A 115,080-nucleotide genomic window follows, 5' to 3' on the forward strand; every position below is an offset into this window, starting at 1 on the left:
CGCCCCTCATGGGCAAGGTCAAGGGGCACAAGCTCACTGCTCGCATGGTCAAGGACCGTCTCGACAAGGAGCTCATCGGAAACGTCTCGCTCAAGGTCGTCGACATCGGGCGTCCGGATGCGTGGGAGGTGCAGGGCCGTGGAGAGCTGGCCCTCGCCATCCTCGTCGAGAACATGCGTCGCGAAGGTTTCGAGCTCACCGTCGGCAAGCCGCAGGTGGTCACGAAGAAGATCGACGGCAAGACCTACGAGCCGTTCGAGCACCTCACGATCGACACTCCGGAGGAGCACCTCGGGGCGATCACCCAGCTGCTCGCGAACCGCAAGGGTCGCATGGAGAACATGACCAACCACGGCACCGGCTGGGTGCGCATGGAGTTCATCGTCCCGTCGCGCGGCCTCATCGGCTTCCGTAGCGAGTTCCTCACCACCACGCGTGGTACCGGAATCGCGAACGCGATCTCGCACGGGTACGAGCCGTGGGCCGGTTCCATCACGACGCGTCAGAACGGCTCCATCGTCGCCGACCGCCAGGGCGTCGTCACCCCGTTCGCGATGATCGCCCTGCAGGAGCGCATGTCGTTCTTCGTGCAGCCCACGCAGGAGGTCTACGAGGGAATGGTCATCGGCGAGAACTCCCGCGCCGACGACATGGACGTGAACATCACCAAGGAGAAGAAGCTCACCAACATGCGTGCGGCGAGCTCCGACACCTTCGAGTCGATGACGCCTCCGCGCCAGCTGACGCTGGAGGAGAGCCTCGAGTTCGCCCGCGACGACGAGTGCGTCGAGGTGACCCCCGAGGTCGTCCGCATCCGCAAGGTGAACCTCGACGCGAACACCCGCGCGCGGGAGACCGCTCGTCTGAAGCGTCAGGACGCGAACGTCTGAGACCACACTCGGCGAAGCTCCGAGTGAGAGGGCCTCGTGCCGCCGGAAGGCGTGCACGAGGCCCTCTTCTCATGTAAATCCCAGGTGAGGGATGGTTTTCGCTCAGGTTCGTGGTTCAGAGTGGTTGACTTGCGCCTGGGACGAGCTCCCGATGAGTCTCCTGCAAGGGCGTACGACCACCCGAAAGTCGAACCCATGCTTCAGAAAACCCGTGCGCTTCGGCGCGCCTCCGCGGCGGCGTCCGCCCGTTCCGCCGCCCACCGCCCCATGACCCTCCTCGGCCTCGCCTCCGCCACCCTGGTCGGCATCACCCTCAGCGTCGGCCTCGCGTCCGCGCCGGCGGTCGGAGCCATCAACCCCGCGGTGGCCGTCACCGCCCCCGCGCTGGCCGGTGCAGAACCCCTCGCGCAGATCACCGAGGATGCGGCCGCCACGCTGGCGAAGGCGAAGGATGCCGCGACGGCGGCATCCACGCTGGGATCCGAGGTCGTCGCGTCCGGGCTCGACGTCGGCGCGGTGACGTCCGTCGACACCACCGACCTGCAGAAGGACATCGACAAACTCGACGACATCGACGTGACGCCGGTGCTCCTGGTGGGGGTCCTCGCCGACGAGGTCGAAGAGGAGACGGCGAACGTCGTCTCCGATACCGACGAGCTTCGGAGCGCGCTCACCGCTGCGCAGCAGAAGGAGGCCGAGGAGGAGGCGGCCAGGGTCGCGGCGGAGCAGGCCGCTGCGCAGGCCGCGGCGGAACAGCAGGCCGCAGCTGCTCTGGCCGCAGCCAACACTCCGGAAGGCGCCAAGGCAGCCGCGCAGCAGATCATGTCGAGCACCTACGGATGGGGCGGCGATCAGTTCTCCTGCCTGAACTCGCTGTGGAACAAGGAGTCCCGTTGGAACTACCAGGCGTACAACCCGAGCGGCGCCACCGGCATCCCGCAGGCCCTTCCCGGCAGCAAGATGTCGTCCGCGGGCTCCGACTGGCAGACGAACGCCGCCACCCAGGTCGCCTGGGGTCTCGGATACATCTCGTCGGTGTACGGAACGCCGTGCAGTGCGTGGTCGCATTCCCAGGCCATGAACTGGTACTGATCCCGGGTCATCCCGCCGAGGATTCTCTAGCCGAAGGCGGCCGTCGAGCGCTACGGTGACTCTGACGGCTGGGGGCGTCACGGATCCGAGGAGGAGAAGTGCTCGACCCGACGGCGTGGCGCGGCGTTCCGCAGGAGGTCTCCACCGGCACCCTGCCGGGATGGGATCGCGTCGAGGAGCTCGTACGCGAGGCGCACTCCCGCTACGCGGGCGAGCACTCGGGCGGCGTCGCCGACTACATCCCCGTGCTCGCGGAGGTGGATCCGGAACTGTTCGGGCTGGTGGTGATCGAAGTCGGCGGCGGGCTGCACGACGCCGGCGATGCCCTGCACCCGTTCTCCATCCAGTCGATCTCGAAGATGTTCGTCTACGCACTGGCGATCCAGGAGCACGGCCACGAACGTGTGCGCGACATCGTCGGCGTGAACAACACCGGACTCGCGTTCAACTCCGTGATGGCGGTCGAGCTCAACGATGGGCACCCGATGAACCCGATGGTCAATGCGGGTGCCATCGCGACGACCGCGCTCATGCCGGGCGGCACCGCCGTCGAGCAGTGGGAGCGCGTGCGGGAAGGACTCTCGGCCTTCGCCGGGCGGCCGCTGAGCCTCGACGGCGTCGTCTATGCCTCGGAGGCGGAGACGAACGACCGCAATCGTGCGCTGGGGCGTCTGCTGCGCAGCTACGGTCGGCTCGAGGGGGATCCCGATGAGGTGGTCGACGTCTACACGCGTCAGTGTGCTCTGGCCGTGACGGCTCACGATCTGGCGGTGATGGGGGCGACGCTCGCCGACGGGGGAGTCAACCCCGTCAGCGGTGAGCGGGTCGTCTCGGAAGAGGTGTGCCGAGACACCCTGGCCGTGGTCGCGTCGACCGGGCTGTACGAACGCTCCGGCGACTGGCTGTTCGAGATCGGGCTTCCGGCGAAGTCCGGCGTCTCCGGAGGCGTCGTCGCGGTCGCCCCCGGGAAGGGGGCGGTGGCCGGCTTCTCGCCACGGCTCGACGAGGCCGGAAACTCGATCCGATCGCAGATGGCGATCGGCTATCTGTCGCGCGTCCTGGGGCTGAACCTGTTCGCCTCCGCCCCGGCGCGCAGAGATCGACCCGCACTCTCGACCGCACCGCAGGAGCACTCATGATCCAGACGGTGCAGAGCCCGACCAAGACCTCGTGGCTGCCGATGGTCAGCCTGTTCCTCGCTCAGGTGCTGATGTCGTTCAACGTGGCGGCGCTGCCGATCTCGCTCGGCGGCATGGTGAGCGAATTCGGTGTTCCGCCCACGGTCGCGAGCACCACCATCGTCATGTACGGCCTCGCGGTGGCCGCCCTCGTGATGACCGGAGCGAAACTCGGCCAGCGGATCGGCTGGGTCGTCATCTTCCGGATCGTGATCGCGCTGTTCGCAGGCTCCTCGGTCATGATGATCCTCGCTCCCACCGTGTGGTGGGCGATCGCCGGCCAGGCGGTCGCGGGAGCAGCCGCGGCGATCATCGTGCCGTCGATCGTCGCACTCATCGCCGAGAACTACCGCGGACCGCAGCAGGCGACCGCCATCGGCGCGATCGGTTCGGCCCGCGCGATCTCGGGGGTGAGTGCCTTCCTCATCGGCGGCACCCTGGGAACGCTGGTCGGCTGGCGCCCGATGTTCTTCATCGTTCTGGGGATCGCCGTGGTGGTCTTCGCGCTGAGCTTCACCCTGCGCGGTGATCGCGGTGACGCCTCGATCCGCATCGACCTCGTGGCGTCGCTGCTGATCGGAGCGGCGATCGTGCTGCTGACGCTGGGTTTCAACAACCTGAACTCCTGGGGTGCCGTGGCGGCGACGACCGACGCTCCCTTCAACATCCTCGGCCTCTCGCCCGCTCCCGTGTTCATCGTCGTCGGCCTCGTGCTCGGCCAGGCGTTCTTCCTGTGGACGAGGAAGCGGATGGCGGAGGGGAAGGTGCCCCTGATCGACCTGAGCGTCCTCGGCTCTTCGCGGGAGCGGGCCGCCGTGTACGCCATGTTCATCGTGGTCGCGCTGGAGGCGTGCGTGAACTTCACGATCCCGCTCTACATCCAGATCGTGCAGGGCCGTACGCCGTTCGACACCTCCATGGCGATGATGCCGTTCAACCTCACCGTCTTCGTGACGGCCACCCTGGTGGTGCGACTGTACCGGCGCTTCCCTCCACGCACGATCGGTGTCGTGGGGTTCATCCTCACCACGGTCGCCCTGGTGTGGTTGTCGTTCGTCGTGAACAACAACTGGGAGACGATCCCGACCATCGTCGGGCTCATCGTGTTCGGCATCGGTCAGGGCGCGCTCGTCACGCTGGTGTTCAACGTGCTCGTGACCGCGGCCCCCGCCGAGCTCGCCGGTGACGTCGGGTCGCTGCGCGGCACCACCCAGAACCTCGCATCGGCGGTCGGCACCGCGCTGGCGGGCGCACTTCTGGTGTCGCTCCTCGGACTCAGTGTCGGTCGTGCCGTGGTCGAGCACCCCGAGCTGCCCCCGTCGCTCGTCGCCCAGGTCGACATGGACAATCTCAACTTCATCAGCAACGACGACCTGCGCGTCGCGCTCGAAGCGACCGACGCGACGCCCGCGCAGATCGACGCGGCGGTCGTGGTGAACGAGGAATCGCGTCTCGGCACGCTCAAGCTCGGCCTGCTGCTGCTGGCGGGGGTCAGCGCGCTGGCGATCCTCCCGGCCTCGCGGCTGCCGCAATACCGGCCGCACGAGATCCCCGACCCGTCTCCGGCCGCCGGTCCGGAATGACGGTCAGCGGAGCTCGGATATGAGCACGGCGCTGGTTCCCGATGCGGTCGCCTCGAAGATGTGCGGGGCATCGCCGGGGTACGTGAGATAGTCGCCGGGGTTCAGCAGCACCGGTTCACCCGCCGGGCCGATCCGCGCCTGCCCGGCCATCAGGATCACGTGCTCGATCGTCCCGGGGTGATGAGGATCGGAACGGCGGGCATCGCCGGGCTCGGCCTGGATCAGGTAGACGTCACGGCGGGCTCCCGGCGGGCTCGCCGACAGCAGTGTCGCACTGTACGCCGCGGCTGAGGAGGGGACGCCGGCGAGATCGTCGGCGCGGATGAGCGTCGGTGCGTTCGCCTGCTGATCGACCAGCACGGCGAAGGGCACGCCCAGCGCGACGCCGAGAGCCCACAGCGTCTCGACGCTGGGGTTCCCGGCGCCGCTCTCGAGCTGGGAGACGGTCGCCTTGGAGATGCCGGCGCGTCGAGCGAGCTCGGAGACCGACAGGCCTGCGGTCTCTCGCTCCCGGCGCAGGGTGCGGGCGATACGTGTGCGGAGTTCCTCCATGTGTTCATCATGTCAAACGTTCGTTCGCTTGACTATCCGATCTCGACTGTTCAGAATTATGATCATGTGTTCAGTGGAGCGAACGACAATGCGCGGGATGCCTGATGACCGCGGAGCGTGAGGTCTGGCGCGAAGCGCTCGGGGTCGTCATCGCGACCAGTGCGTACGGTGTCTCGTTCGGTGCGCTCGCCGTGGCATCGGGCCTCGACGTCTGGCAGACCTGTGTGCTGAGTCTGCTGATGTTCACGGGCGGATCGCAGTTCGCCTTCGTGGGCGTCTTCACGGCCGGGGGGCTTGCGGCCCTGCCATCGGCGGTCGCTTCGGCGGCACTCCTCGGCGTCCGCAACGTCGCCTACGGCATGCGGATGTCACCGATCGTCGGGGGAGGTCCCGTCCGTAAGGCGGCGGCCGCCCATTTCACGATCGACGAGTCGACGGCGGTGGCGATATCGCAGGGCGACCCACGGCTGCGACAGGTCGGCTTCTGGGTGACCGGGATCGGCATCTTCGTCGGCTGGAACATCACCACCCTCATCGGAGCGCTGGTGGGGGATGTGCTCGGAGATCCTCGGACATGGGGGCTGGATGCGGCGGCAGCCGCCGCCTTTCTGGCCCTGCTCTGGCCTCGTCTCCAGCAGCGCCAGGCCATCGCGGTCGGCATCGCCGCGGCGGTCGTCGCCGCGGCCCTCACTCCGTTCCTGATGCCCGGCCTGCCCGTGCTCGTCGCCGCGGTCGTCGCTATCGCGGTCGGCTGGTTCAACTGGATGGGGCGTCCGACCGCGCCGGGCCGCCCATCGTCGGGTGCGGGGTCGGAGGTGAGCTCATGAGCCTGTGGAGCGCGATCCTCCTCGCAGCGTTGATCTGTCTGGCGCTGAAGGCCGCCGGCTACCTCGTTCCTCCCCGGGTGCTCGAGGCGCCACGCACGGCCCGCATCTCGGATCTTCTGACGGTCGCACTGCTGGCCGCCCTCGTGGCTGTCCAGACCCTCGGCGATGGGCAGGCGATCATCGTGGATGCACGTGTGCCCGCACTGCTGGTCGCCGGTGGGCTCCTGTGGTTGCGGCAGTCGTTCCTCGTGGTCGTCGTGGCGGCCGCGCTGGTCGCCGCCCTGCTGCGCCTGTTCGGCCTCGCCGGCTGATGCTGCGCCCCTCCGCCTGTTCGTCGGGGCCTCGTCGGTAAGATCGACAGGTGCGCGTGAGCTGGATGTCGAGAGTGTTGTCATGGATCGCTGCCGCCCTGGTGGGCGGTGTCTACGGCATCGCCGGCACCATCAGCCACAGTGTGATGTGGGGCCCGATCCCGATCGGCATGATCGTGGCCGCCATCGCCTGCGCGGCCATCCTCGTCGCCGTCCGCGCTCTGACCCACGACAGGGGCGCGGCCGTGGCCGCCGGTCTCGGGATGATCGGCATGCTGGTGCTGATCTCCGGCGAAGGGCCCGGAGGGTCCGTCGTGGTCCCGGCCTCGTTCGCCGGACAGATCTGGACCTATCTGGTCGCCGGAATCGTGCTGCTGGTCGTCGCGTGGCCGTCCGTTCGGCGTCTTCCCGTTCGTACCGAGGGGCCAGCCGCGCAGGAACCCGAGCCCCGCGAGTCGTAGACTGAGGGGGTGACGTATGTGATCGCCCTCCCGTGCGTCGATGTCAAGGATCGCGCCTGCATCGACGAGTGCCCCGTTGACTGCATCTACGAGGGCGAACGCTCGCTCTACATCCACCCTGACGAGTGCGTCGACTGCGGTGCGTGCGAGCCGGTGTGCCCGGTCGAAGCCATCTACTACGAAGACGACCTTCCCGACGAGTGGCAGGACTACTACAAGGCCAACGTCGAGTTCTTCGACGAGGTCGGGTCGCCGGGAGGCGCAGCCAAGGTCGGCGTGTACGCGTTCGACCACCCGATCATCGCCGCTCTCCCGCCGCAGGGCGAGTAGGCGCATTCCGTGAGCGTCCGCGACCTCGCCGACTACCCGTGGGATGCCGTCATCCCGTTCCGTGAGCGTGCCGCGCGGCATCCGGACGGTCTGATCGACCTCTCGGTCGGTTCTCCCGTCGACCCGACTCCCGAGATCATCCGGCGCGCACTGGCGGAAGCCACGGACGCCCATGCCTACCCGCAGACGGTCGGAACGCCGAGCCTGCGCGAAGCCATCGTCGAGTGGTACGCGCGACGCCGGGGGGTGCCCGACCTCCGTGTCGACAACGTTCTTCCCACGATCGGCTCGAAGGAGCTCGTCGCACTGCTGCCGACCCTGCTCGGTCTCGGCGACGGCGACATCGTCGTCCACCCCCGCGTGGCCTACCCGACCTATGAGGTGGGCGCCCGCGTCGTGGGGGCGACGCCGCTGCCCGCGGATGATCCGGAGGAGTGGCCGGAGGGTACGAAGCTCATCTGGATCAACACCCCGGGCAATCCGGACGGGCGCACCTGGACCGTGAGCGAACTCGCCGCCGCCGTCCGTCGTGCCCGTGAACTCGGTGCCGTGCTCGCGAGCGATGAATGCTACGCGGAACTCGGCTGGGACGGCGAGTGGGCGACCGAGCCGATCCCCTCCATCCTCGACCCGCGGGTGACGGACGGGAGTCGAGCGAACCTGCTCAGCGTGTACTCCTTGAGCAAGCAATCGAACCTCGCCGGGTACCGCGCAGCCTTCGTGGCCGGATGCGCACGCATCGTCGGCGAGCTTCTCACAGCGCGCAAGCACCTCGGTCTCATGCCGCCGGCGCCGGTGCAGCACGCGATGGCGGTCGCCCTCGGCGACGACGAGCACGTGGCGGAGCAGAAGGAGCTCTACCGCGTCAGGCGCGACGCCCTGCGTCCTGCTCTGGAGGCGGCGGGCTTCCGCATCGACGGCTCCGAAGCAGGACTCTATCTCTGGGTGACGGAGGGGCGCGATGCCTGGGAGTCGATGGAGCGACTCGCCGCTCTCGGCATCCTCGCCGGTCCCGGGCCCTTCTACGGTGCCGACTCCGGGGAGCACGTCCGGCTGGCGCTCACGGCGCCGACCGCGCACGTCAGAGAGGCGGCGCGCCGACTCTCTGACGGCGATATATAGGTTCTCTCCCTGAAATGGGCTTCCCTTTGGCGGATGTCACAGTAGGCCTGCGCGACTACTAGGCTGTAAAGGCGATTCGGTCGTGACCCGACCTGGCGCTTCAGCGCCGTGAGATCGCCAGTTCAGGCTTGATCAAGATCTTGTCCGACAGCACCGCGACGAGCGGGCTCGGACACTACGAGGAGGTCCGCGTGAGTGCAGCGGCAGACCAGACGGCGAAGCTGACGATCGGCGACACGACCGCCGAATTCCCGGTGCTGCGCGGCACGGCGGGGCACGACAGCATCGATTTCTCCACGCTGACGCGGCAGACGGGGTACACGGGCCTGGACTACGGGTTCGTGAACACGGCCTCCACGAAGTCCGAGATCACGTTCATCGACGGCGACAAGGGCATCCTGCGGTATCGCGGGTATCCGATCGAGCAGCTCGCGGGCTCCACCAGCTACCTCGAGGTGGCCTGGCTGCTCATCTACGGCGAGCTGCCGTCCGCCTCCGAACTCGCGGAGTTCGACGAGAAGATCCGTCGCCACACTCTGCTGCACGAAGACCTCAAGCGCTTCTTCTCGGCGCTGCCGCACACGGCGCACCCGATGTCCGTGCTGTCTTCGGCGGTCGCCGCGCTGTCGACGTACTACGAAGGTCAGACCGACCCGCACAACCCGGAGCACGTCGAGCTGAACATGGTGCGCATGCTCGCCAAGCTCCCCGTGATCGCGGCGTACGCGCACAAGAAGAGCGTGGGCCAGGCCTTCCTCTACCCGGACAACTCGCTGAGCTTCGTCGACAACTTCCTGAAGCTGAACTTCGGCGTGCACAGCGAGGAGTACGAGGTCAACCCGGTGATGTCGAAGGCTCTCGAGCTGCTCCTCATCCTGCACGAAGACCACGAGCAGAATGCCTCGACGTCGACCGTCCGCCTGGTCGGATCCACCGGTGCGAACCAGTTCGCCTCGGTCTCCGCCGGCATCCAGGCGCTCTCCGGCCCGCTGCACGGCGGCGCGAACGAGGCCGTGCTGACGATGCTCGGTCAGATCCGCGACTCCGGCCAGAGTGTCTCGCGCTTCGTCGAGCGGGTGAAGAACAAGGAAGAGGGCGTGAAGCTGATGGGCTTCGGGCATCGGGTCTACAAGAACTACGACCCGCGCGCCAAGCTCGTCAAGGACGCGGCCGACGAGGTGCTCTCCTCGCTGGGCGTCACCGACCCGCTCCTCGACCTCGCGAAGGAGCTCGAGGAGCTCGCGCTGGCCGACGACTACTTCCGCGAGCGTCGCCTGTACCCGAACGTCGATTTCTACACCGGCGTGATCTACAAGGCGATGGGCTTCCCGACTCGGATGTTCACCGTGCTTTTCGCGATCGGACGCCTGCCCGGTTGGCTCGCGCAGTGGCGTGAGCTGCAGCTCGACCCCCAGACCAAGATCGGCCGCCCCCAGCAGCTGTACACGGGGTCGCCCGAGCGGTCCTTCCCGACGCGCTGAGCTCCGGACCATAAAGCGCCCCCTCCGTCGAGACGGAGGGGGCGCTTTTCTGCGTGAGTGCTGCCGGCCGGGGTCAGCGGCCCTGCGAACTACGGCCGCCCTGGCGGGACTGGTTGCTCTGCGTGGAGTACCCGCCGCCCTGACCATTGCCGGATGCGCCGGAGCGGGGGCGACGACGGCGACGCGACGGCGGGTTCGCCGCACCGTTCCTCTCGCCACCCGCGGGGCGCTGCTTCGACGACTGGCGCTGCTGCTGCGGAGCCTGGACGGGCGCCGGACGCACGTGAGGTGCGCGCTCGGGAACCAGCGCGGTGACGGCAGCGGCCGTGACATCCTCCAGCGGGGCCGAGATGGCTGCCTTGCGCAGCAGATCCTTGACATCACGACGCTGCTCGGGGAGCACGACCGTCACCACGGTGCCGGCAGCCCCGGCGCGGGCGGTGCGGCCGGAACGGTGCAGGTACGCCTTGTGCTCGACGGGCGGGTCGACGTGGACGACGAGATCGACGTTGTCGACGTGCACGCCACGGGCGGCGACATCGGTCGCGACGAGCACGCGCACACCGCCGTCTTCCGGGGCCGCGGAGAAGGCGCCGAGGTTGCGCTCGCGCGCGTTCTGCGAGAGGTTGCCGTGCAGGTCGACCGCGGGGATCCCCGCGGCGGTGAGCTGCTTCGCGAGCTTCTTCGCCTGGTGCTTGGTGCGGGTGAAGAGGATGCGACGACCGGTGCCCGAGGCGAGCTCACGCACGAGGGCCGTCTTGTTGTCGGTGGAGTCGACGACCAGCACGCGGTGCGTCATCTCGCCGACGGGCACGCTCTCCTCGTCGACCTCATGGCTGACGGCGTTCGAGAGGAAGCGGCGGGCGAGGGTGTCGATGCCGCGGTCCAGCGTGGCGCTGAACAGCAGGCGCTGCCCACCGGCCGGCGTGGCCGTGAGGATGCGGGTGACGCCGGGGAGGAAGCCGAGGTCGGCCATGTGGTCGGCCTCGTCGAGCACGGTGACCTCGATCGCACTCAGGCGCACGACCTGCTGCTTCATGAGGTCTTCGAGTCGACCGGGGCAGGCCACGACGATGTCGACGCCGCCGCGAAGCGCCTGCTCCTGCGGGCGCTGGCTGACCCCGCCGAAGACGGTCGTGACGCGCAGGCCTGCGGCCTCCGCGAGAGGCGCGATGGTCGCGGCGATCTGGGTCGCGAGTTCACGGGTGGGCGCGAGGACGAGTCCGCGCGGAAGGCCGGCGCGACGCTGACCGCCCGAGGCGGCGAGGCGTGCGACGAGCGGCAGGGCGAAGGCGATGGTCTTGCCGCTGCCCGTGCGTCCGCGGCCCAGGAGGTCGCGTCCGGCGAGGGAATCGGGAAGGGTGTCGCGCTGGATGGCGAATGCCTCGGTCTTGCCGGAATCGGCGAGAACGGCGGCGAGCTCGGCAGGAACGCCGAGTTCAAGGAATGTAGACATGCAGAAACTCCGTCAGCGCACGAGTGAACGGCGCGAGATAGGGGGTGAGGTGGGCGACGGCGCAGGAATTGCGCATCGGTTCGCCGTTCGAAAGGCCAGCTCATGCTGGTGGTGGGAGCAGTTCCGCTCGCTTCGGTCCTCGGAGACCCCGTGACGACGACGATGTTGCGGGACCGGCGGTACGCGCAACGATGTCAGTCTACCAGTGCACGCATGCCGTCGGCTGCATGTCGCCTCCCGCGCGGGTCGTCGGCTCTGCGGAGACGGGCCGGAAGGCTGCTCTCAGGCGTGCAGAGCCTCGTTCAGGGTCACTCCGACACCGGCGCGACGGACGGCTTCCACCGCGCCGCTGAGCGAGTTGCGGCGGAAGAGCAGGCCGTCCTGACCGGAGAGCTCCGCACCCTTGACGGTCTTGCGCCCGCCGTCGGCGGTCACGGGTCCGTCGACGAGGACGATCTTGGTGCCTGCGGTGACGTAGAGCCCCGCTTCGACGACACAGTCGTCACCGAGCGAGATGCCGATGCCCGCATTCGCGCCGAGCAGGGTGCGGGCACCGATCGACACCCGATGCGTTCCGCCACCCGAGAGGGTGCCCATGATGGAGGACCCTCCGCCGATGTCGCTGCCGTCTCCGACGACCACACCCTGTGAGATGCGGCCCTCGACCATCGATGCGCCGAGTGTGCCGGCATTGAAGTTGACGAATCCCTCGTGCATGACGGTCGTGCCGGGGGAGAGGTACGCCCCCAGGCGCACGCGGGAGGCGTCGGCGATGCGGACGCCCGCCGGCTGCACATAGTCGGTCAGGCGGGGGAACTTGTCGAGCCCCTGTACCTGGATGCCCGCGCGTTGGAGCTGCGGGCGCAGGCGGGCGGCGTCAACGGGGAGGACGGGCCCGGCGTTGGTCCAGGCGACATTCGGAAGGTGTCCGAAGATGCCGTCGAGGTTCAGCTCGTTCGGGCGCACGACGAGATGCGACAGGGCATGCAGGCGCAGATAGGCGTCGGCGGTGGAGGCCGGTGCCGTGTCGAGGTCGATCTGCAGCTGCACCACCTCGATCGTGACGTCGCGTCGTTCGTCGCTCCCCGCGAGGGGTTCGAGCGCAGCGACAGCCACCTCGTCGGTCGTGACCGCACCGGTGTGCACCTCGGGGTACCAGGCGTCGAGAACCGTGCCGTCCCCGGCGATGGTGGTCAGGCCGATACCCCATACGGTGCGTGCGTCGCTCATCCCTCCACGCTATCGCGCTCCCGGGGCGACGACCGCACTCATGACGGGGTAAGTAGGCTGGACCCATGGTGCTCGATCTGACCGCGTCCTCCGTCGACCTCACCCGTGCGATCTGCGACATCCCGAGCGTCTCCGGCGACGAGAAGACACTCGCCGATGCGATCGAGGCCGCAGTGTCCCCGCTCGACCATCTGGAGGTCTTCCGCCACGGGAACACGATCGTCGCTCGTACCGACCGCGGCCGGGCACAGCGCGTCGCCATCGCCGGTCACATCGACACCGTGCCGATCAATGCGAACCTGCCCACGCGCGACATCGAGATCGACGGAGTCCCCTATCTCTGGGGTCGCGGCACCGTCGACATGAAAGCGGGCACCGCCGTGCAGCTCAAGCTCGCGGCCGAGCTGACCGACCCCGCGATCGACATCACGTGGATGTGGTACGACAACGAGGAGATCGAGGCGTCGAAGAACGGTCTCGGTCTGCTCGCCGCCGTGCGTCCCGACCTGTTCGAGGCGGACTTCGCGATCCTCGGCGAGCCGTCCAACGGTGAGGTGGAAGGCGGTTGCAACGGAACGCTCCGTGCGATCGTGCGCACCACCGGCGTGCGTGCTCACAGCGCGCGTGCCTGGATCGGCGAGAACGCGATCCACCGCGCGGCGCCCGTCCTCACGCGTCTGGCGGAGTACCGCGCCAAGGAGGTGCTGGTCGAGGGGCTGCTGTACCGCGAGAGCTTGAGCGCCGTGCGCATCGCGGGCGGCGTCGCGGGGAACGTCATCCCCGACGCCTGCGAGGTGGAGGTCAACTACCGGTTCGCGCCGAGCAAGTCTGCGGCCGATGCCGAGGCTCACCTCCGCGGAGTCCTCGCCGGCTTCGACGTCGAGATCACGGATGCCGCCGAGGGGGCTCGTCCCGGCCTCGACGCCGAGATCGCGAAGCAGTTCGTGGCGGCGGTCGGCGCCGAGCCGCGCCCGAAGTACGGGTGGACCGACGTCGCGCGATTCTCCGCGCTCGGGATCCCGGCTGTGAACTACGGGCCCGGCGACCCGCACCTCGCCCACCACGATGAGGAGCGTGTACCCCTCGCGCAGATCGACGCCGTGGAGCGGGGCCTGCGCGCATGGCTCACCTCGCACTGAGCGCAACGCGCCGCTGGGCGAAGGCGCCGGTCGCCGTGCGCGTGGCCGTCGTCTACCTCGGAGCCCGGGTCGTCACGACGGTGTTCCTGGTCATCGCCGCCTCACTGTCGACCTCGTCCTCGCGGTTCGGCGCGGAGGCGGGGCTCATCGATTTCGTGCTCGGCTGGGACGCGCAATGGTATTGGTTGGTCGCCGAGAACGGCTACCCGACGGATCTTCCGCTCACCGACTCGGGTGACGTCGCCGAGAACGCCTGGGCATTCATGCCGGTGTTCGCATATGCGGCCAAGGGGATCGGCGTACTGCTCGGGTCCTGGGGTGCCGGTGCGCTCCTGCTCTCGCTCGTCGCCGGGTACCTGGCCTGTCTCGCGCTTCACCGCCTGCTTCGTGATCGCATCGGCAACTCCGCGGCGACGTGGGCCGTCGTGTTCTTCGCGGCGGGACCGATCGCGGCGATGTTCCAGGTGGGGTACGCCGAGACGCTGTTCCTGCTGCTGCTGTTCCTCGCCCTCGATGCGACGACGCGGCGCACCTATGCCTGGCTGTACATCCTCATCCCCGTGATGGCGTTCACACGACCCGGTGTCCTGGCCTTCGCCCTGTTCCTCGGGCTGCACGGACTGCTGCGGTGGATCCGACGTCGGCAGGATCCGCTCACCGGGCGCGAGATCGCACACATCCTCGCGCTCGGCGCGCTCGCGACTCTGTCCGGTTTCGCCTGGCAGGTGATCGCCGGCATCGCGACGGGGGATCCCGGTGCGTATCTCGCGACCGAGCTCGCGTGGCGCCAGCACTGGATCACCGGCGGAGTCGACGGTTTCATCCCGTTCGAAGGGTGGATCCAGGCATCGCAGTTCTGGTTCGCCCTCTGGGGGATGCCGCAGTGGTGGGGGCCGATCGTGCTGGTGCTGTCGGTCGTCGGCGCTGCTGCCGCACTCCTCTTCTCTCCGCAGGTGCGCGCTCTGGGCGCCGACATCCGTCTGTGGAGTGCGAGCTACCTGCTGTATCTGCTCGCGGTGTTCTTTCCGCAATCGAGCACGTTCCGCCTGCTTCTCCCCCTGAGCCCGCTCTGGGGAGCGGTCGCGGTGCCGCGATCACGGCTCTGGCGTGTCGGCGTGCTGGCCGCATGTCTCCTCGGGCAATGGTTCTGGATCTACCACGTGTATGCGCTCGGAAGCACGTTCTGGCAGGTGCCGTGAGGGTGAAGCTCGACCCAATTGTTGCTCCGTGACCTCCAGGTCCCGGTGACACCCGATAAACTCATCCCATACCACCGGAGGAAAGGGAGCCACGATGGCAGCGATGAAGCCGAGGACCGGAGACGGACCTATGGAAGCCGTGAAAGAAGGACGACTCATCATCGTGCGCGTTCCACTCGAAGGCGGCGGCCGCCTGGTCGTCTCCGTGAACGACGCCGAGGCCAAGGAGCTTCACGACGTGCTTGCCGCCGTCGTGGCACCGGCCTGATCGACCTGGGGTCCGCGTCGGCGGATCCGAAAGGGCGATGGATCCTCGGATCCATCGCCCTTTTCGCACGGTCTCGAGCCGCGCGGTCAGCCGCGTTCGGCGAGACTGATCAGCTGCAGCAGACCTTCGCCGGCGGGGGAGACCGTGGCGAGGACCGCCGAGGATTCCTGCGTCTCCTGCACGAGGGACCGGTAGGCGGAAGTGATCTCGTCGCGCTGGACCGGATCGGCGACGCGACCGCCGGCGAGCACGCGGGGCACGAGCACGAGTCCGCCGGTGCGCGCGAGACGCAGACCGTGTTCGACGTACTCGATGACATGCTCGGGGTCGGCGTCGACCAGCACGATGTCGTAGGAGTTCTCGTTCATGCGGGGGAGAACGTCGATCGCGCGGCCCGTGATGAAGCGGGCTCGGGTGGACGGCACCTTGGCATCGGAGAAGGCCTGTCGCGCCGCGGCGAGGTGCTCCGGTTCGTTGTCGATCGAGGTGAGGACCGCCTGGGGTGCGCCGCGCAGGAGCCAGAGACCGGAGACTCCGGCGCCGGTGCCGATCTCGACGATGGAGCGTGCCGAGGTCGCGGCCGCGAGCACGGCGATCTGCGAACCCACGGCGGCGCTGATCGGCATCGCTCCCAGTTCGACCGCATGCGCGCGTGCGCGGCTGATGGCGTCGGGTTCCACGATGGACTCGCGCAGGAAACGCGCGTTCGCGTCATGCTCGCTCATGGCCTGTTTCTCCCTGCCTGACTGTGATCCTCTCCAGAGTATTCGGTCGGCGAGTGCGGGGACCGCAGGCGCGGCGGTAGCCTGTAGAGATGACGTTCGGGCTCACCTTCGAGAAGCTGTTGCTGATCGGCCTCATCGCGGTTCTGATCATCGGCCCCGAACGTCTCCCGCGAGCCGCGGAGAGCTTCTCGCGCATGGTCCGCAAGGCCGGCGAGTATCTGCGCGCGACCAAGTCGAGGGTGCGCGAGGAGATGGGGCCGGAGATCGACGACGTCGACTGGCGCAAGCTCGACCCGCGCCAGTACGACCCGCGCCGGATCATCCGCGATGCGCTCATGGAAGAGCCCCAGCCGGCGACCCCGCTGCAGGCGGCCCAGACCATCGCGGAGCCGATCGCCGGAGCTGCGGCCGCGGCGACCACGGCTCCCACGACCCGAGCCGTTCCGCAGGAGTTCAGTGCGTCGAACCGCCCTCCCTTCGACGCCGAAGCCACCTGACGGGAACGCTCGCCGATCGAGCGCGCAGGGCTCTGCGCGCTCGGCGCCTAGGAGATCTTCGAGCGGAGGGTGGCGATGTCGTCGTCCGTGAGCAGGCCACGAGGGATCGCGGTCGCGGCCGAAGTGTCTCGCAGCTTCAACAGCACGGCGTCCTTGCCCACTCGCATCCTCTGGAAGGTGCGGTAGGCGATGTCGGAGCGACGACGGCCGCTGCCCATCTGCAGGCTGTCCTCTTCCAGCGATACCCACACGACGGTTCCGACGGGCATCGCGATCCGGACGGCGGTTCGCGCGCCCGATACGGACATCACGACGGCGAAACCCGCGAGCGCGACGATGATGACCGGCATCCATCCTGCTCCGAAAGGGCCCTGTTCCCCCGGACGGACGGGCGTGCCGAGGTTGAGGATGCTGAGCACGAGGGCTGCGGCGAGGGCGACCCACATGACGAGGGCGGCGGGTCGGGTCAGCGAGTAGATCGCTGCGTCCCGAGCCATTCGTCGCAGCAGACCCTCATCGACGGTCAGAGAGCGGGGAGGCATCGGTCCATCTTCCCACGCGTTCAGGTGAGCGACATCGGCAGCGATCGACCGGAGAGGCCCCTGCCCCGCCGCGCCAGGGTGCTCGCGAGGTCGCGGATGGTCGTCGCCGCGACATCGTCGCTCTCGGTGGAGACGATCGGCTCGCCCGCGTCTCCGCCCTCGCGCAGAGCGGGGCTCAGGGGGATGGAGGCCAACAGTGGCACAGGGACTCCCGGTTCGGAGAGAGCCTCCGATACGGCGGCGCCTCCGCCCGAGCCGAACATGTCGATGACCGTTCCATCGGGCAGTGTGTACGCCGCCATGTTCTCGATGACGCCGATCACGCGCTGACCCGTCTGACGCGCGACGAGACCGCTGCGGATCGCCACCTCGGCGGCAGCGGTCTGCGGGGTGGTCACGACGAGCACTTCCGCATGGGGGAGGAGCTGGCCGATCGAGATCGCGATGTCGCCCGTCCCCGGCGGCATGTCGATGAGGAGGACGTCGAGGTCGCCGAAGAAGACGTCGGTGAGGAACTGCGAGACCGTGCGGTGCAGCATCGGCCCACGCCACGCCACCACCGATTCGCCGTCGCGGAGGAACATCCCGATCGAGATCGTCTTCACGCCGTGCGCGACCGGGGGGAGCATCAGGTCGTCGATGCGCGTCGGCTGCGTGCCCGCAGGGATGCCGAGGAGCCCGGGGATCGAGAACCCGTGCACGTCGGCGTCGACGAGACCGACGGACAGACCCTGCGCGGCGAGTGCGACGGCAAGGTTCGCGGTGACGGTGGACTTGCCCACACCCCCCTTGCCGCTGGAGACGAGGATCACACGGGTGAGGGAATCGGGCCCGAACGGCATGTGGCGTGCGGGCCTCCCGGCGCGGAGTTTCTCGGTGAGAGCCTTGCGTTCTGCCGGCGTCATCACGCCGACCTCGACGTCCACCTCCGCGATGCCCGGAACGGACGCCGCGGCATCGCGGACGTCCGACTCGATCCGCGCCGCCGCTGGGCAGCCGACGATCGTGAGGACGATGCCGACGCGGGCTCGACCGCCGTCGACGGAGATGTCCCGGACCATGTCGAGATCCCCGATGGGTCGACGGAGCTCGGGATCCGTCACCGCGGCGACAGCCGCGCGGACACGCTCCGCCGCGGTCACGACGCGGCGCCGGATCGGGGCTTCTCCGGCACGTCTTCGAGCTCGGCGAGAAGGGCTTTGAGCTCCTGGCGCAGCACGTCGCGCGTGACGACCTGCGAATTGCGCTCTTCGAGCGACATGCGCAGAGCCACGATCTCGCGGGCCAGGTACTCGGTGTCGGCCAGGTTGCGCTCCGCACGCTGGCGGTCCTGCTCGATCTGAACCCGGTCGCGGTCGTCCTGACGATTCTGCGCGAGCAGGATGAGCGGTGCGGCGTATGAGGCCTGCAGGGAGAGCATCAGGGTCAGTGCCGTGAAGCCGAGGGCGGCGTCGTCGAAGCGCAGCTCGTCCGGCATCAGCGTGTTCCAGACGATCCAGACCACACAGAACAGGCTGAGGATCAGCAGGAACGCGGGGGTCCCCATCGCGCGAGCCACCCACTCCGTGAAGCGCCCGAAGCGGTCGCGAGACGTCGCCCGGGGCCGTGTCGTGGTGCGGCCCGGCGCATCGAGGCGCGGAGAGCGGGGCATCAGCGCGTCTCCTTCGTCGGGGCGGCGGGGGTGGATCCAGGGACGGTGCTCGCAGCGGGGGAGGTGTCCTCGCTGTCATGCGAACGCCAGTCGTCCGGAAGGAGGTAGTCGAGGACGTCGTCGATGCTGATCGCTCCGACGAGGCGATGCGCCGCATCGATCACGGGGAGCGAGACGAGGTCGTAGCTCGCCAGCAGCCGTGCCACCTCGGCGGCGGAAGCGGTCACGGGCACGGGCTCGAGGCTGTCGTCGAGGATCGCGCCGAGTCGCTCATGCGGCGGGTAGCGCAGCATCCGCTGGAAGTGCACGAGCCCGAGCAGGCGCCCGGTCGGAGTCTCGAACGGCGGGAGGGTGACGAACACCGCGGCGGCCAGCGCGGGGTGCAGTTCGTGGCGGCGGATCAGCGCGAGCGCCTCGGCGACTGTGGCGTCGGCCGAGAGGATGATCGGCTCAGGCGTCATCAGACCGCCGGCGGTGTCCGGGCCGTAGCGCAGCAGCATCCTGACGTCTTCGGCTTCTTCCGGCTCCATGAGCTCCAGGAGCTGCTCCAGGCGGTCAGGCGCCAGCTGGGCGAGCAGGTCGGCCGCGTCGTCCGGTTCCATCTGGTCGAGGATGTCGGCGGCGCGTTCGTCTCCCAGACGGTCGAGGATGTGCACCTGTTCGTCTTCGGGCATCTCCTCGAGGGCATCGGCGAGGCGGTCGTCCGACAGCTCTTCGGCCACCTCGATCATGCGCTGCTGCGGAAGGTCGAGAAGCGTGTTGGCGAGATCGGCGGCATGCAGCTCGGAGTACGAGGCGACGAGCTGCTCAGCCGACTGCGACTCGCCGGGAGCGCGTTGCTCGGCGACCTCGCTCCATGCCGCGAACGTCGTCGGACCCTTCGCGAACGGGGAGGCACTGGTCTTCGGTCGGCGGAGGAAGAGCTGGCTGATCGCCCATTCGCCGAGGCGGTTCGGTTCGATCGCGATGTCCTCGATGACCGCGGTACCGCTGCCATCGACGAAGCTCACGCGTCGTCCCAGCATTTCGGCGAGCACGCGCACCTCGCCGGCCCGCGGGGAGAACCGCCGCACGTTGATCAGGCCCGTGGTGATGACCTGGCCGGAACGGATCGAGGTGACGCGTCCGATCGAGAGGAACACGTGGCGTCGTCCCGGGATCTCCACGACCAGGCCGATGACGCGGGGCGCCGCGGTACTTCGATACACGACGACGACATCTCGGACCTTGCCGAGCCGGTCGCCGACGGGATCGAAGACGGCGCACCCGGCAAGGCGCGCGGCGAAAACCCGTTGTGTGCTCACTTCTCCAGCGTAGTCGGCGGCTCGCGTCTCCGGCGGGTCGGCCGTGCCTCGGGCCGTCCGACGGCACGCGTGGAAGAATAGCCGGATGAGCATGCTGAACCGGCCCGCGAGCGGCACAGACACCGGCGAGATCGTCGCGTCGATGCGCGACTACGAGAGCGCGCAGAAGACGGTCTCGAAGCTGATCGCGGGGGAGGTGCCGGCGCGCGACATCGCCATCGTCGGTCAGAGCGTGCGCACGGTCGAACGCGTGACCGGCAAGCTCGGCTACGCCGCCGCCGCGCGCTCCGGGGCGATCAACGGTGTGTTGATCGGGCTCTTCCTCGCCGCCATCCTCGTGCTCGGCAACCCGGAGGTGCCGATCCAGCTCTTCCTCGGCTTCGTCCTCATCGGTGTCGCGGTCGGGATGATCCTCAGCCTGGTCACCTACGCGATCGTCCGTCGCCGGCGCGACTTCGCCAGCGTCACGCAGTTCGCGGCCGATCACTACGAGGTCACCGTGCTGTCCTCGTCGCTGGGCAAGGCCCGGCAGGTCCTCGGCGCGAACAAAGTGGCGCCCGTGCGACCGCCGGTCAACCTCGACGAGCCGCCGCGCTACGGCGAGCGGATCACGCCCGGCGCGACCTCGCCTGAGCCCGCCCCGGCACCCGGGGATCCCGTGATCCCGCCGCGCCCGGCCGACCCCGTCGCACCGCCGGTCGCCGACCCGGTCGCCGACCCCGAACCCGAGACGACGCCCGAGCCCGGGTCCGCATCGGCGGGGACCGCCGCTCCGTCGACCGTGACCCCGGTCGAGCCGGACGCTGCTCCCGGCACTGACGGCATCCAGGGCGAACGGGCATGACGGCGACCTCCACGCTCTCCGTCTGATGGTCGAGATCCAGGTCGCGCTCCCGGCGGGACTCACCGCCGTGTCCGCCGACTGGACAGCCGGTGACAACGGGGCGACGGTGATCGTGGCCCACGGTGCAGGGACCGGCAAGGACCATCCGTTCCTCACCGGCTACGTCGATGCGCTGAGCGCGACGGGCTTCTCGACCCTCCGCTTCAACTTCCCGTATGTGGAGCAGGGGCGACGGATGCCGGGACCCGCCGCGCATGCGATCGCCACATGGAACGCCGTCGCGGCCTTCGCACGCGAGTCCGATCCCTCGGCGACCCTGTGGGCGACGGGCAAATCGTACGGCGGACGCATGGCGTCGATGGCGGTCGCCGAGGGCATGCGTGTCGACGGCCTCGTCTACCTCGGGTACCCGTTGCATCCGCCCGGACGTCCGGAGAAGCCACGCGTCGAGCATCTGCCGGGGATCACGGTCCCGCAGCTGTTCGTGGAGGGGACGAACGATCCCTTCATCCAGCCGATCTCGCAGTTCGAGGAGGCGATCGCGACCTGTCGGAATGCGCGCGTCGTCTGGATCGACGGAGGGGGACACACCTTCGAGGTGAAGGGCCGCAAGCGCCCCGCCGCGGAGATCGGGGCCGCACTCGCCCCGATCGTGGCGGAGTTCGCCCTCGGCGGCGCCGAGGAGCGAGGGGGCTCGGTCGGACGCCCCCTCAGCCGATGAGCCTCGACAGCTCCTCGTCCGCGAGTACGCGCCCCACGGTCGAGATTCCCAGTGCGCTCATCCGCGGGTTCGATTCCGCGTAATACCATCCGAGCCCGAGCGCCTGCTGCAGCGCCCATCCCGCGCCGCGCCGCCACTCGAGGTCGTCGACAGCCAGGCCTTCGCGGAGCAGGTGTCGTCCCGGCGCGTCGAAGAGGTGCCAGGCGGCGACCAGGTCGAGTGCGGGATCCGCGGGACCGAAGTCTCCGCCGTCGAGCACACCGGCCAGGCGGGTATCGCCCTCGTGCTCCGCGACGAGGAGATTGAACGGCGTGAGGTCCCGGTGGCTCATCACCGGAGCGCTGGCGGATGGGAGCTCGCGCAGCACCGACCAGAGCCGCCCTGCGCGGGCCGCATCGAAGAGATGCGCACTCCGCCTCAGGCATGTCGCGACCCATTCGTCGTGGTCGCCGAGGACTCCGCCCCGGCCCCTGCCGTCGAACACACGGTCGCGCACGTCGACGGTGCGCAGCGCCCGGATGAGGGCGACCAGGTCGTGCGCGAGCGTCTCGGACGTGGAGGAGAGCACAGGATCCGCCGGGTCACCCTCGATCCACGTCTGCACAGCCCAGGCCGAGTCGAACTCCTCCGACGCGGAGGCGGTGCCGTAGGAGCGCGGCGCGGGGAACGGGCTCGACGCCGCGAACTCCTCGAGTGCTGCGGCCTCGCGGACGAGCTCGTGCGCCGCTGCCCCGAGGAGGGGGAAGCGGGCGACGAGTCCGTCGCCCACCCGGATGATCCTGTTCACCGTGCCCGTCATGGGGACCGGTCGCAGGGTCTCGCCACGGAGCTCGGGGAAGCGGCGCGCGATCAGGTGCGCCGCGACCTCGGTCTCGAGTGCGAGCTCGCCCTCATGCATCCGTCGGTGTCAGCTCTGCAGTCGCGCCATCCACGCCTCGACCTCGTCGGCCGTGCGGGGGATGCCGGCCGAGAGGTTCACGGGGCCGTCGTCGGTCATCACGATGTCGTCCTCGATGCGCACGCCGATGCCACGGAGCTCGGCCGGCACGGTGAGGTCGTCGATCTGGAAGTAGAGTCCAGGTTCGATCGTGAACACCATGCCCGGGGCGAGGATGCCGTCGTAGTACATCTCGCGACGGGCCTGGGCGCAGTCGTGCACGTCGATGCCGAGGTGGTGCGAGGTGCCGTGCACCATGTACCGACGGTGCTGGCCGCCCTTGTCGGCATCCAGAGCCTCTTCGGCGGTGACGGGCAGCAGACCCCACTCGGCCGTCCGCTCGGCGATGACCTTCATGGCGGCTCCGTGCACGTCGCGGAAGCGTACGCCGACCCGAGCGGCGGCGAATGCCGCGTCGGCGGCCTCGCGCACCGTCTCGTAGACGCGCCGCTGCACGTCGGTGAACGTGCCGGAGACGGGCAGCGTGCGCGTGATGTCGGCGGTGTAGAGGCTGTCGGCCTCCACACCCGCATCCACCAGGATCAGGTCACCGGGAACCACGGTTCCGTCGTTGCGCGTCCAGTGCAGGTAGCAGGCGTGCGGGCCGGAGGCGGCGATCGTGTCGTAGCCCTCGCCGTTGCCGTCCTCGCGTGCGCGGCGGTGGAAGACGCCTTCAACGACGCGCTCGCCGCGTGCATGAGCCGTCGCGGCAGGAAGCTCGCGGATGATGTCGTCGAAGCCGTTCGCCGTGATCTCGACGGCGCGGCGCATCTCGGCGATCTCGAACTCGTCCTTGATGAGCCGCAGCTCCGAGACGAAGCGGGTGAGGGTCTCGTCCTCGTCGAGCACCAGCTCGCCCTCGACGGCTTCCCTGTCGTCCAGATGGGCGGTGGCGATGTCGAGGTCGGCGGCGACGCCGGCGAGGGACGGTCGCGGACCGATCCAGAACTCTCCGACCGTGGCGTCGGCGTAGAACTCCGTCGTCGTGCGGTCGGCGCGCTCGCGGAAGAAGAGGGTGATGTCGTGGCCGGTCTCGGTCGGTGCGAAGACGAGGACCGAGTCGGGCTCGGCATCCGATGCCCACCCGGTGAGGTGTGCGAAGGCGGAATGCGCGCGGAAGACGTAGTCGGTGTCGTTGCTGCGCTGCTTGAGAGAGCCGGCAGGGATCACGAGGTGCTTGCCGGGGAAGGCCGCGGAGACGGCGGCACGACGCGTGGCCGCGTACGACGCCTGGGCGCGCGGCGCGGGAAGCGTCTCCGGGCGTTCGGCCCAACCGGTCGAGATCGTGTCGAGGAAGCCCTGGGGGAAGGGCTGCTTGCGGTTGGTGGTGCCGTTGTCGACAGACGCTTCGACGGTGGGTTCTGCGATCGTGTCGCGCTCTCCTGTGCTCATCCCTCCAGTCTGTCACCTGGCGGGCGGGTGCGGGAGTCAGCCGGCGGGCTCGAGCTGCACGACCAGAGCGCGGTGGTCGCTGCCACCGGCATCGTCCAGCACGACCGACCCGGTCGGAGACCAGTTCTGCGACGCCATCACATGATCGATCGGGGCGCCGGCGAGGGCAGGGAGAGAGCTCGGCCAGGTACCCGTGAGGCCGTTGCCGGTGCGGGACGCGACATCGCGGCAGTAGCCGATATCTCCGCCCTCGACTCCGAGAGGGGCCATGTGGTCGATCGTCGCGTTGAAGTCACCGGCCAGGATGAAGTCGCCCTGGGGGCACTGATCCGCGATCCACTGCAGGTCGCTGCGCCACTGCTGCATCTCCTCCATGCGCGGCGCGACCGCGTGCACGGCGACGATGGTGGGGCCGGAGCCGTCGATCGGCATGAGCACGACGCTGGGCACCGAGCCGGTGTTGCTGGTGCCATCCTTCGCCGACTCGATCACGGAGTACTCCCCGAGGTCCGGGGCGACCAGCACGGTCGTCTGCCACGACTGCGGCCCGTCCTGCACATCCGGGCGGAACTGCACGTGGTGCACCCACATCGGGTGTCCCTGCTCGCGGAGCATGATCGCGATGCGCTCGCCGACGGCCTCGGTCGTCTCGGGAAGGGCGACGATGTCGGCCCCCTGATCGAGGATCTGCTGGGCGATCACCTCGGCAGACACCGCTTCTCCCGCCGTGTTCCAGGTGAGCACGCGGACACTGTCCTCGGTCTTCTCCGGGAGTGGTGATCCCCCGAAACCGCGAACGGCGCCGATCGCCGCGGTCGCGCCGGCGCCGAGCAGCGCAACGATCAGGACGGAGGCGGCGAATCCGCGGAGCGGACGGGCGAACAGGAGCAGGAGCGCGAGCACCGCGACGACGAGGAATCCGCCGAGCACGATGCCGCGCGCGGACACGAGCTGCGCGAACGGGTAGGTCTGCTCGAGACGGAAGAACTGCGGCCACACCACGACCGCCGTCGCGATCGCGAGCAGCACGGTGAAGAGGATCCCCAGGAGACGAAACATCCCCACCAGCCTAGGAGCGTCGCCTGTGAAGTCCCTGCCTCGACATCCGCTTCCGTGCGCCTCCGCGTCCGCGCGGGTCGCCGCTCGGTACGCTCGGAGGATGGCCACTTCGTCCCACGGATTCGCCGGTCCCGCCGACCTGCACCTGCACTCCAACCATTCCGATGGCACGGAGTCGCCGGCCGAGGTCGTCCGGCAGGCGCACGCGCACGGGGTGCGCACGCTCGCGCTGACCGATCACGACCGCTCGACCGGTTGGGGCGAGGCGGGAGACGCCGCCGTCGCACGGGGGATGACCTTCATCCCGGGGATGGAGCTCTCCGCGAAGCACGAGTGGCGCAGCGTGCATGTTCTCGGCTACCTCTTCGATCCGGAGGATGACGCGCTGCGGGCCGAGACCGATCGCATCCGCGGTGATCGGATCGGCCGTGCCGAGCGGATCGTCCGCAACATCGGGCGAGACTACGACCTGCAGTGGGACGACGTGGTGGCGCAGACGGCACTCGACGCGACGGTGGGGCGTCCGCACATCGCCGATGCCCTCGTCGCCCGGGGCATCGTGCGGGATCGGACCGAGGCGTTCGACGGCATCCTGCATCCACGGGAGGGGTACTACGAGCCGCACTACGCGCCCGATCCGCTGACCGCTGTGCGTCTGATCACCGAGGCGGGCGGAGTGGCGATCATCGCCCACCCCGTGACGGCGGGACGCGACCGCATGATGCCCGTGGCGTTCATCGAGCGCCTCGTCGATGCAGGCCTCGGCGGGTTCGAGATCGAGCATCGCGAGAACACGGAGGCAGGCAAGCGGCTGCTGCGAGAGATCGCCGCGAAGCACGACCTCATCATCACGGGCTCGAGCGACTATCACGGCGACGGCAAGCCCAACCGTCCCGGCGAGAACACCACCTCTGACGAGATGGTGGCCAGGCTCATAGCACGCGGCACGGGCACCGCCCCGCGTTTTCCCTGATCCTCGGCATTCTGGCGGTCATCTCTCGGCGACCTGTCGAGCGGGACCGATACCGTCCGAGGCATGCAGCGAGCGACTTCCCTCGAGCGACGCGTCGACGCGTGGGCTCATCGCCTCCTCCGCGATTCCCCGTCGAACGGCATCCGCGCCGGCCTGATCGAGTTCGCGGTGTTCGTCGTCAAGCAGGCGTGGGCGTGCATCTTCGGGGCGGCGCTGCTGGTCCTGATCGTCGCCGCGCGTCTGTGGTACCCCGACGATGCGGTGCTCGCCCGCAACGACGCACTCACCATCGCCGCTGTGCTCATCCAGGTGGCGATGCTCGTCTTCCGACTGGAGAGCGGGCGTGAGCTGTGGGTCATCGTCCTGTTCCACATCACCGGCACCGCCATGGAGCTCTTCAAGACCGACGTGGGGTCGTGGGCGTATGCCGCGGACGGGATTCTCCGCATCGGCGGTGTCCCGCTGTTCAGCGGTTTCATGTATGCGGCGGTCGGGTCGTACATGGTGCGCGTCTATCGACTGTTCGACCTCGGGTTCACGCGGTATCCGCGGCGATGGATGACGGCCGTCCTCGCAGCGGCGATCTACCTCAACTTCTTCACCCACCACTGGTGGTGGGATGCCCGCTGGGTGCTCCTGGCGGGAGTCGTGGCGCTCTGGCTGCCCACAGTGATGCACGCGCGGGTGTGGCGGCGCACGATCCGTCTGCCGCTCCTGGCCGTCTTCGGCGGGGTCGCGGTGTTCATCTATCTCGCGGAGAACATCGGCACGTGGGCGGGCGCATGGGCCTACCCGGATCAGGCCGGAGGCTGGCAGCCGGTCTCGTTGAGCAAGCTGAGCTCGTGGTTCCTGCTGATGATCATCTCGGTCGTGCTGGTCGCCTGGGTGTATCCGCCGCAGGTGCCGGCAGCCGTGCTGCGCACGGCCGACGAGGCACGCGCACAGGAGCCGGATGTCGGCGACCGACGGTGAACCCGCCGCAACCGGCTCTCGGCTTCCGCGTCCACACATGCGAGAGGGCACATACGCCGGAGTGAACCCGGTGGATGCGCCCTCTCGGTGACGTGCTCAGGCCCCGGTGACGGGAGCCGCGCCGGCGCCGGAACCGCCACGGCGACGACGGCGACGACGTGCCGGAGCCGGCTTGCCGTCGTGGTGCTCCTTGCCCGCACCGTCATGCGTGCCCGCGCCCTCGGCACCGCGATCGGCGGCCGGTGCGGACTGCCCCTCGCCGGACGTCGACTCCGCAGCGCCTTCGGTGAAGGTCGAACCGACCGGAGTCGTGCTGTTGCGACGGCGACGACGGCGGCGGGTGCCGCTCTCATCGGTCCCCTCGGCGGCGGCGTCGGCCGCGCGCTCGGGGCGACGGGTGCGCTCGGTCTTCACGGACTCCGTCTTGGGCGCTGACACCAGGCGGCCCTTCGTGCCCTGGGGGATGTTGAGGTCCTCGTACAGATGCGGGCTGGACGAGTAGGTCTCGATGGGCTCGGGCTGGCCGAACTCGAGGGCGCGGTTGATCAGGGCCCACTTGTGCAGGTCTTCCCAGTCGACGAAGGTGACCGCGATGCCGGTCTTGCCCGCGCGGCCCGTACGGCCTGCGCGGTGCAGGTACGTCTTGTCCTCATCCGGGATCGTGTGGTTGATGACGTGCGTCACGTCATCGACGTCGATGCCTCGGGCGGCCACGTCGGTCGCGACCAGGACGTCGCGCTTGCCCGCCTTGAAGGCGGCCATCGAGCGCTCGCGCTGATCCTGACCCATGTCACCGTGCACGCCGCCCACATTGAAGCCGCGGTCGCTCAGCTCGTCGACGAGGCGCTGCGCCGCACGCTTGGTGCGGGTGAAGATCACGGTCTTTCCGCGACCCTCGGCCTGCAGGATGCGGGCGATGACCTCGTCCTTGTCCATCGAATGCGCACGGTAGACGAGGTGCTTGATGTTCGCCTGCGTGAGGCCCTCGTCGGGGTCGTTCGCACGGATGTGGATCGGGTTCGACATGAAGCGACGTGCGAGGGCGACGATCGGGCCGGGCATCGTCGCGGAGAACAGCTGCGTGTGACGGACGGCCGGGACTTTCTGGAAGATCTTCTCGATGTCGGCGAGGAAGCCGAGGTCGAGCATCTTGTCGGCCTCGTCGAGCACGACCTCGGTGGCGTGCGAGAGGTCGAGCAGGCGCTGACCGGCGAGGTCGATCAGTCGACCGGGCGTGCCGACCACGATCTGCGCGCCGGCCTTGAGCTGGTCGATCTGACCCTCGTAGGCCTTGCCGCCGTAGATGGCGACGACGCTGGTCGAGCGGTTGCTGGTGAGCAGGTCGATGTCCTCGTACACCTGCACCGCGAGCTCACGCGTCGGCACCACGATGAGTGCCTTGACGCCGTGCTCCGGGTCCTTGCCGAGGCGCTGGACGACGGGGATGCCGAAGCCGAAGGTCTTGCCTGTTCCCGTCTTGGCCTGACCGATGATGTCCTGGCCGGGAAGGCCGAGGGGGATGGTCTGCTCCTGGATGGGGAACGCGTCGACGATGCCCTTGGCGGCGAGTGCGTCGACGATGTCCTGATCGATGCCGAGATCGGCGAAAGTTGTCACTTTATTCAGATTGCCTGTCCGGCGAGCCTGCGGGATCGCCACGTTAACGGATCCACGCCGTCTCTTGTGCCACAGGCGCGGGGCCCCGCTCCGACGGCGGGGACACGCCCAGCCTACCCGAGGGGCGCCTCCGGCCAGGAAGGAGCGTTCGGCACGAGTATTGTGAACGTCGTGGTGGACTCGGGAGGACGACCTCGTGGTTAAGTGGTTCTGGCAGCGCGACGACGCGCCGCGACGCACCCTCGCGCTGCGCGGCAGAGGCGAGCAGGGGGATGCGACGCGCATCGATTTCGCCGAACTCGCCCCCGAGCTCAATCGGTTCCTCGGGCAGGCCGCCTATCTGCAACTGGGCTACTTCGAGACGCTGACGCGTCTCATCCGCGCCACGACCGCGCTCTCCGAGAAGGAGTCGCTGTCTCGTGCGGCAGGGGCCGCCTTGACCAAGCATCGGGGGATCGTGGAGCTCATCGCCGAGCACGGTGACGACCCCACGCAGCTGATGCTCCCGTTCCGGGAGAACCTCGACGCGTTCCGTCGAAAGACCATCGGCGCGCGCCCACGGGAGACGCTTCTCGCCGTGTACATCACCGCCGGAATGCTCGACGACTTCTATCTCGCGCTGGCGTCCAGCTACGGAGACACCGGGCGGCGCGTGGCGGAGATCCTCCGCGAGGACGACGCTCGACACGAGATCGTCGCCATCATCCAGGAGACGATCGAGAGCGACGAGGAGTGGCGTTCGCTGCTGTCGATGTGGGCGCGCCGCCTGGTCGGCGACACGATCCTCGTCTGCCGCTCTGCGCTGCGGCCCGAGCGTCTCGAGATCGACGAGGAGCGCATCGAACCGGTATACACCGAGCTCATGGGCGCGCACGCTCGTCGCATGGACGCGATGGGACTGGCGTCCTAGGCGACGCAGTTCGACGGGTCAGATGCCCAGCGCCGCCCTGCTCTGGGCGTCGGAGCGCTTGCGCATCCCGGTGATCGCCATGGTCGCCAGTGCGGCGACGACGGGAGCGCCGAGGACGCTCGCGAGCCACAGCCAGATACTGTCCTCGCCTACACCGGCCCACTGCAGGCCCGTGTAGGTGAGCGCCGATACGGCGGTGGCGATCGCCGGGGTCAGGGCGACGCCGCGCAGCTCGCGATCGCGGATCAGGAAGTGCGCGGCGATTCCCAGAGCGCACGCGCCGATGAGTGCGAGGAGGATGTACATCGCGCGGTCAGGCGACGAAACCGACGCGGCGCGATTCTTCGGTGCCCAGCTCGATGTAGGCGAGGTTCGCGGTCGGGACGATGTAGGAGTTGCCCTTCACGTCGGCGAAGCTCACGTGCGACGCGCTCTGCTCGAGCGCCGCGGCGACCTGGGTGCGGACCTCTTCAGCGCTGGCGCCGGTGTCGAAGCTCAGTTCACGGCCGGTGTTGATGATGCCGATGCGGATTTCCACGCGTGCTCCTTGAAGTTCGGGGACTGCGCCAACTCTACCCCGCGGGCACCGGGCAGGATCGGCCGCGGGGACCGGTTTCGCCGTGAGCGCACAGCGCGGACGGCTGCGACCCCGGACGTGCCTGGCGGGTGCGGGCTGCGATGTCCGCACGTCCGGATAGCGTGGAGGTCATGACACCCGATACCGCTCAGCGCGCTGTGATCGCCGCAGAGCCGTCGGCATCCGGCGTCGTCATCGGCGCACCGGGAACGGGCAAGACGCGCACCCTCATCGAGCGTGTCGTGCACCTGCTCGACGTCGAGGGGCTGCGCCCCGAACAGGTTCTCGCCCTCACCCCGAACCGCCAGGCGGCGACGGCTCTGCGCGATCGGATCGGCGTGCGCATCGGTCAGGCGACGCCGGGACCGTTGGCCAGATCGCTCGGTTCCTTCGCCTTCCAGCTCGTCCGTGGAGCGATGGTGCGAGAAGGAGCCGAACCGCCGGCGCTGCTGACCGGTGCCGATCAGGACCGCATCATCGCCGAACTGCTCGCCGGAGATGCGGAAGACGGGCGCATCCGGTGGCCCGACGCGCTGAGCACTTCCGTGCGCGCCTCGAAGGGGTTCCGCTCCGAGCTGCGTGCCTTCCTCGCCGAGTGCACCGAGATCGGCGTCGACGCCGCGGAACTCCGGGCCTCGGGAAACGAGGTGTGGGTGGCGACGGCGGAGTTCCTCGTCGAGTACCGCATGGTCCTCGACGCGCTCCGCTCGGCGCACCGCGACGCCGCTGATCTGCTCAGCGAGGCGAGCACCATCCTGGATACGGCAGACGCGAACACCCTCGGCCCGCTCGCTCCCTTGCGCGTGGTGCTCATCGATGACGCGCAGGAGCTCACCCGCGGTGGGATCGCCGTCGTGACGGCCTTGCGCAGCCGCGGGATCGCCGTGCACGCCTTCGGCGATCCTGACATCTCATCCGGGTCGTTCCGTGGAGCCAGCCCCGAGCTGTTCGCCCAGCTCGCCGGCGTGCTGGGAGACGTGCACGTACTCGACGGGCCGCACCGCCAGCGTCCGGCGCTCACGGCGCTCACCCGCACCGTGACGCAGGCGATCGGTGTGTCCGGACGGGTCGAGCACCGGCGCGCTCCGGTGCCGGTGACGGCCGAAGAGGTCGAAGCCGGAGTCGCGACGTTCGTTGCTCCTTCCCCCTATGAGGAGCTCGATCGCATCGCCGGCGTCATGCGCGAGTGGCACCTCTCCGACGGCATCCGCTGGGACCGGATGGCGGTCATCGCCCACGACACCCGGCAGGTCACCGCACTCGAGACCGAACTCGCCGCCAGGGAGATCCCGACACGAGCGGCCGGTGTGCAGCGCCCGCTCGGCAGCGAGGGGATCGTACGCGACATCGTCGGCATCGTGCGTCTGGCACTCACCCCGGTCGAAGAGCGCACGTCGCCCGCACTCGAGGAGGCGCTGCGCACCCCCTTCGGAGGGATGGACGCGATCGGGCTGCGGCGACTGCGTGCGCGCCTCCGACACGTCGAACTCAAGCAGGGAGGATCGACGCCTGCACGCGAACTGCTGCGCCGGGCGATGGCGAATCCTGCGCACCTCACGCTGATCGACGCTCCGGAATCGCGCACGGCCGAACGGTTCGCCGAGACGATCGAAGCGCTCTCCCGCGGCGCGGCGGCGGGGGAGACGATCCACGACCTGCTGTGGCGGGTCTGGGATCAGGCTCGGGCCGTCGACGGCCGGCGGCTGCAGGTCGCCTGGCGCGAGATCTCGCTGCTGCCGACGGGAGCGGAGACGGCTCGTTCGCTCGATGCGCTGGTCTCTCTGTTCGACGCCGCGAAGCGCTTCGTCGAGCGTACGCCGAACGAGAGGCCCGAGGTCTTCGTGCGCGACATCCTCGACAGCGAGGTTCCGGAGGATTCGCTGTCGACTCCCGACCGGCCGGGAAAGGTCACGCTGCTGACCCCCGCCACCGCCCTCGGCACGGAGTTCGACGCGGTCGTGGTCGCCGGCGTGCAGGACGGCATCTGGCCGAACGTGCGGCTGCGTGGCGGTCTGCTGCAGACCTGGCGTCTGCCGGATGCGATCCAGGCCGCACGCACGGGGATCTCCATCGAGGCTCCAGGGGTCCTCGACCGCCGACGTGCGGCACTGCACGACGAGCTCCGGCTCTTCGTGCGCGCTGTGTCGCGTGCACGCGGTCGTCTCCTGATCACAGCGGTGGACGACGACGACCTCACGCCCAGCCCGTTCTTCGGCTTCCTGCCTGCGCCGGAACCACCCGAGCGGCATGCCTCGGCGGAGCACCCGCTCACCCTGCGCGGACTCGTCGCGCGGCACCGACGCACGCTCACGACGACGGTCGCCGAGCCGGTGCGCCGTGCCGCCGCGGCACAGCTCGCCGTCCTCGCTCGCGAAGGCGTCCCTGGATCCGACCCGGCGGAGTGGTACGGGATCACCCCGCCATCGACGCAGGCGCCGCTGCGCGATCTCGCCGTCACCGGAGCCCGGGTATCGCCCTCGAAGATGGAGTCCTACGAGGAATGCGGCCTCAACTGGGTCGTCTCGGCGCTCGGCGGCGACACCGTGATGCCGCCGACCGCCGGCATCGGCACGATCGTGCACGAGGCGATGGAGCGGGTACCCGAAGGAAATCTCGAGCGGATGCGGGAGATCGTGGCCGAGCACTGGCCGGAGCTCGATTTCGAGACCGAATGGATCGGACGCAAGGAACGACGTCGTGCCGATCTGCTCGTCGAACGGCTGCACACCTACTTGGGCGACGTGCGCCGGGAGGGAGGGCGCGTCATCGGCAGTGAGGTCGAGTTCCGCTTCGCCGTCGACGTGGCTCCCGCGACCGACGAGGAGATCGCGCCGACGGTGCACGCGGTGGGGGAGGACCGGGCGCACAAGGCGATCATCCACGGCTACATCGACCGTGTGGAAGCCTACCCGCCGGGCGCCGGCGAGCATCCGGCAGCTCGAGGCCGCGGCTGGGAGCCGATGTCGGGCGGTCCTGACGGCCCGACGGTCGTGGTCGATCTGAAGACGGGGAAGAATGATCCCGAATCCGACTCCGGTGTGATCGAGCACGCGCAGCTGGCCGCCTATCAGGTGGCGGTCCAGCAGGGACTGATCGAGGGGGCGCCGTCGTCGTCGCTGGCCGGCGCTCGACTCGTGATCGTCTCCAAGACACTCGCCAGGAGCGACTACCGCATCGCCCATCAGCACACGCTCGACGATGAGTCGCGAACGGCGTTCCTGAAGCGCGTGTCGGATGCGGCTCGCGGCATGTCGGCATCCAGCTTCACCGCGCAGGTCGAGTCGCACTGTGCGGACACGCAGCGCCGGGTGCACCCCTGCCGCATCCACACGGTGCCGGCGGTGAGCTCATGACGGGCGTGAGCGGACCGGAGCGGAGCGGAGCAGGGTGGAGCGGCGGTGCGGGCATCTCCGCCACAGACATCGCGGCTGCGCTGGGGCAACCGTCGCCGACACCCGCACAGCAGAGGGTGATCGAAGCGCCGCCGGAGCCTGCCCTGGTCGTCGCCGGAGCAGGAAGCGGTAAGACCGAGACGATGTCGGGGCGGGTGGTCTGGCTCGTGGCCAACGGGCACGTCCGCCGCGACGAGATCCTCGGCCTCACCTTCACGCGCAAAGCCGCAGGAGAGCTCGCGGAACGGATCGCCCATCGGCTCGCGGTCATCGACGAGTACGGACGCCGGGGGCTCCTCCCGCATCTGCCCGAGATCGTGGCGGACGGGTCACTTCGGAGGGTCGACGAGGCCGTGCCGGGCCGACAGCGTGAGCTGGTGCGCGCGCACGTGCTCGACGAACTCGCTGCGCACCGCGGAACGGGATGGGATCCGGTGACCCCTCGTGCTGCGGAAGACCTGATGATCCGGCCGCGCGTCTCGACCTACAACGCCTTCGCCGACGGCATCGTCCGTGAGCACGCGGCGCGCATCGGACGGGACCCCGACGTGGCGATGCTCAGCCAGGCCGCCTCCTGGATGCTGGCACGCGAAGTGGTGCTCCGCAGCGACCTCCCCGAGCTGGAGAACATCGATTTCGCGCTCGGCACGGTCATCGACGCTGTGCAGAGGCTCGCCGGCGATGCCCTCGACCACCGCGTCGACCTCGACCGTGCCGAGCACATCGCCCGCGATCAGGCACTCGCGTTCGAGCCCTATCGGGGCAACGCCGACGTCGAGAAGGCGGCGGTGAACCTGCTCAGTCTGCCGACGCTGACCCGCCTCGTGCGCGACTACATCGCCGAGAAACAGCGCCGAGGCGTGCTCGACTTCGCCGACCAGGTGGGCGGGGCCTACGACATCGTCGAATCGGCTCCCGACGTACGGGCCGAACTGCGCGAGCAGCACCGTGTCGTGCTGCTCGACGAGTACCAGGACACGTCGGTCATCCAGACCCGCTTCCTCGCCGAGCTGTTCCGCGACTCCGCGGTGATGGCCGTGGGCGACCCGCATCAGTCGATCTACGGTTGGCGAGGTGCGAGCGCCGACAACCTCTACGCCTTCTCCCGCACGTTCTCGAGCACCACAGCGGCGCAGACCTACAGCCTCATGACCAGCTGGCGCAATGATCGAGGCATCCTCGGGATCGCGAACCGCGTGCTCGAACCCCTGCAACGCCCGGGGCTCGACGTGCCGCCGCTCGAACCGCGCCCCGGCGCCGGGGAAGGCACCGTGACCATCGAGTACCCGTTCACGGTCGACGAAGAGGCATCCGCCGTGGCGGAATGGTTCGCCGAGCGCCGTGCCGCGCACGACGCCCGCAGCGCCGGTGAGTCCCCGGGCGCGAAGCCGCACACCGGAGCTATCCTGTTCCGTTCGAAACGCCACATGCAGACGTTCGCCGCCGCGCTCGCGGCGCGTGGCATCCCGCACCGCATCCTCGGCCTCGGCGGTCTGCTGGCGACGCCGGAGGTGGTCGACGTCGTGTCGACGCTGCGCGTGGTGCACGACCCCACCGCGGGGTCGGCGCTCATCCGCCTTCTCACGGGTCCTCGTTTCGGTGTCGGCGTTGCCGACATGGCGGCGCTCTACGACCTCGGGCGCACACTCTCCGAGCGCGACCCCGCCATGGCTCCGTTGCCCGAGGAGGTGCGCGCGCGGCTGCGTTCCTCGCGGGGGGCCGACGAGGCGGTCTCGATCATCGACGCGGTCGACGTGGTGCGTGCGGTGCGCGACGACTATCGGCTCCTCGAGTCCATCACGCCCGACGGCAGGGCGAGGGTGCGTGCGGCGGGGGAGATGCTCGAGCGACTGCGCCGCGCGTCCTCCCAGCCGATCCCCGAGCTGATCCGGCTGGTCGAGCTCGAACTGCGGCTGGACATCGAGTTGGCGGCCAACGAGACCAGAGGCCCGGCCCGTGTCGCCGCGACCCAGCTGCGGGCCTTCGCCGATGAGGTACGAGCCTTCCTCGCGGCGGACGAGCGGGGGAGCATCGGCAGTCTGCTCGCGTGGCTCGACAAGGCCGAGAGCACCGACGAGCTCATGCCACGGCCCGAGCCGCCGGAGGCCGGAGTCGTGCAACTGCTGACGATCCATGGGTCGAAGGGGCTGGAATGGGACGCGGTCGCCGTGGTGCGGCTCGTGGTCGACGAACTTCCCAGCCGGGTCTCCGACACCTCCGGCTGGTTCGGCTTCGGAGTCGTTCCGTTTGCTCTGCGCGGTGACCGCGACGCGCTGCCCCGATTCGAGTGGGATCCGGTCGAGGCGATGGGTGACGAGGCCGACCCCGTCAAGCGCCAGAAGCTCGCGCAGGCCTCACTGTCCGGTGGTGCGACGAAGGCGAATCCCCGGGGCGGCGCGATCAAACGCTTCAAGGATGCCTACCGGACCTATCAGCAGCAGGAGGAGCGGCGTCTGGCGTACGTCGCGGTCACCCGCGCGCGCACCGATCTGCTTCTCAGCGGTGCGCATTGGGCAGGACAGAAGTCTCCGCGCACCCCGAGCCCCTATCTGGTCGAGGCCATCGGGGTGCAGGGGCTCGACGAGGTCGAGGCGGTCGACCCCGACGACAACCCCTATGACGGCCCCGGTTCGACGCTGCGGTGGCCCCTCGACCCGTTGGGGGCACGACGAGAGGTCGTGTCCGCGGCGGCCGCGGCCGTGGATGACGCCGCCCGCAGCGGGACGGCGGAACCGTCGGTGGAGCTCGCCCGCCTGCTGGCCGAGCGTGCGGCGCGGCAGCGCGGAACCGACGCGGACGCCCCGACGCGCGTCCCGGCATCGCGATTCAAGGACTACGTCACCGACTTCTCCGGCACGCTCTCCTCGATCGTCAGACCCATGCCCGAGCGACCGTACCGGCAGACCCGGCTCGGCACGCTGTTCCACGCCTGGGTGGAACAGCGTTCGGAGCTGGTCGGTGTCGGCAGCCGCCCGGATGAGGCCCTCTGGGAGCTCGACGAGGATGAGATCGCGTCGGAACCCGCGCAGGCGACGGTGGAGACGCGGGAGGGCGCGGCAGCGACCGCAGATGCCGCCGATCTCGCCGCTCTGCAGGCGACCTTCGAGCGCAGCGAATGGGGAGGACTGCAGCCGATCGCCGTCGAGATCGAGATCGACTTCGCCCTCGGCGCCGGACTTCCCTCGTCGGAGGTGGCAGGATCGCACATCGTCATCTGCAAGCTCGACGCCGTCTACCGACGTGCCGACCGTGGTGGACGCATCGAGATCGTGGATTGGAAGACCGGGAAGGCTCCGCGAACGGCAGACGAGCGCGAGGAGCGGATGCTGCAGCTGGCGCTCTACCGTCTGGCGTACCATCGGCGCTTCGACGTGCCTCTGGAGGAGATCGACGTCGCGCTGTACTACGTCGCGGACGACCTGATCATCCGTGGCGACCGTGTCTACTCGGAGGAAGAGCTCTTCCAGCGCTGGAGCGCTGCCCGCGCCGCACGCTGAGCTTCGTCCGAGTCGGACTCGTCGTACTCGGCCGCAGCGTCCGATGCGGAAGGACGTGTCTGTTCGCGGGGCTCGGAACCACGGGTACCCGCGAAGATGCTCCGAGCCTCGGAGAGATCCTCGGTCTCGACACTGAGCATCTCGGTGCGGTGAGCGCTGTCGTCCTGGTCCCGGTCGGTCGTGCGTCCGGTGTCGATGGTGCGCACCGGTTCCAGTGACTCCGTGTCCTGCGGCGACGACTCCGCCTCCTCCGGGACTTCGATCCACAGTTCTTCGGGGTTGTAGGCATCGGTGTGCATGGAGGTGTCGACCTCGGCGACGGCATCCCGGGGCACGCGGTCGAGCGCGTCCATGGCGGAGTCGACGCCGGCAGCGCGGGCATCGATGATGCTGAGGTCGTCCGTTCGCAGGCCCTCGGCGAGAGCATCGAGCAGTGCGGCGGCATCGTCGACGATGTCCGGCCGATGCATGGAGTCGCCGTGCACGAGCCAGCGTGCGAACTCGAGTTCGGCGAGCAGGCGGGCTCGCACCTCGAGGCCGGGATCGGGGGCACGGTCGACGGCGCGGGCATACGCGGCGTGGACGTCGTCTGACGCATCGGGAGCTGCGGAGAGCCAGGAGAGGTCGACCGCCGGGTCTCCCACCGCGAGCCCATGCCAACCGACGAGGCCGACCACTTCGGGCCCACGCTCCGGATCGTCGTCGAACAGGAACGAGGTCGACTGCACGCCTCCGAGGACCACGGTGGACTCGAAGCGCCAGAGGTCGTCGTCGGCGACGGCATCGCGCCACCGCACCGTGAGACGTGCCGGCACGCGCCCGGTGGCCGCCGCGGTGTCGATCAGGCGCTCCAATTCGGCGCGGCTCTCCTCGGCGGTGCGGGTTCCGAGTCCTGCGCCCCGGACGACCGAGGTGGGAAGGCCGTGCACGGCGGCGATCGCGGCTCCCATCGACGGCGCGGCACCGCGCCCCGCGGGCACCAGGGCCGCCTCGATCTGGAAGCCGGGGAGGAGCTCGGTGACGAGCGCGCGACCCTCGCCGATGCGCGTCTCCCCGATGTAGGCGGGCGCGCGGAACGGCAGCATGGCGCGGGCGCCGTCGGTGAGCGCGCGAAGAGCGAGGGCTTCGGCGGCGAGTTCGCGCGCCGTCTCGTCGTCGTCCGCGACGCGGATCGCGAGTTCACGGCCGTCCGCCAGCGAGGCGATGGCGGAGTCGAATCGACCGTCGCCGTCCGCGCTCAGACCGCGGGCACCCGTGACCTCCGCCCCGGGCAGTGCGGCGGTCACTGCCGCGGCTAGAGTGAAAGGAGAGCGTCCCATGCCCCCAGGGTAGGTCGGCTCAGGGGCGGTCCCGCCTCCGCCACGCCCGTGAAAGAGGGAGTCGATGACCATTCAGCGCCCGTCCCTCGACCGTGCAGCCGAACTCCGCGAGGAGCCGGATGTGCTCGATCGTCTGCGCGCCGACCCGGCGACCCGCGTCATCGTCGTGCGTGAGGGACGTGTCCGGGTCGTCGATTCCGCGCTGCTGCGCGTCGCACCGGATGCGGTCGTCGAGGCGACCTGGGCTCTCCTCGGCCGCGATGTCGACGGCACCGTGCTGCTCCTCGCCGCCGCCCCGCCGGAGAACGACGCACTCGACACGGCCCCGGACGAGATCTGGCTCGGCCTCCGTGATCTCGGTGGACGCCTCGACGGGCAGGAGTCCGAGCTCCTGATCGGCGCGATCGCCCTCGCGGGATGGCTGCGCGATGCCCCGTTCTGCCCTGCGTGCGGTGGAGCGACGCGACTTCAGCAAGGCGGATGGTCGCGGCGCTGCCTCGTGTGCGGGCGCCAGCATTTCCCGCGCACGGATCCAGCGGTGATCGTCGCCGTCGAGAGCCGGGACGGCGAGCGCCTCCTGCTCGGCGCCAACGCGAACTGGGGCGGACGGATGTTCTCGTGCTTCGCGGGCTTCACGGAGGCCGGGGAGTCCCTCGAATCGACCGCGTATCGCGAGATCGAGGAGGAGTCGGGCGTGCGGCTGTCCGCCCTGCGGTACGTCTCGTCCCAGGCCTGGCCGTTCCCGCGCTCGCTCATGGTGGGCTTCCGCGCCGTGGTCGACGATGAGTCCGCTGCACGCCCCGACGGGGAAGAGATCATCGAGGTGCGCTGGTTCACGCGCGCGGAGATCGGCTCCGCACTCGCCGGAGACGGGCCTGTGGGCCTTCCGGGCCCGGCATCCATCGCCCGTGCCCTGATCGTCGAATGGTACGAGGACCACGCGTGAGCGCACTCGATGCCCTCGATGAGCGGCAGCGGGCAGCGGCATCCGTGCTGCGGGGACCCGTCGCCGTGCTCGCCGGTGCCGGGACCGGAAAGACACGGGTGATCACGCATCGCATCGCGCACGGCGTCGACACCGGCGCCTACTCGCCTTCGCGTGTCATGGCCGTCACGTTCACCGCCAAGGCTGCGGGCGAGCTCCGCGGTCGCCTGCGTGCTCTCGGAGTCGAGGGCGTGGCTGCCCGCACCTTCCACGCGACAGCACTCGCTCAGCTGAACTTCTTCTGGCCCACGCTGGCCGGTTCCCCGGCGCCCTCGATCATCGACAACAAGGTGCGGATGCTGGGGCAGGCCGCCGACGCGATACGCCTCCGTCCCAGCACGGCCACGCTGCGCGACATCGCCTCCGAGATCGAGTGGCGCAAGGTCTCGATGCTGTCGATCGACCAGTACGCGGCACTCGGGCGTCCGATCAGCGGTGTCGATGCGGGCCAGTTGATCGAACTGATGCGGGGTTACGAAGCGCTGAAGGACGATCGTCGTCAGCTCGACTTCGAAGACGTGCTCCTCGCCTGCGCGGGCATGCTGGAGGCGGAGCCCCGGGTCGCCGCATCCGTCCACGAGCAGTACCGGCACTTCACGGTCGACGAGTTCCAAGACGTCTCGCCGTTGCAGAACCGGCTGCTCGAGCTCTGGCTGGGCGATCGCCACGACATCTGCGTGGTCGGTGATGCCAGCCAGACCATCTATTCGTTCGCGGGGGCCGAGCAGCGGTTCCTGCTCGAGTTCGAGCGCCGCCACCCGGACGCGACGGTCGTGCGGCTGGAGACGAACTACCGTTCGCAACCGCCGATCCTCACCGCAGCCAACGCCCTGATGCACGGCCGCCCCGGCGCGTTGGAGCTCGTGCCGGCCCGGGAGCAGTTCACCGCGGATGCGCCGACCATCACCGCCTACGACACCGAGGGTGAGGAGGCCGCGGGGATCGCTGCGGCCATCTCCGCCCGCATCGAGGCGGGTGCCTCCCCCTCGGAGATCGCAGTCCTCTACCGGGCGCACGCGCAGTCCGCGGTTCTGCAGCAGGCGCTCGCCGCCGAGGGCATCGCGACGTCGGTGCTGGGCGGCACACGCTTCTTCGCCATGCCGGAGGTTCGTCAGGCGATCCTCGCGCTCCGGGCCGCCGCCGTGGCTCCCAGCGAGCAGGGCTTCCTCCCCGGGGTGGAGCGGGTGCTTCGCGAGCTCGGTCTCACAGAGGAGCCGCCGGCGGCAGGGGGAGCGCAGCGCAGCGGATGGGAGGCGCGACGTGCCATCCTCCGGCTCGCGGAGGAGGCGGGGCCCGAGGCGGATCTGCGAAGTTTCAGCGACGCGCTGATGGCGCGGGCGAAGGACCAGCACGAGCCGACCATGCGCACCGTCACGCTGTCGACCCTGCATGCCGCCAAGGGGCTGGAGTGGCCGCACGTGTACCTCGCCGGATGGGCGGAGGGATCGCTGCCGATCTCGTATGCGACGACGTTCGAGGCGATCGACGAGGAGCGGCGACTGGCCTACGTGGGCGTCACGCGCGCCGCCCGTACGCTGGCGCTGTCGTGGTCGAGATCGGCGGGTCGGGGGGAACGCTCTCCGTCGCGGTTCCTCGCTGAGATGGGGACCACGGGCCGCGGCACCGGCATTCTTCGTGAAACGACACCGGACGCCACTCGCGGGAACCGTCCGCGCTGATCCGCACCATCCTCCCGGACGCACCTTCGTCGTCGGCGAGGAGCAGCGCGGCGAGCCGCCCGGCTTCAGCGACCTGCGCGGCGCGGATCGGGCCCGGATCACGACCGATCATCTGCGTGTGCAGCAGTGGCCAGGCCGGGTCGAGGTCTCGGGCATGGGCGTCGCGACACGCGAGACAGGCGGACACACCGGGGACCACGAGTGGCCCGACGGTCACGCGGCCGGGGTCGAACGCGACCGGTAGGTGCGCGACGTCCTCGCGCAGGTAGCGGGCGAACTGCAGTGCCGCGGACACGCCGTTCACGAGCACGATGGCCACGCCGGGCCGGTGACCGATCTCCACGAGTTCGATGCCTTCGTCGGAGAGCGCCTCGCGCATCCGGTACTCGCTCCGGCCGTCGGCGATGCCGATGTTCTCGACCCAGGCAGGGCGTGCCGCATCGACATCGTCGAGGAGCACGTCGTCGAGACGCGCGAGGAGTGTGCGTGCCGCCTCCCGCGGAGCGCCGGCCGCGTGCGCGATCACGTCGAAGGAACCCCGCCGGAAACCGGAGCGCAACCGGCTGAGAAGCGGTTCCACCCAGGGGTCCTCCGCATCGATGCGCAGACCGCCGTCATCGCCGACCTGAAGGGTGTGCTCGTCGCGCCACAGCAGGGGAGAGCTCGGGTGCAGACGTGTGAGGAGCGGAGGGGTGAGCGGCATCTCTCCGATTGTGCAGAGGATGGCGGCATCGCGGGGCCGCAACCGGGCATCCGTGGACAACTCGCCGACGTTCGTCGAGCGGGGGAGGAGAGGTGCAGGCATCCGCGGACGCCCGCACCCTGCCTCAGACCGGTCGGTCGCCCTCCGGGGCCGCGTCGCCGTCGCCGTCCGCCTCATCCGTGGTTCCCGCTGCGGGCTCGTCGGCCGAGAAGTCGTCGCCGTCGAGCAGGCGGGCCAGTGCTTCATCGAACTCGTCGGCCACCGGCTGTTCGCCACGCTCAGCCGCCTGCAGCCGGGCGACGAGTCCGCTCGGGTCGTCGATGTCCTCGGCCGTCGGCATCAGGTCGGGGTAGTCCCACAGCGAGTCGCGTCCGCTGATGCCGACGGCGTCGGTCACCGCCTGCCACATCGCGGAGGCTTCGCGTATGCGTCGGGGGCGCAGCTTGAGCCCGACCAGTGCGCCGAGTGCGTCTTCCGCAGGGCCGCCGACGGCACGTCGGCGTCGAGCGGCTTCCGCGATGCGGGCACCGTCGGGCAGCCGCGAGGTCGCCTCGGCTGTCACCACGTCCACCCAGCCGTCGATCGTCGCGATGAGGTTCTCGAGTCGGGTGAGCGCCTCGCGCTGCGCCTCGCTCTGCACGGGGAGGAGAGCGCCGCCCTCGATCGCCGCGCGCAGTTCCTCGGGGTCGGAGGGGTCGAGGCGGCTGGCCACGTCTTCCAGCGCGTCCACATCGACGGTGACTCCGCGCGCGAAGTCCGTGATCTGCGCCATCACGTGCAGGTGGAGCCACTTCGCGTGCCGGTAGAGCCGCGCGTACGCGAGCTCGCGGGTGGCGAGGTAGAGCGCGATCTGGTCTTCGGGGATCTCGAGACCTTCGCCGAACGCGGTGAGGTTCTGCGGGATGACGGCCGCCGTCCCCGCGGGGAGCACGGGGATGCCGACATCGCCTCCGGAGACCACCTCGAGCGAGAGGTTGCCGAGCACCTGACCGAACTGCGCGGCGAACACCGAGCCGCCCAGGCCTCGCATCAGCTTGCCTGCCCCCTGGACGACGTCGCGCATCTCCTCCGGCACCTGCGTGTCCAGGGCGGAGGTCAGCGCGTCCGCGATGCTCGTCGACACCGGGTCGGCGATCTCCTTCCACACCGGCAGCGTCTTCTCGACCCACTCGCCGCGGGTCATCGCTGTCGGTGTCTCGGAGAGCTCCGAGATCGTCGTCGCCTCGCCGAGCCACAGATTCGCCAGCGCGAAGGAATCGGCGAGCGAGGTGCGTGAACCGTCGGTCACACCCTGCCCGTCGCGGTTGGCGATGAACAGGGCCTGGCGCAGCGCGTTCTCCCAGGGATCGCCACCGAAGGCGCCCTGCAGCTGCGACATGATCGTCTGCATCATCGCGGGATCGAGTGTGAAGCCGTCCATCCCCTCGAAGGCGCCCCGGAGCGCTTCGGGGTCGATGTCCCCGCCGCCCTGATTCGAGAGCATCTTCCGCAGGAATTCCTGGAAGTCCTCGGGTGTCGGGTCGTTGTCTGCCATGTCGCTCGCCCTCTCAGCACTTCTGTTGCCGTGGCCTCTACGCTAGTCACAGGTTTCTGCGCGCGAACCCGATGCGGGCAGATCGGTGTACGCCGCTCGCGAACGACGGAGGAATGCAGTGGATCGAACGCGGTCTGGGAAGCTCGGACTCGGAGTCTGGGCGCTGATCGTCGCGCTCATCGCCCTGGTCGTGCTGACGTTCCTGCCGTCGCCCTACGTGATCCAGCGGCCGGGCCCGGTGTACGACACCCTCGGCACTGCGGAGGGAGCGGACGGCGAGCAGGTTCCGCTGATCAGCGTCGAGGGCGCCGAGACCTTCGAGACCGCGGGCACTCTGGACCTCACGACGGTCCAGGTCGTCGGCAACCGCGAGCGCACACCGAGCTGGTTCGAGCTGGCACTGGCGTGGATGGACTCGTCCAAGGCGGTCGTCCCGCTCGACACGGTGTTCCCGCAGGGGGTGACGAGTGAGCAGCGCGACGAGCGCAACGCCACGCTGATGGTGGACTCGCAGCACGAGGCGACGGCCGCTGCGCTGAACGAGCTCGGATACGACACCGGTGCTCAGGTCGTCGTCGTCGACGCCGTCGCCGACTCCCCGGCCGCCGGCATCCTCGAAGCCGACGATGTGATCACCGCGATCGACGGCACGCCGGTCACCTCTGCGACGCAGCTGCGCGAGGCGATCCAGGCCGCCGAGGGAGCCCCCGTGCAGCTCACCGTGCTGCGCGCCGGAGCCGAGCAGACCGTCGAGATCACTCCGGAGAAGCACACCGAGGGCGACGCGACCCTGTGGCTCATCGGCATCACGCTCCGCACCGACTACGACTTCGAGATCGACGTCACGATCCAGCTCGACAACGTCGGCGGCCCCAGCGCCGGGATGATGTTCGCGCTGGGCATCATCGACACGCTGACCGAGGGCGAGCTCAACGGCGGGAAGGACGTGGCCGGTACCGGCACGATCGACGCGGCCGGCACCGTCGGGCCTATCGGCGGCATCCGGCAGAAGCTCTACGGTGCCAGGGACGCGGGTGCCGAGTACTTCCTCGCTCCCGAGGCCAATTGCGATGAGGTCGTCGGGCATGTGCCGGACGGGCTCCAGGTCATCCGCACCGCGACGCTCGACGAGTCTCTCGCCGCGCTCGAGGTCATCGCGGACGACGGAGACGTCGCCGCTCTTCCGACCTGCGAACGCGCCGGGAGCTGAGCGCACACGTGCGGCCGTGACCTCGCCGTGACCGGGATGACAGCCTGCCCACAGTGAGCGATGCCTAGGATGGTGGGGTGACCTCCTCGCCTTCAGCTCCGAACCCGGCCACGCCTCGAACCTCACGACGCATTCTCGGCATCTCCCTGGTGATCATCGCCGCCTTGATCGCGGTGTTCTTCGTGTTCGCCTCCCTGTACACCGAGTTCCTCTGGTTCGACCAGGTGGGCTTCACCGGCGTCCTCACGACGCAGTGGATCGCCACGGCGGTGATGTTCGTGGTCGGCTTCCTCGGGATGGCCGTTCCGCTGTTCGTCGTCATCCAACTCGCGTATCGCCTGCGTCCGGTGTACGTGCGACTCAGCTCGCAGCTGGATCGGTACCAGGAGGTCATCGAACCGCTGCGTCGCCTGGCGATGTGGGGCATGCCCATCTTCTTCGGACTGTTCGCCGGCTTCGCGGCCGCGGGGCAGTGGAAGACCGTCTGGCTCTGGGCCAATGGTGTGGCGACGTCCGACGTCGACCCGCAGTTCGGCATCGACACCGGCTTCTACATGTTCGCGATGCCGTTCTACACGATCCTGCTCGCCTTCATCTCGGCCGTTCTGCTGCTCTCGCTCCTGGTCACCGCCCTCGTGTCGTACCTGTACGGCTCGGTGCGCATCGGCCAGGGTGAGCTGCGCATCTCGAAGCCCGCACGCATCCAGCTCGCGGTCATCGCGGGCCTCTACCTGCTGGTGCAGGCGGCGAGCCTCTGGCTCGATCAGTACAAGACGCTCGTCGAGCCCGACGACCGCATCACGGGCGCGGCGTACACGGGCGTGAACGCGACGATCCCGGGTCTCGCTATCCTCGCGATCATCGCCGCCGTCGTCGCGATCCTCTTCTTCATCACCGCCGTCATCGGCCGCTGGCGCTTCCCGCTGGCCGCGACGGCGCTGCTCATCGTGGCGTCGCTCGTCGTCGGCGTGGGATACCCGTGGGTGGTCACCACCTTCCAGGTGAAGCCGAACCAGAACGCCTACCAGGCCGAGTACTACCAGCGGAACATCGACGGCACGAAGGAGGCGTACGGGGTCGCGGACCTCGAGACCACGCCCTTCGCCGCCAAGACCGACGCAGAGGCGGGGCAGCTGCGCGCCGACGCCGAGACCACCGCCTCGACGCGCATCATGGACCCGAAGGTCATCCCGCCGACGGTACGCCAGCTCGAGCAGTACCGCGGGTACTACCAGTTCCAGACGACGATGGACGTCGACCGGTACGAGATCGACGGGAAGATGCAGGACACCGTGGTTTCCGTGCGCGACCTCGACATGTCCGGACTCGGCGACGGCGACAACTGGAACAACCGCGTCGCGGTCTACACCCACGGCTACGGCCTCGTCGCAGCCGCCGGAAACCAGCGCACCACGGACGGCGAACCGGTGTTCCTCGAGCGCGGCATCCCCACCTCCGGGTTCCTGTCGGACCGCGAGAACTTCGAGCCGCGCGTGTACTTCGGCGAGAACTCGCCCGAGTACTCGATCGTCGGCGCCCCCGAGGGGTCGGAGCCTGCGGAGATCGACTACCCACGCGGCAAGGACGGCTCGAGCGAGACGAAGACCACGTTCGAGGGGAACGGTGGTCCGAAGATCGGTGACACGTTCACGAAGCTCCTCTACGCGCTGAAGTTCCAGTCCGAGCAGATCCTGTTCTCGAACCTGGTGAACGAGGACTCGCAGATCCTCTACGACCGCGATCCCAAGACGCGCGTCCAGAAGGTGGCGCCGTACCTCGAGCTCGACAGCGACCCGTACCCGAGCGTGGTGGACGGCCGCATCGTCTGGATCGTCGACGGCTACACCACGAGTCAGACGTACCCGTACTCGACGAGCGTGAGCCTGTCGGATGCGATCGCCGACTCCAACATCCCGTCGCCGACGCTCGCCATCGACGACATCAACTACATCCGCAACTCGGTCAAGGCGACGGTCGACGCCTACGACGGCTCCGTGACGCTCTACGCGTGGGACGACGAGGACCCGGTGCTGAAGACCTGGCAGAAGGTCTACCCGTCGACGGTGAAGCCGATCAGCGAGATGTCCGGCGAGCTCATGAGCCACGTGCGCTACCCGACCGACCTGTTCAAGGTGCAGCGTGACATCCTCGGGGTCTACCACGTCGACAAGGCCGGATCGTTCGCACAGCAGGACAACCGGTGGCAGACGCCGAACGACCCGCGCAGCGAATCGATGCTGCAGCCGCCGTATTACCTGACCATGCAGATGCCGGGGCAGGACACTCCGAGATTCTCGATGTTCTCGACGTTCATCCCGAACTCGCAGGGCGCGGGTGGAAGCCGTGACGTGCTGATGGGCTACCTCGCGGTCGATTCGGACGCCGGCTCGGAGAAGGGCAAGAAGGCAGAGGGTTACGGCCAGCTGCGCATGCTCGAGATCGACACCGACACGACCGTCCCCGGCCCCGGTCAGGTGCAGAACACCTACAACTCGGACACGTCCGTGGTGCCTCAGCTCAACCTGCTGCAGCAGGGGGAGTCCGAGGTCATCTACGGCAACCTGCTGACACTGCCCGTCGGTGGCGGTCTGCTCTACGTGCAGCCCGTGTACGTGCAGTCGTCCGAGGGGACGCAGCTGCCTCGACTGCAGAAGGTGCTGGTCGCCTTCGGTGACCGCGTGGCTTTCGAGAACACGCTCACCGAAGCCCTCGATACCCTCTTCGGCGGTGACTCCGGTGCAACCGGCGGCGATGACACGGTCGAACCCGATCCGGACGCTCAAGTGCCCGATACCGGCGAGGTGCCGACGACGGAGCCCACGCAGCCCACGGGGGCCGAGGCGGAGGCGCTCGCGGCTGCGCAGTCTGCCTTGGTCGACCGTGAGACGGCACTGAAGGCGGGAGACCTCGCGAAGTTCGCCGAGGCGGACGAGCGTCTCACCGCAGCGGTGCAGAAGCTGATCGAGCTCGACTCCGCCGCAGGCAACTGATTCGAGACATCCGCATCGAATGGGCGTCCCTCCGGGGGCGCCCATTCGCGTCTCTCCGGTGGCCCTTCCTCGGTCAGGCGGGCCGAAGTGCGGCGGAGGCGGCGTCGATGGCCTCGACGTCGAGGGAGAAGTACGCCCAACGTCCACGCTGCTCGCGCCTGACGAGTCCCGCGTCGGAGAGGAGCTTCATGTGGTGGGAAACGGTGCCCTGAGAGAGCCCGACGGGCTCCGTGAGATCGCAGATGCACGCCTCCCCGCCGTCACCGGCGGCGATGAGGGAGAGCAGACGCACGCGGGTCGGATCTCCCAGCGCCTTGAACACGCGCGCCACCCTCTCGGCTTCCTCGGTGCTGATGGTCGAGGTGATGCGCGGTACGCAGCAGGAGGTGCCGGCGTCGATCGTGGCAGGGATGGTCATAGGGCCATGCTACCCACGTATTGACAAACATCGATAGATCACGCACTGTGGTCATATCGAAGTTCATCAATGTAAGGAACGTGATGTCCGAGCTTCCCGTCGTCGTCATCGGCGCAGGCCCCCAGGGGCTGGCCGTCGCCGCACACCTCACCGAGCGCGGGTGCGATGTGATCGTGTTGGAACGTGGGTCGGGCCCCGCCACCGCGGTCTCCGAGTGGGGGCACGTGCGCTTGTTCTCCCGCTGGCCCGAGCTGACCGATGCGGCCTCCCGTCGCCTGCTGGAACCCTCGGGATGGACCGCTCCGACGGACGGGTATCCGACCGGCGCGGAGTGGATCGTGCGGTATCTCGCGCCCCTCGCTGAGGTGCTGGGGGAGCGGGTCCGCTACTCGACGACGGTCACCGGCGTCGCGCGCAAGGGGCGGGACCGTGTGGTCGAGAGCGGTCGCGCAGGACAGCCCTTCGTCGTTCATGCGATCGGCTCGGATGGCGAAGAACTCCGGATCGGTGCACGTGCCGTCGTCGATGCGAGCGGTACCTGGGGGCGCCCCAATCCGGCCGGAGCCGAGGGGCTCCCCGCGATCGGCGAGACAGGCTTCGCCTCGCATATCTCCTACCGGATTCCGGATGATGTCACGGCCCAGGCCGGGCGGCACGTGGTCGTCATCGGGTCCGGGCACTCGGCCACGCACACCGTGCTGCGTCTGACCGCGTTGGCGCGACGACACCCCGGTACACGGGTCTCGTGGCTGATGCGCCGGGGAAAGGCGGCGTCCCGCCTGCTCGGTGGCGCAACGGGCGATGCGCTTCCCGAGCGCGCGGCGTTGGGCGCGCGGGCTCGAAAAGTCATCGAGTCCGGTCTCGTCGATGTCATCCAGGGGTTCCGCGTCGCGGAGTTCCGCGCGGACGAAGAGGGTCTCACGATCATTGCGGACAGCGGAGGTGCGGTGAGGGGCGTCTCGCACGTGTTCGCCTTGACGGGATTCCGTCCCGACCTCGGCATGCTCTCGGAGGTGCGTGTGGCATGGGACCCCACTCTGGAGGCGGTGGCCGGCATCGCCGCGGACATCGACCCGAACCTCCACTCCTGCGGGTCGGTCGGGGCGACAGGGGCGGCCGAGCTCACCCAGCCGGAAGACGATTTCTACATCATCGGCGCGAAGAGCTACGGGCGTGCGCCCACATTCCTGGCGCTCACGGGATTCGAGCAGGCACGCAGCGTCGCCGCACAGCTCGCGGGCGACCTGATCGCCGCGCGGAGCACGCAGCTCACCCTGCCTGCGACGGGTGTCTGCGGGGGATCGGGTGACTTCGATGGCGAAGGCGGCAGCTGCTGTGGGAATCCCCTCGTCCAGGTCGGCACGGTTCGGGCGAGAATGGAGTTGATTCCGGCAACCGCCGATCACGCCGCAGAGAATTCCGACAGCACGCCCGCGAGGAGCATCCGATGACCGACGTACCCGTCAAGCCCTCCGTCCTCTTCGTCTGCGTGCACAACGCCGGCCGCTCGCAGATGGCCGCGGGTTTCCTGCGTGACATCGCGGGGGATCGGATCGACGTGCGCTCTGCCGGTTCCCTGCCCGCGGATCAGATCAACCCGGTCGCGGTGGAAGCCATGGCCGAGCTCGGTGTCGACATCACGGCGGAATCGCCCAAGGTGCTGACCACCGAAGCCGTGCAGGCCTCCGATGTCGTGATCACGATGGGCTGTGGCGATGCCTGCCCGTTCTTCCCGGGAAAGCGCTACGAGGACTGGGAACTCGACGATCCTGCCGGACAGGGGATCGACGCCGTGCGACCGATCAGGGACGACATCCGCGCCCGGATCGAACGTCTGGTGGCCGACCTGATCTGAGCCGGGTGCGACGCACTCGATCGAGTCCGATCGAGTGCGTCGCACCCGAAGCAAAGCGAAAGGCCCCCTGACCTGGATTTCTCCGAGTCAGGGGGCCTTTCATTTGTTGCGGGGACAGGATTTGAACCTGCGACCTCCGGGTTATGAGCCCGGCGAGCTACCGAACTGCTCCACCCCGCGGCACAAGAAGAAACTTATCACGGATTCCGGAGTCGGTCGAATCGAGAGGGCATCGGGACGACGTCCCGGGCGTGTCGATGCGAGAGGATGGAGTCATGTCCGAGATCGCAGCCGTCCCCGTCGCCGTGTGCCAGTTCGCGCCCACCGCATCCCGAGCCGACAACCGCGAGCGGATCGCGGAATTGACGGCCGATGCCGCCGCGCGTGGTGCGAAGCTGGTCGTGTTCCCGGAGTACTCGAGCTACTTCGTCGATCCTCTGGACGAGAGCCTCGCGGTGAACGCTGAGGACCTCGATGGGGAGTTCGTCGCGACCTTGGCCGCTCTGGCCGCCGAGTACGCCGTCGTGATCGTCGCCGGTCTCGCGGAGCGGGCCGCGGACGGTGAGCGGGTGCGGAACTCCGTCGTGGCGGTGCGCGGCGACGGCATACTCGCCGTGTACCGCAAGCAGCATCTGTACGACGCATTCGGGCAGCGGGAGTCCGACTGGGTCGAACCGGGTGAGCTGGGCCCAGCGGCCACCTTCGACCTCGGCGGTCTGCGCTTCGGACTCATGACCTGCTACGACCTCCGCTTCCCCGAGGTGGCCCGTTCGCTCGTCGATGCGCAGACCGACGCCCTCGTCGTGCCGGCGGAGTGGGTCAGAGGACCGCTCAAGGAGCATCACTGGACCACGCTGCTCGCCGCCCGTGCGATCGAGAACACCGTCTATGTGATCGCCGCGGACCACCCGACTCCGATCGGCGTTGGACATTCGCAGGTCATCGATCCGCAGGGCGTGATCCTCGCCGGTGTGGGCACTGCTCCCGGGATCGCGGTCGCCGTGGTGGAGGGGGAGACGATCGCGCGCGTGCGGGCGACCAACCCGTCGCTGCGGGTGCGGCGCTACGCGGTCGTGCCGCATGACACCGTCCCCGGCGGAGCGGTCGCCCCCGGGGCCCCCTCCTGATCCGCGGTCAGGCGGAGAAGCCTGCGAGACGCGCAGCCGCCTCTTCGAGCACGTCGACGCGCTTGCAGGCCGCGAAGCGCACCAGGCCCGAGTACTCGCCCCGGTGCGCCTCGGAGACGAAGGCCGTGAGCGGGATCGCGACGACGCCCGCGCGTTCCGGCAGAGCGCGGCAGAACGCTGCGGCGTCCGCGCCGCCCAGTGCGGTCGCATCGGCGACGGTGAAGTAGCCGCCCTGCGGGGCGTGCACGGTGAATCCGGCCTCCCTCAACCCGGCTCCGAGGATCTCGTGCTTTCGCGCGAGTGCGGCGGCCGCATCCGCGAAGTACGCGTCGTCCATCCGCAGCCCCACAGCGATGGCAGGCTGGAAGGGGGAGCCGTTCACATACGTGAGGTACTGCTTCACCGTCAGCACGGCCGTGATGAGCGCGGCCGGCCCGTGCACCCAGCCGATCTTCCATCCCGTCGTGGAGAAGGTCTTGCCGGCGGACGAGATGGTCAGTGTGCGCTCGGCCGCTCCGGGGAGGGTCGCGATCGGCGTGTGCGGCGCATGGAAGGCCAGGTGCTCGTACACCTCGTCGGTGACGATGATCGCGTCGTGCCTCTCCGCCAGACGCACCACCTCGCTGAGAACCTCGCGCCCGAACACCGCGCCCGTGGGGTTGTGCGGGTCGTTGACCAGGATGATCCTGGTGCGGTCGGTCACCGCTGCCGCGAGTCGGTCGAGGTCGGGCTGGAAGTCCGGGGCCCGCAGCGGGACGGTGCGAAGGCGCGCCCCCGCGAGAGCCACGGCCGCGGCGTAGGAGTCGTAGTACGGCTCGAACACGACCACCTCGTCGTCCGGGCCGTCGATCAGCGCCAGCAGTGTCGCGGTCAGCGCTTCCGTCGCCCCGGCCGTCACGATCACCTCGCGTGTGGGATCGACGGTCAACCCGTAGAAGCGACGCTGATGAGCGCTGATGGCGTCGAGGAGATCCGAGGTTCCGCGACCGGGAGGATATTGGTTCGCTCCATCTGCGATGGCCTGTCGCGCCGCCTCCAGCACCGCTGCGGGACCGTCTTCGTCGGGGAAACCCTGACCGAGATTGATCGCTCCGGTTCGGGCCGCTGCTGCCGACATCTCTGCGAAGATGGTGGGCGCGACGGTTCCGTCCGCAGCGAGCAGACCTGCACCCGCCGCTGTACGACGCCATGCGCCGGGAATGACACTCATGAAGAACAGGCTAAGGCCATAGCTGAAACTCATCTTCGGCATAAGGAACGCACAGATACAGGCGTCATTCTGAAATGGTCGTCGAAGGAGCACACACCATGAACGAAGACAACCCCCAGGACCAGTCGGCACCCGCGTCGAACGACGCCGTGCCGTCCACCGAGGCCGCAGAGGTCGCCGCTCAGTCGGCGACGGATGCCGCCGCTGACAACGTCACACCGGCGCCCGCCACGCCGGCGTCGGCCGCGCCGGCACCCGTCACACCGGCGTCGGCCGCGCCGGCACCCGCTGCGCCGGTGCACGGGCATGAGATGCCGTCGACGTTCGCCTCGCAGGCCCCGGCCGCACCGGTGATCGCACCGGTCCCGCAGGGCTACGCGGCACCCGCCGCCACCGCGCCGGCAACCGCCACCGCGCAGGGCGCGGCGTTCGGCATCCCCACCGCATCGTCGTACACCCAGCCGACGCAGCCGCTCGACGGCGGTGCCGGCCTTCCGGGCGAGGGGACGAAGACCAAGGAGCAGAAGCCTCGTAGCGGCGCGAAGTTCGCCGCTTTCATCGTCGCGGCCGCTCTGGTCGGCGGGGTCGCCGGTTTCGGCGGAGGCGCTCTGCTGAACGGGCTCCAGGACCAGCCTTCCTCGGGCACGGCGACCGGGCCGCAGACGGTGACCGTGAACAACCCCGGTTCCGTCAACGAGACCACGGCTGTCGCGACCGCCGCACTCCCGTCCGTCGTCACCATCGAGGTGGCGGGCTCCGACCAGGCAGGCAGCGGATCCGGTGTCATCATCCGCGATGACGGCTACGTGCTCACCAACACGCACGTCGTGACGCTGGGCGGCGCTGTCGCGGATCCGACGATCCGGGTGACCACGTCCGATGGACGCATCTTCGAGGCGACCGTGGTCGGCACCGACCCGATCTACGATCTGGCCGTGATCAAGCTGAAGGACGCCAAGGGGCTCACCCCGATCGACTTCGCCGATTCCTCGAAGCTCAACGTCGGCGACACCGCGGTGGCGCTCGGAGCCCCGCTCGGGCTCGCGAACTCGGTCACGACGGGCATCGTGAGCGCGCTGAACCGGAGCATCCAGATCGCTTCCTCCGCTCTGCCCGACTCGTCCTCCGAGGACGCTCCGAACCAGCAGCAGACGCCCGATCAGGGACAGGGCCAAGGGCCGTTCCAGTTCGACATCCCGGGCAGCGGCACGCCGCAGACCTCGGACTCCATCTCGATCGCCGTGATCCAGACGGATGCCGCGATCAACCACGGGAACTCCGGTGGTGCGCTCGTGAACAGCAAGGGCGAGCTGATCGGTATCAACGTGGCGATCGCGAGCTCGGGAAGCTCCGAGGAGTCGGGCTCGATCGGCATCGGCTTCGCCATCCCGTCGAACATCGCCAAGCGGGTCTCCGACGAGATCATCGCCGACGGTGCGGCGACGCACGGCCTTCTCGGTGCCTCGGTCCAGGACGCGTCGAGCGTGCAGGGTGCCACCGTCTCCGGCGCGTACATCGCCAAGGCGACGGACGGCGGCGCTGCGGCTGCGGCCGGCATCCAGGAGGGCGACGTCGTCACCACGTTCAACGGAGTCCCGATCACCAGCGCGAGCGATCTGACCGCTCAGGTGCGTGCGGCGGCGGCCGGCAGCGATGCCAAGGTCACCTACGTGCGCGGCGGCAAGCAGTACGACGTCGAGGTGAAGCTCGGCGAACTCGCCGGCTGAAGCCCACCGCGCGCCGAGAAGGACGCCACCCCGCGATAGGCTCGCGGGGTGGCGTCCTTCTCTTTCGGCACCGGCAATGCGGCCAAGCTCCTGCGGATCCCGCTGTATGCCGTCGGACGCATCGGCACGGTCCTCCTTCCGCGCGGTCGGCGCTGGGTCTTCGGCTGCGGAGCCGGGGTGGGCGACGGCGCCCTCGCACTGCAGCGCTTCGCATCGGCGGCCGGCCACGACACGATATGGCTCACCTCGTCGGAGCGCGAGGACCGGGATGCGGCGGCGCTCGGCATCCGGTCCGCGCGCAAGGGCGGGCTTCGCGGCTGGTGGCACACAGCGCGGGCCGGGGTGCTCGTCGTGACGCACGGGCTCGGCGATGTGAACCGCTACGCGAACGGCGGTGCCTTCGTGGTGCAGCTCTGGCATGGGATTCCCCTGAAGCGCATCGGCCTGGACTCGCCCGCGACCACACAGGTTCCGAACGTTCCCGGCGCAGCGCTGCTCCGCCGTGCCGTGCGCATCCTCTACCGCGCGGCGGCCCAGCGCATCCGAGTGCTCCCCGCGGCTTCGCACCGGGCGAGAGGGCGTCTGGAGTCCGCCTTCGGACTCGGGGGCGACCGCGTGGTGGTGACCGGAGAACCCCGAGTCGACGTGCTCTCGCGTGGTGCGGTCGACGAGGTGCGGTCGGCGGCATCCACTCTTCTCCGTGCAGTGGCGGGAGAGATCCCCCAGACGGCGCGCTCCATCCTGTATGCGCCCACCTGGCGTGACGGTGCCCCCGACCCCGCGGTTCCCACGGCCGACGAGTGGATCCGCATCCTCCGGCTCCTCGAAGAACGTGACGCCGTCCTTTTCGTACGCTCGCATCCTCTCGGCGAAGGCGGGTATGCGCCGCCACTTCCGAGCAGGCGGGTGCGCGCGCTCGGGGCCCCAGTGCTGTCGGACGTGACACCGGCGCTCGCGGCATTCGACGTGCTCGTGACCGACTACTCGTCACTCGCGTACGACGTCGGCCTCCTGCGCATGCCGGTGCTCTTCCTGGCTCCCGATGCGGAGGAATACGCCACCGCCCGTGGTTTCTACGGTCGGTTCGATGACGTCGCAGGCCCGGATGCCGCCGCTGACTGGACGGAGCTGCTCGCGCAGCTCGACGCCCTCCTCGCAGACGATGCCGTCCGCGACGCGGCATCCGTCCGTTCCGCTACGCTCAGCGCGGAGATGCACGCGTATCGGGACGGACGCAACACCGAACGCGTCTATCAGGTCATCCGCGCACGGGGGATTCCCGCGCCGAAGGGAGCAGTATGACAACGGCCCGCATCGATGACGCGGCGGAGGCCCTGATCATCGAAGGGACCGGTCAGCGACCGGAGACGGCCGACCTGCGCGGACCGCGGGCGCACGTCGAGGCTCGTATCAGCGGAGGCGGCGCGACCTGGAAGGCGACGTTCCCGCTGCAGGCATCGCGTTGGGGCGGGCCCTCGCTCCCGCTGCCGACCGGCTCCTACGAACTGCGGATCGCCGGCGCCGACCTCGACGGCGTGCGCATCGCTCCGGTGGTGCTCACCGGGGTGCGCATCGCCGTCGAGGCCGGTGTCGTGCGCATCGCCGCGCCGATCGATCCGGTGTACGAGACGGCGGAAGGACGATCCACCCTCGAGGAGAGGTACGTCGCACAGGCGGGAGGCACGGAGAACGCCGTGTTCTTCGAGAGCTTCTACGGACGCAGCGTCGGCTGCAACCCTCGGGCCATCGACCGGGAACTGGCGGCGCGAGCCCCCCAGGTGCGACGGTATTGGAGTGTGGTCGACCTCTCCGTCGAGGTGCCGGAGGGCGCGATCGCGGTCGTCGAGGGCAGCCCGCAGTGGTGGCACGCACGCGGAGCCGCTCGACTGCTCGTGGTGAACGACTGGCTGCGACGGCGCTTCGCTCGCAAGCCCGGCCAGAAGGTGCTCCAGACCTGGCATGGCACACCCCTCAAGCGGCTCGCGCTGCACCGTCCCGGTTTCGATCCGCGCCGGATGGCGGCGGTCGTGAAGGAATCCCGGCGCTGGGACGTCCTGCTGGCGCAGAACCCGTATTCCGAGCGCATCCTCCGGAAGGCGTACGCCTTCTTCGGGCGACCGATCTGGGTGGAGGGATACCCCAGGAACGATGCGCTCACGACGGGTGATCCCGTCGCGGTCCGTGCAGCGCTCGGCATCGGCCCCGACGAGCGGGTGCTGCTCTACGCGCCGACCTGGCGTGACGATCGCGCCGAGATGGTCGACTTCGTCGACGCGGAGCTTCTGGCACGCCAGGCGAACGCCGTGGTCCTCGTTCGCGGTCACTCCCGCACTCTGGAACAGGGGCGGGATCTCGCCGGTGCACGGGTCATCGATGTGACCGGCTACCCGGAGACGGCGCGGCTGCTGCTCGCCGCGGATGCGCTGATCACCGACTACTCCTCGGTCATGTTCGACTTCAGCGTCACCGGCAAGCCGATGTACTTCCTGGTGCCCGACATCGATCACTATCGCGGACAGCTGCGCGGTTTCTACTTCGATCTCGCGGAGAGGGCGCCCGGTCCGCTCGTGCGGACGCAGGAGGAGCTCACCGCTGCCCTCGACGACGAGCGCCATGAGGCGACGTATGCGGATCGCTATGCCGCCTGGCGTCAGCAGTTCAACGCTCGCGACGACGGTCATGCCGCGCGGCGCGTGGTCGACCGCATCCTGGACCTCGGGTTCGTCACGGCCTGAGCGCGGCGGGGCGCGAGCACGCTCGCGTGGAACACCTCCGGCGAGAGATCTCGTCAGCGGGGGTGTCAGCTCGACGGTTTCCGTGCGAGGGGGTCAGGGCAGCGGGGTGTTGCGGGTGCCGAGACGCGAGGCGTCCACGGTGTCGTGGGCTCCCCGGAGCACGCCGCCGAGGAAGCCCAGACCCCAGGAGATGTGCATCGTCGGCAGGACGAGGAGCGTCCACATCCGCTGTCGCACGCCCCCTCCGCCGGGAGCCAGCGCGACGCCGAGGATGAGCAGCAGGTAGAGGGCGAGCGGTCCGTACACGAGAAGGGAGGCGACCATCGAGGCCACCCCGGTGAGCACGCCGGTCACCTGCAGGACCCCGACGAGGACGGCGAGGGCGACGACCACGACAAGCGCGGGCGGGGCGAAGTATCGAAGCCCGTTGCTCCGTCCGAACCGCCGAACGAGCTCGCCCCGCCAGGCTCCGGTGGCACGGAACTGTCGGGCCAGACGCAGCCAGCTCTCCCGTGGCCAGTAGGTGACGGACAGGTCGGGGTCGAACCAGACCCGATGACCTGCCTGGCGGATCCGGAGGTTGAGCTCCCAGTCCTCGCCGCGTCGAATCGTCTCGTCGAACAACCCGACCTCGTCGAGCACGTCACGCCGCATCACGCCGAGGTAGGCCGACTCCGCCTCGCCTTCCTGGGAGCTCCCGTGATATGCGCCACCACCGAGCCCGACCGGCGAGTTGTACAGACGCGCCACGGCCTTCTGGAAGGGGGTGCGTCCTTCGGCATGCATCACGCCGCCGACGTTCGCGGAGTCGGTGCGTTCCAGGGTCTTCAGCGCCCGAGCGGCGTACCCGGGGGAGAGCTCGGAGTGCGCGTCCACGCGCACGATCGTGTCGTAGCGGCTTGCGCGGATCGCGGCGTTCAGGCCGACGGGGATGTGCGCCGCAGGATTGTCGACCAGCCGGATGCGGTCGTCCGCGTCGGCGAGCCGTCGCGCGAGCTCGGTGGTGCCGTCCGTCGACGGCCCCAGCGCGAGCACGAGTTCGGTGGGAGCGTCGACATCCTGTGCGAGCACCGACGCGATCGCGTGTTCGAGGTATGCACGCTCGTTGAGCACCGGCATCACGAAGGACACCCCGGGCCGGGGAGTGGGGAATTCGTCTGCGGGCACATGACGATCATGGCACGGCGTCGACGGACGTTGCCTGAGGGTGTGGGAGGGGCAGACCTCGGGTACGTGGCTGGGGCTCAGCCGGAGGAAGCGACGCGGACGAACTATTCTGGAGGGATGGGTGCACTGTCTGACGCGAAGAAGGCATATCGTCTGCTGAAGCGGGCGCTCGCGTCTCGCACCGCTGTGCAGCGTGTGCGGCGGCGTCTCGCCGAGCGCGAACCGCTTCCGGCCGATCATTTCAAGGTCGCGGTCTACTTCGCCGACGGCGCGGTGAACATGTACCAGATGCGCCAGTGGTACCGCCCGCTCGCCGAGCTCTCGAAGCGCTGGCCCGTCGTCGTGCTCTCCCGCCAGGCGACCGGGACCGAGAAGCTGCTCGAGGAGGATTCGCCGCCCGTGGCTTTCGTGCCGAAGGTGCGCGACATGGAACGCTTCATCGCGACCCAGGACATCCGCCTGGTGCTCTACGTGAACCAGAACACTCGGAACTTCCAGATGTTCCGCTACGGGCGGCGTTGGCACGTGTTCATCAACCACGGCGAGTCCGACAAGATGTACATGACGACGAACCAGTACAAGGCCTATGACTACGCGTTCGTCGCCGGACAGGCCGCCCGTGATCGTCTCTCGCGCACGCTGTGGGACTACGACGTCGACCGCCGCACGATCGAGATCGGTCGCCCGCAGGCCGATCATTACGCCGGCACCCTTCCGTACGCTCCCGATGAGCGCACCGTGGTGCTCTACGCGCCGACGTGGGAGGGAGACCGACCCAGCGCGCACTACGGTTCGATCGCATCGCACGGCGAGGTTCTCGTGTCTCGCCTGCTCGCGACCGGCGCCCACCGTGTCATCTACCGTCCCCACCCTCGCAGCGGGGTCGTCGACGAGGAGTACGGAGCCGCGCACCGACGGATCGTGGCTGCGATCCATGCGGCGAACGCGGCGGACCCGAACGCACACCACATCTACGATGCAGCTCCGGAACTCGGTTGGCAGCTGACGGCGGCTGACGTCGCGATCGTCGACATCTCCGCGATGGTGTACGACCGGCTTGCGGCGGGGAAGCCGCTGATGATCACGCGTCCGACCGACGAGCAGGCATCGATCGACACGCAGGGCTACCTGGCGGACTGCGAATGGTTGACCGCCGAGGCGGCGGCCGACATCGTGGCCGAGGTCGACCGCGTCCGCGCGGATGAGGCTGCGATCGCCCGGTTGCGGATGTGGGTCCAGCACTATTTCGGTGACACGACGCACGGGGTGGCCACCGCGAAGTTCCATGCGGCTGTCGACGGCCTCATGCAGGAGTGGGAGCGCTGGCAGGCTCACGAGGTCGGGACCGTTCGAACCGACGAGGACGACGACGACGACGAGGAAGCCGACGAGGACTCCTGATCATGGAGCTCCCCCTCGCGCGTGCGATCGCCGCTCGTCTCGATCTGGTGGGTGCCACCGGCTCCACGAACGCCGATCTGCGCGCGCACGCGTCCGATGCCGACGCGTGGCCGCACCTGGCCGTTCTGGTCACGCACGACCAGACGGCCGGACGTGGCCGCCTCGACCGCACCTGGACGGCACCCGCGGGCGCGGCCATCGCCGTCTCGGTCCTGCTTCGGGCGCTTCCCGCCGATCCTGCCGCGCGCGGGTGGATTCCGCTCGCCGCAGGGGTGGCCATGGCGGAGGCGATCGCTGAGCAGCTTCCGACGCACGACGTCGCCGTGAAGTGGCCGAACGATGTCCTCGTGGATGGACGCAAGATCTGCGGCATCCTCGCGGAAGCGACGACGGACGCCGTCGTTCTCGGCGCCGGCGTGAACACCGCCATGACGGCCGAGCAGCTTCCCGTGCCGTCGGCCACGTCGTTCGCCGCACTCGGCGCCGTCGCGGAAGACGATCTCCTGCTCTCCAGCTACCTCGAGAGACTCGACGGCCTGCTCTCCGCGCTGACCGTCACGGAGAACGCGGTCGTGAGCGGTCTGCACGGCGCCGTGTCGGCGCGGTGCGCGACTCTCGGGCAGACGGTGCGGGTATCGCTGCCGGCTGGACGCTCTCTCGAAGGAGTGGCGACGGCGATCGACCCGGACGGTCGTCTTCTCGTCGAATCCGAAGGTCTCGAGCACGCGATCTCTGCGGGGGATGTCGTGCACGTGCGCCCGGCCGGAAGCTGACACGCCGCCGCACAGACGGCTTTGTCGCAGATCACGGGCACAATGGTGGGGTGACCCAGCCTGTGACGCTCGGCGGGCGGCCCCTGATGCCGCCGCCCGGTACGCCTTCGGAGGAGCTGTTGATCGCGCGCTTCCGAAGCCACGCACGTCGGCTGTTCTGGTCGGCTCTCGTCCTCATCGCCACCTTCGGGGCGACGGCATACTTCTTCGGCAACCTCCCGGCGGGGTTCGAGGACTGGATGCTCCTCGCCGCGGCGGGTGCGCTGTTGCTGTTCGCCGTCGTGCTGCCGTTCATCGTCTGGTACTCGCGGAGCACCACCGTCACGACGCGGCGGGTCATCGTCCGCCAGGGGATCGGTTCTCGTCGGCGCCATGAGATGTCGCATGCCCGGGGCTACACGATCGCCGTTCGGCGGGGGCCCTTGCAGCGGTTGTGGGGGTCGGGCACGATCACCCTCTCGAACGGCGTCGACGCGCCGTTGCGACTGCCGAACGTGCCGAACGTGACTCTGGTGCACGAGACTCTTGCCGACCAGATCGAGGTCGGGCAGATCCTCGCCCACCGCGACGCGCAGGCCGTCGGCGACTGAGTTCCCTCGCCGGGCATGCCGCGGAGCGAGCCGGCGCCGGCGACGCCCATCGGCAACCGGTCGTGCGCGCCCGGTCGCGTGCGGAAGAATGGGTGCAGACGAATGGAGGCGGCACATGGCGTTGCGTGTTGGCGTGATCGGCGGAGGACAGCTGGCCCGGATGATGATCGCTCCGGCGGTCGAGCTCGGGATCGAACTGCGGGTGCTCGCAGAGGGGGAGGGGATGTCTGCCGAGCTGGCGTCCACCGCCGTGGGCGACTACCGCGATCTTGATACGGTGCGGGCTTTCGCGGCCGGCGTCGATGTCGTGACCTTCGACCATGAGCACGTGCCGCAGGACGTTCTCCGACAGCTGGTCGCGGACGGCGTCTCCGTGCACCCGGGGCCGGATGCGCTCCAGTACGCCCAGGACAAGCTCGTGATGCGCGCGCGCCTCGCAGAGCTGGGGATCCCTCAGCCCGAATGGGCGGCTGTGCGCACCGCCACCGAACTGCAGGCCTTCCTGGACGAGCACGCCGGAGCAGGCGTGGTGAAGACGCCACGCGGAGGCTATGACGGCAAAGGCGTGCGGGTCGTGCGTGCGGCGGAGGAGGCACAGGACTGGCTGGCGGCGCTCGCCGACGGAGACGCCCTGCTCGTCGAGGAGCTCGTCCCGTTCGTGCGTGAGCTCGCCCAGCAGGTGGCGCGTGGCGTCGGCGGCGAGATCGTCGCCTACCCCGTCGTCGAGACCGTTCAGCGCGACGGGGTATGTGCCGAGGTCATCGCCCCGGCTCCTGCCGCGACCGAGCGTTTGGTGGAGGTCGCGGAGTCGATCGGTCGCACCATCGCGGAAGGTCTGGGCGTGACGGGCATGCTGGCGGTCGAGCTGTTCGAGACCGACGACGAGCGGATACTCGTCAACGAGCTCGCGATGCGTCCGCACAACAGCGGCCACTGGAGTCAGGACGGCGCCGTCACCGGCCAGTTCGAACAGCATCTGCGGGCGGTCGCCGATCTTCCTCTCGGGAGCACCGCGCCGCGCGCCGCGTGGTCAGTGATGGTGAACATCCTCGGCGGCCCGGCCGAAGGGACGTTGGACGAGCGCTTCGGGGCCGCGATGTCTGAGCACCCGCAGGCGAAGATCCACACCTACGGGAAGGCGCCCCGGCCCGGTCGGAAGGTCGGCCACGTGAACGTTGCAGACGATGATCTCGACGATGCGGTCTACGTCGCCCGTGCCGTCGCCGCGCACTTCGTCTGATCAGATCGCATGTGGCGGCTCTTCGCCGACACATGCGCGGCAAGTGGTGTGCCGTTCGGGGAATCTCACAGCGGCAGACCGTACCCTGATCTGGTGACCGAGCCACTGCACTCTTCCGCCGAGCCCCTGGTCGGCGTCGTGATGGGATCCGACTCCGACTGGCGCGTGATGAGCGATGCATCTCAGGCGCTCACGGATTTCGGGATCCCCCACGAGGTGGAGGTCGTCTCCGCGCACCGCACACCCGACAAGCTCATGTCGTACGCGCGCGACGCGCGTTCACGCGGCATCCGCGTCATCATCGCCGGTGCCGGGGGAGCCGCCCATCTGCCCGGCATGCTCGCCTCCATGACACCGCTTCCCGTCGTCGGCGTGCCGGTGCCGCTCGCATATCTCGACGGCATGGATTCCCTGCTGTCGATCGTGCAGATGCCCGCGGGTATCCCGGTGGCGACCGTGTCCATCGGTGGGGCGCGCAACGCCGGTCTGCTGGCCGCGCGGATTCTCGGAACGTCGGATGAGGCTCTCGCCGATCGCGTCGAGGAGTACGCACGTGCGCTCGAGGCGCAGGTCGAGGAGAAGAACGAACGGCTGAAGGGTTCACTGTGACTCTTGCGCCTCCGCGCGCAACACGGCGCCCGCTCATCGAGACCCGGCCGCTGCGGCATCCTGATCCCGCCGATTCGGGGACGATGGTCAAACGCGGGTGGTGGCTGATCGCGGTGAACCTCCTGGTTCCGGGCTCCGCGCAGGTGCTCGCCGGCAACCGTCGCCTCGGGCGATTCGGTCTCGGAGCCACGTTGCTCTCCTGGTTCCTCGCGATCGTGGCACTGGGCCTCGCGCTCTTCGCCCGCCCTGTCCTGCTCTGGCTCACGATCGGTGGCGGGTTCTTCTCCGCCGTGGTCCTGACGATCGTGCAGGTGCTGCTGGTGGGGTACGTCGTGCTCTGGGCCGTGCTCACCTTCGACACTCTCCGCCTGGTGCGACTCGTGAAAGTGCCTGGGCCGTCCCGATTCGCCATCCCGGTCGTCGCGTTGGTGCTGTTGGGACTCGTGGGAGGCGGCGCAGGCTACGCTGCGACCGCCGTCGGATCGGTGCGCAACACGATCGGCTCGATCTTCGGACAGAGCGGACCGAGCGTGCAGCCCAGCGACGGCTACTACAACATCCTTCTCCTCGGCGCCGACAGTGGTGACGGGCGCGATTCGATGCGGTTCGACAGCATCTCGGTGGTCTCCGTGAACGCCGACACCGGGGCTGTCACGATCACCGGTATCCCGCGAGAGCTTCCGAATGCGCCGTTCAGCGACGGCAGTCCGATGCAGGAGCTGTATCCGAACGGGTTCGAAGGCCATGGCTCATCGACCTGCGGCTGGAACGGCTGGATGAACCATGTACGCAACGCCGCGGAGGTCTGTCGAGAAGATGGTGGCACCGGCCTCTATCCGGATGCCAAGGCCAACGGCTCGGAACCCGGGATCGAGGCGACGAAGGACGCGGCGGAGGGAGTTCTCGGAATCGAGATCCCGTACTACGTCTTCGTCGACATGCATGGCTTCGCAGAGCTCGTCGACGCTCTGGGCGGCGTGGAGATCGACGTCACCGAGCGTCTGCCGAAGGGCGGCCCGCCGGAGGGATGGACGGGCAGCGATGTGAACGAGTGGGCTATCGGATGGATCGAGCCCGGCAAGCAGCGCATGGATGGCGATACGGCGCAGTGGTACGCCCGCTCGCGGTACACCACCAGCGACTGGGATCGCATGAAGCGACAGAGAGAGCTGCAGGCCGCGATTCTGGCGCAGTTCACCCCGCAGACGGTTCTCACGCGTTTCAACGAGGTGGCCGCGGCGGGGACGGCGCTGATCAGCACCGACCTTCCCTCCGACAAGCTCCCGGAGTTCTTCGATCTGATGCTCAAGGCCAAGGAGCAACCGGTCACCTCGATCGAACTCACACCCGAGACCGGCGTGGACGAGCACCAGCCCGACTACGCATTCATCCACGAGATGATCCAGCAGAAGCTGCATCCTCCGACGGAGACGCCTACTCCTGAGCCGTGACCCCGGGTGTCCCGGAGCGGCGGAATTCTGTGCGGGTCCGTGCCCGCTGGAGCGCGAGGTCAGTGCGCATGACAAAGCCCACGGTCGCCTCCCGAAGGAGAGCGGCCGTGGGCTTCCGGTGGGTTCCACCGGATGCACCAGACGACGGTGATCGGAGGGGGAGGGATCACCGTCGTCCAGTCGACCACCGCACGAGGCGGCAGCCGGACCTAGGCGCGCTTGCGGCGTGCAGCTCCGACCGCGACGAGTGCTCCGCCGGCGACCAGCGCAGCTGCTCCGCCGCCGAGGATCCACGGCGAGACGTTCCCGCCCGTGAGGGCCAGCTCGATACCCCCGCCGGTGAGCGGCAGCTCAGAACCTGCGGCCGCGACTCCAGGATCGTGGTCGCAGCTCACGGCAGCATCGTGGCCGTGCGAGACCGTGATCGTCGCCGTGTACGAACGCGAGCCGTTGAAGGCGACGGCGTAGGAGCCCTCTCCGTCGGACGGCGGACGGAACGTGAGCGTCAGGCTGCCGTCTCCGGCAGCGGTGTTGCCGGAGACCGCGGCTTTCCCTGCGTTGTAGCCGGAAACCGAAACGTTCACGTTCTCGGACGGCAGGAAGTAGCCCGGTCCGAACACGATCGTCGAGGCTTCGCAGATGTCGATGATCGGATCGCCGACCTTGGCGCCGGGAGGCGTCGGATACGAGTCGGACGACGCGGACGGAACCGTCGGCGCAGCGGTTGCGACGGTGGGCGCGACGAGTACGAGCGCGCCGGCGGCAAGGCTGATGGCAGCCAGTTTCTTCAGCATGATTTCTCCCCAGAATTTCACGCGGAATCGCCTTTGGATACACCCCTGCATCCAACTGCGTGACGTCGTCCTGCCCCCACGGCAGGATTGCGGACGTCAGATATTCCCCAGTGAGTCGACAGTACCCTATCGAGCTGTTAATGTCACGAAGCGCATCGGAGCGGTGATCGAGTCGTGACGGCGGTGTCGATCAGCGGGGTGTGCAGCACTTCGGTGAGACGCTCACCTGCGCCGGTGCCCTGGAACTCGATCGTGATCGTGGTCGATTCTCCGGGCGCGAGGGAGACCTCGTGCTGCACCGCCGATCGATCCCCGATCATCGCCGTCTGCACGCCCTCCTCTGCGCCGTCCCGATCGATATGCGACGGTGTCGACCCCTCGGGGCCGTATACGGCGATCAGAGTGCGCACCGTTCCTGCCGGTACGCCGTAGAAGCCATCGGCCGTGACGTAGGCGGGCAGGGTGGTCGCGGCGTCGGCGGGGGCTGTGTTCGTCCACGTCACCCGCACCTGCGTGGTGGGTGTTCCCTGGCAGGAGCCGACCGATGTCGAGATGGCCGCGCGGGTGTAATAGTCCATCTTGCCGCCGGTGGTGTCGTTCATCAGCACCCCGACGGAGGTCGTATCGGAGGTGTCGTCGGGGATCGTCCCGCCCAGGGCGGAAGCCGCGAGCACGGTCTCCTCGGGCTCGTGGGCACTCCAGATGCGGATGCGTCCCTCGGCCGCCGAGTCAGAGAGAGCTCCGAGCAGTGCGCGCGGTTCCGCGCGGGACAGGGCGGCACCGAACAGGGCTCCAGCGGCCTGAGCGAAGATCTCGTCCTGTACCGCGGGATCGGGGACGGCAGCGTAGATCTCCGACAGGAGGATGTCGGTGATGTTCTCGGACGTGGCCGTGAAGGGGCCGAACGTGAGATCTCCGGTCGCGGCGATCAGATGCTTCGCGACGACGGCGTCCACGGCGATGACGCCGTCCACGGTCCCGCCGAACCGTCCCTCCCACCGCGCGGCGATGGCGGCGCCGGCCTCACGGAAATCAGGGATGCTGGTGAGATTCTGCAGATATCGGCCGGGGCGATCCTCGAACAGGGCGATCGTGGAGTCGCTGAGAGGCAGGCCGGTCTCCAGCGGAGGAAAGTCCCGAGTCGATGCCTGGGTCTGAAGCGAGATCTTGCCGCCCTCGGCATGCAGCAGGGCGATCGATCCGATGATCCCGCCCGAGGATCGCAGCTCCGCGTTGTTCTGCATCGCGAGCACATAGTTGCGCGGGCCTTCGCCGCCGAGCATCGTCGGCAGCAGCACGGCGGCGCCGTGGAGCGAGCCGACGACGGTCGCCGCCTCGTCGACCGATGAACGCATGGTGCGGATGGCATCGGCGAGCGGGGGGAGCGTGGCGTCCGCGTCGATGCGTCTGCCCTTCGACTCCGCAGTGCCGAGCGCCGTGTCCGCGGCGCCGAGCGGGCCGGCGATCTCGGCGAACGGTGCGAGGTCGATGGTTCCGCCGGCGAAGCCGAGGCTCGCCAGGTCGAAGTCCGCGGCAACATCCAGGAGCGGCGTGAGGGCGTCGTTCGACACATCGTCGGCGATCTCGGCGATGTCGCTCACAGCGCTGAAGTTCGGTCCGATCCAGGGGAGGGCGCCGAAAGCGTGCCACACCGGGTCGGAGGTCAGGGCGTGCGCGGATTCCGCGTTGTGAGCGATGCTCCGCGCGATCGGCCTCGCGCCGTCGAGATCACCGGTAGCGATCGAGGCCTTCAGCTGCGAGGCACCCTTCGCGACCTGCTGAAGGTCGTTCACGGCGCCGATCCCGCGGACGGTGACCCAGCCGACGGCGATGAGGAGAAGGGTCAGCAGAATGCCGACGGTCCACCCGATCCATCGGCGCCGGACGGGAAGTCGACCATCGCTCACCCGAGCATTCAAGCATGAACCGCTGCGGCCGTGGTGGGCGAAAACTGTGCGAACGCTGACACTACGGCGGCGCGGGCGCTGACCTCACGGGGGGAGCGGCACAGCGGGGATAGCCTGTGTGCATGGGTGCTCGACTGCGTGTTGTTCTGGATCAGCTCGTGGATGTCGTCGATGCCGATCACGCGGACGCCGCGGTGGGAATCACCGCCGGTCTGGTCGCGACCGCCCCCTCCGGTTGCGCCGTGGACGCCATCGTTCCGGCCGGCGCGTCCGTGCCTGTGGCGGGAATAGGGGACATCCGCACGCTCGGGATGGGGCGTCGTGAACTCGCCGCAGCCTGGCAGCTCGGGATCGCTCCGGGTGTCGGCGGCGGACTCATCCATTCGCCGACGCTGATGGCGCCCCTTGTGCGCCATGATCGGGTGCACGACAACCACCAGACCACGGTCACGGTGTGGGATCTGCGAGCCTGGGATGCGCCGGAGCTGCTGTCCAAGGGGAATGCGGCCTGGCAGCGAGGCATGCTCCGTCGAGCTGTGAGACATGCCGACGCGGTGGTGGTGCCGTCTCACGCCGTTGCCGAGCGTCTTTCGGAGCTGGCGAAGATCGGCGACCGCGTGCGGGTGATCGCGGGCGCACCGCCGCAGGGATTCGACGTTCCCCGTGATGCCGCCGCACGTCGCCATGCTCTCTCGCTACCGGATGAGTACGTGGTCCTGAGCGGATCTCCCGCGAACCTGTCCGACGGGTTCCGAGGCGCGGCGGCCGCTGGTCTGGACGCTGTCATCGTCGATGCTCCCGACGGCGCGGAACCTCGCTACGCCGACGCGGCGTCGGCTGCAGGTCTTCCCGAGCGGCGTGCGCACGTGAGAGGAAGGCTGAGCGTCGAGGACCGCGCGGCGGTTCTGGACGGGGCCGCTGCTTTCGTGGCGACCGAGGCCGTGGCAGGGTGGCCGTGGCGTGCAGTCGAGGCCATGGTGCTGGGTATCCCGGTGGTGGCTGTCTCCAGCGGCTCGCACCACGACGTCATCGCCGACGGAGGGATTCTCGTCCCGTCCAGGGAGATCTCCGACGCCGTGGTGGAGGCGGCTGGGGGAGCGGCGGAGAGACTCCGAGTGCTTGCCGCCGATCGGTCGCGCGCGTTCTCCTGGGCGAGCTCGGCGGAACGCCTCTGGGGCCTGCACGCCGACTTGTGATTCGCTGAGAGCAACCTGCGCATACGGGCGACACGCCGAAAAGTTGTGGCGCAAAGTGTGTAACAGTGGCATCATCCCGCAACTTCCGTCACACTGGTCACATGTCTCGACGTGCCCCACGCTCGCGAAACACCATGAGGTTCCCCCGACTCCTCACCTGTTTCCTCGCTGCCTTCGCCCTTGTCATCGGCACTGTGGTCCCCGCCACCGCCGCAACCGCATCCGTCTTGGCGAGCGGCACGAGCGTCACGCGAGCAGCCGCCGATCCTGTCTCCGCCGGGATGGTGAAGACGACGCTGGCCGGATTCGATGCGGGAAACATCATCAGCGATGCGGTCTTCACGAACGCGGGAACGATGACGGAGGCGCAGATCCAGGCGTTCTTCAACAGCAAGGTTTCGAGCTGTCAGAGTGGCTACGTCTGCATCAAGGACTTCTCGATCACCTCCGTCACCCGCCCGGCCGACGCCTATTGCAAGGGCTATACCGGCGCGGCCAATGAGTCGGCCGCGAGGATCATCTACCGCGTCGCCCAGTCGTGCAACATCAACCCGCAGGTGCTGATCGTCATGCTCCAGAAGGAGCAGGGCCTCATCACCCACACCTGGCCGAGCGCGTGGCGCTACAACATCGCGTTGGGACAGGGCTGCCCTGACACGGCGCCCTGCGATCCGAATTACATCGGCTTCTTCCACCAGATCTACGGTGCCGCGCGTCAGATGCAGATCTACATGGAGGGCAAGTGGTTCCAGTGGTACGCGCCCGGCAAGACCTGGAACATCCTCTACAACCCCAACGCGAACTGCGGCAGCTCGCCGGTGTACATCGCGAACAAGGCGACGTCGGCGCTCTATTACTACACCCCCTATCAGCCCAATGCCGCGGCGCTGCGCGCCGGGTACGGAGAGGGGGACGGCTGTTCGGCATACGGCAACCGCAACTTCTACAACTACTTCACCGACTGGTTCGGCCCGACCCAGGGGCCGAGAGATGATCCGATCGGGGTCGTGGAGTCGATCGAGGCACTCCCCGGTGAGTATCGGGTGCGCGGTTGGGCGTTGGACCCCAACTCTGCGGAGAGCATCGGCGTGCACGTGTACGTGGGGTCGGCCGGCTACGCCTACACGGCGGACGGAGACCGCCCCGATGTCGGAGCGTCGTACCCCGGCAAGGGGAGCAAGCACGGGTTCGACGTCAGGATTCCCACTTCCGCGTCGGGCGGTATCCGGATCTGCGTCTACGGGATCAATGTCGGGGCGGGCGGAAACTCTACTCTCCGCTGTGAGGAAGTCATCGGCAAGACCGGTCCGCCCGTGGGGGCGCTGGAGGCCGTGGCCGGCGTCGCCGGCGGGGTAGAGGTGTCTGGCTGGGCTCTCGACCCCGATACCGCGGGCTCGATCGGAGTCCATGTCTACGTGGGGTCCTCGGCGACCGCGCTGGTCGCGAGCCGGCCGCGGAACGATGTGCGCGATCAGTACCCGCTCTACGGCAATGCTCACGGGTTCGGCGCGACCATCACCGCGCCCGCAGGGCAACAGTCCGTGTGCGCATACGGCATCAACGTCGGTAATGGTGGAAACGTGCTGCTCGGGTGCGCCACTGTGACGGTGCCCCCGGCGAAGGACCCGGGGCGTGCTCCGATCGGACACGTCGAGAGCATGGCCGCGGGTCCCGGAGGCGCCACGATCTCGGGGTGGGCGTACGACCCGGACACGACAGCATCGATCGATATCCGCATAGAGGTGGACGGCGTCGCCAAGAACTACCGTGCGGACAAGGATCGACCCGATTTCGGGGCGGCATATCCCGCGATGGGCTCACGCCACGGATTCAACGAGTTCGTGTCGATGTCCGTGGGATCGCACCAGGTCTGCGTGTACGCGATCAATGACGGTGCGGGCGGCAATCCGCTGATCGTGTGCTCGACCGTGAAGGTGACGTCGCCTGTCGATCAGGGGCGAGTGCCGAAGGGGTTCGTTGAGGGCATCGTGCCGGGGGCCGGCGGCGCGACGGTCACGGGATGGGCTTTCGATCCGGACACGACTGATCCCATCCAGGTGCACGTGTACGTCGATGGCGTGGGCAAGGCCTACCTCGCAGACAAGGCCCGCGCAGATGTCGCTGCTTCCTACCCGGGAGCGGGGCCACGTACCGGATTCAGCGAGTTCGTTCCGATGTCGATGGGAACCCACCAGGTCTGCGTGTACGCGATCAACAACGGCGCCGGTGGCAATCCGCTGGTCTCCTGCACCAGCGTGAGGGTCACCGCGTCCGTGGACATGGGGCGTGTACCCCTCGGTTTCGTCGAGAGTATCGCCCCGGTGAACGGCGGCGCGACCGTCAGCGGTTGGGCGTTTGATCCCGACACGATCGATCCGATCCAGGTGCACGTCTACGTGGACGGTGTGGGCAAGGCCCTTCTTGCGGACAAGCCCAGACCAGATGTCGCGAAGTCGTATCCCGGCGCGGGGCCGAACACCGGCTTCACCGAGTTCTTCCCGATGTCGGAGGGGAGTCATCAGGTGTGCGTCTATGCGATCAACACGGGGAGCGGTGGCAACCCGTTGGTCGTCTGTTCCACCGTGAAGGTGAGCGCCCCCGTGATCGTCGACAAGGGCCGCGCGCCCGTCGGTTTCGTCGAGAGCATTGTGCCGGGTGCCGGAGGCGCGACCCTCACCGGCTGGGCGTTCGATCCCGATACGACGGACCCTATCCAGGTGCACGTCTACGTCAACGGGGTCGGCACGAGTTTCCTGGCCGATGGCGAACGCCCCGATGTCGGGGCAGCCTACCCGGGCGCCGGCTCGCGCCACGGTTTCAGCAAGTCGGTCGCGATGCCGTCCGGATCGAACCAGGTTTGCGTCTATGCGATCAACAACGGAGCAGGCGGCAATCCTCTGATCGTGTGCTCCACGGTGAGAGTGCCGTGACCTGCCGTTGATCCGCCGCGACAGCAACGTGCCGACGCTGAGGAGGCCGCTCCCGAACCTTTCGGGGGCGGCCTCCTCGCCGCCCCGCTGTGGTTAGACTCCATCGGGCATCCACCATTCAGCAAGACGGACGTGCGTAAGACTGGCCGTCTGCCTCATCACGGCTTCTTACACGTTCGACTTCGTCATCGACCGTGAATCCTATTGGAGCACGAACCTCTTCGCGAGCCTGTTCACTGTTTCCAAACTTATGGGGATCGTGTTGCTGCTCGTCGTTGTCATGCTCTGGACCCCGCTGCGGTCACTACTCCAGCTGAAGCCCTTCGTTGCGCTCGGGAAGATCTCCTTCAGCCTGTATCTCACCCATGGACCGATCGTGATCGGGATGCTCTTCCTGTTGGGGCCGGGCAAGCGCACCACGATCGTCCAGATCGTCCTGAGCCTCGCTGTCGCCGTCGCGTTCTATTACCTGGTGGAGAAGGGCGCGCACAGACTGTCCCGCCACGTCGCGCAGCGTATCCGCGCTGAGGATCGGTCCGTTCTCGCAGCATGATCGACGTGGTAGTCGACGCTGAGAAGATCGCCGGCCCACCACCGGGGAGCGCCATGACGACTAGGGGGTGTCAGATGCTCGCGGCCGATGCTCCGGCCGATTCCCTGCGCTGAATCGACCGGTTCAGGCGGCGCGCGAGCCGGTGGATCGGCCGTTCGAAGGCGTAGTAGAAGCCGATGGCGATGGCGAAGCTGGCGACCACCGTGAGGATCGCGGGCACGGCACCCACGCCGATGGCGAAGCCCATGGCGATCATGATCGGCCGATGTACGAGATAGAGACTGAACGAGATCGTTCCGAGGAAGACCATCACGCGAAGCGAGAGCAGCCGGCTCAGAGGGCTCCATTGCACGCTGAGGATGGTGAGGAGCACGATGCCGGCCAGAGCGAACGGCATCGTGGCCAGGCGTGGATCGATGCCTATGGACTGCAGAGGGCGACCGACCAGGAAGAACGATGTCATGCCGCAGATCGCCACGACCACGAGGACGAGTCCGCTCGAATGCGCGATCCATCCACCGCCTCGGAGGAATGCGAATGCCCGACTGATCTGGTCCCAGTACTGCGCCAAGAGGGCTCCGAAGAAGAACATCGGCATGTACGAGAGGAGCTGGTTGCTGACGCTCCAACCGATCCCGCAGCCCACGATCGCGACGAGCGTCGCCCAACCGGGAAACCTGCGCACCAGGTAGAGATAGACCGGTAGGAGAAGCGAGAAGACGACCTCCCACTGCAAGGACCAGAGGACGCCGATACCGTTGCTCGTCCCTCCGAGCAGCGTGGCGTCGTAGACGATCTCCGACCACTCGTAGTTCTTCGGGAGGGAACTGATCACGATGTTGTCGCCTGGTTCGACGACGTGCGGAATCAGGACGTAGGTGAGCCACGCGAAGAGGATGGCGAAGAGTACGGGCCCGTACAAGCGAAGCATGCGACTGGGAAAGTACGCCGACCACGTGAAACCTGGACGCGTCGCCGCCTTTGTCAGCGCGAATCCTGAGAGGACGAAGAAGAACCACACAGCCTCGGCTCCCAGCCAGATGATGTGCAGAGGAGAGAAGATGAGGATGTTGAAGATCGTGCGGTCTGCCGGCAGAAGATCGATGCCGGCCTGCAACGTCGCCCAGTTCAGCGCGAGGACATGGTACAACAGCACCGAGATGGCGGCCAGACCGCGCAACGAGTCGAGTTCAGGATTTCTGATGGGTCAACCTCGGGGAGAGACGAACGCGACGGCGCGGAGAGCCACTTCTGTGCGAGTGCGACCGTCGACAAGATGGGTGCCCGAGTGCGGTCAATCGAGATACGCGGCGAGCGAGTCCAGCATAGGGGAGGGGGAGAAGCCCGTCGCGCTGATCCGGTCGAGGTTCAGCACGCTGTTGCTCGGACGGGGAGCGATCGGACCGGAGGCCGAGGAGAAGTACTCCTCGGTGCTGACTCCTGTCACGCGGGCGGCATCGTGTCCGGTGGACGTGAAGACGGTCTTGGCCAGCTCGGCCCAGGTCATCGGCGAGCCGGTTCCGGTGAGGTTGTAGACGCCGTACTCCGGACGAACGGACAGAAGGTGCTGCACCCCTGCCGCGATGTCCGCGGTGAAGGTGAGGCGTCCGGTCTGGTCGTCGACGACCTTCGGGTCGATGCCGCGCTCGGCGAGCGAAGCCATCGTCCGGACGAAGTTCTTCCCCTCGCCGATCACCCACGACGTGCGGATGATGTAGTGCTGCGGAACGGTGGAGACCAGAGCATCGCCGGCGGCCTTCGTCTGCCCGTACACGCCGAGCGGGCGCACGGCGTCGGTTTCGGCGTACTCGCCGGCCTTGGTGCCGTCGAAGACATAGTCGCTCGACACGTGCACGAGAGTGATGGCGTACTCCGCAGCGATCTTCGCCAATGTTGCGACTCCGGTGACATTGGCAGCCCACGCATCTGCGCGTCCCTCGGGCGTCTCGGCCGTGTCGACCGCGGTATACGCCGCAGCATTGACGATCGTCGCGTAGTCACGCCAATGGCGAGCAGAAGAGAAGGAGGGGTCTGCGAGATCGAGCTCATCGCGCCCTGCGTACTCGTATTCCGGGGCATCGCCGAAGAGTTCTCGCAAGGCGCGTCCCAGCTGACCGTTGGCGCCGATCACGAGCGTCTTCTTCGGCGGAATCGGAGTGACGTCGGCAAGTCGCGGGTGGGCGAGGTCCTTCGCGGAGATCTCGACCTCGGACAACGGGATCGGCCATTCGATCGACGCGGTGTCATCGGCGAGGTTCAGGAATGAGTACTCCGCATCAGCGGACCAGTGGTCGTTCACCAGGTACACGTACGCGGTGTCTGCCTCGAGCGTCTGATATGCGTTGCCGACGCCGCGGGGCACGAAGATCGCCCGAGACGGGTCGATCTCCGCGGTGAAGACGCGACCGAACGTCGGGCCCTCTCGCAGGTCGACCCAGGCGCCGAAGATGCGTCCCGTCGCCACCGACACCCATTTGTCCCACGGCTCTGCGTGGATGCCGCGCGTCGTTCCGATCGCGTCGTTGAAGGAGATGTTGTTCTGCACCGGCCCGAAGTCCGGCAGCCCGGCCGCGATCATCTTCTCGCGTTGCCAGTTCTCCTTGAACCAGCCGCGGGAGTCCCCGTGAACAGGGAGGTCGGCGAGGAGCAGCCCGGGGATGTTGGTCTCTGTGACCGTGAGTGCCTTGCCGAACTCCGTCATCACTGCCCCTTCGACGCGTAGAACGACTCTGTGGCGTCCTTGGAAGGCGCCCACCAGGCCTCGTTGTCGCGGTACCACGCGATAGTCGATGCGAGCCCGGACTCGAAGTCGCCGAAGGTCGGCGTCCAGCCCAGCTCGGTGCGGAGCTTGGTCGAATCGATCGCATATCGCAGGTCGTGGCCCGCTCGATCTGTCACGTGGTCGTAGGCGTCCGCCGGCTGACCCATCTCGGTGAGGATCAGCTCGACGACGGACTTGTTGTCCTTCTCGCCGTCAGCGCCGATCAGATAGGTTTCACCGATTTCGCCCTTGCCGAGGATGGTGAGCACGGCGGAGGAGTGATCGTCTGCGTGGATCCAGTCTCGGACGTTAAGGCCAGCGCCGTACAACTTGGGCCGGATGCCGCGGATCACGTTCGTGATCTGACGCGGGATGAACTTCTCGACGTGCTGGTACGGACCGTAGTTGTTCGAGCAGTTCGAGATGGTCGCCCGCACCCCGAACGAGCGCACCCAGGCGCGGACGAGAAGATCGCTACCGGCTTTGGTGGAGGAGTACGGGGACGACGGGTTGTACGGCGTCTGCTCGGTGAAGCGCTCGGGATCGTCGAGCTCGAGATCTCCGTACACCTCGTCGGTCGAGATGTGGTGGAACCGGCGGTCATGGCGTCGCGCGGCCTCGAGCAGCGTATAGGTGCCGATGATGTTCGTGTCGAGGAAAGGGCGCGGATCGTGCAGGGAGTTGTCGTTGTGGGACTCGGCCGCATAGTGCACGACTGAATCGACATCGGCGAAAAGGCTGTCGACCAGCTTCGCGTCGGCGATGTCCCCCTCCACGAAGCGCACGCGGTCGCCGGGGAGTCCGTCGAGCGACGCTCGGTTTCCCGCATACGTGAGCTTGTCGAGCACGGTGACGTGGGCATCGGTGTTCTCGATGACGTGGTGCACGAAGTTGGAACCGATGAAGCCGGCGCCGCCGGTGACGAGCAGTTTCTGCATGACCATCAGCGTACCGGGTGGGGGTGCGGAGGATTCGGGGCGTTTGTTCAGGTGACCGCGATCAGGGAGACTGGTGTTCATGCGTGGCATCATTCTCGCCGGCGGCACAGGCTCCCGGCTCCACCCGATCACCCTCGGCGTCTCGAAGCAGTTGGTTCCGGTGTACGACAAGCCGATGATCTACTACCCGCTGTCGACCCTGATCCTCGCGGGCATCCGCGACATTCTGATGATCACGACGCCACATGATGCGGAGTCGTTCCAGCGGCTGCTCGGCGACGGCTCGAAGTTCGGGGTCTCGATCACGTACAAGACGCAGCCGTCTCCGGACGGCCTCGCTCAGGCCTTCATCCTCGGCGAGGAGCACATCGGAGACGAACCGGTGGCGCTCGTCCTGGGGGACAACATCTTCTACGGCCAGGGCATGGGCACACAGCTGCGCCAGTACACCGAGCTCGAGGGTGGCGTGGTCTTCGGCTACTGGGTCAACGATGCCACCGCGTACGGAGTCGTCGAGTTCGACCGCGAAGGCAAAGTGGTGTCACTCGAAGAGAAGCCTGCGCAGCCCAAGAGCAACTACGCGGTACCTGGCCTCTACTTCTACGACAACGAGGTCATCGAGATCGCCAAGGCGCTCAAGCCCTCGCCCCGCGGTGAACTCGAGATCACCGACATCAACCGCGAGTACCTCGACCGCGGCAAGCTCAAAGTGCAGGTTCTCACCCGCGGAACAGCGTGGCTCGACACCGGAACTTTCGACTCGTTGGCGGAGGCTACCGACTTCATCCGCACCGTGGAGAAGCGGCAGGGCCTCTCGATCGGCTGCCCGGAGGAGGTCGCCTGGCGCATGGGCTTCCTCACCGACGACGAGCTGCGAGAGCGTGCCGAGCCGCTTCGCAAGAGCGGCTACGGAGAGTACCTTCTCAAAGCACTGCAGCAGGGAGGCCGCTGAGTGATGCCGAACGGCGCCCTCCCGGCCCCGCGGAGAGCCGTCGTCTACGCTCTCGCCGGTGATTCGCGAAGCCTGGAACCGACGGCGTCCACAGCCCTCGCCACGCTTTCGGCGCACGCGACCAGGGTGGTCGTGACGGTGCCGGCCTCGGTCAGCGATGCGGAGTCGCGTCTCGCCCACCTCGATGTGCAGCTCGTCCCCGTCGACACCGAGCGCTTCACCCCGACGAACTACCGGGATGCGCTTGATGTTCTCAAGCCGCTGCACGGGGAGATCGATGAGATCGTGCTCACCGGCGACGGTTGGTTCGGCCCTCTCGATTCCTTCGATGCGATGCTCGAGCGCATGGATGCGATTCCTGGTGACGGATGGCAGGCCTCCGAGATCAGGGGAGACCTCGACGCTTCGTTCCCAGAACAGGGGCATCCGCTCGTGGCCATGCCGTGGGCCTGGTTCGTCGCACGTCGCTCTCTTTTCGAGAGTGCGGCGTGGTCGGCATTCTGGGACGAGGCGCATCGTATCCCGAATCCCGTCGAGTCGGAGCGGCTCATCGCTCCCAGGCTTGCTGCCGCGGGCCACCGCATCGAGTTCGCCTTCCCCGGGGATGCCTATCCGACGGGAAATGCACCCGCGCACGTCGCCGATCTCCTGATCGAAGACGGGTATCCCTTCCTCGACCGCGGCGTGTTCGCGTGGTATCCGTCTTATCTCGATCGGCACGGCATCATCGGCAGCGACATCCTCGATGTCGCGGAGACGCGTGGGTTGGACCGCGACGCGACGCTGAGCGCGCTCGCCCGCTCGGTCGCTCCGCGCACCCTGAATGCGAATGCGGGGCTCCTCGAGATCGCGTCGCAGAAGAGCGCCACGCCCCGCGCGGATACGAGCGGCCTCCGCGTCGCAGCCGTCGTCTATGCCCGTGACCTCCCGGCCTTCGAACAGCTCTGCGGGAAACTGGGTAACCTTCCCGCCGGGTTCGACCTGATCGTCACGACGACCGACGGGCGTAAGGCCGCGCGTATCGAGCGCTTCGTCGAGTCTCGGGACCTGGGCAATGCCGGACTCGACGTCCGCGTGACTCCCTCGCGCAAGGGGCGCGACATGGCCGACTTCTTCGTGGGATGCCACGACCTGCTCCTCGAACGCGAATACGACGTGCTCGTCAAGGTGCATGCCCGCAAACACGTCAAGAAGACGCTGAACATCGTGCGGTACTTCACTCGGTACCAGACCGAGAACCTCCTCGCATCGCCGGAGTACGTGCAGAATCTGCTCGGTGAGTTCGCTGCGAAGCCTCACCTCGGTGTCCTCTTCCCGCCGACGATGCACATCGGGTACTCCATCCTCGGTTCCGGCTGGGGGGGTGGGCGCTATCGCATCACCGCCGCGCGACTGGCCCGCAGACTCGGAGTGCATGTGCCTCTCGAGACGATCTCTCCCCTCGCTCCTTATGGGGGGATGTGGATGTGTCGGCCCGAGGCTCTCGCGTCTCTCGCCGAGCTGCGTCTCAGCTACCGTGACTACACGTCGAGCGGCCCGGTCAAGGATCTCGCCCGCGTCCAGGAACGCCTGATCGCGCACGTCGCCGGTGCGGAGGGCTACTACGCCGAAACCGTGCTCACTCCCGAGCATGCGGCGATCAGTCACACCGCGATCGACTACAAGGTGGATCAGCTCTTCTCGACGACACGCGGCTACCCCGTCGATGCGATCACGTTGATCCAGCGCGCGGGGAGGATGAGCGGGAGTGGCGCCTTCGGGCTCTCGCGCATGTATCTCAACATGAACCACCCCGTGCTCGCGGCGATCGCCAGCCCGGCATACAAGGCCGCCTACACCGCGATCTTCGTGGCCAAGTTCGGCCGTCGCGTGCTCCGATACGCGAAACGCCGCATCGACAACTACCGGGGAGGATTCTGATGAGAACCGCCGAACTCACCACCTTCCCGACGCGGGACGCCGCGCGCTTCCCCGATGGTGGGCGGCGCCTGCTCATCTATGTGGTCTATGACCGGCGCGGCGAAGTCGAAGACTACGTGCCGTACGCGTTGAAGGATCTTCGACGCTTCTGCGACACGATCCTCGTCATCTCCAACGGCGCCCTCGCGCCGGCAGGACGCGCGACGCTCGAGACCGTCGCAGACGAGGTGATCGAGCGTGACAATTCTGGGTTCGACATCTGGGGCTACAAGCACGGTCTCGACCACGTCGGCGAGGCGATCAGCGATTTCGACGAGGTCATCCTCGCCAACGACACCTGGTTCGGCCCTGTCCGGCCCTTCGACCCGGTGTTCGAACGCATGGATCGTCAGGAGCTCCATTTCTGGGGGATGACGGACCACGTCCGCGTCGAGCCGAACCCTTTCACGCACCGCGATTACCTCGCCTACCATCTCCAGTCGTATTGGCTGGTGGCTCGCAAAGAACTCGTCGCCAGCGTGGAATGGATCGACTACTGGGCCAACCTCCCGGCCATGAACGCCTACGAAGACGCGGTCGTCAAGCACGAGGCGATCTTCACCGAGCGCTTCACGTCGTACGGCTTCATCGGTGAGGTGGCGTTCCCCAGCATCACCGACAAGGTCGAGAACCACGCCGTGCTCTATGCCGAGCAGCTGCTCGACGCGGGGTGCCCGACGCTGAAGCGGCGTCCGTTCTTTCAGTGGCCGCCCTACCTGGACCGCCTCGCGGTGATCGGCAAATGGACTCTGGACGCCGCAGCGCGCTACGGGTACCCGATGGAGATCCTCATGCAGGATCTGGCGAGGAACGTCGAGCCGAGAACGCTGAACGCGGACGCCGCGCTACTCGACGTGATCCCCGAACACGACACGAACTACGACAAGAATTCGCCGTTGCGCACATTGGCGATCGCCCACATCTACTACCCGGAGCTCGCACCGACGATGCTCGACGGGCTCGACCGGCTCCCTGGGGACTACGACCTGATCGTGACGACCGCGGACGAGGGGCGAGCGGAACAGATCCGCGCCACTCTCGCGACCCGCACTCCTCGCGGCGCGGTGGATGTACGAGTGGTCGAATCGAACGACGGACGAGACCAGAGCGCGTTCCTCATCACCTGCCGGGAGGAGCTGCTCAACGGCGGCTACGAGCTGGTCGTGAAGATCCACTCCAAGAAGACACCACAGGACGCGTTCAACCCCGGCCGGCTCTTCGCCCGGCAGCAGTTCGGAAACCTGTTGCCCAGCTCCGGCTATGTCGCCAACGTGGTCGCATTGTTCCAGCGCGAGCCGGGTCTGGGCCTCGCCTACCCGCCGATGGTGCACATCGGCTATGGGACCATGGGGCACGCGTGGTGGGATAACCGCGCGCGATTCGTCGAAGTCGCTTCCGACCTCGGCATCCGCGTTCCAACCGACCAGCTTTCGCCTCTCGCTCCGTTCGGGTCGATGTACTTCGCGCGCCCGCAGGCTCTCCGTCTCCTGCTCGAGCCGGAATGGAGTTTCGAGGACTTCGGAGGCACCGAGGAGTACAAGGACGGTGGTCACGCACACGTGCTCGAGCGGATGCCTTCGTATGCGGCGGGTGAGCTCGGATATCACACCAGGACGATCGCCACTCCGACGTACCTCGCGAGAAGCTATACGGCACTCGAGTACAATCTCGATCAGATGTCCAGCACCCTGATGGACACGACGATGCAGCAGATCGAGCGCATGCGCGCGGCCGGCGACTTCGGCGATGGGCGTCTGGAGGATTTCGCGTACATGTACGCGCGCATGAACAAACCCGAGCTCGAGCCGCGATTCCGCGCTGCCTTTGCGAGAGTCGCACCGTGGCGACGTCGTCTCGGCAGGCTGCGCCCCTCGCGAATCGTGCGCAGACTCTTGCCGAAGCCCGGCAGCAAGGGAGCATGAACGCATGACAGAGGCAACGCCGTCGGCGGCGAGCGCGAGGTTCGCGCGCATCGCCGAGATGCCCATGAGGAGCATCGGGGCAGTAGGTAAGGGGGCCTCGGGAGGTTTCCTCGGACCCTTCCGCGAACTCGTCGATCACCGAGAGATGCTCTCGCTTCTGGTCAAGCGCGACCTCAAGGCCCGATACAAGGACTCGGCTCTCGGGTTCCTGTGGGTGCTCGCACGGCCGCTCATGCAGCTCGCGATCTACTTCGTGGTGCTCGGCCACTTCCTGGGCGCTGCTCGCGGCATCCCCGATTTCGCCATCTACGTCTTCGCAGGTCTGACCGCGATGGGTCTCTTCCAGGAGATCCTCGTCGGCGGAACGGGATCGATCCTGGCCAACGCGGGACTCGTCAAGAAGGTCTACGTCCCGCGCGAGGTCTTCCCGCTCGCGAGCACGGGTGCCGCCTTGTTCAATTTCGGCGTTCAGCTGGTCGTGCTCGTGATCGCGACATTCGCCATCGGCAAGCCGCCTCTGCACGCAGGTCTCATCTATTTCCTTCCCGCGCTCGCCCTCATCGTCGTCTTCGGGCTCGCGCTGGCATTGTTCTGCGGCGCAGTCAACGTCTACCTCCGGGACACCCAGTACCTCGTCGACGTGATCACGATGCTGCTGTTCTGGGCCTCCCCGGTCGTGTATTCCTGGCAGATGGTGTCACAGCTCGTCACCGTCCCTTGGGTGATCGAGCTGTACACGGACAACCCCCTGACCCTTGCGGTGCTCGGGTTCCAACGGGCGTTCTGGGTCTCCGGCGACGCCGTCGAATGGCCGGACAACCTCATGATCCGCATGCTCATCGCGTTGATCGTCGGCGTCGTGCTGCTCTTCGTCAGCCATCGTGTCTTCCTGCGCCTGCAGGGCAACTTCGCGCAGGAGCTTTGAAAATGACAGAAAGCACGACACACGTCTTCGATGTGCCCGCACCCGAGGTGATCCGGGTCGCCAACGTGTCCAAGCGCTTCACGGTGCGAAAGGACTCCTCGCTCAAAGAGCGAGTCGTCACCCTCGGTCGCGCCGGGAGACAGCATCGTCAGGATTTCTGGGGCTTGAGTGACGTCAGCCTCGGTATCAGCGCCGGCACGACGATCGGCCTGATCGGCCACAACGGTTCGGGCAAGAGCACACTGCTCAAGGTGCTCGGTGGCATCATCCAGCCGACAGAGGGAACCGTCGAGCAGCGCGGGCGCGTGGCCGCTCTTCTCGAGCTCGGCGCTGGCTTCCATCCCGACCTGACGGGCCGGGAGAACGTCTTCCTGAACGGTTCGGTTCTTGGCCTCAGCAGAGAAGAGGTGGAGGAGCAGTTCGCCGCGATCCTCGAGTTCTCCGGCGTCGGCGATTTCATCGACACACAGGTGAAGTTCTACTCCTCCGGCATGTATGTCCGGCTGGCGTTCGCGATCGCCGTGCACACGGACCCGGACATCCTGCTCGTCGATGAGGTGCTCGCCGTCGGCGATGAGCAGTTCCAGGAGAAGTGTCTCGCGAAGATCCGCGAGTTCCAGACCGAGGGCCGCACGATCATCATCGTGAGCCATGCCTTGGACCAGATCTCCTCGCTCTGCGACCGTGTCGTCGTCATGGACAAGGGCAAGCTCGTCTACGACGGGATCCCGGTGACGGCGATCGAGCGGTTCCGCGAACTTCTCGCGGAGAACGCCGTCGGACAGGCGCGACCGGATCAGATCTCCCGCGCACTCGAGATCCGCTCCATCGAGATCCTCGGGAAGAGCGGCACGGACATCGCCCAGCTCCGGGCGGGTGACGACGTCAACCTGCGCGTCGACGTCGAGATGCTTCGACCGATCGAGCGCTGGGCGATCGGGTTCAGCGTCGATTCGTCGCTGGGGCAGATCGCACTCGCATCGAACACCGACATGCTCGACATCGAGCTCGCGCCGCTCACGGCATCTCGCGACGTGTCGATCACCTTCACGACGGACGGGCTCAGCCCGGGGCATTACTCGATCAACGTGAACGCGTCGGGAATCAGCGAACCGACCTCGCACGGCCTGATGAACGGCGCGGAGTTCGAGATCCTGGGCGATGTTCTCTCCGTCGGTCCTGTGGCGACATCCGTGCGCATCACATGAATGCGGAGAAGACCCCGCGAGGCCCGCTGGTCTCGATCGTCGTGCCGGTCTACAACTCGGGCGTGCATCTGCTTCCGTGCGTCCGCTCTATCCTCGCGCAGACTCACGAGAACATCGAGGTCATCCTCATCGATGATGGATCGACGGACGAATCCGGAGCACTCTGCGACGCATTGGCTCTGGAAGACCGCCGTGTCGTCGTGCGCCATCAGGCGAACGGAGGCATCGCTTCCGCGCAGAACGCGGGTGTCGATCTGGCGACGGGAGAATTCATCACCTTCTGCGACAACGATGACCTCATGGCGCCGCGCATGCTGGAGCGCCTCGTGGGCCTGATCGAGTCGACAGGCGCCGACATGAGTTGCTGTCGGTGGCGGAACATCGGGGCGAGCCAGGGCGAAGCCGAACTGGCCAAGCACAGCGATGACCCGTTCGGGACGTCGATCGTCTTCCACGACGCGGCCAGGGCCTACCAGACGGTGTTCTCCGTCGCCGTGCGTCGCCTCTTGCGAGTGGAGCTCAAGTACTTCAGCGAAGCGAACTGGGGGAAGCTCTACCGGTCGCACCTGTTCGAGGGGGTCCGGTTCCCTGATGGGCGCTACGCTCAGGATGTCGCCGTCGCGATGACGCTGTATGAACGTATGTCGAAGGTCGTGTCCTGCAGTGATGCGCTCTACTACTGGCTTCAGCGTGGAGACAGCGTGTCGCACGCGGTGAAGTCGACCCGCTACTACTCCGACATCGTCCATGCTCATCTGGCCTCTTTCGACACGGCGCTGCGCGTGGGAATCACCCCGGCCCGGGCATATTCGGGTCTGAAGACCCTCCGCTTCGAACGCCGCAGCGCGACGACAGCGCGGGATCGCGCGATCTACTCCGAAGATGTCGCGGCGGTACGCGCGCGGCTGAAGCGGTTGAGCCTCGGGCAGCGGCTGCTGTGCGCGGTGCTGTATCTTCAGCGCGCGATCGAGGTGCAGATCTACAACAGGACAGTCCACCGGCGTCGCTGACGTCGACGGCATCGCTATTAGGATGGCTAACCGTGGCGAAAGTGAATGAACGAGTGTTGGTGATCGTTCCCGCGTGGAACGAGGAGAAGAACGTCGGCCACACTGTTGCGGAGATCCTCGATGCCGACGACCGATATGACGTGATCGTGGTGGATGACGGATCGACCGATGCCACGGTGGCGGTCGCCAAGGCCGCCGGAGCCACGGTGCTCCCGCTGCCGTTCAACCTCGGCGTCGGTGGAGCGATGAAGACGGGGTACACCTACGCCCAGCGGCACGGATATGAGCGCGCGATTCAGGTCGACGCGGACGGCCAGCACAATCCCGCGAACATCGCCGAGGTTCTCGGAGGCCTTGAGAAGGCAGACATCTCGATCGGCGCGCGGTTCGCAGAGGTCGGTGACTATGCGGTCCGCGGGCCTCGCAAGTGGGCGATGCTCTTCCTCGCCTCCGTGGTCTCACGAGTGGCAGGTACCAAGCTCACCGACGTCACCAGCGGTTTCCGCGCGGCCAACTCCCGTGCGATCGCGCAATACGTCCGCTACTACCCGGCGGAGTACTTGGGTGACACCATCGATTCGCTCGTCGCCGGCGCTCATGCCGGTCTCACGGTGACGCAGGTCCCCGTCGCCATGCGCCCGCGTGTGCACGGGCGTCCTTCGCAGGGTGCGATCGGTTCCACCATCTATCTGTTCCGTTCCGTGTTCGCACTCGGGCTCGCGCTGATGCGCGGACGTCGAAAGGCCACCGCATGATCGTCTACGTCGGTATCGCGTCGGCCCTGTTCATCCTGGCCATCATCGTCTGGATGCTCCTGAGCAAGCGCCTCCGCGAAAAGTATGCGGTGCTCTGGCTCATCATCGGCGTCGCGATGCTCATCCTCACGGTGTTCCCGGACCTGCTCTTCTGGCTGTCGAACGTCCTCGGAGTCCAGGTGCCGTCGAACCTGCTCTTCGTCGGTGCGATCGCCCTCCTCGTCGGTGTCACCCTTCACCAGTCATGGGAGCTCTCGACCGCAGAGGACGAAACGCGACGAGTGGCCGAAGAAGTCGCGATCCTGCGTGCGGAAGTCGACGCGCTCAGGGCCGAGGGCGCGACTGGCGGGAATCAGATCCGCGACTGACGCGGAACGTCGCGTCAGTCGGCCCCGTGATGATCGCCGGCTCCACCGCCTCTCCGCAGTGCCGCGTCATCACGGTGTGTCGACTCCGTGGCCTCGGCCGAAAGCCGCTCGCACCGGGTTCGCCTTCACGCGCGGGCGAGCTCCGGTTCTTCCATGACGCGCAGGACGGCGCGGTTTCGACTGCTCCAGGCGACCCACGCAAAGGTCGTCAGCGCGATGGCGAAGGCGAGAGAGCCGACGACCCAGACCGTCATGGGTGAGATCGGCGTATTCCACCACCATTCGGCATCGCGGTCGAGGTTCAAACCGGGGTTGTCGAGCCCAGTGATATAGCGGCGCATATTGATGTTGAGCGCCAGGCTGTTGGCCACCGACAGACCGGCGACGACGATCATCAGCTGCACTCGGCTCATCGAGACGTTCGCTCGACGCAGGCCCACAAGGGCGATTCCGACGAACATGATCATCATCGGGTACACGTAGCGCGGCTGCACGCCGGTTCCGACCATTACCCCCTCCCGAACGAGGATGTACATCGGGACCACGATGAGACCAGCTGCCACTCCGGCCAGCGCGAGCCATTTGCGCGGAGTGCCTTTCTTGAAGCCCCAGAAGACCACTCCGGCCACCATCGACACCGACGTCACCCAGACAAGAGGCGGCATCGGCGTGTCGAACCAGCCGAGGCCCCAGGAGCCGAGGGCGCCGGCCCAGAGGAGGGGGAGCAGCTGCAGGTTACCGACGATCAGCTGGTAGAGGCTCTGCGCTCCGCGCTCCGTCTCGGCCGTGAGGACCCCGGACTGCCCACTGGTCAGGAACAGCGATGCCGCGATGATAACGAGGGCGACAGGCAGGAGGAGCTCGAGCAGGAACCGCTTGTCACGACGCCAGCCGAGCACGATGGCGACGGCAACGGCGAGCACACCGTACGCGGCCGAGTCGCTTCGCGCGCCAGCGCCGATGACCATCAACAGGACGGCCAATGCCGCGAGACCGATCTTCTTGCGCCCGGTCTGCACAAAGAAACCCCACGTTGCCAGCCACAACCCGCAGGCCTGGATGATCGACCAGGAACTCGGATTCACGCTGGGGATCAGGAAGACGCCGAGCGGCACCAGGGCGACCAGTGAGCCCCACACCACGAGGTGCCTCATTCGCCACGGCAAGAGGAAGAAGAGGGCCGTCAGGACGCCGACGAAGAGCAGAGCGTTGATGGAACGCATGAGGATGATGGACACCGAGAGGTCCGGTCCGACGAAGGTGGTCATGACCGCGTAGAAGACAGGCGGGTAGCCGTTGTCCAGCCAGTTACCGCGGGTTGTCGGCTCCATGTTCGTCTCGTCGAGCGGGCAAGTCGCCGCCTGGCCGGAGTGGAAGGCGAAGCAGGCAGCGGCTTTGACGACATCGCCAGGGAGCTCACGGGTCGTCGCATCCTCGGTCAGCTCGCACTGTCCATCGACGGGACCGGACGCGCACCAGATGCTGCCCATATGGTAGTCCTCGTCCGGGCTCGAACCCGGAGGGGAGGAGACTCCCCAGGCGAGCAACGCGACAAGCAGCGCGAGGGGGGCGAGAACTGCTGCAACGATCTGTCGAGTCCGGCGGGTCATCGCGGAGGGGCTCCTCGTTCAGGGAAGCGACGCTGCCGACGAGTTGTTTCGGTGGCACAGAAAGTCGCGGGTATTGTTGGGTGGTGCGTGTTTACCGTGTCCCATCATATCTGCGTGCCCGGCCGCCACTTGGATGCACCGCCGACGTTGCACGGGCGCCCTCACCGGCAGGGTCTGTGCGATGACGCTCGCTGGTGACACGAGCGTGAGCGTTGTCATCCCGTCGTACAATTCGGCGCGATGGCTCCCGTCGACTCTCGACGCTCTGGCCGTCGCGGTACGCCAGGCCGATGCGGGCGTCGAGGTGATCGTCGTCGACGACGGCAGCGATGACGGGTCTGGCGGCGTCGTCGAGCGGCTGGCCGCCGATTTCCCCGGGGACCTCGTGGTGGTGCGCCAAGAGAACAGTGGACGCTTTCTCGCACGCTGGGCCGGGATCGAGCGGGCACGAGGGGAGCACATCCTCCTCCTGGATTCGCGCGTCATCATCGCACCGGGCGCACTCTCGTACCTTCTCTCCGCGGTCGCCGCCGATCCGAAGCCGGCCGGGTGGAACGCTCACGTCCACACCGACCCTGCCTCGCCTCTCGTCGGCCGATTCTGGGAGGTCCCGACATTCGTGTTCTGGGGTCGGTATCTGCGCGATCCTCGCCCGTATGACCTCACGCCCGCCACTTTCGACTCTGCGCCGAAGGGGACGGGCGCCTTCCTCGCCCGGAAGGAAGTCCTCGTCGCGGCGTTCACGCAGGCTTGGCCCGAGGGCGATGCCAAACTCATCTCCGATGACACCAAGATCCTGCGGTGGATAGCCCAAAACGGTGGAATCCGCCTCGATCCCGGCTTCTCTGCGACGTACCGTCCTCGGACCACAGTCGGCGGCTTCGTGCGGCATTCATTCGACCGGGGGACGCTGTTCGTCGACAGCTATGCGGGCACCTCGGCGGTCCGCTCGATCGTGCTGCTGCTCGCAGCGATCGGCCCGATCCTCGCGATCGCCGCGATCGTGTGGCTGGCCGTCGCCGGGAGCGGAGTCGTGGCTCTCGCCCTCGTCGCGGTCCTGGTGCTCCTCTTGCTCGCCCCACTCATCCCCGCGGCGATCAATCGATGCCCGCCGCAGGCCCTGCTGTCATACGTCACCTACATCCTGGTCTTCCTCGTCCCGTTCTGGAGCGGCCTCCTCCGAGGTGTCGTCGTCCATCGTGGCGCCTTCCTCGATCGATCGAGATCCCAGGGACCCGTTGCCGGAAAGGCGCATCAATGATCATCTTCATCTACGGAACGACCGCCGAAGCGATCAAGATCGCCCCGGTCGTCCGCCGCTTGACCGACAAGGGGATCCCGGTGCAGCACTGGGTGACCCAGCAGCACACCGAGTCGCTGCGAAAGGCGATGCCCGAGCTGGGCTTCCCCGCGCCGACCGAAGTGATCGCCAACGGCTTCCGCGGCAAGCCCCTCAAGTCTCCGGTGCAGATGCTCGGGTGGATGTTCGACGTGGCCCGCTGGTCGGTCGGTAACATCCGCCGCATCCGCAAGACACTCCCTGCGGACTCGGTCGTCATCGTCCACGGTGACACCATGACGACGGTGCTCGGAACGTTCATCGGACGTCGACTCAAAGTGCCGGTCGCGCATGTCGAGGCCGGTCTGCGCTCCGGCAACTGGCGACACCCGTTCCCCGAGGAGCTCGACCGACGCATCGTCGGGCGCTTCGCCGATATCCACTACGTGCCCACTGAAGAGGCAGCGGAAAACCTCGCGAAGCGGCGCAATGTCGTGCTGACGCACGGGAACACGGCGAAGGATGCCGTACGGGATGCGGCGGGGGACGCCGCCGCCGAGACGGAACCCTACGGCCTGGTCCTGCTGCACCGTTTCGAGTTCATCTCCAACGCGGCACTGGTGACCGAAACGCTGCAGACGTTGGATGCGAACACACCTTTGCCCTTGCGTCTCATCGTCGATGCATACTCGCGAGACGCGATCGAGCAGACGATCCGTGACCTCGGTCTGACGAAGTTCACGGTGATGCCCAAACTCGAGCACAGCCAGTTCGTCGCCGCACTGCGCTCGGCCAGCTTCGTCGTGACCGACTCCGGGGGAATCCAGCAGGAGGCCGCCGTGTTCGGCATTCCGACCCTCGTTCACCGTAAGGTGTCCGAGAGCCGTGAGGGTATCGGCACCAGCGCGGTCCTGTCGGGCTGGGAGCAGAAGGCCGTCGCCGATTTCCTGGCGAACGCAGACGACTATCGGGTCATCGACGTCGACCCGGGGGCATCGCCATCCGACATCATCGTGGCAGATCTCATCTCTCGCGGCCTCGCGAAGCCCGCGGTCTGAGCCCTAGGCGACGAGCGTGCGCCGGAGGCGCCGTGCGTTGCGCATGTCGATCGCGAAGAAGGCGACCAGCACGACCGTGCCGATCGCCGCGTAGGAGATCAGCATCGCGGTCAGGTTCGGGATCGTGAGAGTGAAGGCGATCCACTGTGCCACGGCGGCGGCGACGAGAAGGGCTGCTGCGCCTCGCGATGCCGAGCTGGTCATCTTGATCATCATTCCTTGAGCGGCGATCCAGGGGAGATACGCGAGCGCGGTCGGTACGAGCAGGTCCGCCGCCGGCGCGTAGTCGGGCTTGTAGATGAGGCCGATGATCCAGTCGCCGAGCACGAGGAACACCAGGATCATCACGATGCTCGTCGCAAGGGAGAGCCCGAGTGTGGCGAGCACTCCGATGCGGGAGAGCGCCGGGTTGTCGCGGTGCTTGACGAAGCGCGGGAGCAGATAGAGGGAGAGGGTCGAGGGCAGCAGGAACCCTGTCTTCACGAGCACGATGGCCGAGGCGTAGAAACCTGCCAGATCTTCGGGGGCACCGGCCCGGAGGAAGATCACATCGGAGCTCGTCAACCAGGCGAAGGCGACGCTGAGCACCACGATCGCGATCCCGGACGAGGTGAAGACGCCGTTCCGGGGCCGCGGCACTTTTCTCGCTGTCCAGACGCCGCCGACGACCGCGACGACGAGTGCCGCGAGAACCGCCCCCATGATCCCGCCGAGACCGGTACCGACGGAGATCGCCAGAACGGCGAAGAGCACGCGGGCCACCTGCGAGAAGGTGGACCACCAGACGGCCTGAGCGACCTTGCCCGATCCTTGCAGCAGTCCCATCGCGTCGGCGAAGACGAAGCTCAGTGGAATCGTCGCTGCGGCGGCCAGGATGACGAGGGGCGTGGTGTTGAGCGTCGATGCGAGCCACGGCGACAGGACCGCGACGACGGCGCCGCCTCCGAGTCCGAGGAAGATCGCATCGAGCGGCCAGTGCTGTTCTCGTCTGGGCGTGTCTTCCGACGCGGAGAGAGCATGAGCCGTCTGGACGGTGATGGTGCTCTGAAGGGATGCGCTGCCGATCGCCGCGACGTTCACGATCACGAGGAAGGCCGCGAGGAGGCCGAGATCCGCGGGGGAGATGAATCGAGCGCTGACGAGCTGGAACGCGAACGAGGCCACGATGCCGAGCACGCTGGCGACGCCCACAGCCATCAGGGCCTTCGCGTGAGTGCGAACGTGAGAGCGCATCCCCGGTGCCTCTGGACGCGGTTCGATCGCCGATTCGTTCTCAGCCATCTGCCGATACTCCTGACCTTGTTCGCGCGCTCATGCGGGCGCGACGCGTGGGCGCACCGGTATCTGCGCCGCCGCAATGATACTCGGCGGGTCTGGGCGCCGGCTGTCGGGCAGCGCGCTCACACAGGTTCCCGGGCGGGGGAGGGTAAGGTTCTTCTTTGTGACACCCTCTCCACACGTTGACCCTGCGGTGCCTGTCGCCGGCGGAACTCGGATAGCCGACAGTGCTGATGTCTCGCCGGATGCGGTCATCGGAATCGGAAGCTCGATCTGGCATCTGGCGCAGGTCCGAGAGAACGCGATCCTTGGAGAGAACTGCATCGTCGGACGCGGTGCGTACATCGGTACGGGCGTGCGCATGGGCGACAACTGCAAGGTCCAGAACTACGCGCTCGTCTACGAGCCGGCCGTGCTCGGTCACGGCGTGTTCATCGGACCTGCGGTGGTTCTCACGAACGACACGTATCCTCGCGCCGTCACCCCCGACGGCCAGCTGAAGTCCGCACACGACTGGGAACCCGTCGGCGTCGTCATCGGAGACGGCGCGTCCATCGGTGCGCGTGCGACCTGTGTGGCCCCGGTCACGATCGGCGCGTGGGCAACGGTCGCGGCCGGCGCTGTCGTCGTGAAAGACGTCCCCGATTTCGCGCTGGTCGTCGGAGTGCCGGCGCGTCGGGTCGGATGGGTCGGCAAGGCCGGCGTGCCCCTCACGGAAACCGAACCCGGCGTCTGGGTGTGCCCGACGACCGGCTCCCGCTATCTCGAGACGGATGGCGTTCTCGCATTGGAGGAACGATGACGGAATTCATCCCCGCGGCGAAGCCGCTGATCGGCGACGAGGAACGAGCGGCCGTCGACCGCGTGCTGCTGAGCGGCATGGTGGCTCAGGGGCCCGAAGTCGCGGCATTCGAAAGCGAGTTCTCCGACCACTTCGTGGAAGGGCTTCCCGTCATCGCGGTCAACTCTGGCACCTCGGGTCTGCACCTCGGCCTGCTCGCCGCCGGCGTCGGCCCGGGCGACGAGGTCATCGTCCCGTCCTTCACCTTTGCGGCCACCGCCAACGCGGTGGCGCTCACTGGGGCGACGCCCGTCTTCGCGGACATCGAGCCCGAGACGTTCACGCTGGACCCCGCCGCCGTCGACGCGGCGGTCACCGATCGCACCCGCGGCATCCTTCCCGTGCACCTCTACGGTCACCCCGCTCGTATGAATGAACTCGTCGAGATCGCCCAGAGACGCGGACTCGCGCTCTACGAAGATGCGGCACAGGCGCACGGCGCCGCGCTGAACGGTCGCCCAGTGGGCACGTTCGGCACGATGACGATGTTCTCGCTCTACCCGACGAAGAACATGACCAGCGGCGAGGGCGGCATGGTCGTGACCGCCGATGAGGAGACCGCGCGCCGTGTGCGGCTGCTGCGGAACCAGGGCATGGAACGTCAGTACGAGAACGAGCTGATCGGCTTCAACGCACGAATGACCGACATCCACGCCGCGATCGGGCGCGTGCAGTTGACGAAGGTGGATGCCTGGACCGAGACGCGTCGATCGAACGCCGCGTTCCTGGATGCCAACCTCGAGGGCGTCACCGTCCCCCCGATCGCCGAGGGCGCGAGGCACGTGTACCACCAGTACACGATCCGTGTCGAGGACGACCGGGACGGATTCGTGAAGGCGCTCAGGGAGGAGCACTCGATCGGCAGCGGGGTCTACTATCCGATTCCCAACCACCGGCTTCCCTCTCTCGAGCAGTACGCGCCCGGCCTCGACCTCCCGCAGACCGAGCGGGCGGCCCGCGAGGCGGTCTCGCTTCCGGTGCACCCCTCACTCTCGGCAGTCGACCTCGAACGGATCATCGCTGCGGTGAACGCTCTCGCCGGAGCCGGCAGCTGATGGCCGCGCTGAAGGCCGGTCTCCTCGGCGTGGGGTCCATGGGGCGCCATCACGCGCGCATCCTCCGCGACATCGAGGGCGTCGAACTCGTCGCGGTCGCAGATCCCGGTGGCGATCCGTATCGTGTCGCTGGCGGAATCCCGCTCCTCGCGAACGTCCAGGAGCTGATCGCCGCCGGTATCGACATCGCCGTCGTCGCCATCCCGACCAGGTTCCATGCTGAAGCCGCTCTCGCTCTCGCGGATGCGGGCGTGCACACGCTGGTAGAGAAGCCGATCGCGGACGACAGCGTCTCGGGGCACCGCGTGAGCGAGGAGTTCGAAGCACGCGGACTCGTCGGTGCCGTCGGCCACGTCGAACGCTTCAACCCTGCGCTCCAGCAGCTTCGTCGTCGACTCTCCGAGGGGGATGCAGGAGCGGTCTATCAGATCGCCACCCGGCGCCAGAGCACGTTCCCAGCCCGTATCGGCGATGTGGGCGTGGCCAAGGACCTGGGCACCCATGACATCGACCTCACGGCATGGGTCGCTCAGTCGGTGTACTCCTCGATCAGCGCACAGACCGCGTTCAAGAGCGGTCGGGAGTTCGAGGACATGATCGCGATGACGGGACGTCTCGAGAGCGGCATCATCACCAACCACCTCATCAACTGGCTCAGCCCCATGAAGGAGCGAGTCACTCTCGTGACGGGCGAGCGCGGCACCTTCGTCGCAGACACCGCCACCGGGGACCTCACGTTCCACGCGAATGGGACCGAGTTGTTCGAATGGGATTCGGTCTCCACGTTCCGCGGTGTGTCCGAAGGTGATGTGACGCGCTTCGCCTTCGCGAGGCGTGAACCGCTCCGCGCGGAGCTCGAGGCCTTCCGTGATGCTGTCCTCGGCCAGCCCAGCGAACTGTCGACGATGAGCGAGGCGGTCCACACCCTCGAGGTCGTCGAGTCCGCCCTCGAATCCGCGCGCGACGGCGGAAGGCTGGTGCGCATTGGGCGCGAGAAGCACTGATCTCCTCATCGTCGGCTCCGGCTTCTTCGGCCTGACGATCGCCGAGCGCGCCGCGAACGCCGGCCGCAAGGTCACGGTCATCGACCGTCGCTCTCACATCGGTGGCAACGCCTACAGCGAGGCCGAGCCGGAGACGGGCATCGAGGTGCATCGCTATGGAGCGCACCTCTTCCACACGTCGAACCCGACGGTGTGGGAGTACGCCAACCGCTTCACGTCGTTCACCAACTACGTGCACCGCGTCTACACGACCCACAAGGGCACTGTGTTTCCGATGCCGGTGAATCTCGGCACGATCAATCAATTCTTCCAGTCCGCATACACGCCCGACGAAGCGCGTGCGCTGATCAGGGAGCAGGCGGGGGAGTTCGATGCGAAGACCGCCGCCAACTTCGAGGAGAAGGGCATCGCTCTCGTGGGGCGCCCGTTGTTCGAGGCCTTCTTCCGCGACTACACGGCGAAGCAGTGGCAGACCGACCCGCAGAAGCTGTCCGGTGATATCGTCAGCCGCCTTCCCGTGCGCTACACCTACGACAACCGCTACTTCAATGACACGTGGGAGGGCCTCCCGACCGACGGCTACACCGCGTGGCTCGAGCGGATGGCAGATCATCCGAACATCGACGTGCAGCTGGATGTGGACTACTTCGACGAGTCCCAGCCGTTCAACAAGAAGGACACGGTCGGACAGGTTCCCATCGTGTACACCGGTCCCGTCGATCGCTATTTCGACTATACGGAAGGCGCGCTGAGCTGGCGGACCTTGGACTTCGAACAGGAGGTCCTCGACGTCGGGGACTTCCAGGGCACGAGCGTCATGAACTATCCCGACATGGATGTGCCCTACACCCGCATCCACGAGTTCAAGCACTTCCACCCGGAGCGCAGGGACGTCTACGACTCGGACCGCACGGTGATCATGCGAGAGTTCTCTCGGTTCGCTGAACGCGGGGATGAGCCCTACTACCCCGTGAACACCGCCGCGGACCGTGGCGGTCTCCTGGCCTACCGAGAGCTCGCTCGGGGCGAGACAGATGTCCACTTCGGCGGGCGTCTGGGGACCTACCAGTACCTCGACATGCACATGGCCATCGGCTCGGCGCTGTCGATGTGGAACAACAGTCTCTCGTAGACTCGACATCGTGAGTCACGCTGCTGTCGGGGCGCCCGGGACGCCCCGGCGATATCTGCATTCGTTGTGGCTGTTGTCGTCCCGCGACCTGAAGGTCCGCTATTCGACCAGCCTCCTCGGCTATCTCTGGTCGGTGCTCGATCCCCTCGTCATGAGCGCGATCTACTGGTTCGTGTTCACCCAGGTCTTCAAGCGCGACGTCGGTGAAGAGCCCTACATCATCTTCCTGATCAGCGCATTGCTGCCCTGGGTGTGGTTCAACGCCTCGGTCTCGGACTTCACCCGTGCATTCAAGAAAGACGCGCGGCTTGTGCGATCGACCGCCATCCCGCGCTCCATCTGGGTGAATCGCATTGTGCTCAGCAAGGGCATCGAGTACCTGTTCTCGCTGCCGGTGCTAGTGCTGTTCATCGTCGTCAACCTGTTCGTCGAGCTCGACCCGGGACGAACCGTGCATGTCGGCTGGGGCATCCTGTGGATGCCCGTGGCGATGATTCTGCAGACCATCCTCCTGGTCGGCCTGGGCCTGCTCGTCGCCCCGCTCTGCGTGCTCTTCGTCGACCTCGAACGCACGACGGCGCTGATCTTGCGGGCGATGTTCTACGCCACGCCGATCATCTACAACGTCACCGATCTTCCCGGCATCTTCCAGACCCTCGGAGCTTTCAACCCCCTCGCGGGCATCATGATGCTCTATCGCATGCCGTTCTTCCCTGATCAGTGGAATCCGTTCACTCTGACGATCAGCGTCGTCATGAGTCTGTTGGTCCTCGGACTGGGCATCTGGACATTCCGGAGCCTGGAACGACCCGTCCTGAAGGAGCTGTGATGGGCGCGGCCATCGAAGTGCGGGGGCTCGGCGTCCACTTCCGTCGTAACAGACGCGGAAACCGCAGTTTCAAGGATCTCTTCGCCGGGGCATCGCGTCGCTCCCGTCCGGGTGAGTTCTGGGCGCTGCGCGATGTCTCCTTCTCGGTGCAACCCGGGGAGTCCATCGGCGTCGTCGGGCGCAACGGTCAGGGCAAGTCGACCCTTCTCCGCCTGGTCGCGAAGGTGCTGCTGCCCGACGAGGGGACGGTCGCCGTCAACGGCGGCGTGGCTCCCCTCATCGAGATCACCGGAGGGTTCGTCGGGGATCTCACGGTGCGAGAGAACGTCCGTCTCACCTCCGGCCTCCACGGCATGTCACGCGACGAGGTCACCCGCCGCTACGACGGCATCATCGAGTTCGCCGAGCTCGCCGGATTCGAGGACACCCCGTACAAGCACCTGTCGAACGGGATGAAGGTGCGGCTCGCGTTCGCCGTCGTGTCGCAGCTCGACGAACCCATCCTGCTCGTCGATGAGGTGCTGGCGGTCGGGGACAAGGCCTTCCGTGAGAAGTGCTACACCCGGATCGACGAGCTGCTGGCCGAGGGGCGCACGCTCTTCTTCGTGAGTCACAACGAGCGCGACCTCCGGCGTTTCTGCACTCGAGGGCTGTACCTCGACAAGGGTGCGCTGGTCCTGGACGCACCGATCACCGAGGTGCTCGACAGGTACAACGCCGACTACAACTCCTAGTCGTGGCTCGGGGCGCGTGTGGTCAGAGCCCCACGAGGCTCTGAAGATCCTGAACGGCCGCGCGAGCGGCATCCACGGAATCGGCCGTGTCGGACTCCGAGAGGATGGCAGCTCGAAGCTCCGTGAGGCGCTGCGAATAAGCCATGACGCCATCACGCCACTTCTGGTCGATCGACGAGGGCGGCGGCGCGTCGGATAGGCGACGTGCGTCCTGCTGCAGGGAGTCCACGACGGCAAGGGCGTCGTCAGGGTTCGACTCGGAGACGATGTCGAGGCCCTGCGGTGCATCCGACAGCCAGCCCCCGACCTGCTCGCGGAAGGTGTCGACGGTCGGATCGGCCGGAGATGGAGGTGTGGTCTGCGGTGTCGGCTCCTCTGCGGGCGACGACGGTGACGCGGTCGCTGTCGGGCGGGGAGAATCACTCGCCCTCGGTTCCAGAGACCCGCCGCGGGGGAGGAGGAAGAACACCAGCGCGCCGAGGATAGCGAGCCCGGCGATCGCGAGGCCGACGATCAGCCAGATTCGGCCCCTGTTCCTCGGCTTCGGTTCGATCGGTGCCCACCGGAGCTCGGGGGACGGCTCACTCATGAGGCGTCTTCCAGCGCGGGCATGGGCTTCCAGGAGCGGTCGCGGCTGATCTTGCGGCCTTCCTTGAGCCCGCGGAACAGGTTGCTCGTGCCGCGAACGGTGCGCTCGACGAAGAAGAGGCGGATGAGTTCCTTCGCGAAGGTCATCCCGGTGCCGAGTCCGAACAGCACGGGGTTGTAGTTGTCGTGCACACGGTAGTAGTGCTTGATGTAGGCGCGATTGCGCATGATGTAGAAGCGGTAGGCGTTGCTCGAGGCGTTCATGTGGCGGATGCCCATGTCCCACTGCTTGATCTCGCGTGTGCGGCGCAGCACGAACTCGTCGACGATGACGGCCGTGGTCTTTCGCGAGGCCAGCCACCCGTACATCTGGTCATCCCAGTAGATGAAGAAGCGGTGGTCGGGCAGGCCGATCTGCTTCACGACCGATCGGTGGATGAACATGCCTTCGAAGCAACCGCTGTTCATCTCCTTGAAGCCGGAGTCGTCGAAGCCCGAGGGAGCGAAAGGGATCGGGATGCCCATGCGCTCCGCGATGCGGTACTGCCAGTAGAACTCGCTGCCGTCGTAGTCGTAGCGGCGACCCTGGATGCTCTTGAAACGAGGGGCCCACTTGCCCATCTTCGCGAGACCGTCAGGAACGACCTCGACATCGTCGTCCATCATCCAGATCCACTCGGATCCGAGCTCATACGCGGTGCGCATGCCCTCGCTGAACCCGCCGGAGCCTCCCGTGTTCGTCTCCAAGCGGCGATACACCACCTCGGTGCCGATGGTGTCGCGGAAGGATTCGACCACGTCGGTCGTGTCGTCGGAGGAGGCATTGTCGATGATCACGACGCGCCCGGGTTTCGGGTCCATCGCCGTGATGCTGGTGAGAAGTCCGGTGAGCAGATGCGATCTGTTGAAGGTGACGACGACGATCGTCGCCGCTTTCGGATCGAATGCAGCGGGCGCCGCGGTCATACCTTCTCCTCGAAGATCGATGGCAGTTCAGGGGGCTGAGGGCTCCGTCACCACGTGTCACCGTCGGGGACGATGCGGGACATGACGAGCAGTGAGTAGCCTACCGTCCGCTCCCTCGGGATCAGCGGAGAGGCTCACCTCGGCCGCAGAGAGACGATGGCTAGACTGGCTGCGATGAAGGTATTGATCACCGGCGGCGCCGGATACATCGGATCCACTGTCGCCACCGCGTGCATCGAGGCGGGGATGCAAGTGGTCATCCTCGACGACCTGTCCACGGGCCTTCGAGCGTTCTGTGAGGGGCGCGATCTCTATGAGGGCGACATCGCCGACCCGGAGATCCTGACCCGTCTCCTTTCGGATCACCCCGACATCGATGCTGTCGTCCACTGCGCGGCCCGCATCGTGGTGGCCGAATCGGTAACCGACCCCCTCGGCTACTACGACACCAACGTGGGCAGGACCATCGTGCTGCTCCAGCGGCTTCGTGACGCGGGTGTCTCCCGCATCGTGTTCAGCTCCTCGGCGGCGGTGTACGCGGGGGAGAGCGGTCAGGGCGCCGACGAGAACAGCCCCCTCGCACCGTCCAGCCCCTACGCCACGACAAAGGCCATGGTCGAGCAGATCTTGAAGGACGCGGCGACGAACGACGACTTCCGCGCGATCGCTCTCCGCTACTTCAATCCGATCGGAGCCGATCCGCAGATGCGTACCGGCCTGCAGAACCCCCTGCCCTCGCACGCGCTGGGGAAGATCATGCGGGCCCGCGCGACCGGTGAGCCGTTCTCGATCACGGGCACCGACTGGCCCACCCGCGACGGCTCAGGGCTGCGCGACTACATCCATGTCTGGGACCTTGCGCTCGCGCACGTGGCCGCTGTCCAGAGGTTCGACGACGTCTCCACACCCGATGAGCCCTACCAGGTGATCAATATCGGTACAGGGGAGGGCGTGACCGTCCGCGAGCTCGTGGCGGCGTTCGAGCGCGTCACCGGTGAGCCCCTTCCCACGATCGACACCGATCGCCGCCCCGGAGACCAGGCGGGCGCCTTCGCGATCGTCGATCGCGCGGCGGATGTCCTGGACTGGCGTGCGGAGCGCTCTGTGGACGACGGCGTGCGCGACGCGATCACCTGGGCGGCGAAGCTTCCCTCGGTGCGCTGACGACGCTCTCCGGCTACTCCTGCGGACGCAGCGTCGGGATGGCGCCCGTATGCGCCGCATCGATGTTCTCGCGCCACGACCGCGATTGCCCGGCACGCAGGGCGCACAGCACGAGCATGAACCACCCGGCGCCGACGAGCGTGAAGCTCTCGAACATCGAGTCGACCGCCAGGGTCACGAGCATGATCGGGGTCCACGCGTAGACGACCGATCGTCGTGTGCTCGCCACGAGCCAGGAGCGGATCAGGGCGACACCGCCCAGGAGCAGGAACACCACCAGGCCCGCGGCGCCGAGTTGCAGGAGCACGTCGAAGAACGCGTTGAGCGCGCTCTGGTGGCGATCGTCGAGCTGGAAGTTGATGTAGGTGAACGGGTATTCGCCGCGAGCCCAGTCACCGAACCATCCCCAGCCCTGGATCGGCTTCACCGCGACGAAGTCCAGGATGGTGTTCCACAGCGAGGCGCGGAGCGAGAAGTCGGATCCGGCGTCGAGCAGGGCGATGATCTGGTGGCGCAGCGCGAAGCCGGCAGCGAGAGCGAGGGTGACCACGACCCCGAGCATCCATTGCACGATCGTCCGTCGTTCCGGAGGCGCATGCCGGACGATCGTGAGCGCCACCGTGACGACGCCCACGGCACCGGCGAGCACCAGGACGGTCGGAGAGGAGGAGAGCACCGCCAGGAACCCCGCGAGCCCTATCGAGATCACGGCGAGCGGTGCGTTCACCGATTGCGTCCGCCACTCGATCACGAACGTGATCAGTGCGATCACCGCGATGAACCCGAGCATGTTGCGACTGCCGAACAGCCCCTGGATCGGGCCGCCCGCCGCGAGGTCGCCCTGCACGCCGAGGAATGTGAACGGCAGGTCGAGAAGCACGCCCGACAGGATCTCCACGGCGAGCGAGGCGGCGAGGAGCACCCGCAGCGTGTCTCCGATCGCCCGCACGGTCTGGAGGGTGTCCCGGATGTGTCCGATCGTGATCGCCAGGAACGCATAGCCGAACAGGGACATCCAGCCGAAGATCGTGTCGGACTTGTCCGTGCTCCAGAAGACGCTCACGAGGGCCCACGCGAGGAATGCGAGCAGCGACGACGGCGCGATGCGCAGAAGGGAGAGCTCGTCCCTGCGCACCCACAGGATCGCCGCGCCGAGCAGGCACAGCGCTGCGATGATCGTCGCCAGCGTGACGGCTGACGTCATCTGCCGGATCGCGTACGATCCGAACACCGCGGTCAGGGCAGCGAGCGTGAACGCACGAGCCAGCTCCACCGATGCGAGCAGGCGGACCATCGGGCGCGCCGGCGTCACGGCACCCGCCGCTGCCGAGCGCCGCGTTCGAACAGGAGGTCGCGCTCGCCGACGCCGACCAGCGGTACCGACTTGAGCTTGAACGACAGGAGCACCAGGAGCATCCACCCCCACAGCATGATCGGCGTGGACTCGGAGAAGCCCTGCACCAGCAGCACCACCGTGAACAGGCTGGGAAGCAGGGTCAGCGGGGAGAACGGTCGTGCGCCGTCGAGATCCCAGCGGGGACGGTCGACGGCGAAGAACCAGGAGCGCCACAGCAGCGTGCCGTACGCGACCGCCATGAGCACAACACCGACGACACCGAGCTGGAGCAGGACGTCCAACCACATGTTGTGCGCGTGGAACACGGTGATGCCGTGGTCGGTGATCCACTCGTCGAAAGCGGGGTCCGTCGGGATCCAGGGGCTCGAGAAGCCGTTGCCGAAGATCGGGTGCTCACCGGCGCGCTGCAGCACCTTGGTCCAGATCTTGTCCGAACGGCCGGTCAGATCGGCGCTGCGGCCGAGGAGACCGAGCAGCGGCTCGCGCAGCAGCCAGACGCCCAGGGCCGCGATCGCCGCGCCGCCGATGGCCACGATGTAGATGCGCGTGCGTGCGCCGGGGGTGCGGGCGCGGCGCATCAGGAGTGCGACGACGAGGACCACTGCGACGGCGGCTGCGCACACCATCGCAGTGGCCGATGCCGTACGGAACAGGAAGTACGCGGCGAGGAGCATCCACAGGGCGAGCGTCGTGCGCCACCGCGCTCTGGCGGCGAACAGCACTCCGAATGTGATGATCGCGAAGAGCGAGATGATCGCCAGGAGATTCGCGTTTCCGACGATGCCCTGGATCCTGCCCCCGTCGAACAGGTTGTCGCGCACCCAGTACCACTGCGGATCGATCTTTCCGTCCGGGAGTTCGAGGAAGTTCGGCAGCAGCGGTCCATGAAGCACCAGAGAGACCCAGAGCTCGATCGCCAGGGAGAGGCCGAGGATCCATTTGAACGCGGAGGAGAGAGCGCGGACGATCTCATGCCAGGTCAGCACGTGGGCGATGAAGAGAGCGTTGACCGTGACCGACGCGAGCAGGACCCAGGTGATGAGCGTCGGCCCGCGCCACTGCGACCAGGCCACGGATACGAGCGCGAGGGTCGTGTAGCCGAGCGCGGTCCATGGCAGGCGACGCCAGCGGAAAGGCTGCGGCCGATTGCGGGCGAGCATCGGGACGCCGATGCCGAGCGTCGCCAGCGTGAAGACGGCGAGCGTGATCGCGGCGCCCTCCGGCCCGAGCAGGTTGTAGACGGCCGAGTGGGCGAAGGTCACGAAGAGCACGACGATCGCATACCCGCGCAGCATGAGATGCCCCGTCGACTCGCGCTCCGGCGCGGTGGGCGGGGCAGACACCGGATGCTTCGTGTACTGGGCCATCGCGTTCAGGCTACCGTCCCGCGCTCCCGACGTCGCTGAACGCGGCGACGCGGCTCTACGCTGGTGGCATGCTGCTGAGCCTCACCAACACGCCCCGTGATTACGCCTGGGGATCGGACTCCCTCCTCGCCGGACTCGAGGGACGCACACCGACCGGCGCTCCGGAGGCGGAGGTCTGGTTCGGCGATCACCCCGGTGACCCGGCCGACGTCGCCGGCGGTGGCACACTCGATCAGGTCACGGGAGGCACACTTCCCTACCTCCTCAAGCTGCTCGCGGCGGGACGCCCGCTCTCGATCCAGGTGCATCCGACGATCGAGCAGGCGCGCGCGGGGTGGGCGCGGGAGAGCGGTCTCGACGCCGACGACCCGCAGCGCAACTATCGGGATGACAACCACAAACCCGAACTCCTGGTGGCGCTCAGCGATCGATTCGAGTCGCTGAGCGGACTGCGTCCCGTCCCTGACACGCTTTTCTTGCTCGATGCGCTCGATGACAGCGGTGGGGTCCGACAGCTGCGCACACGTCTGAGTGCCGAGGGCGACGCCCTGCGCGACGTGATCGCCTGGCTGCTCGGCGGGGAGGCGGACGACGAGGTCGACGAGATCATCGGCGCGATCGTCACCGCCGCGGCTCGGGGCGAGGCGGGGGAGTGGAGCACGACGCTCCGCGCCATCGCCGACGTCGCGGCGACGTACCCGGGGGACCCGGGAGTCGTCGTGGCGCTCCTCATGAACCATGTGGTGCTCGAGCGTGGAGAGGGCGTGTTCCTGCGCGCCGGTCTGCTGCACGCCTATCTCTCCGGGCTCGGCGTCGAGATCATGGCCGCGAGCGACAACGTGCTTCGCGGCGGCCTCACGCCCAAGCGCATCGATGTGCCCGAGCTCCTGACCATCCTCGACACCACTCCCGGGGAGGTGCCGGTGCTGCGGGCAGAGAGCGCGGGGCCGGTCACGCCGTATCCCGTTCCGGTATCCGACTTCGCCCTCGAGCGCGTCGTGGTCGACGGAGCCGTCCTCACCCTCGACGTCTCCGGGCCGACGATGGTGCTCGCCACCGCGGGAGACGTCACCGTCTCTTCGGCCTCCGGGGACGAACTCGTGCTCGCGGTCGGCACGGTCGCCTTCGCCGACACGGACGAGGCGACCGTCACGCTCTCGGGCGTGGGCGAGGTCTTCATCGCCGGTCCCGGGCGATGATCCCCGCGGCCGATCACCGCATCCCGACACGCCGGTGATGGTCCATGAACCTTCAATAGTCGCTTGAGGGTTTACGATCCGCGACTTGACCGGAGCGAATGACACGGGTGTAATTAGTCATGCGCACGGCCCGCCGGGGGGCGGAGACAGGGTTGGAGATCGAGATGACGGGTTACCGTTCAGACGTACCGGAGAACTGGTTCGTCGATCCGATCAACCTCGGTGTTCCCGGGGTTCGACGCACCGATGCCGGCGATGACGACAACGCTCTCGCCTGGCAGAGCGACGCTCTCTGCTCGCAGACCGACCCGGAGGCGTTCTTCCCCGAGAAGGGTGGATCGACGAGGGACGCCAAGCGGATCTGCACGTCGTGCGACGTCCGCGGGGAGTGCCTGGAATACGCTCTCAACAACGATGAGCGGTTCGGCATCTGGGGTGGCCTGTCCGAGCGCGAGCGCCGGAAGCTCAAGCGCCGCGCGAGCTGAACGGACCCGCATCGGCGCGAGAGCGACGATGCCACCGGCTTCGCGGGCGCGCCGTATCCGGTGCGTCGACGTCGCCCCTCGCGCGCATAGGCTGACGACGTCATGCCAGCCCGAGTTCACGCCATCATCGTCGCGCGCACTGGATCCTCTTCCCGAGCGCAACTCCTCCGCACTCTCGACGCCCTTCGCACGCAGACCACCCCCGCGGCGGCGGTGACCCTCGTCGTATGCGGCGATGCGTCGTCCGTGCGCGAGAGCGAGGTCGTGGCGGGCACCGTCGAAGGGATCATCGAGGCGCGTGCCTCGACGTCCTTCGCCGAGGCGGTGGAGCTCGCCCGACCTCGAGTGCCCGAGGGGTCTGCGGTCTGGCTGCTGGCACAGGACACGACGCCGCACCCTCGGGCGCTGGAGCGTCTGAGCGGCACGCTGGAGCGCTCGCCGTCCGCCGCCATCGTCGCCCCCAAGCTCGTCGCCACGGACAACGAGCGCGAGATCGTCTCGCTCGGCGTCAGCATGACCGCGTGGGGCCGCTCCGTCGAACTCGCGGCGGGAGAGCTCGATCAGGGTCAGCACGACCGTTCCGACGATGCTCTCGGCGCCGATGTGCGGGGGATGCTCATCCGTGGCGAGGTGCGCGATGCCCTGCGACCCGATCCGGCCCTCGCGGGGGCCGATGAGGGACTCGACCTCGGGGTCCGTGCACGCCTCGGGGGTGGCCGTGTCGTCCTCGCGCCGAGTGCGCGGGTCTCGGCATCGTCGGGTGGTCCTGCCGCGCTTCCGTCTGGTCGAACGCGCCGCGCTTACGTGACCCGCCTGGCCCAGCTGCACCGACGGCTGGCGTACGCGCCGGCCGCGGCCGTGCCGCTGCACTGGCTCAGCCTGCTTCCTCTCGCGCTGTGGCGCTCCATCACCGACCTCGTCGGCAAGCGGCCCGAGGCTGTTTTCCCCGAATGGGGGGCTGCCCTCACGGCCATGTTCCGATTCGGTGCGGTCGCACGTTCCCGCGCCGGCATCCGCGCCTTCCGCACTTCCGCCTGGGCCAGCATCGCTCCGTTGCGCGTGACGTCCTCCGAGCTGCGACGGCGTCTGGATGACGGGCACGGAAGCGAGGGAGGTGCGGTCAGCGAACTGCGTTTCTTCTCCGGTGGTGGGGCCTGGGCCGTACTCGCGGCCCTGGTCGTCAGCATCGCGTCCTTCACGAGCCTGCTCGCCTGGCCGACGCTGGGGGGCGGGGGACTGCTGCCGCTTCGTCAGACCATCGCTGCGCTCTGGAGCGATGCGGCGTGGGGAACCCGCGACGTCGCCCTCGGCCTCGTCGGCCCTGCCGACCCCTTCGCCTCCGTGGTCGCGGTACTCGGGACGCTCTGGCCTGCCGGCCCTTCCTTCGCCATGGTGCTGTTGTGGATCCTCGCCCTCCCGCTCGCAGTTCTGGGAGGGTGGTTCGCCGCCACGCGAGTGACCGATCGCGGAGGGCTCCGGATCTTCGCCGGCATCGCGTGGGCGCTCGCGCCCACGTTCCTCACCGCCCTGGTCGACGGACGTCCGGCCGCGGTGCTCGTCCATCTCCTGCTTCCTTGGCTCTTCCACAGCGCTGTGGTCGCCCATCGGTCATGGGGCGCCGCCGGGAGCGCGTCGCTGCTCCTCGCCGCCGTGCTCGCCTGCGCACCGTCGCTGGCACCCGCCCTTGCGCTGCTCTGGATCGTCGCCCTGGGCATCGTGCTGGGAACGGCGCAGTTCCGTGGCGCGGGGCGACTGCTCTGGCTGCCGGTGCCGACGATCGCCCTGTTCTCACCACTGGTGATCTGGCAGCTCGCTCACGGCACGCCTCTGGGGATCCTCGGCGACCCCGGACTCATCTGGGCGGGCCCCCAGGCCGCCGCTGACGCCGCCGGACGCCTCGCGATCGCCGGCGGCTTCCCGACATCGGAGCTGGGCGGCTGGATGGCGCTTCTGCCCGCACCCATCGCCGTGTGGGCACCACTCCTGTGCGCACCTCTCGCCGTGCTGGCGCTCGGTGCGGCGGTCGCTCCACGCTGGCGCGCGGGGATCACCCTGCTCGTGGTCGCCCTGTCCGGGCTCGCCACGGCGTTCCTCGCGGTCGGGGTCACGGTGAGCTTCGCGCAGGGGACGCCGGTGGCGATCTGGCCGGGTACCGGACTCAGCCTGGCGTGGATCGGTGTCGTAGGGGCTGCCCTCGTGACGCTCGACACCGCGCTCACGCTTCCGCGTCTGCGGATCTTCGCGGCCGTCGCCGCGGCCGTGACACTGGCGGTCTGCGCGATCCCGGCGCTCAGCGCGCTGCACATGGGGCGCTCGGTGCTCACGAACGGTCCTGAGTCGACGCTGCCCTCGTATGTGGCCGCACAGGCCGCAGGGGATCGGCCGATCGCGACCCTCGTGCTCACCCCGCAGAACGACGGAGGACTGGCCGCAGAAGTGGCCTGGGGAGCCAGCGAGACGCTGGGGTCGCAGTCGACGATGATCTCCACCGCGGTCGAGCCGCAGGGAGCCGACATCTCCGCCCTGGCCGTGGATCTCCTCTCGGCCCGCGACTTCGATGCGCCCGGAGCATTGGCCGCCGAAGGGATCAGCTACGTCCTGGTCGCTGAGGTTCCTGGTGAAGGGGACAAGGCGCGGGCGCTTCGTACCGCGGCGGTCGCCTCGATCGATCAGCGTGCCGGCCTCGTGCACGCGGGCACCACCGATCGCGGCGTGCTCTGGCGTCTCGATGCCGACGCCGCCGAACAGCCACCGCTGACATCCGCCCAGCAGGGCACTGCTCGCCTCGTGATCACCGTGCAGCTGCTCGCAGTCTTCGCGGCCCTCCTGCTGTCCATCCCGACCCGCGCGTCGCGTCGTGCGGCTCGCGCCCAGTCGCGCATCGTCGGTCGCGTGCCTGAGGAGCCGATCGTGCTGCCTCGGCACGCGGAGGACAGGGATTCCCTTGATGAAGCGCCCGTCGGGGTGATCGAGGACCCCCAGGACGCGCCCGCCCTGAACGACGAGGCACTGGCGCCAATCGCTGATCCGGTGATCGATGACGCCGCTGGCCCGGTGGACGAGGTGACAGTGAGCGAGGCGACAGCGGACGGTGGGTCGGCGGACGGCGCTTCGGCGAGCCCCCACGACGAACACGCGAAGCCGATGGAGGAGGACCGATGAGCAACGGGAACCGCGCCTTCCGGGTCGCCGCGACCAGCGCCCGTGTCATCACGGGCGTGGCCGTGATCGCCGCCTGCGTCGTCGGTGTCGCCACGGCGATCCATGCGCCGTGGCCGATCGTCGCGCACGACCCCGCGCAGGTCGAGGTCACACCCGTGCCTGGCGACAGCGTGCTGGTCTGCAACGGCGATCTCCGTGCTCTCGGTCGTGACGCGTCGGCCCCCCTGGACATGCTCTCCGCGGCACCGACGAGCCTCACGTCCGGAGGCACGGCCGGAAGACCGTCGTCCGAGACGCTTGAGGTACCCGATCTGCCCGATGCGGGTGGACCGCAGGTGCTCACCGGCCCGGTCGATGGGCGTTCGGCACCGCTGATCGCCGGTGCCGAGTCCGTCACGATCGCCGCGGACGACCTCGCGGGGTACGCCGCCCTGCCCTGCGGCGTGCCGAGGCTGGAGTCGTGGCTCGTGGGCGGGAGCATCGACACCGGCACCGAAGACATCATCACCCTCACCAACGCGACCGAGGTCCCGTCGACGGTGACCCTCGCCGTGTACGGAGCCGCCCGCAGCACCCGGACGGTCATCGTCCCTCCGCGCTCGCAGACGGCGCTCCCTCTGACCTCGTTCGCCACCGGCAACGATCTGCCGGTGGTCAAGGTGAGCGCGGTGGGAGCCCCGGTGAGAGCGGCCCTCCAGTCCTCGCTCGTGCGCGTCCTCGATCCTGCCGGCATCGATCTCCAGGACTCGGTCGCGGGACCCCAGCAGAGACTCGTCTTCACCGGAGTGCAGGCGTTCCCGGCCAACGGCGATGACGCGGAGATGGCCGTTCTCCGGGTGCTGGCCCCCGGCGTCGACGCTCGGGTCCAGGTGAAGGTGCAGGCCGAGGGCGCCACGGTGCCTGTAGACGAGTTCACCGTGCCCGTCGAGGCGGATCTTCCCGCTCAGGTCTCGCTCTCCGGCCTCGAGCCCGGTCGGTACACCGTCGAGGTCGAATCCGACGTGCCGCTCCTCGCCGGGGTCAGGCAGCAGGACGGCTTCGGTCTCGATTCGGACTTCGCGTGGGTCACCCCCGCGCCGGAGATCGACGCCGAGGTGGTCTTCGCCGTGCCCTCCGGTCCCGATGCACGACTGCAGGTGTCGAACACCTCGGACCGGGACGCAACCGTCACACTCGAGCCGGTCGACGGCGGTCAGGCCCAGGAGGTCGTCATCCCCGCGGGGGAGACCGGCGGGATCGCGGTGGAGGGGCGGACGACGTACCGGATGCGGACGACGGCGCCCGTGCACGCGGCCGTGACCCTCACGGCACCCGGGGCGCTCGCAGTGCTCCCGGTGCAGGCGAGCAGCGGCGGAGAGAAGCCGATCACGGTCTATCCCTGACGGAATGCGGGTGCCCCGGCCGCCGGAGTGTCAGTGCTCGTGACCGAGATCCCACGGTTCACGGCCGACGTACTCCGCGGCGGCCCGGAACACCGCGCTCTCGATGGCCATGCGTCTGTGGGCGGCATCGTCGTGCCCCGGAGGCAGGAGCCGCTCGATGGGAAGTCGGAACAGGACGATACGTCGATTGTCGCGATCGAGGTACCAGCGCGGCACCTCTTCGCCGGCGTCGAAACCCGGGATCGCGCCGATCTCGAACCGGACGTCCTGCAACTCTGGCCACGTCCCGCGGAGGAACTCCACGGCCGTTCCGACGGTGAGGTCGAATCTGTCGAGGCGGCCGTCGAGTGGAGCCAGCGGCGGTCGCACGACCTCGCTGCGGCCGAGACGCCCGTGTCGTCCGTGGCGTGCACCGCGCCGCGGGGCAGCGGAGGCATGAGCGGTGCGGCGGCGGGGCATGACGAAAGTCTAGGCGGTGCCAGGATCACTCGGCGCGGCATCCGGCGCTCACCCGGGGCGCGCCGTACGCTGGCGGAGATGGACGGACGACTGTGCTCGAAGGTCGGCTGCGCGCGCGAAGCCGTAGCCACCCTCACCTACGACTACGGCGATCAGATGGCGGCGCTCGGCCCGCTCGGCGCCGCGAACGACCCGCAGGCACATGATCTGTGCTCACCGCATGCGGACCGGCTCTCGGTTCCCGCGGGCTGGCTGGTGGTCCGTCACGAGGCCCTCCGCGCCTGACGGCGTTGCGTCGACACGCGGACGCAGCCGTCGGCGAGGATCCGAAGTCTGGATACGCTGACCGCAGGCGTGCCAGGGCGGCACGGCTGGAAAGGCACTCGTGATCGTCTGGCGCCGCTGGATCTTCCCCCTGCTTCTCGTGGTGGTCTTCGGAGCGTGTGCCGCGGCACTCGTCAAGATCGCGTTCTTCCCCGACCGCGCGGAGAGCGTCGTCAGCCCTGAGGCGGGGATCACGGATCCGGTGGTGGTGGTGGAACGCGGTTCGGTGGTCAACGCGCTGAGCCTGAGTGGGAACGTGGCCCGCGACGACGCCTACGTCGTCCGCGGCGAGCTCAACGGCACCGTCCTCGCCGTGCACGTGGGTGAAGGAGCAGCGGTGGCCGCCGGCCAGAAGCTCTACACCGTGCGCCAGGAAGAGCCGCGCAAGGACATCGACGTCGTCGCGCCGGAAGCGGGCGACGTGTCGGAGTTCGCCATGGTCAAAGGCCAGGCCACCACGGTCGGGACAGAGGCGTACAAGCTCACCCCGGCCAAGTACCACCTGCTCGCGACGGTCGACCCTGTGCAGCTGTACCGCCTCGTCAACGCGCCCACGGAGGCGACGGTCACCATCACCGGCGGTCCCGCGCCGTTCGCGTGCACCGGAGTCGGGGTGCAGGTCACCGCGGAGGGCACGGCGAGTGTGCGCTGCGCCATCCCCGTCGATCAGACCGTCTTCGCCGGACTCCCCGCGAAGATGGACCTCGCCCTCGGCCAGGTCGACGATGCTCTGGTGATCCCGGTCACCGCCGTCCAGGGCGGCGCGGGATCCGGCAAGGTCTGGGTGGACGCGGGCGACGGATCCGACCCCGAGGAGCGCGCCGTGACGCTCGGCGTCAACGACGGCGTCACGGTCGAGGTGACGGAGGGGCTGGCCGAGGGGGACAGCATCCGTCAGCTCGTCCCCGGCTTCGTGGCTCCCGTCGAGGAGTTCTGCTACGAGGTCTCCCCGGGAGTGGAGCAGTGCGACAGCGGGATGAACTGGTGAGTCTCGTCGCGCTCGACGACGTCTCCAAGAGCGTGCTCCTGGCGGATGACTCCCGGCTGGAGATCCTCCGCGGGATCACCCTCGAGGTGGGAGCCGGTGACCACGTCTCGATCGTGGGTCGGTCGGGATCCGGGAAATCCACCCTGCTCAACATCCTGGGCATGCTGGACGCACCGACATCGGGCTCCGTCGCATTCGAAGGACGCGAGGTGCGCAGGATGCGCTCCGGTCGGCTCGACCGCCTGCGCGGGGACAACGTCGGCTTCGTCTTCCAGCAGTTCAATCTTCTTCCCGGGCGCACGGCGATCGACAACGTGATGATGCCGCTGGGCCACGCCAAGGGGAAGATGTTCTGGAACCGTCGTCAGATCGCCGCCGACATGCTGGAGCGGGTCGGCCTCGGGCATCGTGTCGAGCAGATCGCGGACAAGCTCTCCGGCGGCGAACAGCAGCGCGTCGCGATCGCCAGGGCGCTGGTCCGCCGACCCGTCCTGATCCTCGCCGACGAGCCGACGGGCGCGCTCGACATCGACACCGGCGCATCCGTGATGTCGCTCCTCGACGAGGTGGCCACCGAGACGGACGCTGCACTGGTCACGATCACCCATGACCTCCATGTCGCGGCACGGGCACGTCGGCACTACCGCCTCGATGCGGGCCGCCTGGAAGCCGCCGACCTCAGCCGCGCCTTCGAAGCGTCGACCCTCGCGGCGTCGGTGCCTTCGGCGCCGCCGGAGGTGATCGCATGACCGGCTTCCTCGGTGCTCTCTCCGACGCCTGGGCCGAGATCCGGGTGCACAAGCTGCGTGTGCTGCTCAGCCTGATCGGCATCGCGGTGTCGGTGGGCGCTCTGACCGCGGTCGTCGCGTTCTCCGAGTACCAGCGCCAGTTCCAGGCCGAGCAGTCCGACCGGTGGGGCGGGCGCGCCGCGACCGTCGTCGTCTCCGTCAACAGCGATGACGGCTCTCCCGTCGACGCCGACGGCTTCGATGCCCGCTTCAGTCGTGTGTCCGAGCGGTTCGGCTTCAGCCACACCGCGCGCATCTCCCAGGGGCTGACGGTCGACCTGCAGCTTCCCGACGGCATAGCGCCGGTTCCGGCGCGCATCATGGATCCTGCGTTCTCGCAGATCCATCGCGAGCGGCTTCTGGACGGGCGCTGGTTCATCGACTCGGACACCGAGGCGATGGCACCCCCCGTCGTGATCACCGAGCCCCTCTGGGACCGTCTGGGGCGTGTGCCGCTGTCGCAGCACCCGACGGTGGCCCTGAGCGGTCCGGCCGGTGGCACGTACCAGGTGATCGGAGTCACACCTCGCCAGGGCTTCGGCGACGAAGAGCTTCGCGTCGATCTGCTCTACGACGCGTACCGGGCTCGCGTGGACGCGTTGCCCACGGAGGCGTGGACCCAGTACGAGATCTGGATGGGCACGGGGCAGGTCGACCAGATCGCCCCGGTGCTCGCGATGGACCTCCGGGCGGGCCTGCCTGCGGGACAGACGGTCACGGTGAACAGATCGGACTGGGCGGCGCAGCCCGGCGCGATGGACGCCCAGGCGACCTTCGAGATGATCACCGGAGGAATCGCCGCGCTGATCCTCGCCCTCGGAGCGCTGAGCCTCATCAACATCCAGCTCGTGGCGATGCGCCAGCGCGTGCGCGAGATCGGTGTGCGACGCGCGTTCGGGGCGAGCTCGGGGCGGGTCTTCTTCGCGGTGTTCCTGGAGAGTCTGGTGGCGACGACGGTGGCCGGCGTGATCGGGATCGCGATCGTCGTCGCGGTGCTGCGGTCGGAATGGGTCATCACGTCGCTGTTCTACGGCATCCAGGACATCCCGCCGTTCCCGATGCGGGCGGCGCTCATCGGGCTTCTCGCCTCCGTCATCGTCGGCGCGGTGTCGGGCTTCATCCCCGCCCTCGTCGCCCTGCGGGTGAAGGTGATCGACGCGATCCGTTTCTGACACACCGGCGGGCTCGATCGGGTCGCCCGGTGGTGGTGGGAGGGTTCCTGCGGACGTCCGCTAGACGCCGACCCGACGGCCGGTGAGCCGTTCGGCACGACGATCGGAGTTCTCCAGCGCGCGCCGCTCGCGCTCGCGACGCAGAACGGTGATGCCGATCAGAACCTGCTCGGGCGGCGCCGAGGGCAGCGGTGAGACGAACGGGCTCGCCTCGGTGAGCAGATCCTGGGCGACGCGTGCCCGCGCCGCCGGGATCATGCGCGGGGCACTCTGCAGGAACTGGGAGATCCGGCGTGCGAGACGGTCGGGCAACCGGGCGACGTCGGCGATCTGCGCCCAGCCGGCCAGCGGTGAGGGAAGGACGGGGACGTGCGAGCTCAGAGCGGGTGTGCGCACGCGCTGGCTGTAGGTCCCGGCGACGAGGTCGCCCAGACGCTGCGATCGCGCGGTGAACGCGCCCGTGAGCACGGCGATCCCGCCGAAGGTCATGTAGATCTCGAGGACGCCGAGCAGCCCGCGGATGAACGCGTGACGGAAACCCGCGGCGCCGCCGTCCATGCGCACGATCCGTCCACCGACCGCGAGCTTGCCGAGGCTGCGTCCCTTCAACGCGACCTCCATCGTGATCGGGAGCACGACGAAGCTCACCACGAACGCCGAGACAACGGCGATGCGATCCGTCGTCTCATCGAGCACGCCCGCGTCCAGCAGCCAGATGCGCAGGAAGATCCACAGGATGAAGACGGCGTAGCCGAGGAGCATGTCGATCGCGGCGCCGAGCGCTCGCAGCAGGAACCCGACGGGCTGCACGTCGAGCGCGACGGCCTCGCCGGACAGGACCTCGTCGGAGACGTCGATCGGGACGGACATGAGTACAGTAAATCAGGTGGATGCCGATGCGCTGACAGATGCACGCCGCGCCGAATGGGAGCGGCTCGACCAGCTCAGTCGCGCCCGTCTCGACGGCGACGGGGTCGATGAGCTCATCGTCCGGTATCGGGCGGCCTCCGCCGATCTCGCCGAACTGAAGACGTCCGTCGGCGACTCGCCGCAGGGCGCGTACCTGTCGACGATCCTGGTCCGCGCCCGGCTGCGGCTCACCGGCGCATCCGACAGCATCCTCACCCAGACGAGCCGCTTCTTCCGGTGGCAGCTGCCCGCGGCCCTGTACCGCTTGCGTTGGACGACGCTGGTCATCGCGATCTCGTTCATCGCGGTCGCCGTCGGCACCGCCGCATGGATCGCGAGCGACCCCGCGATCGTGGCCACCCTGGGGCCGCCTGCGGCCCTCGCGCAGTATGCGGAGGAGAGTTTCACGGGCTACTACACGGAGAACCCGGCAGCGGCGTTCATGGGCATGGTCTGGACGAACAACGCCTGGATCGCCATGCAGTGCGTGCTCTTCGGCGTCACGGGGATCTGGCCGGTGTACGTGCTGGTGCAGAACGCGATGGGTCTCGGCACGACCGGGGCGATCATGGCCGTCCACGACAAAGCCGACCTCATGGTGCTGTACATCCTTCCGCACGGGATGCTCGAGATGACCTGCATCTTCGTCGCGGCCGCCGCCGGGCTGCACGTCTTCTGGGCCTGGGTCGCCCCGGGGCACCGTACGCGTGGGCAGGCGCTCGCCGAGCAGGGAAGGGCGCTGGCGACCGTCGCGATGGGTCTGGTCTTCGCGCTGTTCCTCGCCGGGCTCGTCGAGGGATTCGTGACGGGCTGGGCACTGCCCTGGCCGGTGAAGATCGGGATCGGCGCGGCCGCGCTCGCCGTGTTCCTCATCTACATGCTGGTGATCGGCGGGAGGGCGCATCGCGCGGGTGAGACCGGCGACCTCGTCGAATACGAAGCGGGCACCCCGCGCCTGGTCGTCGGCTGACGCGATCGGTTCGGCGTCAGAGTCGACCGGCGGCCTTCAGCTCGAGGTAGCGGTCGGCGATCCGCGGTGGGAGGTCTTCCGGATCGGCGGCGATCGCTTCGCCCCCGGCCCTGCGGATCGCGTCGGCGACGTTCTCCGCGTCGCGGAGAGTTCGCTCGGCGGCCGCGGCGAGATACACGTCCTCGCGGGAATCACGACGGCGCGCGAGAGCGGAGATGCCGTCGTCGGTCACGGATCCGACGAGGACCGTGGTCGCACGTGAGGCGTTCGGGAAGGCACCGAGGAAGCCACGGGCCGACTCGGCCGCGTCCTGCGCCGTCAGGGCCACGATCAGCGAGGGCCGCGTCGTGAGCGAGCGCACGGCGGCGAATGCGCCGTGCCAGTCCGTGTCGACGAGCCGCGCGTGCACGGGAGCCATGGCGTCGGTCAGAGCCGGAAGCAACGCGGCGCCGTCGACCCCGGTGACCCGACCGCGGACGACCCGGTCGTACATCAGCAGGTGCACGTGATCACCGGCACGCGAGGCGAGTGCCGCCAGCAGCAGTGCCGCCTCGAGCGCGGCATCAACGCGCGTACCGTCGCCGACACGAGCTGCCGCTGTACGTCCGGTGTCGATGATGATCACCACATGACGGTCCCGTTCCGGTCGCCAGGTGCGCAGCATCGTCGTTCCTGCGCGGGCGGTCGCCCGCCAGTCGATCGAGCGCACGTCGTCACCGCGCACGTACTCGCGCAATGAATCGAACTCGGTACCCTGACCGCGCACCTGGATGCTCGTGTTGCCATCCAGCTCGCGCAGCCGAGCGAGGCGGGACGGAAGGTGCGTGCGCGAGGAGAAGGCAGGGAGCACGCGGATCGCTCCGCGGACGGAATGCCGTGCCTGCCGGCCCGCGATGCCGAGTGGTCCGCGGGAGCGGATCATCACGAACTCGCTGGCCAGTTCCCCGCGACGGCGGGGGAGGAGCGGAATGGCGACACGGCCGCGCTCACCCGGCGGGACGACCAGGTGCTGCCGGTCCGACGGCGCCCCCGCCGTCGGCTGCCATGCGTCGCGAAGCAGGGCGTGCAGTGGCTTGGTGCCGTGGTTGTGCACGGCCACGCTCACCGGGACCGGCTCCCCGATGCGCACACGCGCGGGCACTCTGCGACTCACCGTCACCGATCGGGGGCTCGCCGCGAGCGCGACGTCGACGGCGACGAGCAGCGCGCACAGGCCGATCCAGGCGCCGAGGACCGCGTACGCCGGATAGCCCGCGAGTCCGGCGATGACGAGCGGGATGACGCCCACGGCGAGGGCGACGGCGAGGCGGCCGGTGACGAACACCTAGATCGGCACCCGGGTCTGCTGCACCACGGAGGTGAGCACCGCGTCGGCGGACACGCCTTCCATCTGCGCGTCGGGTCGCAACTGGAGGCGGTGGCGCCATACGGGCACCAGCATCGTCTGCACGTGGTCGGGCGTCACCGCGGAGGAGGCGTTGAGCCACGCCCACGCCTTCGCGGCCGCGAGCAGACCGGTCGATGCGCGCGGGCTGGCACCGAGTTCGACCGACGGAGACTGGCGGGTCGCCCGAGCGAGGTCGACGACGTAGCCGAGCACGTCGTCCGTGACCTCGACGGCGGCGGCCGCCTGCTGGGCTGCGCGGATCTCGTCGGCCGTGACCACCGCCTCCACACCGGTCAGCTCGCGCGGCGAGAAGCCCTCCGCGTGTCGACGCAGCACCGAGACCTCCGCGTCGCGTTCGGGCATGCCTACGACGAGCTTCATCAGGAAGCGGTCCAGCTGCGCCTCGGGCAGCGAGTAGGTGCCCTCGTGTTCGATCGGGTTCTGCGTCGCGGCGACGAGGAACGGGTCGGGCAGGGGGCGACTGACGCCGTCAGCGGACACCTGGCGCTCCTCCATGGCTTCCAGGAGCGCGGCCTGGGTCTTCGGCGGCGTGCGGTTGATCTCGTCCGCGAGCAGGATGTTCGTGAACACCGGGCCGGCGCGGAAGTCGAACTCGCCGGTGCGCGCGTCGTACACGAGCGAGCCGGTGACATCGCCCGGCATCAGGTCGGGAGTGAACTGGACGCGTTTGGTGTCGAGGCCGAGCGCTCGTGCGAAGGAGCGGACGACCAGCGTCTTCGCGACGCCCGGCACACCCTCGAGGAGCACATGGCCTCGGGCGAGCAGCGACACGAGCAGCCCGGTGACGGTGCCGGCCTGGCCGACCACCGCCTTGTCGACCTCGGTGCGCACCCGGTGCATGGCCTGGCGCAGTGCGGCGTCGTCGGTGGGATGGTTCTCAACGGTCACGTGTTTCCCTCTGCTTCTCGGGGATGGGTGGTCGGTTCTGATCGGTCGACGTGCGTGCTGTCGTCCACTGCGGTCTCGAGCTCGTCCAGGCGTCTGGCGAGGTCGACCAGAGCGGCGTCGTTCTCGGGGAGCGGCCCGGCGAGCAGCGCCTGGAGCGTGCCCCGGGGAATCTGCAGTCGATCAGAGGCCGCATCCGCGACCTCGTCTGCGCCTGCGTGGACGGCGAGTCCGAGCCGTCGAGCCAGTCGTCGCTGGGTTCCGTCGCGGAGCGCCTGCCCGGCGTGCGGTGCATCCGCGGCTCTGGCCGTGAGACGCGCACGTCCGTGCATCGTCTCCGACGCGCGCACGGTGACCGGCAGCGTCTCGGCGACCAGGGGACCGAACCGCTGACCGCGCCAGATCGCGGTGGCGATCCCCGCGATGATCAGCAGCAGGATCGCAGGTGTGACCCAGGGAGGCGTGAGACTGCCGAGGGTGTCGACCGGCTCGGCCTCGATGTCCGAGTCCGCGAAGCTGGGGACGTACCAGACGACGCGATCGGTCTGGCCGAGCAGCGCCAGCCCGAGGGCGGCGTTGCCGTTCTCGGCGAGATAGGCGTTGCCGAAGAGCCTGGTGCCCTCCACCACCACGCGTTCGGGCGTGGAACGGCGGTCCACGAGGACGGCGGCGCCCTCGGCATCGCCGAAGCAGGCCTGCACGCCGTCCGCCGGGGTGAACAGGCGGTCGGCGCGGATGGTCCCGACCCTCGCGAACTCGGCGACGTCGCAGTCGGGGGCCGCCGCCGGCAGTGTTCCCGTGGCGTTCTCTCCGATGCCGAGCTCGTTCAGCAGGTGCGTGCCCGTCGAGAGGAACACGACGCGCCCCGCCGGAGCGGTGAGCGTCTCCAGGGCTTCGTCGGTCAGGGTGTACGGGTTGGCCATCACGAGTGTCGTGTCTTCGTCGATCGCTGTGAGCGCCTCGGCCCGCGAGCGGCGGACGTCGACCTCGACGCCCTGATCGCGCAGGATGTCCGCGAGCGCGAGGGCGCCGCCGTCGTCTCGGGCTTCGGGGTCGA

The 115,080-nt window shown here is 68.1% G+C and carries 101 protein-coding genes and 1 tRNA gene (2 of these 102 only partly in view); 66 read left to right on the forward strand and 36 right to left on the reverse strand.

Annotated features, from left to right (window positions below; translation table 11 throughout):
* The 4 genes from typA to GZ64_RS0111665 all read left to right on the forward strand — a co-directional run.
* On the forward strand, positions 1-890 hold the 3' portion of the coding sequence (typA, locus tag GZ64_RS0111650; RefSeq protein ID WP_029260346.1) for a translational GTPase TypA. Its footprint begins 1,024 nt before the window's first position; the window shows 890 of its 1,914 coding nt (coding positions 1,025-1,914); its start codon lies off the left edge, out of view; its stop codon occupies positions 888-890.
* A 195-nt stretch (positions 891-1,085) separates the two neighbouring features.
* Positions 1,086-1,982 carry a hypothetical protein gene (locus GZ64_RS0111655; RefSeq protein ID WP_029266716.1) on the forward strand — a complete coding sequence of 299 codons (897 nt, stop codon included), beginning with the start codon at positions 1,086-1,088 and terminating at the stop codon, positions 1,980-1,982.
* 98 nt (positions 1,983-2,080) lie between these two features.
* Positions 2,081-3,121 (forward strand): glutaminase A, encoded by a 1,041-nt coding sequence (gene glsA, locus GZ64_RS0111660; protein ID WP_036331443.1) that lies wholly within the window; start codon positions 2,081-2,083, stop codon positions 3,119-3,121.
* A complete protein-coding gene (locus GZ64_RS0111665) occupies positions 3,118-4,743 on the forward strand; it encodes an MFS transporter (protein ID WP_029260343.1) in 1,626 nt (541 codons plus the stop codon). Before glsA ends, GZ64_RS0111665 begins: the two co-directional genes overlap by 4 nt.
* 3 nt (positions 4,744-4,746) lie before the next feature.
* Here the strand turns inward: GZ64_RS0111665 and GZ64_RS0111670 are convergent, their stop codons facing one another.
* Positions 4,747-5,295, reverse strand: coding sequence for a helix-turn-helix domain-containing protein (locus GZ64_RS0111670; protein ID WP_029260342.1), 549 nt, complete (start codon positions 5,293-5,295; stop codon positions 4,747-4,749).
* Between the two features lie 104 nt (positions 5,296-5,399).
* Between GZ64_RS0111670 and GZ64_RS0111675 the strand changes: the two genes are divergently transcribed.
* The 6 genes from GZ64_RS0111675 (at position 5,400) to GZ64_RS0111700 (ending at position 9,827) form a co-directional block, all read left to right on the forward strand.
* On the forward strand, positions 5,400-6,122 hold the full coding sequence (locus GZ64_RS0111675) for an AzlC family ABC transporter permease (protein WP_021199607.1): 723 nt from the start codon (positions 5,400-5,402) through the stop codon (positions 6,120-6,122).
* On the forward strand, positions 6,119-6,433 hold the full coding sequence (locus GZ64_RS0111680) for an AzlD domain-containing protein (RefSeq protein WP_021199608.1): 315 nt from the start codon (positions 6,119-6,121) through the stop codon (positions 6,431-6,433). The genes GZ64_RS0111675 and GZ64_RS0111680 overlap by 4 nt, the downstream gene beginning before the upstream one ends.
* Positions 6,434-6,483: 50 nt before the next feature.
* A complete protein-coding gene (locus tag GZ64_RS0111685) occupies positions 6,484-6,894 on the forward strand; it encodes a hypothetical protein (RefSeq protein WP_029260340.1) in 411 nt (136 codons plus the stop codon).
* A 9-nt stretch (positions 6,895-6,903) separates the two neighbouring features.
* The gene (gene fdxA / locus GZ64_RS0111690; protein WP_029266722.1) at positions 6,904-7,224 is read left to right on the forward strand and encodes a ferredoxin; all 321 of its coding nucleotides are present in this window, start codon (positions 6,904-6,906) and stop codon (positions 7,222-7,224) included.
* Between the two features lie 9 nt (positions 7,225-7,233).
* Positions 7,234-8,346, forward strand: coding sequence for a succinyldiaminopimelate transaminase (gene dapC / locus GZ64_RS0111695; RefSeq protein ID WP_021199611.1), 1,113 nt, complete (start codon positions 7,234-7,236; stop codon positions 8,344-8,346).
* 191 nt (positions 8,347-8,537) lie between these two features.
* A complete protein-coding gene (locus GZ64_RS0111700) occupies positions 8,538-9,827 on the forward strand; it encodes a citrate synthase (RefSeq protein WP_046398932.1) in 1,290 nt (429 codons plus the stop codon).
* Positions 9,828-9,900: 73 nt separating this feature from the next.
* On the opposite strand, the gene GZ64_RS0111705 is transcribed toward GZ64_RS0111700, so the two are convergent.
* Positions 9,901-11,283: a DEAD/DEAH box helicase gene (locus tag GZ64_RS0111705; RefSeq protein WP_029266727.1), complete on the reverse strand. Its 1,383-nt coding sequence runs from the start codon at positions 11,281-11,283 to the stop codon at positions 9,901-9,903.
* Between the two features lie 282 nt (positions 11,284-11,565).
* Complete coding sequence (gene dapD / locus GZ64_RS0111710) at positions 11,566-12,513, reverse strand: 2,3,4,5-tetrahydropyridine-2,6-dicarboxylate N-succinyltransferase (protein WP_029260336.1); 948 nt, start codon at positions 12,511-12,513, stop codon at positions 11,566-11,568.
* A 65-nt stretch (positions 12,514-12,578) separates the two neighbouring features.
* Here dapD and dapE point away from each other — a divergent pair, with 65 nt between their 5' ends.
* From dapE to GZ64_RS19730, 3 genes are all read left to right on the forward strand, one after another.
* Positions 12,579-13,652: a succinyl-diaminopimelate desuccinylase gene (dapE, locus tag GZ64_RS0111715; protein WP_029266729.1), complete on the forward strand. Its 1,074-nt coding sequence runs from the start codon at positions 12,579-12,581 to the stop codon at positions 13,650-13,652.
* The gene (locus tag GZ64_RS0111720) at positions 13,634-14,851 is read left to right on the forward strand and encodes a hypothetical protein (protein ID WP_029266730.1); all 1,218 of its coding nucleotides are present in this window, start codon (positions 13,634-13,636) and stop codon (positions 14,849-14,851) included. Before dapE ends, GZ64_RS0111720 begins: the two co-directional genes overlap by 19 nt.
* Positions 14,852-14,945: 94 nt before the next feature.
* The gene (locus GZ64_RS19730) at positions 14,946-15,119 is read left to right on the forward strand and encodes a DUF3117 domain-containing protein (protein ID WP_017203323.1); all 174 of its coding nucleotides are present in this window, start codon (positions 14,946-14,948) and stop codon (positions 15,117-15,119) included.
* 86 nt (positions 15,120-15,205) lie between these two features.
* Here the strand turns inward: GZ64_RS19730 and GZ64_RS0111730 are convergent, their stop codons facing one another.
* Entirely contained in the window at positions 15,206-15,844 is a 639-nt protein-coding gene (locus GZ64_RS0111730) for an O-methyltransferase (protein ID WP_021199617.1), read from the reverse strand.
* An 89-nt stretch (positions 15,845-15,933) separates the two neighbouring features.
* Between GZ64_RS0111730 and GZ64_RS0111735 the strand changes: the two genes are divergently transcribed.
* Positions 15,934-16,341, forward strand: coding sequence for a twin-arginine translocase TatA/TatE family subunit (locus GZ64_RS0111735; RefSeq protein WP_029266731.1), 408 nt, complete (start codon positions 15,934-15,936; stop codon positions 16,339-16,341).
* Positions 16,342-16,388: 47 nt separating this feature from the next.
* Here GZ64_RS0111735 and GZ64_RS0111740 read toward each other — a convergent pair whose 3' ends face one another.
* From GZ64_RS0111740 to GZ64_RS0111755, 4 genes are read right to left on the reverse strand one after another with little or no spacing between them, the layout of a single operon-like run.
* Positions 16,389-16,883, reverse strand: a complete 495-nt coding sequence (locus tag GZ64_RS0111740) for a hypothetical protein (RefSeq protein ID WP_029266733.1) — start codon at positions 16,881-16,883, stop codon at positions 16,389-16,391.
* 20 nt (positions 16,884-16,903) lie between these two features.
* Positions 16,904-18,025 (reverse strand): Mrp/NBP35 family ATP-binding protein, encoded by a 1,122-nt coding sequence (locus GZ64_RS0111745; RefSeq protein ID WP_029266735.1) that lies wholly within the window; start codon positions 18,023-18,025, stop codon positions 16,904-16,906.
* Complete coding sequence (locus tag GZ64_RS0111750; RefSeq protein ID WP_021199621.1) at positions 18,022-18,534, reverse strand: DUF1003 domain-containing protein; 513 nt, start codon at positions 18,532-18,534, stop codon at positions 18,022-18,024. The genes GZ64_RS0111745 and GZ64_RS0111750 overlap by 4 nt, the downstream gene beginning before the upstream one ends.
* Positions 18,534-19,838 (reverse strand): magnesium transporter MgtE N-terminal domain-containing protein, encoded by a 1,305-nt coding sequence (locus GZ64_RS0111755; protein ID WP_029266737.1) that lies wholly within the window; start codon positions 19,836-19,838, stop codon positions 18,534-18,536. Before GZ64_RS0111755 ends, GZ64_RS0111750 begins: the two co-directional genes overlap by 1 nt.
* 85 nt (positions 19,839-19,923) lie before the next feature.
* Here GZ64_RS0111755 and GZ64_RS0111760 point away from each other — a divergent pair, with 85 nt between their 5' ends.
* Entirely contained in the window at positions 19,924-20,682 is a 759-nt protein-coding gene (locus GZ64_RS0111760) for a general stress protein (RefSeq protein ID WP_029260328.1), read from the forward strand.
* Between the two features lie 25 nt (positions 20,683-20,707).
* Positions 20,708-21,403 carry an alpha/beta hydrolase family protein gene (locus tag GZ64_RS0111765; protein ID WP_051667998.1) on the forward strand — a complete coding sequence of 232 codons (696 nt, stop codon included), beginning with the start codon at positions 20,708-20,710 and terminating at the stop codon, positions 21,401-21,403.
* On the opposite strand, the gene GZ64_RS0111770 is transcribed toward GZ64_RS0111765, so the two are convergent.
* The 3 genes from GZ64_RS0111770 to GZ64_RS0111780 are packed head-to-tail and all read right to left on the reverse strand — an operon-like array spanning position 21,393 to position 24,791.
* Positions 21,393-22,301, reverse strand: coding sequence for a phosphotransferase (locus GZ64_RS0111770; protein WP_029266741.1), 909 nt, complete (start codon positions 22,299-22,301; stop codon positions 21,393-21,395). The two genes, GZ64_RS0111765 and GZ64_RS0111770, sit on opposite strands and share 11 nt — an antisense overlap.
* A 9-nt stretch (positions 22,302-22,310) precedes the next feature.
* Positions 22,311-23,732, reverse strand: coding sequence for an aminopeptidase P family protein (locus GZ64_RS0111775; protein WP_029266743.1), 1,422 nt, complete (start codon positions 23,730-23,732; stop codon positions 22,311-22,313).
* Between the two features lie 36 nt (positions 23,733-23,768).
* On the reverse strand, positions 23,769-24,791 hold the full coding sequence (locus tag GZ64_RS0111780) for an endonuclease/exonuclease/phosphatase family protein (RefSeq protein ID WP_021199627.1): 1,023 nt from the start codon (positions 24,789-24,791) through the stop codon (positions 23,769-23,771).
* A gap of 100 nt (positions 24,792-24,891) precedes the next feature.
* Between GZ64_RS0111780 and GZ64_RS0111785 the strand changes: the two genes are divergently transcribed.
* Positions 24,892-25,764 carry a PHP domain-containing protein gene (locus GZ64_RS0111785; RefSeq protein ID WP_029260323.1) on the forward strand — a complete coding sequence of 291 codons (873 nt, stop codon included), beginning with the start codon at positions 24,892-24,894 and terminating at the stop codon, positions 25,762-25,764.
* Between the two features lie 63 nt (positions 25,765-25,827).
* Positions 25,828-26,736: a DUF817 domain-containing protein gene (locus GZ64_RS0111790; RefSeq protein WP_029266745.1), complete on the forward strand. Its 909-nt coding sequence runs from the start codon at positions 25,828-25,830 to the stop codon at positions 26,734-26,736.
* A 96-nt stretch (positions 26,737-26,832) separates the two neighbouring features.
* On the opposite strand, the gene GZ64_RS0111795 is transcribed toward GZ64_RS0111790, so the two are convergent.
* Positions 26,833-28,353: a DEAD/DEAH box helicase gene (locus tag GZ64_RS0111795; protein ID WP_029266747.1), complete on the reverse strand. Its 1,521-nt coding sequence runs from the start codon at positions 28,351-28,353 to the stop codon at positions 26,833-26,835.
* Positions 28,354-28,549: 196 nt separating this feature from the next.
* On the opposite strand from GZ64_RS0111795, the gene GZ64_RS0111800 reads away from it, so the two are divergent.
* On the forward strand, positions 28,550-29,263 hold the full coding sequence (locus GZ64_RS0111800; protein WP_021199631.1) for a ferritin-like fold-containing protein: 714 nt from the start codon (positions 28,550-28,552) through the stop codon (positions 29,261-29,263).
* Between the two features lie 18 nt (positions 29,264-29,281).
* Here GZ64_RS0111800 and GZ64_RS0111805 read toward each other — a convergent pair whose 3' ends face one another.
* Positions 29,282-29,569, reverse strand: a complete 288-nt coding sequence (locus GZ64_RS0111805; RefSeq protein WP_029266749.1) for a hypothetical protein — start codon at positions 29,567-29,569, stop codon at positions 29,282-29,284.
* A gap of 7 nt (positions 29,570-29,576) precedes the next feature.
* Positions 29,577-29,801 carry a DUF3107 domain-containing protein gene (locus GZ64_RS0111810; protein ID WP_017828623.1) on the reverse strand — a complete coding sequence of 75 codons (225 nt, stop codon included), beginning with the start codon at positions 29,799-29,801 and terminating at the stop codon, positions 29,577-29,579.
* 170 nt (positions 29,802-29,971) lie between these two features.
* On the opposite strand from GZ64_RS0111810, the gene GZ64_RS0111815 reads away from it, so the two are divergent.
* Together GZ64_RS0111815 and GZ64_RS0111820 are read left to right on the forward strand one after the other, a co-directional pair.
* A complete protein-coding gene (locus tag GZ64_RS0111815) occupies positions 29,972-33,193 on the forward strand; it encodes an ATP-dependent helicase (protein WP_029266751.1) in 3,222 nt (1,073 codons plus the stop codon).
* Positions 33,190-36,729, forward strand: a complete 3,540-nt coding sequence (locus GZ64_RS0111820) for an ATP-dependent DNA helicase (RefSeq protein WP_051668000.1) — start codon at positions 33,190-33,192, stop codon at positions 36,727-36,729. Before GZ64_RS0111815 ends, GZ64_RS0111820 begins: the two co-directional genes overlap by 4 nt.
* Here GZ64_RS0111820 and GZ64_RS0111825 read toward each other — a convergent pair.
* Positions 36,675-38,048 (reverse strand): hypothetical protein, encoded by a 1,374-nt coding sequence (locus tag GZ64_RS0111825; protein WP_036331448.1) that lies wholly within the window; start codon positions 38,046-38,048, stop codon positions 36,675-36,677. The genes GZ64_RS0111820 and GZ64_RS0111825 overlap by 55 nt on opposite strands.
* Positions 38,049-38,112: 64 nt before the next feature.
* Between GZ64_RS0111825 and nudC the strand changes: the two genes are divergently transcribed.
* Together nudC and GZ64_RS0111835 are read left to right on the forward strand one after the other, a co-directional pair.
* The gene (gene nudC / locus GZ64_RS0111830; RefSeq protein WP_029260318.1) at positions 38,113-38,994 is read left to right on the forward strand and encodes an NAD(+) diphosphatase; all 882 of its coding nucleotides are present in this window, start codon (positions 38,113-38,115) and stop codon (positions 38,992-38,994) included.
* On the forward strand, positions 38,973-40,712 hold the full coding sequence (locus GZ64_RS0111835) for an ATP-dependent helicase (protein WP_029260317.1): 1,740 nt from the start codon (positions 38,973-38,975) through the stop codon (positions 40,710-40,712). Before nudC ends, GZ64_RS0111835 begins: the two co-directional genes overlap by 22 nt.
* Before the next feature lie 827 nt (positions 40,713-41,539).
* Here the strand turns inward: GZ64_RS0111835 and GZ64_RS0111845 are convergent.
* Entirely contained in the window at positions 41,540-42,949 is a 1,410-nt protein-coding gene (locus GZ64_RS0111845; RefSeq protein WP_021199639.1) for a zinc-dependent metalloprotease, read from the reverse strand.
* 118 nt (positions 42,950-43,067) lie between these two features.
* Between GZ64_RS0111845 and GZ64_RS0111850 the strand changes: the two genes are divergently transcribed.
* Positions 43,068-44,159 carry a YlbL family protein gene (locus GZ64_RS0111850; RefSeq protein ID WP_021199640.1) on the forward strand — a complete coding sequence of 364 codons (1,092 nt, stop codon included), beginning with the start codon at positions 43,068-43,070 and terminating at the stop codon, positions 44,157-44,159.
* Between the two features lie 77 nt (positions 44,160-44,236).
* A complete protein-coding gene (locus tag GZ64_RS0111855; protein ID WP_029266758.1) occupies positions 44,237-47,149 on the forward strand; it encodes a UPF0182 family membrane protein in 2,913 nt (970 codons plus the stop codon).
* A gap of 73 nt (positions 47,150-47,222) precedes the next feature.
* On the opposite strand, the gene GZ64_RS0111860 is transcribed toward GZ64_RS0111855, so the two are convergent.
* Positions 47,223-47,567 (reverse strand): ArsR/SmtB family transcription factor, encoded by a 345-nt coding sequence (locus tag GZ64_RS0111860; protein ID WP_029260314.1) that lies wholly within the window; start codon positions 47,565-47,567, stop codon positions 47,223-47,225.
* A gap of 83 nt (positions 47,568-47,650) precedes the next feature.
* On the opposite strand from GZ64_RS0111860, the gene GZ64_RS0111865 reads away from it, so the two are divergent.
* Both GZ64_RS0111865 and GZ64_RS0111870 read left to right on the forward strand, forming a co-directional pair.
* Positions 47,651-49,018 (forward strand): FAD-dependent oxidoreductase, encoded by a 1,368-nt coding sequence (locus GZ64_RS0111865; RefSeq protein WP_081859739.1) that lies wholly within the window; start codon positions 47,651-47,653, stop codon positions 49,016-49,018.
* Entirely contained in the window at positions 49,015-49,422 is a 408-nt protein-coding gene (locus GZ64_RS0111870) for an arsenate reductase ArsC (RefSeq protein ID WP_021200357.1), read from the forward strand. Before GZ64_RS0111865 ends, GZ64_RS0111870 begins: the two co-directional genes overlap by 4 nt.
* Before the next feature lie 106 nt (positions 49,423-49,528).
* On the opposite strand, the gene GZ64_RS0111875 is transcribed toward GZ64_RS0111870, so the two are convergent.
* Positions 49,529-49,602, reverse strand: a tRNA-Met gene (locus tag GZ64_RS0111875).
* Between the two features lie 95 nt (positions 49,603-49,697).
* Between GZ64_RS0111875 and GZ64_RS0111880 the strand changes: the two genes are divergently transcribed.
* Positions 49,698-50,549: a carbon-nitrogen hydrolase family protein gene (locus GZ64_RS0111880; RefSeq protein ID WP_136023679.1), complete on the forward strand. Its 852-nt coding sequence runs from the start codon at positions 49,698-49,700 to the stop codon at positions 50,547-50,549.
* 7 nt (positions 50,550-50,556) lie between these two features.
* Here GZ64_RS0111880 and GZ64_RS0111885 read toward each other — a convergent pair whose 3' ends face one another.
* Positions 50,557-51,759 (reverse strand): aminotransferase class I/II-fold pyridoxal phosphate-dependent enzyme, encoded by a 1,203-nt coding sequence (locus tag GZ64_RS0111885; protein WP_029266763.1) that lies wholly within the window; start codon positions 51,757-51,759, stop codon positions 50,557-50,559.
* A 98-nt stretch (positions 51,760-51,857) separates the two neighbouring features.
* Between GZ64_RS0111885 and GZ64_RS0111890 the strand changes: the two genes are divergently transcribed.
* From GZ64_RS0111890 to GZ64_RS0111900, 3 genes are read left to right on the forward strand one after another with little or no spacing between them, the layout of a single operon-like run.
* Positions 51,858-53,486 (forward strand): S1C family serine protease, encoded by a 1,629-nt coding sequence (locus tag GZ64_RS0111890; RefSeq protein ID WP_029266764.1) that lies wholly within the window; start codon positions 51,858-51,860, stop codon positions 53,484-53,486.
* 48 nt (positions 53,487-53,534) lie between these two features.
* Positions 53,535-54,788: a CDP-glycerol glycerophosphotransferase family protein gene (locus GZ64_RS0111895; RefSeq protein WP_029266765.1), complete on the forward strand. Its 1,254-nt coding sequence runs from the start codon at positions 53,535-53,537 to the stop codon at positions 54,786-54,788.
* Complete coding sequence (locus tag GZ64_RS0111900) at positions 54,785-56,221, forward strand: CDP-glycerol glycerophosphotransferase family protein (RefSeq protein WP_029266770.1); 1,437 nt, start codon at positions 54,785-54,787, stop codon at positions 56,219-56,221. Before GZ64_RS0111895 ends, GZ64_RS0111900 begins: the two co-directional genes overlap by 4 nt.
* A 93-nt stretch (positions 56,222-56,314) precedes the next feature.
* Here GZ64_RS0111900 and GZ64_RS0111905 read toward each other — a convergent pair whose 3' ends face one another.
* Positions 56,315-57,388, reverse strand: a complete 1,074-nt coding sequence (locus tag GZ64_RS0111905; RefSeq protein WP_029266771.1) for a glycosyltransferase family 2 protein — start codon at positions 57,386-57,388, stop codon at positions 56,315-56,317.
* A gap of 117 nt (positions 57,389-57,505) precedes the next feature.
* On the opposite strand from GZ64_RS0111905, the gene GZ64_RS0111910 reads away from it, so the two are divergent.
* The 6 genes from GZ64_RS0111910 to GZ64_RS0111935 all read left to right on the forward strand — a co-directional run bounded on the left by GZ64_RS0111910 (position 57,506) and on the right by GZ64_RS0111935 (position 63,452).
* Positions 57,506-58,789 carry a CDP-glycerol glycerophosphotransferase family protein gene (locus GZ64_RS0111910; RefSeq protein WP_029266772.1) on the forward strand — a complete coding sequence of 428 codons (1,284 nt, stop codon included), beginning with the start codon at positions 57,506-57,508 and terminating at the stop codon, positions 58,787-58,789.
* Positions 58,790-58,791: 2 nt separating this feature from the next.
* Positions 58,792-59,562 (forward strand): biotin--[acetyl-CoA-carboxylase] ligase, encoded by a 771-nt coding sequence (locus GZ64_RS0111915; RefSeq protein WP_029258300.1) that lies wholly within the window; start codon positions 58,792-58,794, stop codon positions 59,560-59,562.
* 86 nt (positions 59,563-59,648) lie between these two features.
* Positions 59,649-60,152, forward strand: a complete 504-nt coding sequence (locus tag GZ64_RS0111920) for a PH domain-containing protein (protein WP_172889180.1) — start codon at positions 59,649-59,651, stop codon at positions 60,150-60,152.
* 115 nt (positions 60,153-60,267) lie between these two features.
* On the forward strand, positions 60,268-61,392 hold the full coding sequence (locus GZ64_RS0111925) for a 5-(carboxyamino)imidazole ribonucleotide synthase (protein WP_029266773.1): 1,125 nt from the start codon (positions 60,268-60,270) through the stop codon (positions 61,390-61,392).
* A 141-nt stretch (positions 61,393-61,533) separates the two neighbouring features.
* Entirely contained in the window at positions 61,534-62,001 is a 468-nt protein-coding gene (gene purE, locus GZ64_RS0111930; RefSeq protein WP_036331479.1) for a 5-(carboxyamino)imidazole ribonucleotide mutase, read from the forward strand.
* Entirely contained in the window at positions 61,998-63,452 is a 1,455-nt protein-coding gene (locus tag GZ64_RS0111935) for an LCP family protein (protein WP_029266776.1), read from the forward strand. The genes purE and GZ64_RS0111935 overlap by 4 nt, the downstream gene beginning before the upstream one ends.
* 209 nt (positions 63,453-63,661) lie before the next feature.
* On the opposite strand, the gene GZ64_RS0111945 is transcribed toward GZ64_RS0111935, so the two are convergent.
* The gene (locus tag GZ64_RS0111945; protein ID WP_029258296.1) at positions 63,662-64,246 is read right to left on the reverse strand and encodes a hypothetical protein; all 585 of its coding nucleotides are present in this window, start codon (positions 64,244-64,246) and stop codon (positions 63,662-63,664) included.
* A gap of 143 nt (positions 64,247-64,389) precedes the next feature.
* Positions 64,390-66,153 carry a DUF4012 domain-containing protein gene (locus GZ64_RS0111950; protein WP_029266779.1) on the reverse strand — a complete coding sequence of 588 codons (1,764 nt, stop codon included), beginning with the start codon at positions 66,151-66,153 and terminating at the stop codon, positions 64,390-64,392.
* Between the two features lie 122 nt (positions 66,154-66,275).
* Between GZ64_RS0111950 and GZ64_RS0111955 the strand changes: the two genes are divergently transcribed.
* The 3 genes from GZ64_RS0111955 (at position 66,276) to GZ64_RS0111965 (ending at position 70,832) form a co-directional block, all read left to right on the forward strand.
* Entirely contained in the window at positions 66,276-67,349 is a 1,074-nt protein-coding gene (locus GZ64_RS0111955) for a glycosyltransferase (protein ID WP_029266780.1), read from the forward strand.
* A gap of 134 nt (positions 67,350-67,483) precedes the next feature.
* Positions 67,484-70,279, forward strand: a complete 2,796-nt coding sequence (locus tag GZ64_RS0111960) for a hypothetical protein (RefSeq protein WP_029266781.1) — start codon at positions 67,484-67,486, stop codon at positions 70,277-70,279.
* A gap of 142 nt (positions 70,280-70,421) precedes the next feature.
* Complete coding sequence (locus GZ64_RS0111965) at positions 70,422-70,832, forward strand: acyltransferase family protein (protein ID WP_331280737.1); 411 nt, start codon at positions 70,422-70,424, stop codon at positions 70,830-70,832.
* Between the two features lie 70 nt (positions 70,833-70,902).
* On the opposite strand, the gene GZ64_RS0111970 is transcribed toward GZ64_RS0111965, so the two are convergent.
* The 3 genes from GZ64_RS0111970 to rfbB all read right to left on the reverse strand — a co-directional run bounded on the left by GZ64_RS0111970 (position 70,903) and on the right by rfbB (position 74,531).
* Positions 70,903-72,036: an acyltransferase family protein gene (locus GZ64_RS0111970; protein WP_081859741.1), complete on the reverse strand. Its 1,134-nt coding sequence runs from the start codon at positions 72,034-72,036 to the stop codon at positions 70,903-70,905.
* A 90-nt stretch (positions 72,037-72,126) separates the two neighbouring features.
* On the reverse strand, positions 72,127-73,533 hold the full coding sequence (locus GZ64_RS0111975; protein ID WP_029266789.1) for a sugar nucleotide-binding protein: 1,407 nt from the start codon (positions 73,531-73,533) through the stop codon (positions 72,127-72,129).
* Positions 73,533-74,531, reverse strand: a complete 999-nt coding sequence (rfbB, locus tag GZ64_RS0111980; protein ID WP_029258289.1) for a dTDP-glucose 4,6-dehydratase — start codon at positions 74,529-74,531, stop codon at positions 73,533-73,535. The genes GZ64_RS0111975 and rfbB overlap by 1 nt, the downstream gene beginning before the upstream one ends.
* A 79-nt stretch (positions 74,532-74,610) precedes the next feature.
* Between rfbB and rfbA the strand changes: the two genes are divergently transcribed.
* From rfbA to GZ64_RS0112020, 8 genes are read left to right on the forward strand one after another with little or no spacing between them, the layout of a single operon-like run.
* A complete protein-coding gene (gene rfbA / locus GZ64_RS0111985) occupies positions 74,611-75,483 on the forward strand; it encodes a glucose-1-phosphate thymidylyltransferase RfbA (protein WP_029258288.1) in 873 nt (290 codons plus the stop codon).
* A gap of 3 nt (positions 75,484-75,486) precedes the next feature.
* The gene (locus GZ64_RS0111990) at positions 75,487-77,403 is read left to right on the forward strand and encodes a rhamnan synthesis F family protein (RefSeq protein ID WP_136025491.1); all 1,917 of its coding nucleotides are present in this window, start codon (positions 75,487-75,489) and stop codon (positions 77,401-77,403) included.
* Positions 77,403-79,364 (forward strand): rhamnan synthesis F family protein, encoded by a 1,962-nt coding sequence (locus GZ64_RS19120; RefSeq protein ID WP_029266791.1) that lies wholly within the window; start codon positions 77,403-77,405, stop codon positions 79,362-79,364. Before GZ64_RS0111990 ends, GZ64_RS19120 begins: the two co-directional genes overlap by 1 nt.
* 4 nt (positions 79,365-79,368) lie before the next feature.
* Positions 79,369-80,289 (forward strand): ABC transporter permease, encoded by a 921-nt coding sequence (locus GZ64_RS0112000; RefSeq protein WP_029258285.1) that lies wholly within the window; start codon positions 79,369-79,371, stop codon positions 80,287-80,289.
* 2 nt (positions 80,290-80,291) lie between these two features.
* Entirely contained in the window at positions 80,292-81,497 is a 1,206-nt protein-coding gene (locus GZ64_RS0112005; RefSeq protein WP_029258284.1) for an ABC transporter ATP-binding protein, read from the forward strand.
* A complete protein-coding gene (locus tag GZ64_RS0112010; protein WP_029266793.1) occupies positions 81,494-82,507 on the forward strand; it encodes a glycosyltransferase family 2 protein in 1,014 nt (337 codons plus the stop codon). Before GZ64_RS0112005 ends, GZ64_RS0112010 begins: the two co-directional genes overlap by 4 nt.
* Positions 82,508-82,539: 32 nt before the next feature.
* Positions 82,540-83,262, forward strand: a complete 723-nt coding sequence (locus GZ64_RS0112015; RefSeq protein WP_231479881.1) for a glycosyltransferase family 2 protein — start codon at positions 82,540-82,542, stop codon at positions 83,260-83,262.
* Positions 83,259-83,630 (forward strand): DUF2304 domain-containing protein, encoded by a 372-nt coding sequence (locus GZ64_RS0112020; protein WP_029258281.1) that lies wholly within the window; start codon positions 83,259-83,261, stop codon positions 83,628-83,630. The genes GZ64_RS0112015 and GZ64_RS0112020 overlap by 4 nt, the downstream gene beginning before the upstream one ends.
* A gap of 125 nt (positions 83,631-83,755) precedes the next feature.
* Here GZ64_RS0112020 and GZ64_RS0112025 read toward each other — a convergent pair whose 3' ends face one another.
* Positions 83,756-85,240, reverse strand: coding sequence for a DUF2142 domain-containing protein (locus GZ64_RS0112025; protein ID WP_029258280.1), 1,485 nt, complete (start codon positions 85,238-85,240; stop codon positions 83,756-83,758).
* A gap of 181 nt (positions 85,241-85,421) precedes the next feature.
* Between GZ64_RS0112025 and GZ64_RS19125 the strand changes: the two genes are divergently transcribed.
* Together GZ64_RS19125 and GZ64_RS0112035 are read left to right on the forward strand one after the other, a co-directional pair.
* Positions 85,422-86,501: a glycosyltransferase gene (locus GZ64_RS19125; protein ID WP_051668005.1), complete on the forward strand. Its 1,080-nt coding sequence runs from the start codon at positions 85,422-85,424 to the stop codon at positions 86,499-86,501.
* The gene (locus GZ64_RS0112035; protein ID WP_029266795.1) at positions 86,498-87,577 is read left to right on the forward strand and encodes a UDP-N-acetylglucosamine 2-epimerase; all 1,080 of its coding nucleotides are present in this window, start codon (positions 86,498-86,500) and stop codon (positions 87,575-87,577) included. Before GZ64_RS19125 ends, GZ64_RS0112035 begins: the two co-directional genes overlap by 4 nt.
* Before the next feature lie 3 nt (positions 87,578-87,580).
* Here the strand turns inward: GZ64_RS0112035 and GZ64_RS0112040 are convergent, their stop codons facing one another.
* The gene (locus GZ64_RS0112040; protein ID WP_051668007.1) at positions 87,581-88,858 is read right to left on the reverse strand and encodes a lipopolysaccharide biosynthesis protein; all 1,278 of its coding nucleotides are present in this window, start codon (positions 88,856-88,858) and stop codon (positions 87,581-87,583) included.
* Positions 88,859-89,018: 160 nt separating this feature from the next.
* Between GZ64_RS0112040 and GZ64_RS0112045 the strand changes: the two genes are divergently transcribed.
* The 6 genes from GZ64_RS0112045 to GZ64_RS0112070 are packed head-to-tail and all read left to right on the forward strand — an operon-like array spanning position 89,019 to position 94,450.
* Positions 89,019-89,657 carry an acyltransferase gene (locus tag GZ64_RS0112045; protein WP_231479882.1) on the forward strand — a complete coding sequence of 213 codons (639 nt, stop codon included), beginning with the start codon at positions 89,019-89,021 and terminating at the stop codon, positions 89,655-89,657.
* A complete protein-coding gene (locus GZ64_RS0112050) occupies positions 89,654-90,751 on the forward strand; it encodes a DegT/DnrJ/EryC1/StrS family aminotransferase (protein ID WP_029258275.1) in 1,098 nt (365 codons plus the stop codon). Before GZ64_RS0112045 ends, GZ64_RS0112050 begins: the two co-directional genes overlap by 4 nt.
* Complete coding sequence (locus GZ64_RS0112055; RefSeq protein ID WP_029258274.1) at positions 90,751-91,755, forward strand: Gfo/Idh/MocA family protein; 1,005 nt, start codon at positions 90,751-90,753, stop codon at positions 91,753-91,755. Before GZ64_RS0112050 ends, GZ64_RS0112055 begins: the two co-directional genes overlap by 1 nt.
* Positions 91,736-92,887, forward strand: coding sequence for a UDP-galactopyranose mutase (glf, locus tag GZ64_RS0112060; RefSeq protein WP_029258273.1), 1,152 nt, complete (start codon positions 91,736-91,738; stop codon positions 92,885-92,887). The genes GZ64_RS0112055 and glf overlap by 20 nt, the downstream gene beginning before the upstream one ends.
* A 10-nt stretch (positions 92,888-92,897) precedes the next feature.
* Positions 92,898-93,716: an ABC transporter permease gene (locus GZ64_RS0112065; RefSeq protein WP_029258272.1), complete on the forward strand. Its 819-nt coding sequence runs from the start codon at positions 92,898-92,900 to the stop codon at positions 93,714-93,716.
* Positions 93,716-94,450, forward strand: coding sequence for an ABC transporter ATP-binding protein (locus GZ64_RS0112070; protein WP_029258271.1), 735 nt, complete (start codon positions 93,716-93,718; stop codon positions 94,448-94,450). Before GZ64_RS0112065 ends, GZ64_RS0112070 begins: the two co-directional genes overlap by 1 nt.
* A gap of 22 nt (positions 94,451-94,472) precedes the next feature.
* Here GZ64_RS0112070 and GZ64_RS0112075 read toward each other — a convergent pair whose 3' ends face one another.
* Together GZ64_RS0112075 and GZ64_RS0112080 are read right to left on the reverse strand one after the other, a co-directional pair.
* Positions 94,473-95,039 carry a hypothetical protein gene (locus tag GZ64_RS0112075; protein WP_029266796.1) on the reverse strand — a complete coding sequence of 189 codons (567 nt, stop codon included), beginning with the start codon at positions 95,037-95,039 and terminating at the stop codon, positions 94,473-94,475.
* The gene (locus tag GZ64_RS0112080) at positions 95,036-96,004 is read right to left on the reverse strand and encodes a glycosyltransferase family 2 protein (RefSeq protein WP_029258269.1); all 969 of its coding nucleotides are present in this window, start codon (positions 96,002-96,004) and stop codon (positions 95,036-95,038) included. The genes GZ64_RS0112075 and GZ64_RS0112080 overlap by 4 nt, the downstream gene beginning before the upstream one ends.
* Before the next feature lie 174 nt (positions 96,005-96,178).
* Between GZ64_RS0112080 and galE the strand changes: the two genes are divergently transcribed.
* Complete coding sequence (gene galE / locus GZ64_RS0112085; RefSeq protein WP_036271433.1) at positions 96,179-97,168, forward strand: UDP-glucose 4-epimerase GalE; 990 nt, start codon at positions 96,179-96,181, stop codon at positions 97,166-97,168.
* Between the two features lie 13 nt (positions 97,169-97,181).
* Here the strand turns inward: galE and GZ64_RS0112090 are convergent, their stop codons facing one another.
* Both GZ64_RS0112090 and GZ64_RS0112095 read right to left on the reverse strand, forming a co-directional pair.
* Entirely contained in the window at positions 97,182-98,462 is a 1,281-nt protein-coding gene (locus GZ64_RS0112090; protein ID WP_231479883.1) for an O-antigen ligase family protein, read from the reverse strand.
* 14 nt (positions 98,463-98,476) lie between these two features.
* Positions 98,477-99,892: an O-antigen ligase family protein gene (locus tag GZ64_RS0112095; RefSeq protein WP_029258266.1), complete on the reverse strand. Its 1,416-nt coding sequence runs from the start codon at positions 99,890-99,892 to the stop codon at positions 98,477-98,479.
* Between the two features lie 68 nt (positions 99,893-99,960).
* Here GZ64_RS0112095 and manA point away from each other — a divergent pair, with 68 nt between their 5' ends.
* From manA to GZ64_RS0112115, 4 genes are all read left to right on the forward strand, one after another.
* Positions 99,961-101,091, forward strand: a complete 1,131-nt coding sequence (gene manA, locus GZ64_RS0112100) for a mannose-6-phosphate isomerase, class I (protein ID WP_029258265.1) — start codon at positions 99,961-99,963, stop codon at positions 101,089-101,091.
* 164 nt (positions 101,092-101,255) lie between these two features.
* Positions 101,256-101,576 carry a WhiB family transcriptional regulator gene (locus GZ64_RS19130; RefSeq protein ID WP_081859749.1) on the forward strand — a complete coding sequence of 107 codons (321 nt, stop codon included), beginning with the start codon at positions 101,256-101,258 and terminating at the stop codon, positions 101,574-101,576.
* 102 nt (positions 101,577-101,678) lie between these two features.
* A complete protein-coding gene (locus GZ64_RS0112110; RefSeq protein WP_231479884.1) occupies positions 101,679-104,738 on the forward strand; it encodes a glycosyltransferase in 3,060 nt (1,019 codons plus the stop codon).
* Positions 104,735-106,120, forward strand: coding sequence for a DUF5719 family protein (locus GZ64_RS0112115; protein ID WP_029258262.1), 1,386 nt, complete (start codon positions 104,735-104,737; stop codon positions 106,118-106,120). The genes GZ64_RS0112110 and GZ64_RS0112115 overlap by 4 nt, the downstream gene beginning before the upstream one ends.
* A 30-nt stretch (positions 106,121-106,150) precedes the next feature.
* On the opposite strand, the gene GZ64_RS0112120 is transcribed toward GZ64_RS0112115, so the two are convergent.
* A complete protein-coding gene (locus tag GZ64_RS0112120; RefSeq protein WP_231479885.1) occupies positions 106,151-106,579 on the reverse strand; it encodes a hypothetical protein in 429 nt (142 codons plus the stop codon).
* 78 nt (positions 106,580-106,657) lie between these two features.
* Between GZ64_RS0112120 and GZ64_RS0112125 the strand changes: the two genes are divergently transcribed.
* The 4 genes from GZ64_RS0112125 (at position 106,658) to GZ64_RS0112140 (ending at position 109,851) form a co-directional block, all read left to right on the forward strand.
* A complete protein-coding gene (locus GZ64_RS0112125; protein ID WP_021199833.1) occupies positions 106,658-106,864 on the forward strand; it encodes a DUF3499 family protein in 207 nt (68 codons plus the stop codon).
* A 100-nt stretch (positions 106,865-106,964) separates the two neighbouring features.
* Positions 106,965-107,891, forward strand: coding sequence for a hypothetical protein (locus tag GZ64_RS0112130; protein WP_029266799.1), 927 nt, complete (start codon positions 106,965-106,967; stop codon positions 107,889-107,891).
* A complete protein-coding gene (locus GZ64_RS0112135) occupies positions 107,888-108,640 on the forward strand; it encodes an ABC transporter ATP-binding protein (RefSeq protein ID WP_081859744.1) in 753 nt (250 codons plus the stop codon). Before GZ64_RS0112130 ends, GZ64_RS0112135 begins: the two co-directional genes overlap by 4 nt.
* A complete protein-coding gene (locus GZ64_RS0112140; protein ID WP_029258259.1) occupies positions 108,637-109,851 on the forward strand; it encodes an ABC transporter permease in 1,215 nt (404 codons plus the stop codon). The genes GZ64_RS0112135 and GZ64_RS0112140 overlap by 4 nt, the downstream gene beginning before the upstream one ends.
* A gap of 60 nt (positions 109,852-109,911) precedes the next feature.
* Here the strand turns inward: GZ64_RS0112140 and GZ64_RS0112145 are convergent, their stop codons facing one another.
* Positions 109,912-110,721 (reverse strand): RDD family protein, encoded by an 810-nt coding sequence (locus tag GZ64_RS0112145; protein ID WP_029258258.1) that lies wholly within the window; start codon positions 110,719-110,721, stop codon positions 109,912-109,914.
* Between the two features lie 16 nt (positions 110,722-110,737).
* Here GZ64_RS0112145 and GZ64_RS0112150 point away from each other — a divergent pair, with 16 nt between their 5' ends.
* On the forward strand, positions 110,738-111,730 hold the full coding sequence (locus GZ64_RS0112150) for a stage II sporulation protein M (protein ID WP_021199838.1): 993 nt from the start codon (positions 110,738-110,740) through the stop codon (positions 111,728-111,730).
* Between the two features lie 16 nt (positions 111,731-111,746).
* Here GZ64_RS0112150 and GZ64_RS0112155 read toward each other — a convergent pair whose 3' ends face one another.
* The 3 genes in view from GZ64_RS0112155 to GZ64_RS0112165 are tightly spaced (at most 44 nt apart) and all read right to left on the reverse strand, a layout consistent with a single transcriptional unit that may run on beyond the window.
* Positions 111,747-113,054 carry a DUF58 domain-containing protein gene (locus GZ64_RS0112155; RefSeq protein WP_029266801.1) on the reverse strand — a complete coding sequence of 436 codons (1,308 nt, stop codon included), beginning with the start codon at positions 113,052-113,054 and terminating at the stop codon, positions 111,747-111,749.
* Positions 113,055-113,978, reverse strand: a complete 924-nt coding sequence (locus GZ64_RS0112160; protein WP_208323723.1) for an AAA family ATPase — start codon at positions 113,976-113,978, stop codon at positions 113,055-113,057.
* A 44-nt stretch (positions 113,979-114,022) separates the two neighbouring features.
* Positions 114,023-115,080: the 3' portion of a DUF4350 domain-containing protein gene (locus GZ64_RS0112165; protein ID WP_051668011.1), read on the reverse strand. 178 nt of this gene lie beyond the right edge of the window; only the last 1,058 of its 1,236 coding nucleotides appear in the window; its start codon lies beyond the right edge, outside the window; it ends in the stop codon at positions 114,023-114,025.

The sequence above is a fragment of the Microbacterium sp. Cr-K32 genome, assembly GCF_000708345.1.
GTDB classification, from domain to species: Bacteria; Actinomycetota; Actinomycetes; order Actinomycetales; family Microbacteriaceae; genus Microbacterium; species Microbacterium maritypicum_A.

Bases quoted from the DNA above. Each gene is read 5' to 3' on its own strand.
- GZ64_RS0111790 (WP_029266745.1), top strand. From the start codon at position 25,828: ATGCAGCGAGCGACTTCCCTCGAGCGACGCGTCGACGCGTGGGCTCAT.
- GZ64_RS0111865 (WP_081859739.1), top strand. From the start codon at position 47,651: ATGTCCGAGCTTCCCGTCGTCGTCATCGGCGCAGGCCCCCAGGGGCTG.
- GZ64_RS0111735 (WP_029266731.1), top strand. From the start codon at position 15,934: ATGACGTTCGGGCTCACCTTCGAGAAGCTGTTGCTGATCGGCCTCATC.
- GZ64_RS0111775 (WP_029266743.1), bottom strand. From the start codon at position 23,732: ATGAGCACAGGAGAGCGCGACACGATCGCAGAACCCACCGTCGAAGCG.
- GZ64_RS0111655 (WP_029266716.1), top strand. From the start codon at position 1,086: ATGCTTCAGAAAACCCGTGCGCTTCGGCGCGCCTCCGCGGCGGCGTCC.
- GZ64_RS0111770 (WP_029266741.1), bottom strand. From the start codon at position 22,301: ATGCATGAGGGCGAGCTCGCACTCGAGACCGAGGTCGCGGCGCACCTG.
- GZ64_RS0111750 (WP_021199621.1), bottom strand. From the start codon at position 18,534: ATGCCCCGCTCTCCGCGCCTCGATGCGCCGGGCCGCACCACGACACGG.
- GZ64_RS0112095 (WP_029258266.1), bottom strand. From the start codon at position 99,892: ATGGCCCAGTACACGAAGCATCCGGTGTCTGCCCCGCCCACCGCGCCG.
- GZ64_RS19130 (WP_081859749.1), top strand. From the start codon at position 101,256: ATGACGGGTTACCGTTCAGACGTACCGGAGAACTGGTTCGTCGATCCG.
- dapD (WP_029260336.1), bottom strand. From the start codon at position 12,513: ATGAGCGACGCACGCACCGTATGGGGTATCGGCCTGACCACCATCGCC.
- GZ64_RS0111820 (WP_051668000.1), top strand. From the start codon at position 33,190: ATGACGGGCGTGAGCGGACCGGAGCGGAGCGGAGCAGGGTGGAGCGGC.
- nudC (WP_029260318.1), top strand. From the start codon at position 38,113: ATGACCATTCAGCGCCCGTCCCTCGACCGTGCAGCCGAACTCCGCGAG.
- GZ64_RS0111780 (WP_021199627.1), bottom strand. From the start codon at position 24,791: ATGTTTCGTCTCCTGGGGATCCTCTTCACCGTGCTGCTCGCGATCGCG.
- GZ64_RS0111975 (WP_029266789.1), bottom strand. From the start codon at position 73,533: ATGACGGAGTTCGGCAAGGCACTCACGGTCACAGAGACCAACATCCCC.
- GZ64_RS0112005 (WP_029258284.1), top strand. From the start codon at position 80,292: ATGACAGAAAGCACGACACACGTCTTCGATGTGCCCGCACCCGAGGTG.
- GZ64_RS0111885 (WP_029266763.1), bottom strand. From the start codon at position 51,759: ATGAGTGTCATTCCCGGCGCATGGCGTCGTACAGCGGCGGGTGCAGGT.
- GZ64_RS0112125 (WP_021199833.1), top strand. From the start codon at position 106,658: ATGGACGGACGACTGTGCTCGAAGGTCGGCTGCGCGCGCGAAGCCGTA.
- GZ64_RS0112070 (WP_029258271.1), top strand. From the start codon at position 93,716: ATGGGCGCGGCCATCGAAGTGCGGGGGCTCGGCGTCCACTTCCGTCGT.
- GZ64_RS0111915 (WP_029258300.1), top strand. From the start codon at position 58,792: ATGGAGCTCCCCCTCGCGCGTGCGATCGCCGCTCGTCTCGATCTGGTG.
- GZ64_RS19730 (WP_017203323.1), top strand. From the start codon at position 14,946: ATGGCAGCGATGAAGCCGAGGACCGGAGACGGACCTATGGAAGCCGTG.
- GZ64_RS0112000 (WP_029258285.1), top strand. From the start codon at position 79,369: ATGACAGAGGCAACGCCGTCGGCGGCGAGCGCGAGGTTCGCGCGCATC.
- GZ64_RS0112090 (WP_231479883.1), bottom strand. From the start codon at position 98,462: ATGGTCCGCCTGCTCGCATCGGTGGAGCTGGCTCGTGCGTTCACGCTC.
- GZ64_RS0111890 (WP_029266764.1), top strand. From the start codon at position 51,858: ATGAACGAAGACAACCCCCAGGACCAGTCGGCACCCGCGTCGAACGAC.
- GZ64_RS0111665 (WP_029260343.1), top strand. From the start codon at position 3,118: ATGATCCAGACGGTGCAGAGCCCGACCAAGACCTCGTGGCTGCCGATG.
- GZ64_RS0111955 (WP_029266780.1), top strand. From the start codon at position 66,276: ATGGGTGCTCGACTGCGTGTTGTTCTGGATCAGCTCGTGGATGTCGTC.
- GZ64_RS0111945 (WP_029258296.1), bottom strand. From the start codon at position 64,246: ATGCTGAAGAAACTGGCTGCCATCAGCCTTGCCGCCGGCGCGCTCGTA.
- GZ64_RS0111925 (WP_029266773.1), top strand. From the start codon at position 60,268: ATGGCGTTGCGTGTTGGCGTGATCGGCGGAGGACAGCTGGCCCGGATG.
- GZ64_RS0112035 (WP_029266795.1), top strand. From the start codon at position 86,498: ATGATCATCTTCATCTACGGAACGACCGCCGAAGCGATCAAGATCGCC.
- GZ64_RS0111705 (WP_029266727.1), bottom strand. From the start codon at position 11,283: ATGTCTACATTCCTTGAACTCGGCGTTCCTGCCGAGCTCGCCGCCGTT.
- GZ64_RS0111900 (WP_029266770.1), top strand. From the start codon at position 54,785: ATGACAACGGCCCGCATCGATGACGCGGCGGAGGCCCTGATCATCGAA.
- GZ64_RS0112010 (WP_029266793.1), top strand. From the start codon at position 81,494: ATGAATGCGGAGAAGACCCCGCGAGGCCCGCTGGTCTCGATCGTCGTG.
- dapE (WP_029266729.1), top strand. From the start codon at position 12,579: ATGGTGCTCGATCTGACCGCGTCCTCCGTCGACCTCACCCGTGCGATC.
- GZ64_RS0112075 (WP_029266796.1), bottom strand. From the start codon at position 95,039: ATGAGTGAGCCGTCCCCCGAGCTCCGGTGGGCACCGATCGAACCGAAG.
- GZ64_RS0112055 (WP_029258274.1), top strand. From the start codon at position 90,751: ATGGCCGCGCTGAAGGCCGGTCTCCTCGGCGTGGGGTCCATGGGGCGC.
- GZ64_RS0111990 (WP_136025491.1), top strand. From the start codon at position 75,487: ATGCCGAACGGCGCCCTCCCGGCCCCGCGGAGAGCCGTCGTCTACGCT.
- GZ64_RS0111765 (WP_051667998.1), top strand. From the start codon at position 20,708: ATGGTCGAGATCCAGGTCGCGCTCCCGGCGGGACTCACCGCCGTGTCC.
- GZ64_RS0111815 (WP_029266751.1), top strand. From the start codon at position 29,972: ATGACACCCGATACCGCTCAGCGCGCTGTGATCGCCGCAGAGCCGTCG.
- GZ64_RS0112110 (WP_231479884.1), top strand. From the start codon at position 101,679: ATGCCAGCCCGAGTTCACGCCATCATCGTCGCGCGCACTGGATCCTCT.
- GZ64_RS0111730 (WP_021199617.1), bottom strand. From the start codon at position 15,844: ATGAGCGAGCATGACGCGAACGCGCGTTTCCTGCGCGAGTCCATCGTG.
- GZ64_RS0112115 (WP_029258262.1), top strand. From the start codon at position 104,735: ATGAGCAACGGGAACCGCGCCTTCCGGGTCGCCGCGACCAGCGCCCGT.
- GZ64_RS0111960 (WP_029266781.1), top strand. From the start codon at position 67,484: ATGAGGTTCCCCCGACTCCTCACCTGTTTCCTCGCTGCCTTCGCCCTT.
- GZ64_RS0112080 (WP_029258269.1), bottom strand. From the start codon at position 96,004: ATGACCGCGGCGCCCGCTGCATTCGATCCGAAAGCGGCGACGATCGTC.
- GZ64_RS0112120 (WP_231479885.1), bottom strand. From the start codon at position 106,579: ATGCCCCGCCGCCGCACCGCTCATGCCTCCGCTGCCCCGCGGCGCGGT.
- GZ64_RS0111740 (WP_029266733.1), bottom strand. From the start codon at position 16,883: ATGCCTCCCCGCTCTCTGACCGTCGATGAGGGTCTGCTGCGACGAATG.
- GZ64_RS0112025 (WP_029258280.1), bottom strand. From the start codon at position 85,240: ATGACCCGCCGGACTCGACAGATCGTTGCAGCAGTTCTCGCCCCCCTC.
- galE (WP_036271433.1), top strand. From the start codon at position 96,179: ATGAAGGTATTGATCACCGGCGGCGCCGGATACATCGGATCCACTGTC.
- GZ64_RS0111835 (WP_029260317.1), top strand. From the start codon at position 38,973: ATGGTACGAGGACCACGCGTGAGCGCACTCGATGCCCTCGATGAGCGG.
- GZ64_RS0111680 (WP_021199608.1), top strand. From the start codon at position 6,119: ATGAGCCTGTGGAGCGCGATCCTCCTCGCAGCGTTGATCTGTCTGGCG.
- GZ64_RS0111675 (WP_021199607.1), top strand. From the start codon at position 5,400: ATGACCGCGGAGCGTGAGGTCTGGCGCGAAGCGCTCGGGGTCGTCATC.
- GZ64_RS0111860 (WP_029260314.1), bottom strand. From the start codon at position 47,567: ATGACCATCCCTGCCACGATCGACGCCGGCACCTCCTGCTGCGTACCG.
- GZ64_RS0112020 (WP_029258281.1), top strand. From the start codon at position 83,259: ATGATCGTCTACGTCGGTATCGCGTCGGCCCTGTTCATCCTGGCCATC.
- GZ64_RS0111870 (WP_021200357.1), top strand. From the start codon at position 49,015: ATGACCGACGTACCCGTCAAGCCCTCCGTCCTCTTCGTCTGCGTGCAC.
- GZ64_RS0111845 (WP_021199639.1), bottom strand. From the start codon at position 42,949: ATGGCAGACAACGACCCGACACCCGAGGACTTCCAGGAATTCCTGCGG.
- rfbA (WP_029258288.1), top strand. From the start codon at position 74,611: ATGCGTGGCATCATTCTCGCCGGCGGCACAGGCTCCCGGCTCCACCCG.
- GZ64_RS0111920 (WP_172889180.1), top strand. From the start codon at position 59,649: ATGCCGCCGCCCGGTACGCCTTCGGAGGAGCTGTTGATCGCGCGCTTC.
- GZ64_RS0111910 (WP_029266772.1), top strand. From the start codon at position 57,506: ATGGGTGCACTGTCTGACGCGAAGAAGGCATATCGTCTGCTGAAGCGG.
- GZ64_RS0112145 (WP_029258258.1), bottom strand. From the start codon at position 110,721: ATGTCCGTCCCGATCGACGTCTCCGACGAGGTCCTGTCCGGCGAGGCC.
- GZ64_RS0112050 (WP_029258275.1), top strand. From the start codon at position 89,654: ATGACGGAATTCATCCCCGCGGCGAAGCCGCTGATCGGCGACGAGGAA.
- GZ64_RS0111880 (WP_136023679.1), top strand. From the start codon at position 49,698: ATGTCCGAGATCGCAGCCGTCCCCGTCGCCGTGTGCCAGTTCGCGCCC.
- purE (WP_036331479.1), top strand. From the start codon at position 61,534: ATGGGATCCGACTCCGACTGGCGCGTGATGAGCGATGCATCTCAGGCG.
- GZ64_RS0112160 (WP_208323723.1), bottom strand. From the start codon at position 113,978: ATGCACCGGGTGCGCACCGAGGTCGACAAGGCGGTGGTCGGCCAGGCC.
- GZ64_RS0112140 (WP_029258259.1), top strand. From the start codon at position 108,637: ATGACCGGCTTCCTCGGTGCTCTCTCCGACGCCTGGGCCGAGATCCGG.
- GZ64_RS0111670 (WP_029260342.1), bottom strand. From the start codon at position 5,295: ATGGAGGAACTCCGCACACGTATCGCCCGCACCCTGCGCCGGGAGCGA.
- GZ64_RS19120 (WP_029266791.1), top strand. From the start codon at position 77,403: ATGAGAACCGCCGAACTCACCACCTTCCCGACGCGGGACGCCGCGCGC.
- GZ64_RS0111785 (WP_029260323.1), top strand. From the start codon at position 24,892: ATGGCCACTTCGTCCCACGGATTCGCCGGTCCCGCCGACCTGCACCTG.
- GZ64_RS0111825 (WP_036331448.1), bottom strand. From the start codon at position 38,048: ATGGGACGCTCTCCTTTCACTCTAGCCGCGGCAGTGACCGCCGCACTG.
- manA (WP_029258265.1), top strand. From the start codon at position 99,961: ATGCTGCTGAGCCTCACCAACACGCCCCGTGATTACGCCTGGGGATCG.
- rfbB (WP_029258289.1), bottom strand. From the start codon at position 74,531: ATGCAGAAACTGCTCGTCACCGGCGGCGCCGGCTTCATCGGTTCCAAC.
- GZ64_RS0111805 (WP_029266749.1), bottom strand. From the start codon at position 29,569: ATGTACATCCTCCTCGCACTCATCGGCGCGTGCGCTCTGGGAATCGCC.
- GZ64_RS19125 (WP_051668005.1), top strand. From the start codon at position 85,422: ATGACGCTCGCTGGTGACACGAGCGTGAGCGTTGTCATCCCGTCGTAC.
- GZ64_RS0112040 (WP_051668007.1), bottom strand. From the start codon at position 88,858: ATGGCTGAGAACGAATCGGCGATCGAACCGCGTCCAGAGGCACCGGGG.
- GZ64_RS0111720 (WP_029266730.1), top strand. From the start codon at position 13,634: ATGGCTCACCTCGCACTGAGCGCAACGCGCCGCTGGGCGAAGGCGCCG.
- GZ64_RS0111760 (WP_029260328.1), top strand. From the start codon at position 19,924: ATGAGCATGCTGAACCGGCCCGCGAGCGGCACAGACACCGGCGAGATC.